The sequence below is a fragment of the Enterococcus sp. genome, assembly GCF_022711995.1.
In the GTDB taxonomy this organism is placed as follows: Bacteria; Bacillota; Bacilli; order Lactobacillales; family Enterococcaceae; genus Enterococcus_D.
This window is the reverse complement of the sequence record NZ_JALAHI010000041.1, coordinates 1-94,061: the sequence shown is the minus strand read 5'-3', so window position 1 is coordinate 94,061 and position 94,061 is coordinate 1. Positions and strand designations below refer to the sequence as shown.

At 42.3% G+C, this 94,061-nt stretch carries 71 protein-coding genes and 3 pseudogenes; 65 read left to right on the top strand and 9 right to left on the bottom strand.

Annotation, left to right across the window (positions count from 1 at the left end; all coding sequences use genetic code 11):
• Positions 1–287 precede the first annotated feature (287 nt).
• From Q0A12_RS04135 to Q0A12_RS04090, 10 genes are all read left to right on the top strand, one after another.
• Complete coding sequence (locus tag Q0A12_RS04135; RefSeq protein WP_291291407.1) at positions 288–2,480, top strand: pectate lyase-like adhesive domain-containing protein; 2,193 nt, start codon at positions 288–290, stop codon at positions 2,478–2,480.
• A gap of 3 nt (positions 2,481–2,483) precedes the next feature.
• Positions 2,484–3,005 carry a hypothetical protein gene (locus Q0A12_RS04130; RefSeq protein WP_291291406.1) on the top strand — a complete coding sequence of 174 codons (522 nt, stop codon included), beginning with the start codon at positions 2,484–2,486 and terminating at the stop codon, positions 3,003–3,005.
• Positions 3,006–3,066: 61 nt separating this feature from the next.
• Positions 3,067–3,702 (top strand): hypothetical protein, encoded by a 636-nt coding sequence (locus Q0A12_RS04125; RefSeq protein ID WP_291291405.1) that lies wholly within the window; start codon positions 3,067–3,069, stop codon positions 3,700–3,702.
• A gap of 19 nt (positions 3,703–3,721) precedes the next feature.
• Complete coding sequence (locus Q0A12_RS04120; protein WP_291291404.1) at positions 3,722–3,982, top strand: LPXTG cell wall anchor domain-containing protein; 261 nt, start codon at positions 3,722–3,724, stop codon at positions 3,980–3,982.
• Between the two features lie 523 nt (positions 3,983–4,505).
• Positions 4,506–5,216: a phenylalanine--tRNA ligase beta subunit-related protein gene (locus tag Q0A12_RS04115; protein ID WP_291291403.1), complete on the top strand. Its 711-nt coding sequence runs from the start codon at positions 4,506–4,508 to the stop codon at positions 5,214–5,216.
• A gap of 254 nt (positions 5,217–5,470) precedes the next feature.
• Complete coding sequence (locus tag Q0A12_RS04110; RefSeq protein WP_291291402.1) at positions 5,471–6,748, top strand: helix-turn-helix domain-containing protein; 1,278 nt, start codon at positions 5,471–5,473, stop codon at positions 6,746–6,748.
• A gap of 598 nt (positions 6,749–7,346) precedes the next feature.
• Entirely contained in the window at positions 7,347–7,658 is a 312-nt protein-coding gene (locus Q0A12_RS04105; protein ID WP_291291401.1) for an LPXTG cell wall anchor domain-containing protein, read from the top strand.
• A 19-nt stretch (positions 7,659–7,677) separates the two neighbouring features.
• Positions 7,678–8,463 (top strand): WxL domain-containing protein, encoded by a 786-nt coding sequence (locus Q0A12_RS04100; RefSeq protein WP_291291400.1) that lies wholly within the window; start codon positions 7,678–7,680, stop codon positions 8,461–8,463.
• Between the two features lie 131 nt (positions 8,464–8,594).
• Positions 8,595–9,569: a DUF916 and DUF3324 domain-containing protein gene (locus Q0A12_RS04095; protein WP_291291412.1), complete on the top strand. Its 975-nt coding sequence runs from the start codon at positions 8,595–8,597 to the stop codon at positions 9,567–9,569.
• A gap of 28 nt (positions 9,570–9,597) precedes the next feature.
• A complete protein-coding gene (locus Q0A12_RS04090; RefSeq protein WP_291291399.1) occupies positions 9,598–14,778 on the top strand; it encodes a WxL domain-containing protein in 5,181 nt (1,726 codons plus the stop codon).
• 212 nt (positions 14,779–14,990) lie between these two features.
• On the opposite strand, the gene Q0A12_RS04085 is transcribed toward Q0A12_RS04090, so the two are convergent.
• Positions 14,991–15,788, bottom strand: a complete 798-nt coding sequence (locus tag Q0A12_RS04085) for a helix-turn-helix transcriptional regulator (protein ID WP_291291398.1) — start codon at positions 15,786–15,788, stop codon at positions 14,991–14,993.
• A 207-nt stretch (positions 15,789–15,995) separates the two neighbouring features.
• Between Q0A12_RS04085 and Q0A12_RS04080 the strand changes: the two genes are divergently transcribed.
• The 12 genes and pseudogenes from Q0A12_RS04080 (at position 15,996) to Q0A12_RS04025 (ending at position 28,427) form a co-directional block, all read left to right on the top strand.
• Positions 15,996–16,970 carry an acyltransferase family protein gene (locus Q0A12_RS04080; RefSeq protein WP_291291397.1) on the top strand — a complete coding sequence of 325 codons (975 nt, stop codon included), beginning with the start codon at positions 15,996–15,998 and terminating at the stop codon, positions 16,968–16,970.
• A 175-nt stretch (positions 16,971–17,145) separates the two neighbouring features.
• Positions 17,146–17,511: pseudogene (locus tag Q0A12_RS16405) on the top strand (family 1 glycosylhydrolase).
• A gap of 64 nt (positions 17,512–17,575) precedes the next feature.
• Positions 17,576–18,679: an NADH-dependent flavin oxidoreductase gene (locus Q0A12_RS04070; protein ID WP_291291395.1), complete on the top strand. Its 1,104-nt coding sequence runs from the start codon at positions 17,576–17,578 to the stop codon at positions 18,677–18,679.
• A 221-nt stretch (positions 18,680–18,900) separates the two neighbouring features.
• A complete protein-coding gene (locus Q0A12_RS04065; protein WP_291291394.1) occupies positions 18,901–21,675 on the top strand; it encodes a sigma-54-dependent transcriptional regulator in 2,775 nt (924 codons plus the stop codon).
• A gap of 83 nt (positions 21,676–21,758) precedes the next feature.
• Positions 21,759–22,178 carry a PTS mannose transporter subunit IIA gene (locus Q0A12_RS04060; RefSeq protein ID WP_291291411.1) on the top strand — a complete coding sequence of 140 codons (420 nt, stop codon included), beginning with the start codon at positions 21,759–21,761 and terminating at the stop codon, positions 22,176–22,178.
• Positions 22,179–22,188: 10 nt separating this feature from the next.
• A complete protein-coding gene (locus Q0A12_RS04055) occupies positions 22,189–22,659 on the top strand; it encodes a PTS sugar transporter subunit IIB (RefSeq protein ID WP_291291393.1) in 471 nt (156 codons plus the stop codon).
• Positions 22,660–22,676: 17 nt separating this feature from the next.
• Positions 22,677–23,462: a PTS mannose/fructose/sorbose/N-acetylgalactosamine transporter subunit IIC gene (locus tag Q0A12_RS04050; protein WP_291291392.1), complete on the top strand. Its 786-nt coding sequence runs from the start codon at positions 22,677–22,679 to the stop codon at positions 23,460–23,462.
• Positions 23,446–24,267 (top strand): PTS system mannose/fructose/sorbose family transporter subunit IID, encoded by an 822-nt coding sequence (locus Q0A12_RS04045; RefSeq protein WP_291291410.1) that lies wholly within the window; start codon positions 23,446–23,448, stop codon positions 24,265–24,267. The genes Q0A12_RS04050 and Q0A12_RS04045 overlap by 17 nt, the downstream gene beginning before the upstream one ends.
• A 12-nt stretch (positions 24,268–24,279) precedes the next feature.
• Positions 24,280–25,329: an SIS domain-containing protein gene (locus tag Q0A12_RS04040; protein ID WP_291291391.1), complete on the top strand. Its 1,050-nt coding sequence runs from the start codon at positions 24,280–24,282 to the stop codon at positions 25,327–25,329.
• A gap of 10 nt (positions 25,330–25,339) precedes the next feature.
• Complete coding sequence (locus Q0A12_RS04035; RefSeq protein WP_291291390.1) at positions 25,340–26,344, top strand: SIS domain-containing protein; 1,005 nt, start codon at positions 25,340–25,342, stop codon at positions 26,342–26,344.
• A gap of 580 nt (positions 26,345–26,924) precedes the next feature.
• The gene (locus Q0A12_RS04030) at positions 26,925–27,965 is read left to right on the top strand and encodes a DUF1002 domain-containing protein (protein ID WP_291291389.1); all 1,041 of its coding nucleotides are present in this window, start codon (positions 26,925–26,927) and stop codon (positions 27,963–27,965) included.
• 93 nt (positions 27,966–28,058) lie between these two features.
• Positions 28,059–28,427, top strand: coding sequence for a YccF domain-containing protein (locus Q0A12_RS04025; protein ID WP_291291388.1), 369 nt, complete (start codon positions 28,059–28,061; stop codon positions 28,425–28,427).
• Between the two features lie 95 nt (positions 28,428–28,522).
• Here the strand turns inward: Q0A12_RS04025 and Q0A12_RS04020 are convergent, their stop codons facing one another.
• Complete coding sequence (locus Q0A12_RS04020; protein ID WP_291291387.1) at positions 28,523–29,059, bottom strand: VanZ family protein; 537 nt, start codon at positions 29,057–29,059, stop codon at positions 28,523–28,525.
• A gap of 273 nt (positions 29,060–29,332) precedes the next feature.
• Here Q0A12_RS04020 and kdpA point away from each other — a divergent pair, with 273 nt between their 5' ends.
• From kdpA to Q0A12_RS03965, 11 genes and pseudogenes are all read left to right on the top strand, one after another.
• Positions 29,333–31,006 carry a potassium-transporting ATPase subunit KdpA gene (gene kdpA / locus Q0A12_RS04015; protein WP_291291409.1) on the top strand — a complete coding sequence of 558 codons (1,674 nt, stop codon included), beginning with the start codon at positions 29,333–29,335 and terminating at the stop codon, positions 31,004–31,006.
• A 7-nt stretch (positions 31,007–31,013) separates the two neighbouring features.
• Positions 31,014–33,053 (top strand): annotated as a pseudogene (gene kdpB / locus Q0A12_RS04010) (potassium-transporting ATPase subunit KdpB); the annotation flags it as partial.
• Positions 33,054–33,077: 24 nt separating this feature from the next.
• Positions 33,078–33,599, top strand: a complete 522-nt coding sequence (locus Q0A12_RS04005; protein WP_291291386.1) for a potassium-transporting ATPase subunit C — start codon at positions 33,078–33,080, stop codon at positions 33,597–33,599.
• Positions 33,600–33,625: 26 nt separating this feature from the next.
• Positions 33,626–36,211: a sensor histidine kinase KdpD gene (locus tag Q0A12_RS04000; RefSeq protein ID WP_291291385.1), complete on the top strand. Its 2,586-nt coding sequence runs from the start codon at positions 33,626–33,628 to the stop codon at positions 36,209–36,211.
• Between the two features lie 13 nt (positions 36,212–36,224).
• Positions 36,225–36,911: a response regulator transcription factor gene (locus tag Q0A12_RS03995; RefSeq protein ID WP_291291384.1), complete on the top strand. Its 687-nt coding sequence runs from the start codon at positions 36,225–36,227 to the stop codon at positions 36,909–36,911.
• Between the two features lie 525 nt (positions 36,912–37,436).
• Positions 37,437–38,768: a PTS transporter subunit EIIC gene (locus Q0A12_RS03990; RefSeq protein ID WP_291291383.1), complete on the top strand. Its 1,332-nt coding sequence runs from the start codon at positions 37,437–37,439 to the stop codon at positions 38,766–38,768.
• Complete coding sequence (locus Q0A12_RS03985) at positions 38,761–41,049, top strand: glycoside hydrolase family 3 N-terminal domain-containing protein (protein WP_291291382.1); 2,289 nt, start codon at positions 38,761–38,763, stop codon at positions 41,047–41,049. The genes Q0A12_RS03990 and Q0A12_RS03985 overlap by 8 nt, the downstream gene beginning before the upstream one ends.
• Before the next feature lie 15 nt (positions 41,050–41,064).
• Positions 41,065–42,051, top strand: a complete 987-nt coding sequence (locus Q0A12_RS03980; RefSeq protein WP_291291381.1) for a LacI family DNA-binding transcriptional regulator — start codon at positions 41,065–41,067, stop codon at positions 42,049–42,051.
• Positions 42,048–43,442, top strand: a complete 1,395-nt coding sequence (locus tag Q0A12_RS03975) for a glycoside hydrolase family 1 protein (RefSeq protein ID WP_291291380.1) — start codon at positions 42,048–42,050, stop codon at positions 43,440–43,442. Before Q0A12_RS03980 ends, Q0A12_RS03975 begins: the two co-directional genes overlap by 4 nt.
• 262 nt (positions 43,443–43,704) lie before the next feature.
• Positions 43,705–44,508 carry an AraC family transcriptional regulator gene (locus tag Q0A12_RS03970; RefSeq protein WP_291291379.1) on the top strand — a complete coding sequence of 268 codons (804 nt, stop codon included), beginning with the start codon at positions 43,705–43,707 and terminating at the stop codon, positions 44,506–44,508.
• Positions 44,505–45,413, top strand: a complete 909-nt coding sequence (locus Q0A12_RS03965) for a DMT family transporter (protein WP_291291378.1) — start codon at positions 44,505–44,507, stop codon at positions 45,411–45,413. Before Q0A12_RS03970 ends, Q0A12_RS03965 begins: the two co-directional genes overlap by 4 nt.
• A gap of 196 nt (positions 45,414–45,609) precedes the next feature.
• On the opposite strand, the gene Q0A12_RS03960 is transcribed toward Q0A12_RS03965, so the two are convergent.
• On the bottom strand, positions 45,610–46,779 hold the full coding sequence (locus Q0A12_RS03960) for an ROK family transcriptional regulator (RefSeq protein ID WP_060814390.1): 1,170 nt from the start codon (positions 46,777–46,779) through the stop codon (positions 45,610–45,612).
• Between the two features lie 249 nt (positions 46,780–47,028).
• Here Q0A12_RS03960 and xylB point away from each other — a divergent pair, with 249 nt between their 5' ends.
• From xylB to Q0A12_RS03925, 7 genes are all read left to right on the top strand, one after another.
• Positions 47,029–48,525, top strand: coding sequence for a xylulokinase (xylB, locus tag Q0A12_RS03955; protein WP_291291377.1), 1,497 nt, complete (start codon positions 47,029–47,031; stop codon positions 48,523–48,525).
• Positions 48,526–48,610: 85 nt separating this feature from the next.
• Entirely contained in the window at positions 48,611–49,918 is a 1,308-nt protein-coding gene (gene xylA / locus Q0A12_RS03950) for a xylose isomerase (RefSeq protein WP_291291376.1), read from the top strand.
• Between the two features lie 240 nt (positions 49,919–50,158).
• Positions 50,159–51,625, top strand: a complete 1,467-nt coding sequence (locus Q0A12_RS03945; protein ID WP_291291375.1) for a glycoside hydrolase family 1 protein — start codon at positions 50,159–50,161, stop codon at positions 51,623–51,625.
• 19 nt (positions 51,626–51,644) lie between these two features.
• Entirely contained in the window at positions 51,645–53,048 is a 1,404-nt protein-coding gene (locus tag Q0A12_RS03940) for a response regulator (protein WP_291291374.1), read from the top strand.
• Positions 53,049–53,488: 440 nt separating this feature from the next.
• Positions 53,489–54,385, top strand: coding sequence for an ROK family protein (locus Q0A12_RS03935; protein ID WP_291291373.1), 897 nt, complete (start codon positions 53,489–53,491; stop codon positions 54,383–54,385).
• Positions 54,382–56,649 carry an alpha-xylosidase gene (yicI, locus tag Q0A12_RS03930; RefSeq protein WP_291291372.1) on the top strand — a complete coding sequence of 756 codons (2,268 nt, stop codon included), beginning with the start codon at positions 54,382–54,384 and terminating at the stop codon, positions 56,647–56,649. Before Q0A12_RS03935 ends, yicI begins: the two co-directional genes overlap by 4 nt.
• A gap of 3 nt (positions 56,650–56,652) precedes the next feature.
• Positions 56,653–58,107, top strand: coding sequence for a glycoside hydrolase family 43 protein (locus Q0A12_RS03925; RefSeq protein ID WP_291291371.1), 1,455 nt, complete (start codon positions 56,653–56,655; stop codon positions 58,105–58,107).
• A 151-nt stretch (positions 58,108–58,258) separates the two neighbouring features.
• On the opposite strand, the gene Q0A12_RS03920 is transcribed toward Q0A12_RS03925, so the two are convergent.
• Together Q0A12_RS03920 and Q0A12_RS03915 are read right to left on the bottom strand one after the other, a co-directional pair.
• Entirely contained in the window at positions 58,259–60,037 is a 1,779-nt protein-coding gene (locus Q0A12_RS03920) for a histidine kinase (RefSeq protein WP_291291370.1), read from the bottom strand.
• On the bottom strand, positions 60,034–60,639 hold the full coding sequence (locus tag Q0A12_RS03915; RefSeq protein ID WP_291291369.1) for a DUF624 domain-containing protein: 606 nt from the start codon (positions 60,637–60,639) through the stop codon (positions 60,034–60,036). Before Q0A12_RS03915 ends, Q0A12_RS03920 begins: the two co-directional genes overlap by 4 nt.
• 234 nt (positions 60,640–60,873) lie before the next feature.
• On the opposite strand from Q0A12_RS03915, the gene Q0A12_RS03910 reads away from it, so the two are divergent.
• From Q0A12_RS03910 to rbsK, 11 genes are all read left to right on the top strand, one after another.
• Complete coding sequence (locus Q0A12_RS03910) at positions 60,874–61,815, top strand: ABC transporter permease subunit (RefSeq protein ID WP_291291368.1); 942 nt, start codon at positions 60,874–60,876, stop codon at positions 61,813–61,815.
• Positions 61,816–61,830: 15 nt separating this feature from the next.
• Positions 61,831–62,763, top strand: coding sequence for a carbohydrate ABC transporter permease (locus tag Q0A12_RS03905; RefSeq protein ID WP_060814401.1), 933 nt, complete (start codon positions 61,831–61,833; stop codon positions 62,761–62,763).
• Positions 62,764–62,783: 20 nt separating this feature from the next.
• Complete coding sequence (locus Q0A12_RS03900; protein ID WP_291291367.1) at positions 62,784–64,535, top strand: ABC transporter substrate-binding protein; 1,752 nt, start codon at positions 62,784–62,786, stop codon at positions 64,533–64,535.
• Between the two features lie 125 nt (positions 64,536–64,660).
• Positions 64,661–65,314, top strand: a complete 654-nt coding sequence (locus Q0A12_RS03895; RefSeq protein WP_291291366.1) for an SGNH/GDSL hydrolase family protein — start codon at positions 64,661–64,663, stop codon at positions 65,312–65,314.
• Positions 65,311–66,774: an alpha-L-fucosidase gene (locus Q0A12_RS03890; protein WP_291291365.1), complete on the top strand. Its 1,464-nt coding sequence runs from the start codon at positions 65,311–65,313 to the stop codon at positions 66,772–66,774. Before Q0A12_RS03895 ends, Q0A12_RS03890 begins: the two co-directional genes overlap by 4 nt.
• A 10-nt stretch (positions 66,775–66,784) precedes the next feature.
• Positions 66,785–67,591: an alpha/beta hydrolase gene (locus Q0A12_RS03885; protein ID WP_291291364.1), complete on the top strand. Its 807-nt coding sequence runs from the start codon at positions 66,785–66,787 to the stop codon at positions 67,589–67,591.
• A 240-nt stretch (positions 67,592–67,831) separates the two neighbouring features.
• Complete coding sequence (locus Q0A12_RS03880; RefSeq protein ID WP_291291363.1) at positions 67,832–68,854, top strand: LacI family DNA-binding transcriptional regulator; 1,023 nt, start codon at positions 67,832–67,834, stop codon at positions 68,852–68,854.
• A 236-nt stretch (positions 68,855–69,090) separates the two neighbouring features.
• Complete coding sequence (rihC, locus tag Q0A12_RS03875) at positions 69,091–70,008, top strand: ribonucleoside hydrolase RihC (protein WP_291291362.1); 918 nt, start codon at positions 69,091–69,093, stop codon at positions 70,006–70,008.
• An 11-nt stretch (positions 70,009–70,019) separates the two neighbouring features.
• Positions 70,020–71,390, top strand: a complete 1,371-nt coding sequence (gene dcuC, locus Q0A12_RS03870; RefSeq protein ID WP_291291361.1) for a C4-dicarboxylate transporter DcuC — start codon at positions 70,020–70,022, stop codon at positions 71,388–71,390.
• 4 nt (positions 71,391–71,394) lie between these two features.
• A complete protein-coding gene (locus Q0A12_RS03865) occupies positions 71,395–71,895 on the top strand; it encodes a GNAT family N-acetyltransferase (protein ID WP_060814409.1) in 501 nt (166 codons plus the stop codon).
• 4 nt (positions 71,896–71,899) lie between these two features.
• Positions 71,900–72,808 carry a ribokinase gene (gene rbsK / locus Q0A12_RS03860; protein WP_291291360.1) on the top strand — a complete coding sequence of 303 codons (909 nt, stop codon included), beginning with the start codon at positions 71,900–71,902 and terminating at the stop codon, positions 72,806–72,808.
• 128 nt (positions 72,809–72,936) lie between these two features.
• Here rbsK and Q0A12_RS03855 read toward each other — a convergent pair whose 3' ends face one another.
• Positions 72,937–74,031, bottom strand: a complete 1,095-nt coding sequence (locus tag Q0A12_RS03855; RefSeq protein WP_291291359.1) for a substrate-binding domain-containing protein — start codon at positions 74,029–74,031, stop codon at positions 72,937–72,939.
• A 201-nt stretch (positions 74,032–74,232) separates the two neighbouring features.
• Here Q0A12_RS03855 and Q0A12_RS03850 point away from each other — a divergent pair, with 201 nt between their 5' ends.
• The 6 genes from Q0A12_RS03850 (at position 74,233) to Q0A12_RS03825 (ending at position 80,688) form a co-directional block, all read left to right on the top strand.
• Positions 74,233–75,123 (top strand): sugar ABC transporter permease, encoded by an 891-nt coding sequence (locus Q0A12_RS03850; RefSeq protein WP_291291358.1) that lies wholly within the window; start codon positions 74,233–74,235, stop codon positions 75,121–75,123.
• Positions 75,124–75,136: 13 nt separating this feature from the next.
• Entirely contained in the window at positions 75,137–76,003 is an 867-nt protein-coding gene (locus Q0A12_RS03845; protein WP_060814412.1) for a carbohydrate ABC transporter permease, read from the top strand.
• Positions 76,004–76,023: 20 nt separating this feature from the next.
• Complete coding sequence (locus tag Q0A12_RS03840; protein ID WP_291291357.1) at positions 76,024–77,277, top strand: ABC transporter substrate-binding protein; 1,254 nt, start codon at positions 76,024–76,026, stop codon at positions 77,275–77,277.
• Complete coding sequence (locus tag Q0A12_RS03835; RefSeq protein WP_291291356.1) at positions 77,274–78,317, top strand: glycoside hydrolase family 76 protein; 1,044 nt, start codon at positions 77,274–77,276, stop codon at positions 78,315–78,317. Before Q0A12_RS03840 ends, Q0A12_RS03835 begins: the two co-directional genes overlap by 4 nt.
• Before the next feature lie 199 nt (positions 78,318–78,516).
• Complete coding sequence (locus Q0A12_RS03830) at positions 78,517–79,806, top strand: glycoside hydrolase family 125 protein (protein ID WP_291291355.1); 1,290 nt, start codon at positions 78,517–78,519, stop codon at positions 79,804–79,806.
• 12 nt (positions 79,807–79,818) lie between these two features.
• The gene (locus Q0A12_RS03825; protein WP_291291408.1) at positions 79,819–80,688 is read left to right on the top strand and encodes an ROK family protein; all 870 of its coding nucleotides are present in this window, start codon (positions 79,819–79,821) and stop codon (positions 80,686–80,688) included.
• A 191-nt stretch (positions 80,689–80,879) separates the two neighbouring features.
• On the opposite strand, the gene mgrA is transcribed toward Q0A12_RS03825, so the two are convergent.
• Positions 80,880–81,878 carry an L-glyceraldehyde 3-phosphate reductase gene (mgrA, locus tag Q0A12_RS03820; RefSeq protein WP_291291354.1) on the bottom strand — a complete coding sequence of 333 codons (999 nt, stop codon included), beginning with the start codon at positions 81,876–81,878 and terminating at the stop codon, positions 80,880–80,882.
• A gap of 178 nt (positions 81,879–82,056) precedes the next feature.
• Complete coding sequence (locus Q0A12_RS03815; RefSeq protein WP_291291353.1) at positions 82,057–83,271, bottom strand: amidohydrolase family protein; 1,215 nt, start codon at positions 83,269–83,271, stop codon at positions 82,057–82,059.
• Between the two features lie 153 nt (positions 83,272–83,424).
• Here Q0A12_RS03815 and Q0A12_RS03810 point away from each other — a divergent pair, with 153 nt between their 5' ends.
• From Q0A12_RS03810 to Q0A12_RS03790, 5 genes are all read left to right on the top strand, one after another.
• Positions 83,425–85,539 carry a glycosyl hydrolase family 65 protein gene (locus Q0A12_RS03810; protein WP_291291352.1) on the top strand — a complete coding sequence of 705 codons (2,115 nt, stop codon included), beginning with the start codon at positions 83,425–83,427 and terminating at the stop codon, positions 85,537–85,539.
• Between the two features lie 23 nt (positions 85,540–85,562).
• A complete protein-coding gene (locus Q0A12_RS03805; RefSeq protein WP_291291351.1) occupies positions 85,563–85,694 on the top strand; it encodes a hypothetical protein in 132 nt (43 codons plus the stop codon).
• 220 nt (positions 85,695–85,914) lie between these two features.
• On the top strand, positions 85,915–86,706 hold the full coding sequence (locus tag Q0A12_RS03800) for a MurR/RpiR family transcriptional regulator (RefSeq protein ID WP_291291350.1): 792 nt from the start codon (positions 85,915–85,917) through the stop codon (positions 86,704–86,706).
• Between the two features lie 4 nt (positions 86,707–86,710).
• Positions 86,711–88,153 carry a glycoside hydrolase family 1 protein gene (locus Q0A12_RS03795; RefSeq protein WP_291291349.1) on the top strand — a complete coding sequence of 481 codons (1,443 nt, stop codon included), beginning with the start codon at positions 86,711–86,713 and terminating at the stop codon, positions 88,151–88,153.
• Between the two features lie 219 nt (positions 88,154–88,372).
• Positions 88,373–90,208 (top strand): beta-glucoside-specific PTS transporter subunit IIABC, encoded by a 1,836-nt coding sequence (locus Q0A12_RS03790; protein WP_291291348.1) that lies wholly within the window; start codon positions 88,373–88,375, stop codon positions 90,206–90,208.
• 153 nt (positions 90,209–90,361) lie between these two features.
• Here Q0A12_RS03790 and Q0A12_RS03785 read toward each other — a convergent pair whose 3' ends face one another.
• Positions 90,362–91,234 carry an AraC family transcriptional regulator gene (locus Q0A12_RS03785; protein ID WP_291291347.1) on the bottom strand — a complete coding sequence of 291 codons (873 nt, stop codon included), beginning with the start codon at positions 91,232–91,234 and terminating at the stop codon, positions 90,362–90,364.
• A 318-nt stretch (positions 91,235–91,552) separates the two neighbouring features.
• On the opposite strand from Q0A12_RS03785, the gene Q0A12_RS03780 reads away from it, so the two are divergent.
• From Q0A12_RS03780 to Q0A12_RS03770, 3 genes and pseudogenes are all read left to right on the top strand, one after another.
• The gene (locus Q0A12_RS03780) at positions 91,553–92,929 is read left to right on the top strand and encodes a sugar ABC transporter substrate-binding protein (RefSeq protein WP_291291346.1); all 1,377 of its coding nucleotides are present in this window, start codon (positions 91,553–91,555) and stop codon (positions 92,927–92,929) included.
• 12 nt (positions 92,930–92,941) lie between these two features.
• Positions 92,942–93,871 carry a sugar ABC transporter permease gene (locus tag Q0A12_RS03775; RefSeq protein WP_291291345.1) on the top strand — a complete coding sequence of 310 codons (930 nt, stop codon included), beginning with the start codon at positions 92,942–92,944 and terminating at the stop codon, positions 93,869–93,871.
• Positions 93,868–94,061: pseudogene (locus Q0A12_RS03770) on the top strand (carbohydrate ABC transporter permease); the annotation flags it as partial. The gene Q0A12_RS03775 and the pseudogene Q0A12_RS03770, both read left to right, overlap by 4 nt.

The following is a 94,061-nucleotide window of genomic DNA, read 5'->3' as shown; positions in this document are numbered from 1 at the left end:
AATAAATAAATATGACATATACTGATGGACTGCCTAATTGAGTGAGAACAGAATGATAAAAATAAGTTGGAGAGGAGTTCGCCTTTGTGAAGGGATTTTTGTTATTACTTCAGTTGGACAGACTAACCTTCTTTTACAGAAAGGAAAAAAGTATTTTCGGTTCTATTATGAGAATTTTCTGAAAATGTTGAGAAGAGGGAAAAGTTTTCCCGGATTTAGATTTTAGTTTGCTAAAAATTGTACGTATAATTTCTAATAACCTTAGTGGGATTGAGGATGGTGAAAGAATGCGAAAAAAAATGCAGCTTGTAAGTATCGTCTTTTTCCTATTTGTTCATTTTTCGGTTTCCGTTGCTGCTGAAGAAATGGCGCTAACTGAAGAGTCGATACAAGAGTCGCAACCTTCAGTGGATGGGTCACAGACGGAAGAATCGTCAATTGAAGAAAGCTCACAAGAGGAAACTTCTCAGTCAGAAGTTTCTCAACCAACAAGTGATGAAAGTTCATCGACGACTGACTCCTCTTCAGCTCAGCAACAGGAATCTATGGAACGACCCACAGTTTTTGCAGGGGATGCTGAATCTGTAGTTGAGGAAATAGGTACCGCAGAAAGTCCCTATCTAGTGACGAATTTTTCCGAATTGAAACAAGCACTGGCTGCCGCTTTAGATTCTGAGGCAACGAAGTATATTCAATTCCAGAATGACATTGTCTATGATGGCACTGCAACCATCAAACAAAATACAGTGATCGATGGCAATGGCTTTGCTCTTTTGTACAATGGAACAAATTATGGTGGTGCTCATTTTAGCACAGGAGCCAACAACATTTCGGTTACCTATAAAAATTTGTCCTTTGGTAATAGCGCCTATCCGAATAGTACCTATTATGGCATCTTATTCACAGGAAACTCAAATGTCCATTTCACGGTAGAAAATATCAATTATAATATCAAAATTGGTGGTCAGCCTTTTTGGGGGAACAATGATGCGGGAAATACGTTAGAGATAAGAGGTCAGAATCAATTTTATTCTTCAGGTTCTTCTTATGGTGGAGAATTTGTCGAAGGGTTTCGAAATGTTCTCTTTGCGGAAGGGAGCAATACCTCTATCTACAATGATACTCCTACAGCGTTGGCTATTTTTTGGAGCACTGCACAAACGGTGGCCATTGCAAAAAAAGCAGTCGTTTCAATTGAAACAAGCAAGCGGACACTTTTCTATGGGGATAATGCCACACTAAACATCCAAGAGCAAGCAGAGTTTCGTTTCAAAAAAATTTATGGCACCAATAACCCAACGAATGATGTGAGTTTGACTTATGGCGGCACACTGACCGGAAATTTAGCCGAAGATTCTCTGGCTCAGTTTACGACAGATACAAGTGGTTTTTCGGGAAATAGTCCAAGCTTCAATCTATCTTCGCCAGATTACTTGGTTTTCGAGAATTCTTCAGCAAAGCAAGTCTTTACTTCCGGATTTGATCCAAAACTGACTCGAAAGGATACGGACGCCGATACCTATAGCATCAGCTATTTAACTGCAGGGAAACAGACGAGTTATCTTTCCAATGCTCAAACGAATACGACATATACCATGACAACAGCACTCATCGAAAACGGCTATTCAATGGCCTACAGCCGTATGCCAAAAATTGACAGTATGTCTGCGACACCGGAAGTCGCTGCGGATGTTAGCAGCATTCATGGACAGATTGACGCAGTAACGCCTTCAGCACTTGCAGGGCAAAAAGTCCAGTATAAGCTTGCCGCTAAGAAATTATACAGCGGTGCCGATAGTACCGACGAAACAGCCCAAACCAGTATTGAGCAGGCTACCGAGGCAACGGGGGTTCTTGAAGGGAAGGAAATAACCTTAGATGACAGTTCTCAGCCAATAGGTGCAGACACAAAAGCGACCTTCAACGAATTGTTTGCTGGCGGCTATTATTTGTATGCGAAAGTCGAAGGTTCTCGCATTCCTGGTTATACTTTCCAAAGTACTTGGCAAGAAGTAACGGTAGAAGTACCTAAATTTATTTTGACGCAATTTTCCCATCCCGCAATGGCATTTCAGAGCCCAGTTCCGGGGCAGTTTGGGAAAGAACGAAATCTCGATGAATACACAGTCCGAAATGCTGGCAATGTGCCAACGACATTGAGTCTGAAACGTGTGACACGGGATCCTGAAAGTGCCTCACCTATTTCACTGGTGGAGCAATTTGTAAGTTATGATCAGGAATTGCTGCTTTCTTTGATTGCCGAAAAAGCGGATAGCAAAGAAAAAATCACATTGGGTCCTTTGATCGAGAAGGAGGACATAGATCAGCCGACGATTCCGCTCAATCCTTTTTGGGCGTCAGATAATCAGGCAGCTCTTTATTTTAATGGCAACTATTCCGGACCAATGATTGGACCGCAGACCATTCGTTACCATTTATCATTTGCCATCGCAGAAAATAATACGAGTCAAGAGGAGTAGATGATGGAAGAAAAAAAGAAACAAAAAAAACGAATGTTAATTTTAATCCTTCTTTTGCTCTTACTTTTGGGAGGGTATGGTGTCTATCATTTCTTCTTCGCTCCAAAACCGGCACCCATGACGGTCATTAGTGGAGATTTCTTACCAGAAGGAAAAGATGCAAAAAAAATGTCGGATAAAGAACTGGCTGCTCTTGCACAAAAGAAAGTGGATGAGAGCAATTTCAATATGATGATCGTCTCAGAAGCAGTGATCGACAGTACAACACAAACAGGTCAGTTAGCAATCAAGAATCCTGAAAGTAACGCTTATCCGATCAATGTCGAGATTAAAGAAGATAAAACGGGGCAACTGATTTATACGTCAGGGGCGATTTATCCCGGAGAAGAAATCAAAGAGGTTCATCTGGAACACGCGCTGGCAAAGGGCGAGTATCAGACGACAGCCACGTTCAGCCTCTATGATTCTCAAACGAAGAAAAAGCAAGGAGAAGTTTCTGCAGGAGTCACTATTTTTGTTAAATAAATCAGGGTTCACAACAATTTTGTTTTTATTAATAAATTTTCAATAATATGGAGGAAATGATATGAAAAAAATACTAGCGATCTTATTAACATCCGGTGTAGTTTTGGGCGCAGCAACTATTGTCTATGCGGAAGATGGAACTGAAAGTGGTAGCCAGCAAACCATTAGCGGTGAAACTACTGCTGATATTCAAGTAAACGGAACACTGGGTGCGGATAACACGGATCCGAATGCCAATATTCCTGAAGGTGACACCAATTGGATCAATGTGACTGTACCAACCAAAACAATTTTTTATAATACAGCGGCTAATCCAGCAATTGTAGCGCCTTCATATACCATTCAGAACAATTCAGGACGTCCTGTGACTGTGATGGCCAATGGTTTTACTCCGAATGGAACGAATCCCACATTACCAACTGATTTTACTTTGAAATTGGCAGTGACGGGAACGGCAGATAATGCGGCAACCACGGCTTCGACTAATTTGATTACCGATGGAACCATTGTTTCTTCGTTGAATTCTCCACTCATAACATTAGCAAACGTAAAAAATCAACAGCAAGCGGCAGATTCTACGGGAACACCAGTCAACAACAAAGCGACATTCACCTATACGGGAAGTGCGACCACTACGACTCAAGTCAATGTCAACTATACATTGAATCTTAAATTTGATGCGGTGAAATGGGACTAATCATGAATGAGGTGAGTGCATGGCTACTGGATCAGATATTCAAGTTTCTGGTCAATTAGGGCTTGAAACTGCCGACAGCAATCCGGGCGGACTGGATCAAGTAAATCAACATTCAGGAGTCGCAACTGTTTCGGTTACGCCGCATTATGTTGTGACGCAAGAATTCCCAAAAACTGGCGAAGTGGAGCAATCTGTTTTGACATGGTCTGGGATAGGCTTGTTAGCTATTCTCCTTTTTGTGGTCTTAAATAAAAGAGAACAGCGGAAGGAAACCCATTGATTGCGATGGGTTGAAACCAGAGCTCCTTTTGCAAATCTAGTTCATTGGAAGAGCATAGTCTCCCAGGTTTAATATTTCGATCATGGGGACTGTGACATAAGTCAACATCCAACAAGTGAAACCGAATCCTATGCTATTGCGACGAGGAGCCACTGCACCGCAGGAGCAATACTATATCATGTTCGGATGCTGTTACTTGTAGGAGACTTATGGCACAGTCTCTTTTTTTGCTTCTTATTGCTTCATACTCAGAAAGCTTCGTCATAATAAATCGATTGACGGAATCAAATGGATACAGCCCTTGAAGCAAGTAAAAAGCGTTGATTGAGCTTCTTGTCCATAGAGCAGGTAAATGAATAAAAAGGTGTAGATAAGAAAACAATTTGTTATACTGAAGCTGTATCCAGCCAATAAAGATTGATTCTGTCGTTTAAGCATGTATTTCTGTATGCCGACGGATTTACAAGTAGCCAGAGCATTTTTTGTAAAAGGTATTTAATGAAAGAAGTGGAGTGTGAAAGTTATGAAAAAAATCGTGATCGATCAAGCATTCTGGGAAATCTTTCCCCAAGCACAAATTCGTTGTCTTGTTGTGAAAGGGATCGATAACTCAACAGATCCTGCAAAAGAAAGTTATTTTACCGAATTGTTGGAAAACGGCAAGCAAGAAGCCAAGCAGTTCTTAACGAATGAAACCTTCAGTGAAAATCAAGTTATCCAAGAATGGCGGGAAGCTTTCCAGAAATTTAAGACAAAAAAAGGAGCCCGTTCTTCTATTGAAGCATTGTTGAAGCGGGTCAATCAAGATCGAACGTTTTTTCCAATTAATCCATTAGTAGATCTCTACAATAGTGTCTCTATGAAGTATGGGATGCCATTAGGCGGAGAAGATTTGGCTGCAATCAAAGGGGATTTGCACCTCGGTCTAGCTAAGGGTGGGGAGTCATTTTTCCCATTAGGCGCAGAAGCGGATGCCCCAGCTCTAGCAGGCGAAGTGATTTACTATGACGAGCAAGGAGCCATCTGCCGTTGTTTAAATTGGCGAGAAGCGCAACGCACGATGTTAAAAGAAGAAACCGTCGATGCAGTATTGTTCATTGAATCAATCAATGAAGAACAACATTTGCGAGCTGATGCCGCAATGGCTGAGTTGAAAAAATTAGTTGAGGACTACTTCAAAGTTGAAAGCAGCCAGTATGTCTTGAACCGAGATAATACGGAAGTAGGGATTTAAGAGCAATCAAAAGAAGGTAGCTTAAAAAGTATCTATTTTGGTTTGCTGGATGAAGCGCCCCCTAAAAGTTGGCCCAAAAATCTAACTTTTAGGGGGCCTTTCGTTCTTTCTTCGACGATCTCAGCCAAAGATCTCAATTTCATAAGAAAACAATCATGCAGGAGGCAAGTATTGTCTTGAAACTAACCTAGGCATGGTAAAATGAGGAATCGACATGGATTCATTGAATAGAAAGGAAAGGTGCGTAATACGTAATGACAGACTTATTCTATCAACTATTGACCACACCTAAAATCAAGCGGTGGATCCTACTACTTGATCAATTGGAAGATACATACATTACGGGAAATCAGTTGGCAAAATTATTGGACTGTACCAGACGTACCGTGATCAATGATGTCAAAGAAATCAAAAGGGGATTCAACGAAGCAATCTTTCTTTTAGGAGATGAGAATGGTTACTTACTGGAACTCCAAGATCCACGCCTGTATTATCAAAAGAAACAAGAACTTCTTGAAGGAGAGCGCCTGTTTCAAATGGTTGATACACTCTTTGAGGATCAAAGACGGACCAATCATGAGTGGGCCGCCCAGTTACAGTTGTCGCCAGCCACGTTTGCTCGAACCAAACGACAGCTTAATGCTATTTTAGACACCAATTACGGGATAACTCTTTCCCCAGCGACCAATGAGATTATCGGAAAAGAGACGAGGATTCGCCAATTTTTTTATGAGTTTTATTTCACGTTGCCTCTTTACCCCAAGGCATTAGCCCAAAAAGTACGGCAGATGCATGATCAAGAACCGATACGTCCGTCGTCCAAATGGCAGTTGAAACAGACCCCGTTGCAGGGATGGACGACGATCACTTGTAAACGAATCAAGCAAGGCCATGTTTTAATACAAGAAGGTGCAGATCAGGAACTTTGCCAAAAACTTGCGCTAGCTTTGGATCCATCCTGTCGGTTAGACTTGCCGGCTCAAGACAAAGCATGTCTCTTTTTGGCGGCATTAGAGGAGCAGCAGTTTTTCCGTCCAGTGGTCCAAACGGAATTTATCTACCATTTCTCACCTAGTCATTGGGGAACGCTGATCGAAGCAACAGAAACAGAACGGCATGGCCTTTTAGTTCAAACATTGATTCACTTGATGAAAGAATTCTTTCACTTACCTTATGAATTAGATGATGGAATAAATGATGAAGGAGAAACAAGCCTTGCGGAAGAGAAGTTATTTGAACAGCTATCCGCCCTTATTTTAAAAGAAAAGCAAAAACTGGATCAGTCCATTTCTGTTTCGTTTCGACTTATTGGTCCCAAGGTTTTGCAGGAATGGATCAAAAAAGAAGTACGCAAGCAGTTAGAAATAAATGGGTATTGGTTGTTTGAAGGAGAATTGTCTGCTCAAGGAGGCGTCATGCCTCGCATTCAAATTACAAATCACCCAAATCTTCATCCAACCACTATCTGTCTTCAAATGATACCGGATGAAGAAGAGATCAAAGAAAAAATAGAAATGTATAAACTGGGTTAAGTGAAGATCGTTAGGTTCGTACTAGCGATTTTTTTGTTTTGTCGTAAACATCTTTAGCCAGTTTGCGAAAAAGATATTTCGCTGCTTGTGAAGGATTTGAAAAAGATAGAAGTGTTGAAAAAATAGCCTAAACTACGTATCACAGGATTTCTGAGGTTGGCTGCTTTGGTGTGTGAAAATATAGCTCTGGTCAAGAAAGAATTGAATTTGAAATAAACGTGAGTGGCAATGGCATTTCTTAGACTCGAACTAGTAATGCACCTTTATCTGCACAAAGAGTTTTCGGCAGTTCTCAAAAGTCTCTTTTTAAGATCTGAGACTGCTATTTCAGATATTTCACTGGGTTGTGAAAAAGTTGATGTTTACCTTTTTTTCGACTGTTATATACTTATCCCAGTAAAAGAAACACGAAAAGTGTGATTTTTACAGAGCTTTTTTGTTTCAAAAATCTTCGTTTTTAAGACAACTTTTTGCTTGATAAGCTGTTCATTGAAACCGTTGAATTAACAACTATCCTCAGACATTCGATTGAATCGAATGTCTTTTTTGTCGTTTCCCCAAAAACGAAGAATTTTGATTCAATCCAAGGGGGAGGGATATGAAGAATAACAGAACTGGGTTGTTGGTTATTGCTGGAATCATTGTGTTTTTTTACTGTGGGATGGCGACAGCTGCAGAAGTCCAGCAAGTTGAAACAACAGGTACCATCGGATTCACAGGGACCTATAAACCAAAAGGAACACCAGACCCAACACCGCCTGAGAGTATTGTGAAGCCATCTATACGTCCAGATCTGACATTGCCGCAAACAAATGAACGGGATGATTCATGGCTTATTTGGCTCGGATTATTCTTGGTCAGTGTTGTCGGTACTATTTGGAAGCGAAAGCAGAAACAGACAAATCATTAAGAAAGTAGGAATTATGAAGATGAAATTTATTCGTTTAGCAACGATCACTGCATTATCAACCACTCTATTCGCAGGAGGAGCAGCTGTTGTTTTTGCCGATGAAGTGAAAGAAGTAACAACCGAAGGACAAATCAAGTTTGAAGCGGATGAAGAAGGCGAGTTAGTAATTATCCCGCCAATTACAGAACCAGAGGTTATTATCCCGCCAATCGTTGAGCCAGTCACTGGTCCACTATCCATTCTACAAGCGCCAACAATGAACTTTGGTTCGCAGGTCATCTCTAACCAAGACCGGACCTACAATATGGTTGCTGAGATGGCTAACTTAGCCGATGGGTCAGGTCAAACGCCATATGTCAGCTTTGCTCAAGTCCAAGACGTTCGGGGAACGAATGCAGGCTGGGACTTGCAAGTAAGTTTAAGTGACTTTAAGTCGAATACCCAAAATAACATTCTAACGGGTGCGGAAATTTCTCTTGTCGATTCCTTCATACGATATGAGGGGAATAATCCCAACAACGCGCCGACGAATCACGCTGCTGGTCTGAAACTGTTGCCTAATGGTGCCGCGCGTTCTGTGATGACAGCAGCTGAAGGTCAAGGTGCTGGTGCTTCTTCTGTTGTTTGGGGAGACCAAGCAGACTTAAATGCACAATTGACAGCAGAAGGGTTTGATCCGGAAACGGATGTGGTGGAGAACAAGGCAATCCAATTATTCATTCCTGGAGCAACAGCTAAAGATGCGACAACGTACACGTCAACATTGACATGGGAATTAACCTCAACACCTGGAGAAGATGCCTAAGTCCGCTAAATGAAATGGATGAGATACAACTGACAGCGTCGCAGGAAATTGTGACGCTGTTTTTCTAAGAAAGGAGATTTTATTTGAAAAAAACAGCTTTAGGTATTTTGCGGCAAGTCTGCTCTTTCTGTCTGCTACTGTTGGTTTTTTTCCCAATAGTGACTCATGGGGAGGAGACTGCATTAAATTTTCATGTCACTCCTGAATTTCCTGAGAGTCAAGTTGCTGGATCAAATAGTTATTTTGATTTGAATCTAGCTGCTGGAAAAACCGAAAAATTGGCACTGAAAGTTCAAAATACCAGTAGCAAACCGATTCAAATACAGATCACAGCGCATACGGCATATACCAATGTTCATGGGGTCGTTGAATATGGAAAAGATGCGCTAGAACCAGATAGCAGTCTTTCTTATTCACTAGATCAATTAATCGACGCTTCAGATGTCATTGAACTTGCAGGAAATGAGACCAAAACAATCAGTGTTCCTTTACATATGCCGAAAGAATCATTTGAAGGGTTTCTAGCCGGGGGTCTGCGAATCAGTGAAGTCAAAGAAGAACAAGAAACAACCAGCACTGACGAAGGGGTTGCCATCAAGAATGAATTTGCCTATATCGTTGGCGTTGTAGTCACGAATTCAAGGGATTCGGTACAACCTGACCTTGATTTATTAGATGTGTTTGCGGATCAGTTGAATTACCGCAATGTGATCAGTGCTAGGATTCAGAACTATACCCCGACATTTGTTAATCGATTAGCGGTTGAAGCAACGGTTCAGCGGGTAGGTGAGGAGGACATTCTCTATCAAGCCAGTGAAGAAATGATGCAGATGGCGCCAAACTCTAATTTCAACTTTCCCATTTCATTGAATGGCGATCGCTTTCAAAGTGGCGAGTATCTTTTAACATTAAAAGCGACCTCTGGAGAAGATGAATGGGAGTGGAAGCGAACATTCAAGATTGAAGCAGATGAAGCTCGTGCATTGAATCACCGCGATGTCACCATTGCACCAGAGACAAACTGGTGGCTGATTAGTGGGATCGTTCTGCTCGCATTTCTGTTAGGCATTGTTCTTTATCGCATGATTCAGAAGCGGCAAACCTAAGCAAGAGCAATAGGAAGGATTGAATTCTATGACTATGACATTGAGAAAAATGATGCTTGTTTTAAGCATGACGTTAATGGCGATGCAGATACTTCTGCCTATAGGGATGGTTTATGCCGAAACGATCGTGAATCCAGAAGATCAAGAACAAGCACCATTGCCTTCAATGAAAAACTATCTAAATGAGGAAAAAGATTCAACCCCGCGTTTTTTCTTTACTCATTCTCAAATGCAAGGAAATGTTGGCGAAGCAATCAGAGTCCTTTTCTTTTCGGACCAAGAAGTTTCAGAAGCAAGAGTGACTATGCCTAAAGAAGCCAAACTGGTCAAAGAGCAACTGCCAGCAGGGATTATCGTGGTGCAAGAAACACAGACCCAATGGCTCGTCAAAGCTGAACGTCCTCAAAATACGTTTACCCTTCCTGTAGCATTTGACTTGGCAGGCAGCTATCAAGTAACTGTAGCAACGGTCACATATACCATTGAGATTCAAGACAAAGAAATTATGAAAGAAATACCTACCGAGGTGACCGAATCATCTGACGAATCTACGGCCAGCCAAGAGAAGGCACCAGCAGCAGAAAATGAGGACGAGTCGGTAGCAGAAGCTGAAAAGCAAAATGAACCTGTGGAGGAAAAGCCAAATACTCACTCAGACAATGAGCAGCCTGCTAGCAAATCGAAAACAGAGGAAAGAGCGTCATTCTCTGGGGAGACTGCCGAAGTTTCAACGATGGCAGAATTTCGAGCAGCCGTTACAAATCCCGATGTTTCCATCATTTCTGTGCAAGCCAATTTGACTGAATCCAGCGCCAATATCATGACTGTAGAGCGACCGTTACTTATCCAAGGCAATGGGCATACACTCACTTTTGGAAATAATGGCTTTTACTTCCAATTGGCAAATAGAAGTGAAGCAGCGACTTTCCGCATCGAAGACGCAACTATTACAAAAGTAGGAACAACACCATTAGTCAACAGCTCACCAGAGGAAAGTCAAAACTGGACCTTTGAATTGGAAGATATTGCAGAAGTCAATGCCAATACCATGCGGCTTGCTTCGCTTCCAGAGGGGAAGGTTGTTTTTACAGGGGGCAATACGGATTTTACACGGACGAATTCTACCACCACTTTTATTGAAGCGAAAGAAATCGTTGCTCTAAATCAAGCACAGGTAACAATTAATCGAGGAAATGCGACAATTTTCTTTTCTGCAGCTACGGTAACAGCCCCTAAACTAACGGTAGAAAACGACGCATCACTTCTCATTACAACAGCAGGGGGTACGGCGAATACGATTGATTTTAGAGGAGAAAATCCAGAAATCGCGCTGCAATCGGAAGCGCAACTAACCATAAGTACAGTAGGAACAACAGCTACTCCTACAAATACCACCAATAATACGGTTGCACTGACAGGGGTCGCCCCTAAAATTTCTCTAAATGAAAAAAGTCTTTTGCGTCTAACCAGTACCTTGGCGAAAAGAGGCTTGCATTTAGTAGGGGCTGATGCTCAAGTAAGTGTGAAGGATTCGGAATTAGTTGTTACTTCAGCAACACAAGCGACGGTTAATCTGAGTGGAAATCAGCCAATTTTTTCGGCAAAAAACAGTACGATTGAGCTTACTTCAACAACGGGGCAACGAGTAAACTTAGTTGGAGAGACCCCTCAATTGAATCTCTCAAATACTCAGTTAAAGTTGAATGCCACAACAGGTCGCGGGCTCTTTTTGCAAGGAGCGACGCCACAAATTGATTTAGATGATAGTCAATTAGTTGTAGGAGATACAGGGGCTTCTCAAGGAATAATCTTACAAGGCACAGACGCATTCCTTGCTTTGAGAAATCATAGTGAACTTGCTTTATCCGGTGCTGGAACCGGCACAACAGAGAATATTCAGATCGGGAATAATAATGCACGGCCACAGCTTTTAGTTACTAATGGGTCTAAATTATCTGTCACAACCACCAGTGGAACTGGAGGGGCATCAGATACAGCCAATAATGCCATTCATTTAAGAGGTGCTGAACCAAAAGCATCGATTACAAATGAATCCCAACTCACAGTTTCAGTGACTTCGAATGCACGAAGAGGACTCTACTTAAATGGCGCCGGTGGTGAATTGACCATTAAGGATAGCCAATTGGATATAAGCACAATCTCTGGTCAAGGGGTGAATCTCAATGGAAACAATCCAATATTCTTGGCTGAGGAGGCAAAAACGACTATTCGATCCACTTCAGGGCAGCGAATGAATTTGACTGGATCAAATCCTAAAATAACGCTAAGCAAAAGCCAGTTATCAATGAATGCTGCAACTGGACGAGGAATATATTTACAAGGTACCGCCCCGCAAGTTCTTCTAGATGACAGTCAGCTAAACATGGAAGACACAGGTGCTGCTCAAGGGATGATTCTTCAAGGAGAAGATGCGTTCCTTTCTTTGAGTAATCAGAGTGAATTCTCATTGAGCGGTGCTGGGACGGGAACCTTACAAAATATTGCAGTTGGAAATAATAATGCACGGCCTGAGCTTTTAGTTACGGGTGGTTCTAAACTATCTGTCACCACCACCAGCGGAACTGGAGGGGCATCAGATACAGCAAACAATGCGGTGCATTTGAGAGGAAGTAATCCGGTATTGAGAATACTGGATCGTTCGCAAGTTTCTGTAAGGATTCAGTCTGGTGCCAGACGGGCATTTTTTATGAATGGAAATACGGGTAATTTTCAGATAGAAAACAGTGAGCTAGATATCAATGCTGTCTCTGGTCAAGGAATCAGTTTTTCAGGTAGTAATAGCTTGCTTGCCATTAAAGATGGATCAAGGGTATCTAGTCAGACAGGTGTTAACGACAGTATCATTTTATTAGGAACTGAACCGACGCTCGACATTTCAGGAGAAAATACCAAAGTAGATGTATCCAGCAACGCAAATTCCAGTAGCCAACATGCTGCTTCAATTTTTATGGGGAATAGATCCAATAATTCTAGTTCTAATGCAAGGGTTTTGGTCCAAGACGGTGCAGAGCTTAACGTTTTAGCTGGTGATAATTCACCAGCTGTCGGACTAAGAAGTATGGGCGGGCAATTTGTAGTCAAGGAGAATGCCAAGGTCAATCTGAAGAACGGGAATGCCTCTTCCGCTTATGAAGCTGCCGCTGCTACTTTGCGATTTATCCAAGCGGGATCTTACAGCTTCTTAATTGATAATGCCGAGATGAATATTACCAAAGATGGAGGTAGAGCGCCAGGAGTCAGAATGCATGGTTCGAATAACAGTATTACCGTTAGAAATAAAGGGATCATTAAAATCGATAATCCTGGAAATGGTTCAGCGAACAATGGCGGGACAGCTTTAGGAAATCAAGCCATCCATTATACAGTTGGTTCAAATAATACGTTCACGATTCAAGATCCGGGGTCACAAGTAACGTTAAATGCCGATAGTGGCCCGGGACTTGATATGGAAACCACAGGAGCAATTAATGTCATAGATGGCGGTTATTTTTCTGTAAGTGGACGAACCTCGTCTTCAAGTGGTGGGGTGTTTAATACACAGGTAGTTCAAATTACTTTTGATAATCCGCTGTTTATGGACTTTAGAAACAATCGACCGGGTGGCGGAAACATCTTTAACGTATCAAACGGTTCAATCTTGAGAGCAACCAATAGTGATCTCGCTGTTTGGCGACATGGCTCCGATCTAGATGCAGATCCTGATCTTAATTTTCGTAAATTAGATTATACCTTTGGCGGCTCGAATTTCAATACTCTGCGGGAAACCAGTGATCCTGAGCAGCTGAATACAGCGACATTCGGTAACTCTGGAATGACTCTCTATAGCCGAATGAGCAGCAACAACGGCCGCTGGGCGATCGCTGATGAGCTGCGAGTGCCCACCAATGCAGATCAAAAAGTCTATGGCCATGTGAGTGTGCCAGTAGGGCTCAATGAAAAACGCTCTGCGTGGACAGATGAAGCCACAGTGACCGTTGAAGTGATCTCTGAAAATGGCGTGAAACAAGAATATCAAGCAAAGACAGTGGGGCACTCCGAAGAAGCCCCCGGCATCAGTATTTATGGGGAAGAACCGCGTAGCGGACTTTTTGAAATCCAATTGGAAGAACCGTTAAAAGCAGGCGAGATCTTGCGCATCAGTGAAGTGAAATTAAGCAGTGGTGAATTGACCAGCGGTTTTGAAAATCTGATTTTGACGGATCCCGTTGAGGTCTTTCCAATCGTTCCACCGAAACCGGCGGAATTTTCATCTGCTACCATCAATCAATATCAGACTTCCATTCAGGGACATTCTGAAAATAAAGACGTCAAAGTCACAGCAACCCATAATGGTACGTGGCTCGATACAGAAAATGTCGAGGTGGATTCGAATGGCAACTTTGTTTTGGATATAAGCGCCCTCACATTGGAAGAAGGCGATGAGATTCAAGTCTTTCTAAGAGACAATGAAGGCTCGGCAGCGGCTGCTGGGGTAATGAACCCACCGGAAACGAACAATGAACAAGGGAATATCAATCCTGCAGAACCGTTGTCTTATCATGATACAACTTTTGAAGCAGCAACGGTATTGACAGTAGCAGATTTATCCCCGGTTTCGCCAGTCGATCCATTGAATCCGGAAGTAGAGGTTGATCCAGAAAACAAACCGGAAATTCCAGAAGATCAAGGGTTACTAAGTATTGACTTTGTTTCACAATTTGACTTTGGGTCACAGGGAATTTCCGTCATGGAGAAAACCTATTATGCCAATCCACAACGATTATTAAATGAGGATGGCCTTGTAGATGAAAGGGAAAGACCCAATTATGTTCAAATCAGTGACCGCCGTTCAGACGATGAGCGAAGTGGCTGGCAATTGGCCGTCACTCAAAAAGAACAATTTAAAGGGGAAAATAATCAAGAACTGATCGGGGCACAGCTACGTTTGAAAAACCAGCAATTAGTCACCGCACAAGGCGGGACTTCGCCAAGCCTGCAATCCTCTCAAAGTGACTTAGTTCCCGGCGTAAGACAAGTCCTCCTTAATGCACAAGATCAAGCAGGAACTGGTACCTGGGTCTATCGCTTTGGTGATGAAAAAACGGCTAAAGAAAGTATCGGCCTTCATGTGCCGCAAGGTTTTACCCCTGAAGCTACTAGCTATTCGACCACGATTATCTGGGAATTGAGTTCTGTTCCCGACAATTAATGAAGAAAAAGACTACAAAAGAAACAATGAAACGCTCCCAACCATCTGTTGAAAGACAGAAGATGGTTGGGAGCGTTCTGTTGTAGGCTAATGGCAAAGTTTTGATGTAGGAAAATGGCCTTTCCTAAAGGATGAGTCCAGTTTTAAAGGGGGGAATACAACTCGCTAGCTTTCAACGGCTGAAAGCCAGTTTCTCAAGTTCTTTGTGAGAATCAGTAAGAAAGTGTGCCCTTTTCAAAGGGCAGTGCCTCCAGCTCTTCAGTGGTAAACAACAAATCGCCTTCTGCAGGAATACTGACTCTGTTCACTGCTGAGGGATCTTTTTTATAAGCAGCACCGGCTTTTTTCATGTTATACAAGTAAAGGTTTTTGCCAAAATTCAATTGCGGATCGGTTAGATTCTCTTCCCGAGAACTGCGAACAATAATGGCACTTTCTTGCGGACCCCACTCCAATTCGTGATGCCCCTCCACCAGCAATAGACTCTGTTTCTCATTGCTATAGTTTTTGTAGCCAGCTATTTTGGGTAAGCGGATAAGCGGTTTATTCGTTGTAAAAGAAATCAAATATTCTACATCTTCCGGTAATCGAATGGTTTGACCGGTGGCTTTGTTGGTAATGGTTGTTTCTGGCAAGCGGTACTTTTTAATTCCAGTGATGGTGATATCTTCTTTCGTAAGGTTGACTGGATCAATCCAAAAACCAAGCGCTAATACCGTTAATAAAATGATAGAAAGAACGGACAATATACCAATCAACCACTTCCCCCATCTCTTTTTTCGACTATCAAGATTTAATTCCGTCACCATTGCTTGATCTTCTTTCAGCAAATAATCCAATGGCAATTCAAAATAATCACTAAGCTTGACCACCTGAGTTAAATCAGGGTAACTTTTTTCATTTTCCCACTTGGAGATTAACTGACGGGTGACAAAAAACTCATTGGCCAATTGTTCTTGGGTCAATCCTCTCGCTAACCGTTCTTCTTTGATAATTTTTCCGATATTCATAGGTTCCTCCGTTTCATCTTTCCCATTATAGCAAAAATCCTGAATCCTCCCAATAATTCCCGGAAATACTGGGGTGCAACAAAGGGTAACATATTGATGGAGCAATGTTTTCCTTTGTTGCAGAAAAGAACATGGCATGGAATCCTTTGTCGCTTTGATTGATGAGAAGGAACAAGTATCGTCAAAAAAGAAGCGGAGGGAAGAGGAATGAAAAGAAGATTCTCGTTATTGGATTGTGCGCAATGTTTTGCTGCACTGTTGGTTGTTTTAGTACATTGTGGGCGACTTGCTGAAAATGATCTGGTTCATTTTCTTTTAAAGAGTCTCCTCTGTCGGTGGGCGGTACCGTTTTTTTTGATTTTAAATGGCTATTTCTTTCAGAAAAAAAACTATCGACTAAAGGAATGGGGAATGCGGCAACTCAAAACGTATTTACTATGGTCCATTTTCTATTTGCCTTACGGCTATCTGTTTCTGCAACAAACAGACTTGCCATTCTATCTTTATCCCGTTGCCCTTGGGTTTGCTTTTGTCACCATTGGGACTTGTTATCATCTATGGTATTTTCCGGCATTGATCAGCGGGATGTGGCTGGTCCATAAAACAAGGAAGTGGGGCTATTTCCTTCAATTTGCTTTGGCTGGTCTGCTTTATCTTATCGGGTCAGCCGAGACCTATTCTAGTTATTTGAATGAGCCATTGCGACAGCTCTATTTGAACTATCAGAGCATCTTTCAAACGACACGCAATGGTCTGTTTTATGGGTTTCTCTTTTTACTATGCGGCAGCTTTTTAGCAGATTATCAGAAAACACCTTTTTTTCAGAAACATTTAAAATGGAAGCTGGGTGTGTCTTTGCTATTGTTGCTTGTCGAAGGAAGGATCATATTTGTTAATCAGGGAGATGACAAAAATTTTCTCTTGCTGATGGTCCCTGTGGCATTATTTGTAGCTGGTCTTTTAGTGGAAAAGCCCTCTTCCCAGTCTTCTGTGCTGCGAGCAGCCAGCAAAGTGCTTTTCTTTCTCCATCCCTTTGTGTTGGAAATTGGCAAAGGAATTGGCATAACAGGGATACCGCTGTTTCTTTTCACGGTAATTGGGGTGTGTGGGTTATTTTTGGGGAAAGTTTTTTTGTCCAAAGTGATTGATACTCGCTACCAAGCAGAATATGAGAAGTGGTAAGGAAAAATCGACTAGAGGAACCTAATGAGTAGGGGAACTTGACGACTACAGGGACGTTGTAGAGAGAACAAAACATCTAGGTGAGGATCAAGAGGCCACTAGCAGTTTTGAAAACACAGTCGAAAATCCTTCTATCAAGTCAAGCGACTGAGAATGGACGATTGATCCTGTTGGCTTGCGCATCACATTGAACCGATTGTATGAACGATGCCAACGCCCGCTTTTTATTGCTGAAAATGGCTTTGGTGCAGTGGATGAGCGAACAGATGGACAAGAGAATCGACTACTTAAAGGTATATATTGAACAGATGATCAAAGCAGCAGATAATAATGGCTTCGCATTGATTGACGATCCTTCATTGATTTAGTCTTCTTTCCTATTGGTGAAATGAAGAGATATGGTATGATTTATGTAGCTCGTGAGAATGAAGGCAAAGGGTTAGGCCAATATCGTAAAGATTCCTTTTACTGGTATCGGGAAGTAATTGGATCCAGCAGCGCTAACTCTCATTGCTGTAGAAGGAAACCACGACTTAAATGAGAAGAATAAGCACGATGATTTCTCTAGCTGGATGCTTATTTTGTGACAAGGAGAAGAGAGCACAATGAATAAAATGGAAGATAGCTATCAGTTTAAACGGGGATTGACAGTCAAAAATCGGATCATGATGGCGCCAATGACAACAAAAATGAGCTTTGAAAATGGTGAAATCACATTAAATGAAGAGAATTACTATTCGTTGAGAAGTGGCGAGGTTGGGGCAGTTATTACGGGTGCAGCCAACGTTCAAGATATGGGTAAAGGCTGGGAAGGCGAGCTAAGTGTTGCCAATGATGAGATGCACAACAGTCTTTCCCAACTTGCAGCGGCAATCAAACGGAATGGAACAAAAGCAATTCTCCAAATTTTTCATGCAGGTCGCATGACTAACAGCAAGATTCTAAGAGGAGAACAGCCTGTTTCCGCTAGCGGGATCGCCGCAGAAAGAGCAAATGCTGAAACGCCAAGAGAAATGACAAATGATGAAATTTTACAGTTGATCGAGGACTTTTCAGAAGCGACGAAACGAGCTATCAAAGCAGGTTTTGACGGCGTCGAGCTTCACGGAGCAAATACCTATCTTCTGCAACAGTTCTTTTCGCCACATTCAAATCGAAGAACAGACAGCTGGGGCGGGTCATTGGAAAAACGATTCACCTTCATCAAATGTTTGGTCGAAGCTGTGACGAAAACAGTGGATGACTATGCAACAACGCCTTTTATCGTAGGGTATCGTTTTTCTCCAGAAGAATATGAAAATCCAGGGATTTCATTTGCGGATACCCTGTATTTGGTGGAACATCTGTGTCAGGAAAAACTAGACTACCTGCATATATCCTTGAAAGCCTATGATCAAGTTTCGGTAGCAAAAGAATACCAAGAAAAAACGATGCTGGCATACATTCATGATAAAATCAACGGCCGCTTGCCATTGGTAGGTGTCGGCGGCATCAATACCAGCAAAACAGTCAATGAAGCATTGGCTCATGCAGAACTTCTTGCAGTGGGCAGTGCGCTATTGATCGATCCTCATTGGACAAGTAAACTGTTGAATGGGAAAGAAGCGTATATAAAAGAATTTGTGACTAGCGAAGAACGACGGGAGCTTTTCTTGGGCAATGGTGTGTGGCAGTTTATGAAGAACGGCATGCCGGATAAATTGAAATAAGCAACGAGAGCAAGCCAGCTGAGAAAAGCGTGTTTCGTATTGGCGCAATGAGGCAGCGGTACGAAGAATTTCCGTCTGAAAAGTAATTTCTCTATCAATAAAGGAACAAACAACTGCAGACCGTTCTAGTGACGGTTTTCGGTTGTTTGTTTTTTTCGACTCTTGGCTTTTTAAGAAACGTGAGCTATGATAAACGGAGAATACGGATAAGGAGAGCAGCGATGAAAGAACAATTACTTGCTTACTTGCAAAACCAGACGGCTTTTTTCTCTGTAGAAAATGTAAGCGATGTATTTACAGCGAAAGATATTGCCGAGAAATTTTCCGTTAAAAGAAATACGGTCAGTCACTATTTAAATCAGTTAACAGAAGAAGGACGTTTAGTGAAAATCGCGACCCGACCGGTTTACTTTTTTCATAAACAGGCATTTGAAGTACAGAACTATCCCTTAGCGCAAAACATTTACGATAGTTTAGCAGCAGTGGCAGCGGAAAAGCCCTTCTTTGATCAAAAAGAAGATTTCTTTTCTAGTGTCATCGGCAGTAAAGGGAGTCTCGCAGAAGTCATTGAGCAGATCAAGATGGCAGCTTTTTATCCCAATGGTGGGCTTCCCTTTCTGTTGACAGGAGAAAGTGGGACTGGGAAGAGTTTTCTGGTGAAAATGTTCCATCATTACTGTGTGGCCAATGAATTATTGGAGGTCGATGCGCCTTTGATCACGATCAATTGTGCCCAATATGCCAATAACCAAGAGCTATTGACCAGCAATTTGTTTGGTCATGTCAAAGGGGCCTTTACCGGCGCAGAAGAAGATCGCGGCGGCGCTTTTGAGGCAGCAGATGGCGGGGTCTTGTTTCTCGATGAAGTTCACCGGTTGAACGCTGAAGGACAAGAAAAATTATTTACCTTTCTGGATCAGGGAGTCATTTATCGTATGGGAGATACCGGTCGACCAATCACGGTGAATTGTCGCTTGGTTTTTGCGACAACCGAAGATTTGAAACAAACCTTTTTAACAACTTTCTTGCGACGGATCCCGATTCAAACCACGCTCCCTGCGTTGGAAGAACGAACGCTTTCTGAACGGAAACAGCTGATTTTGCAAGCGTTCTATGAGGAACAAAAACGGATCGGACTGCCTCTGGAAATCTCACCTCAAGTAATCGAAATTTTGACAACCGGTCATTTTTCGGGAAACGTCGGGGAATTGAAAAGCACGATAAAGATCATTACCGCCAAAAGCTACACAGCCAGTCTAAAACGGGATGCCAAAAAAATAGCGGTCACGGTGTATCATTTACCGGAACATTTGCTGCAATTGACAGATGAACCCAATGAACTGGCTGCGATGCAACCCGTTCTTATTGATGGCCAAACACAAATTCAGCAGCTGACTGTGGAAAGCGAGCCAGAACAACAAAAAATCATCCATACGTATGAGCAGATTCTGCTTAGCTATGTTCAAGCCGGTCAAGACTTTGCCGCCGCCGCTGATCCTATTTCTAAAGTGATCGAACGACTGTTTGAAAATCTGTTGTTTGATCATAAGCAGGAACAAAAGCAACGGACGATGATTTTTGTGACAGAGCATGTTCAGCGAATGATGGAGCAAATCGAGCATTCCTTCCAAATCAGTTTCAACGGCAGTATGGTTTATACGATCAGTTACTATTTATGGCTGCGGAGAAATGTGGAATGGCTGCCAGATGATCAAGACAAGATCTTACTGACCGAGAACTTATTAAAAAGTGTCAAAAAACATTATTCCACCAGTGACCGCTATACCGAGAATCTCTTGGGCTTAGTGCAAAAAGCGTTGGACATTGAGCTAACAAGCATGGACCGCATTTTATTTACCATCTATATCAATGATATGGGGTATTCAAAGGATTCATTGCTTCCTAGAAGCATCATCGTAGCCCATGGTTATGCAACGGCGAGCAGTGTCGCTAATGTTGCGAACCGCTTGTTGAATGAATCGGTTTTTCAATCCTTCGATATGCCGCTAGATGTCACTCCCAAGCAAATCGCCGAAAGGATTACGACATATATTCAGAAAAATGATGTATCCAATGGACTGGTGGTCTTGTTCGACATGGGGTCGTTAAAAGAAATCTATCAATACATTCCAGAATTAACGGTTCCTATCGTGATGATGAACAATGTAACGACAAGTTTAGCCATTGCTGTGGGGGAATGTATTCAGCAGAATGTTTCCTTAAAAGAGATTCCAGAGCGAGTAAATGCCTACCATCAAAATGAATGGGAAATCATTCTTCCGCCAACGAAAAAAGAGAAGGTCGTGATCACCACTTGTTCCACGGGGATCGGGACGGCTGTCCAAATCTCAAACTTATTAGAAAAAAGTATTCCTGATCATCTACAGATTCGCGTTCTCCCTTATGAGTTCAAACAGTTGGAAAACAGCGAACATATCCAACAAGCTTTTGCGACTTATGATATCGTAGGCGTTGTGGGAACCAACAAACCCCGGCAAGAGCTCGCACCTTTTATCTCACTAGAAGAACTGATTTCCGGTGCGGGGACAGAGGTGTTGTTAGGCTGGTTAAAAGAAGAGTTGGATGAAGACATGATCGCCTATGTGAACAATCAATTAGTGCGAAACTTTTCATTGGATCGAGTGATCCAATCGGTGACGATCTTGGATACCGAGAAAGTAATTTCCCAGATGGAATTCTTCGTGGGAAATCTGGAACGTATGTGGCAACATCGAATCGCCAATGATCGTAAGCTTGCATTATTTGTTCACACAAGTTGTTTGATTGAGCGGCTCATCAGAAACGAAGCCATTGAAAATTATCATGCCAGCGACACATTGCTTCAGTGTCATGAAAAACAGCTAAATGAAATCAAAAAAGCATTTAGTGTCATTGAAAAGGTTTACAGTGTCGCGATACCGGAATCTGAAGTTTGTTATATCTACGATGTATTATTTGGAAACACTGATTCTTCAATGGTTGAAGCAGATTTTTAATCGAGAAAAAAAGCGTGCCACTTTTTTTGGCACGCTTTTTGCGTTTAATAAAGTGTAACTCGGAGCAAAGTGAGGTGAAAGCAGTGGAGCAAATCGTTATTTTGGCATCACACGGTCGATTTGCATCAGGAATCTTACATTCGTTAGAACTTATCTGCGGCAAAAAACAATCAGTCCTTGCGATTGACTGTTATGTGGAAGAAGCATTTGATCTGACGACAACGGTGGATACACTGATGGAAACATATAAGCAACACGAAATAATCGTCATCACAGATATTTTCGGCGGCAGCGTGAACAATGAATTTTTACGTTATATCCAGCAACCGAATTTCTACTTGATCGCAGGATTGAATTTGCCATTATTGATTGAGTTGACAACACAACTTCAAGGAGGAGGTGCCATCTCAAAAACGATCCAACAAGTGCTGGAAAATTCAAGAGACATGATCCAGTTCTGCAATGACAGTGTAGCAAAAGAAATCGAAGAAGAAGAATTTTAGGAGGAACGACATGATTATTTTGACACGAGTCGATCATCGACTATTACATGGCCAAGTCGCATTTTCTTGGACCCAAAGTTTAGGCGCAGACTGCATTTTGATCGCCAATGATGATGTGCCCACCAATGACATTCGTAAGACAACGATCAAGCTGGCAAAACCACAAGGGGTGAAGCTAGTGATCAAATCCATCGAAGATTCCATCCATGCGTTGAAAAGCGGTGTGACAGATAAATACAAATTATTTATCGTCGTAGAATCCATCGAAGATGCCTACAAGTTAGCTGAAAACTGTCCAGAGATCGACAAGATCAATTTGGGGGGGATCAAAGCCAAAGAAGGCACCAAAAACATTGGCAAAGCAGTCAATGTCTTACCAGAAGAGGAAGAACTTCTGAAAAAAATGGTTGCAAAAGGAATCGCTGTTGATATTCGGCAAGTGCCTTCTGATAAAAAAGTCGCTGTCGAAGATGTTTTATAAAGAAAGGAGCAAAAAAGATGCTGCAAGCAATTTTACTTGGAATTGTTGCATTTATTGCACAGTCTGAATATGCGTTAGGAACTTCACTGCTTTCACGTCCGATTGTTACCGGATTGTTTACGGGAATCGTATTGGGAGATATCAGTACCGGAGTTATTATGGGAGCAACATTGGAATTAGCATTTATTGGTTCTTTCTCTGTCGGTGCCTCTATCCCACCGGATGTCGTAACAGGAGGGATTTTGGGAACCGCTTTTGCCATCACTGCAGGAGCAGGAACGGAGACCGCGTTATTGCTAGGTCTTCCAATTGCAACATTGACACTTATCTTAAAAAATATTTACTTGGGACTACTTATCCCTATGATGAACCAAAAAGCGGATCTCTATGCAGCAGACGGAAACTACAAAGGTGTAGAAAGAATGCATTTACTAGCAGGTTTCGGCTTATCACTGATGTTGGCTCTTGTCGTAACAATCTCTTTCATGGTGGGCAGCAGTACAATCAGTCACTTATTGGATAAGATTCCGGCATTTGTTCAAAACGGCTTATCTGTTGCAACCGGATTGATTCCAGCTCTTGGATTTGCGATGTTGGCGAGATTACTGATCAATAAACAAGTTGCACCTTATTTCTTTTTAGGCTTTGCGTTAGCCGCTTATTTAGAACTGCCAGTCACAGGAATTGCGATTTTCGGAGCAATCACAGCTGTTGTCGTGGTGAATTTAAGAAATTTCCGTGGACAAGGTCAATCTGTGCAAACAACTTCAGGGGAGGTACTTGATGATGATGAAGACTTCTAATGAGAAGCGTGAAATTACAAAAAAAGATTTGAATCGTGTCTTCTGGCGTTCATTTCAAATGGAATTTTCATGGAATTATGAGCGTCAAATGAACCTTGCCTATGTTTATGCGATGATTCCAATCTTGAAGAAACTCTATACGTCAAAAGAAGCAATGGCAGATGCATTGAAACGCCATCTGGAATTTTTCAACACGACACCTCATATCGTAACCCTTATTTTAGGAATCAATGCCGCAATGGAAGAAGAAAGTGTCAATGATCCCAATTTTGATTCTTCAGCGATCGATAACATCAAAACATCTTTGATGGGGCCTTTAGCTGGGATTGGCGACTCCTTCTTTTGGGGAACATTACGGCTGATTGCTACTGGGGTAGGAACTTCATTGGCATTACAAGGAAACATTTTGGGGCCGATTTTGTTCTTGTTGATTTTCAATATTCCTCATTTACTGTTTCGTTATTTTGCAACTGGTTGGGGATACAAGCTTGGAACGGGATTTTTAAAGAAAATCCAAGAAAACGGCATGATGGAAAGCTTGACTTACGGTGCGGCAATCATTGGTTTGATGGTGGTCGGTGGAATGACGGCAACGATGATCGATATCAATATCCCGTTGCAGATTGGTTCCGGTGAGAATGCAGTGACGGTTCAAAGTATTTTCGACGATATCATTCCTAAAATTCTCTCTCTTGGTGCCTTTGGGGCAGTGTTCTACCTTCTGAAAAAAGAAGTTAAACCGTTGATTATTCTGCTCGGATTAGCAGTAGTAGGTATTTTGGGCTCATTGATTGGACTCTTTTAAGGGGGATTTGTTGTGGCAACAATGATGGATTATATACAGGAAGAACAGGCAACGCTCATTGAGATCTTGCAGGCCTTCGATCCGAAAAAAGAAGCAGCAAAAGCGACTATTGAAGATTTACTGATTTTGGCGACAGGCTCTTCGTATAATGCCTGTCTCGCAGCCAAATATGCGATGGAAGAGATGGCACAGATTGCTATCACCATTGAAGAACCATATCACTTTAACCATTATGGACATCTTTCCAAAGGAATTAAGACAGTTTTGGCAGTTTCTCAGAGTGGAAAAAGTGCTTCTACCATCGATGCAGTAACAAGCTTGGCAGAAAGAGGGCTTTATACGATGGGGTTAAGCAGCGATCCCAAAAGTCCTCTTGCTCAAAAAGTAAATGAAATGATTGATTTAGGAACTGGCATCGAAACCGTTGGCTTTGTGACGAAAGGTTTTTCGGCAACAGTAATGCAACTCTATTTATTAGGGGCATCTATTGGCTATAGCAAGGGGATTTTGTCTGACGAGCAAGTGTCGGCTGTCAAAAAGCAGTTAGCAGACATGATCGATTCTATTCCGCAAGTCATTGATCAGTCGATTGAATTTTTTGAAAAGAATACGAGTATTTTTAAATTGGCGAATCGGTTTGTCACAGTAGGGTATGGTCCTAACTGGGGAATCGCAAAAGAATTTGAAACGAAATTTACCGAAACTCTGCGGGTCCCTTCTCAAGGGTTTGAATTAGAAGCCTACATGCATGGTCCCTATCTTGAAGCAGACCATGAGCATGTGCTCTTCTTTATTGAAGCACCAAGCTCGAATCAAACAAGGTCTCAATTATTGCGCCGCTATATGACGCCTTATGTCGGCAAAACCTTTACAGTCACTACAGCAAGCACAACGGAGGATGACACACTGGGATTGGCAAGTGCAGGGGAGGAACTTTTTTCTCCATTGCTTTTAGTTATTCCGTTTCAAGTTTTCGCCTATCTGGGAGCTGCTGCAAAAGGAATCGATTTGAGTAAACGGATTTTTGATGATTTCGATCAAGTATTAAAAAGTAAAATTTAGAGGTGGAAAAATGCTTAAATTTAATGAACAACAACAAATTGACAACATTCAAGGAATGCTGGATCTGCGTCCGGAAGTCGAAAAATTAGTCGACGCTATTGACGAAAAAGGCTTTGATGCCATCTATTATCTAGGAATTGGCGGTACCTATGCTTCTGCAATGCAAGCTGTCACGTACATCAATGGAAAAAGCGACCTGCCGGTTTACGTTCAACATGCAGCGGAATACTATACGACAGGCAACCGTCGTTTGACCAAAGATTCATTAGTTATTTTGTCCTCTGTCACTGGAACAACACAAGAAGTGGTAAAAGCTGTTGCAGAAATCAAAAAAGTAGGAGCGACTTTACTAGGATTTATTGATGCAGAAGGCAGTGTTTTAGCAGAACAATGTGATCATGTCATCACGTATCCTGCACCGGGAACAGAACAAATCAAATTCTTTATGGTTGCGGATCGTTTAATGAAAAATCATGGCGATTTTCCTGATTACGAAGAGTATTATCAAGAATTGGATCAGCATCTAGCAAAAGGATTAGTAGAAGCAGAGAAACAAGCGGATGAATTTGGCCGTAAGTTTGCAGAAAAACACCGTCATGATGCGATGCATTACTTCATCGGTGCGGGAAATCAATGGGGGGCTGTTTATTCTTACGCTATGTGCTACTGGGAAGAACAAAGTTGGTTACGTTCTAAATCAATCCACGCCGCTGAATTTCTTCACGGTACATTGGAAATCGTTGACGAAACAACCCCGGTGACCGTCTTTTTAGGCGAAGATGAACAACGGCCGTTATCAGAACGAGTAGCTAAATTATTGCCAAGAATTTGCGGCGACTATACTCTGATTGATACGAAAGATTATCCTGTTGCTGGAATCAGTGAAAAATATCGTGGACGTGTACTGTCGCATTTATTGATGCATTGTGTGACACAACGTATTGACGCCTATGTGGAACAAATGAATTGCCATCCAATGGAAATTCGCCGCTACTATCGTCAATTCGAGTATTAATCATCAAGGAGCAACAAGACTTCTTTTCTAAAACAAGCGATTGCTGTTTCTCACAAAGAATACGTGCTTGTCAGATAAAGAGTAGCAATCGTTGTCCCATAAAATAGCTAGGACATAAGCTCAAACCAAACGGAAAGTGATCACACCGGAAACCTTGAATTTCTGGTATGAAAAAGCAAACGTTTGGGAGAGGGTTTATGTGCTAGTTTTTTTGTGCAGGAAAATTATCAGGAAAGCACAAATGGTTGAATTTGCCTCTAGCGATCAAGTCGTAGCGATTGAGAGTCGAAATCAGTTAGTGATAGGTATCAAGCAGGTATCGAGCAGAGCAAGACATAGAGCAACTAATTTTCAACGGAACGCTGGCTGTTTCTCGCTACCAAAAATCAGGTGCAAGCAGAAAAAAACTGGCGTTTGTTCCCATTCAACCGGTTATTTTTTTTGATAAAAAAACACTCCTTTCGATTCAAAGTAGGAGGATATCGTAAATTTTCCTTCAAATCCGACCCTAGCCGTAGGTCGAAAAGCACCTCTTATAGTACAATAATAGAAATAGGAAAATAGTTATGTGGAGGATACTATGAAAAAAAATATCAGAAAAAAACAAATGATTTTAGCTACTCTCTTGGTTTCAAGCCAAGTTTTAGTTGCTGCACCATTGGCATTTGCTGAAGAATCAACTTCAAGTGAAGGGATCTCAGCCATCTCACAAACCATCGAAACTTCGTCATCAGCTGCTTCAGAGACAGCAAGCTCAGAAACTGCGACTTCTACGACGGATAGCAAAGAAAAACTGCAGATCAATGCGGTGGCCATCGGTAATGCATTAACAAAAGAGCAAGAGACTTATACCCTAGATCAACTGGGGATCAAAGGAGAAACACCGATCTATACGACTTCAGGTTCCGATCTGATGAAGTATATTCCTGATGGGGGCTTTACCAAAGATTGGGCGGTGTATAGTTCTGTCCGGATGCAGACCCTTGATAGCGGTGAAGGAATCACGGTGGACATCGCGACCCCTAAAAACATCACCCGCATCACTGCTGCCCAATACCAAAATGCCGCACTGACTGCCGGAATCACAGATGCTAAGTTGACAGTAGCTTCTGCCGTACCGATTGACGGTTCAGGGGCATTGGCAGGAGTCTATAAGATCGTTGAAGAATCCGGGGGCATCATCAATCAAGACCGTGTCAGTGTGGCACAGGACGAAATGGATGTCTTATCGACTATCACAGAAGAAAACAAAGACAAAGAAGGCTACTCGGATGAAGCATTGAATGCTGCGCAAGAACAAGCCAAAACAGAATTAGCTGCTCAAACCGCAGATGGCACAGAGCTGACGCAGGCAGATATTCAGGCAACTGTTGAAAAAGCCTTGAAAGACAACGGCTTAGAAGGTATCGTGACTTCAGATCAAATCACTGAATTGACGACATTGATGAGTGATATGAAAGACAAAAATATCTTTGACGACTTTGTCAAAGAGTTGGATCTTTCTGAAGCACGGAAACAAATCGAAGAAAAATCCAAAGGTCTCTGGGAAAACGTTAAAAACTTCTTCAGCGGCATTTGGTCTTCCATCACAGGTCTGTTCGGTGGCAATTCAAACGAGTAAATCAAGTATTTCGTCTCATTTCGATTAGAGAAGAAACTTATGCGGTCGTCATTTGGATGGCCGCTTTTTTAACAGGAAAGGAATGTGGGAAGGATGAATGTTTTAGGAAATCTGATTTGGTTGATTTTTGGCGGCTTGTTTGGGGCAATTTCATGGTTTGTAGCTGGCTGCTTGTGGTGTATCACGATCATCGGCATTCCCATTGGCCTGCAGTGCTTTAAATTTGCTTCTTTATCATTGGCACCTTTTGGTAAAGAAGTGGACTATGGTGGTTCAGGCGTTTCGTTATTGTTGAATATCCTGTGGCTGATTTTTTCGGGAATTCCTCTGGCCATCGGTCATTTGCTGAGTGCGATCTTCTTAACGATTACGATCATTGGGATTCCCTTTGCGAAACAATCATTGAAGCTGGCTCGCTTGGCGTTGACACCTTTTGGGGCAACCATTGTGACGAGTCGTTAATGGCAGTTGATCGGCCAATGTGTGGGTGGGACAGTGCTGTCATCCTATTGTTTTTGAATAGCATAAAAAAAGAGCCTTTTAAGGGGCTCTTTTTTTTACGCTTTATTCGAGGGATGGAGCATAAATTTTCTGAGGGGTGTCTTTGGAAACAGTACAAACAAGAAGTGAATCGCTAGATAACCAAAAAATGCGCCTAACGTATTTGCAATCAGATCCACGATATCTGCACCGCGCCAGCCGCCTAAGAAATAGTTACTTAAAAACTGTAAGAGTTCGATACTGAAACTCACCAAAAAGCCTAGCAAAACTCCTCGCAGCAAAGTAGGTTTTTTTGCCATCAGATAATAATAGACGGCTAACGGTGCCAACATGATCAGATTAGGCAGTACAGAGAGATCCGCCGTGAAGGAGAAGTTGATGCGACTGAGCCAATCCGCTTGATTGGCATAGATACCTGTTTGGATTTGGAAGGGAAAAAAAGTTAAATAAAGCACTGCAAAGCTATAAAAAATAAAGGATCCAACCGTTACTTTTTGAAAAAGAGAAAGCTGAGCCGCTTTGTACTGAAGGACCAGATAACAAGTAATAAAAAATAACGGAATTAGAATTAGTCCAGAAATTGTAAGTTGCATTCGTTGTTATTCCTTTCTAAGGTAAGTGAAACAAGTATAACCAAAAATAACAGGGGGAGCAAGGAGATAAAACCGCTGATTTCCTCATCATTGCTTGTGCCTCGCACCGTATAAAGAAAATATAAAGAAATCCCCTGAACCTTGATACTATCTTTACACCTTTTTTTCTAAGATAAGATCAAAGGAGAGGAAGAAGATGTTACTACTAGGTATTTTGAGTTTTGGATTACTGCTTTATCTATTTTGGTTTCTATTCAAGGGGGAAGAGTTATGATGAGCTCGGTTTTTCAAGGACTATTTTTCTTTTTTGTTTTACTGATTTTAGCGGCCCCCTTAGGCTGGTATATCAAGCGGATCATGACAGGAGAGACTCCGCGTTTTGTCCGCTTTGTTCAACCAATCGAGCAAGGTTTTTATCGAGTGATTGGTTCTGAAAGTCAACGAAAAATGTCTGCGAAACGGTATTTGGTCAGCGTGTTAGGACTGGGAATCTTTTCTCTCGTATTTTTGACGGGACTTTTAATGGTACAAGGTTGGCTGCCGGGAGGCGCAAAGGTAGATAATCTGTCTTTTGATTTAGCCCTCAATACAGCTGTCAGCTTTGTCACCAATACGAACTGGCAAGCGTATTCTGGTGAATTGGCGTTGGCCAACAGCACTCAAATGTTTGGATTGACGGTACAAAATTTCCTATCAGCAGCGGTTGGCTTAGCTGTTCTTTGTGCTTTCATTCGCGGATTGGTTCAGAAAAAAGAATCTTGTTTAGGCAATTTCTGGCAAGACATGGTTCGTGGCTTGCTGTATATCCTTTTGCCGCTATCAATGATCACTGCGATCTTGTTGGTTTCTCAAGGGGTCGTTCAAACTTTCAGCAGCGGAATCCCTTACCACAGTTTGGAAGGAGAAAAGCTGTGGCTGTATTTAGGGCCGGTTGCCAGTCAAGTGGCGATCAAACAGTTAGGAACAAATGGCGGTGGCTTTTTTGGAGCGAATTCGGCCCATCCATTTGAGAATCCGACGATTTTTTCAAACTTTATCGAGAATTTAGCCATTCTCCTCTTGCCAGCGGCATTGATTTTCGCTTTTGGCTTTTGGGTAAAAGACTGGAAACAAGGACGAACAATTTTATTTGTTTCGCTGTTCTTTCTGTTTGCGGCTTTCTTAGGCGTATTGATCAGTGAAAACTATGGACCGATTTTTAACAATGTCGTTGGTTCAGCGAATCTGGAAGGCAAGGAAATGCGTTTTGGAATTGGTTGGTCAAGTTTGTGGGCTGTCAGTACCACGGCGGCTTCCAATGGGTCAGTCAATGCGATGCTGGATAGCTTTACCCCATTAGGTGGCGTTTTGCCGATGTTTCTTATGCAGTTAGGAGAAATCATTTTTGGTGGTGTCGGTAGCGGACTTTATGGAATGTTAGCATTTCTGCTTTTGGCAGTGTTCATTGCCGGACTGCTTGTTGGACGGACGCCAGAATACTTAGGCAAGAAAATCGAAGCCTTTGACATCAAAATGGCCAGTTTAGTGATTTTGACGCCGCTTCTGCTGACACTGTTTGGGGCGATGGCGCTTGCGATGCATCCGGATATCCTAGAATGGTTGACCAACAAAGGGGCTCACGGATTTAGCGAGCTGCTATATGGAGCAACCTCGTTGGCGAACAACAACGGCAGTGCATTTAATGGGCTGTTAGCAGATACCCCATTCTTGAATGTCTTAGGTAGCGGACTGATGCTTTTTTCTCGCTATATTCCCATCGTCGCCATTTTATTTTTGGCTGAAAACATGGGACGTAAAAAGAAAGTTGCTGTCAATGACGGCACGCTTTCGACCGTCAATCCGACGTTCATCACGATGTTGATGATCGTGATTTTGGTGATTGGAGCATTAAGTTTTCTCCCTGCATTGGCATTAGGGCCAATCGCAGATTTTCTTACGATGAACTAAAAAGGAGCAGAATAAAATGAAAAAGATGTATCGCTGGGCAATCAAGCAAGCCTTTCTCAAACTAGATCCGCGGCAACAAATAAAAAATCCAGTGATGTTTGTCGTTTATGTAGGTGCCATCACAGCGACGGTGCTTTGCTTTCAACCATCAGAGATTCCCCTCTGGTTTACGGTTACTATCACCAGCTTGCTTTGGCTCACGTTGCTTTTTGCAAACTTTGCCGAAGCAGTAGCAGAAGGTCGTGGAAAAGCACAGGCGGATAGCTTGAAACAAGCCAAAAAAGATGTGATGACGTACAAGATCAATGATTTAAAAGATATCCAAGAAGAACAGTTTATCGAAGTAAAATCTTCGGATTTGAAAAAAGGTGACTTAGTCTATGTCGTTTCCGGACAACAGATTCCGGCAGACGGCGATGTCATCGAAGGGGCAGCATCGGTAGATGAAAGTGCCATTACAGGAGAATCGGCGCCGGTGATTCGAGAGTCAGGTGGGGATCGCAGTGCGGTCACTGGCGGGACGACGGTGGTTTCTGATTACTTGGTCATTCGAGTAACGTCGGAAAATGGTCATTCGTTTTTGGACAAAATGATCGCGATGGTAGAGGGCACACAGCGGAAAAAGACCCCCAATGAAATTGGGCTGCAGATTTTTCTGATCACATTGACGATCATCTTTTTAGCCGTTGCCGTGACATTGGTGCCATTTACCGAATTAAGTAGTATGCTTTCGCAAAAAGGCACCGCCATTTCCAGTATTGTAGTCATTGCATTGCTCGTCTGTCTTGCTCCTACAACTATCGGCGCTCTGATTTCTTCGATCGGGATTGCGGGAATGAGTCGCTTGACGAAAGAAAATGTCATTGCCATGAGTGGCCGTGCCATCGAAGCGGCTGGCGATGTCGATATTTTATTATTGGATAAAACCGGAACCATTACACTAGGAAATCGTCGCGCTAGCGCCTTTCTACCGATAGCCGGTATCAGTGAAGAGCAATTGGCAGATGCCGCGCAGCTTTCCTCTTTAGCGGATGAAACCGCAGAAGGCCGCAGTATTGTCATTTTAGCAAAAGAAAAATTTGGGATTCGAGAACGAGCTTTTGAACAATCAGAAGTGAAATTCATCGATTTTAGTGCCAAGACACGGATGAGCGGCATGGATTATCGGGGAGACCAGATTCGTAAAGGGGCGGCGGAGACCATCAAGAAATATGTGCTGGCTCGGGGCGGAACCTATCCGGCAGAATGTGATCAAATCGTCGCCAAAGTGGCGCAATCTGGTGGAACTCCGCTGGTTGTGGTCAAAAATGACCAAGTCATGGGGGTCATCTATCTGAAAGATATCGTCAAAAATGGCGTACAAGAAAACTTTGCTGATATGCGGAAAATGGGCATCAAAACTATCATGATCACAGGAGACAATCCGCTGACGGCTGCAGCGATTGCAGCAGAAGCGGGAGTCGATGATTTTCTTGCTGAAGCAACGCCGGAAAATAAAATGGAATTGATTCGGCAGTATCAAGAAAAAGGACACTTAGTTGCCATGACCGGCGACGGAACCAACGATGCACCGGCATTGGCCCAAGCGGATGTGGCAATGGCTATGAATACCGGCACACAGGCTGCCAAAGAGGCTGGAAATATGATCGACCTGGATTCCAGTCCAACCAAATTGCTGCAAGTCGTGCGAATCGGTAAACAGCTGTTGATGACCCGTGGCGCATTGACGACATTCAGTATTGCCAATGATGTGGCGAAATATTTCGCCGTGATCCCTGTGCTTTTTTATGGTATCTATCCGGAACTGGCACAGTTGAACGTCATGCAATTAGGCAGTCCGCTGACAGCCATCTTGTCCGCGGTGATCTATAATGCGGTCATTATCGTCGCTTTGATTCCATTAGCCCTCAAAGGGGTCAAATACAAAGAAAAACCAGCGAGTCAAATCTTGCGCCACAATTTACTGGTTTATGGGCTAGGCGGATTGATCGCACCCTTTATTTTTATCAAATTGATCGATATCGTATTGAGCTTTTTCCTACTATGAACAAATTGAAAGAAGGATGCAGAAATGAAAAAGATTTTAGGGAGCCAATTGCGTTTCTTGGTGATGAGTATTTTAGTTTTTGGCGGATTGTATACGGTGGTGATCACTGGTGTCGGTCAATTGCTCTTTTCCAACCAAGCAAACGGGAGCCAACAAGTTGTAGATGGAAAAGTGATCGGTTCGACACTGATTGGTCAATCCTTCCGTCAACCCGGCTACTTTGCCGGCAGAAGCGATGCGGTCTCCCAATTGTCGCCGGTTTCAGCAGAGCAACAGGCATTGGTGTCAGAGAGAAGCGCCGCATTACAAAAGGAAAATCAAATCAATGAAGTACCGATTGATCTGGTGACAGCCTCAGCCAGTGGAGTAGATCCTCACATAAGTGTCGCAGCGGCAGAAGCCCAAGTCTCACGTATCGCCAAGGAGCGCAATCGTAAGGAAACAACCATTCGTGCTATAATAAAAGAAAAGACCCAAAAAGATTGGTTTTCTGATCGGTCCTTTGTCAATGTGCTAGAACTGAATGTAGCATTAGATAAACTGTAAGAGATTTTTGGATGGGAGCAGCAAAAATGGATAGACCAACACCCTTTGATACATTGAAAATGGGCAGTCGCAAAAAAGGCCGTTTGCGTGTCTATTTTGGCTTTGCTGCCGGAGTAGGAAAAACCTATGCGATGCTTTTGGAAGCACAGGAACTAAAAGCCCTCGGCAAAGAGGTAGTGATAGGCTACATCGAACCTCATGATCGTCCGGATACCAACAGTCTGTTGGTTGGTTTGCGAAAGATTGCCTTGAAAAAAATCCAGTACAAAGGGATCACATTGTCTGAGCCGGATATCGATGCCATCATTCAGCAACAGCCAGAGATTGTCTTGATCGATGAGTTGGCCCATACGAATGCCGAAGGTTCAAGAAACCGCAAGAGGTATCAAGACATCGAAGAGCTTTTGAATGCCGGTATTGATGTGCATACCACGGTCAATGTGCAACACATTGAAAGCTTGAATGATATTGTAGAAGAAGTCACTGGGATCGAAGTCAAAGAGACGGTCCCAGATACATTCTTTCAGCAAGCAACATTAAAAGTGATCGATGTCGAGCCAGATGAGTTGATTGATCGGTTGGCGCAAGGAAAAATTTATGCCAACGAAAATGCCAAGCGAGCACTGCAGCATTTTTTTATTCCTAAAAAATTAGAGCAGTTACGAGGGCTGGCGATTCAGCGGGCTTCGGACCACATCAATCGAATCAGTGGCCGAACCAATGGCATCCAGAGCAAACTGATCACAATTGTCCAAGATGCATTTCCTAAAATGGCCGAAAAAAGTATTCGGTGGACCGCGCGATTAGCCCAAGGTTTAGGTGCGGAATGGACTGTGCTTTACATACGTTCGCAAGAAAAAAATGAAGCAACGGCACTAGCCGAAAAATTAGGCGCAGAAGTCGTTGTCATTGAAGAAGACAATTATTTTGAAACCATCATTGAGTATGCCAAGCTGGTGGGAGCCACCGATATCATCATGGGTAAAAACCTGGCCAAGCCATGGTATGAAAAACTGTTTATGGAAGAACTTGATGTTCGGCTCTTGAAACGTCTGCCAGACACGGAGATCCACTTGATTCCTTACAAGGAAGAGCGAGCCTCGATTTTTTCTCTTTCCAAGAAAGTCATCGAAGGCGGGGGAAAGGATCTGGCGATAGCGCTGATCAGTGTTTTTTTAGCCACTTTGACGACCGAAATGATGCAGTATTTGCATTTTGGCGATCAGAATTTGATGCTGGTCTACATCTTTTTTATTTTACTGGTAGCGCGTTTGACCTCAGGGTATTTCTGGAGTGCTCTTTCCTCGATATTGAGTGTCTTAGCTTTTAACTGGTTCTTTGTCGAACCCTTATATTCGCTAACCGTCTATAAGCAAGGCTATCCGATTACACTAGTGATCATGTTGCTTGTCGCACTGATGATCAGTAATCTGATGGTTCGCTTGAAAAAACAAGCGGTCCATTCGATGGAAAAAGAACAGCAAATGGAGATACTTTATGAGTTGAACAAACAGTTTGTCCTAGCAGAAGACCGGCAACAGATTTTTGATTTATCCGCTACCTATCTAGGCCGCTTGTTGGATCGTGAAGTGATTTTATACGATGCTCAGGCGCAAAAACAAAGCCACTATTGTACAAAATATACAAAAAAACAATCCGCATTGAGCAATCCGGAAGAAGCAGCGGTAGCCTACTGGTCGGCCAAAAATCAAAAAGAGTCTGGCTATGGGACCGACACATTGAGTGGTGCCAAGGGATTCTATTTGCCGATTATTGCCAATGGCAAAACGTTAGCTGTTTTAGGAATTCAAAGAAGTCGGACCTTCCCCCTTGAAAACAGCCAACTAAACTACCTCCGCCTAGTGTTGACCCAGCTGGCGGTGATCTTAGAACAAACAGAACTAAAGGATGAAAAGGAAAAAATCGAATTAGAGAACGAACGGGAAAAAGTCCGCAGCAATTTGCTGCGAGCCGTCTCACACGATTTACGAACCCCTTTGACAGCCATCTCTGGAATTGCGGAAACTCTGTTGCAAACCAATGATTCCTTAAAAGAAGCGACCCGCAGCAAGTTATTGACTGACATCCAAAGTGAGTCCCAATGGCTGATCCGCATGGTGGAGAATCTGCTTTCGATTACTCGTATCAATATGGACACCATGCAAGTCAAGAAAACCGCCGAGCCAATCGAAGAGATCATTGGAGCGGTCTATGAACATGCCAAGAAAGTCTATCCAGACAAAGAGTTGATCGTTCAACTGCCAGAGTCGGTCCTCTTCGTAGAAGTAGATCCGATCTTGATGGAGCAGGCGATTTTTAATTTAGTGGAAAATGCCTTTCGTCATGGTTCCGCTACAGGAAAAGTCTATTTGTCCGTGTTTCAAGAGGATTCCCAAACAGTCTGTGAAATCAAAAATATCGGTGAAATAGCTATGAAACAGTTTGAACGAATCCAATCCAATCTGTCTTCAGACAATGAAGTACCGGTAGACTCAAAAAACGGTCTCGGCATCGGCCTAAGCATCGTCAAAACAATTGTTCATGCCCATCATGGCAAATTGGAAATGACTGTGGCAGAGGGCCAAACCGTTGTCCGGATTTATTTGAAGTGAAGGAGGGGACATTATGGGAAGAATAGTCTTGTTGATTGAAGACGACCCGACGATCGCTGATTTTATGGGAGTCGTTTTAGAAAAAGAAAGGTATCAGATTCGCGTGGCAGAAACGGGAATGGCTGCGCTGACGATTTTTCAGGAACAATCCTTTGACTTGATTTTGCTTGACCTCGGGTTACCCGACATTGATGGAATGGAGTTATTAAAGATCATTCGCAAACGCATGGCGGTACCATTGATCGTGATTTCAGCCCGCAGCAATGAAGGCGAGAAGGTCAAAGCATTGGATTTGGGGGCGGATGATTATGTGACCAAACCTTTTGGGATGAACGAATTGCTTGCCAGAATCCGGACGGCATTTAGGCATCGCAAGCAAGAACCCATGCCTTTAGTGATCGAAAACGGGGAACTGACTCTTGATACTGAAAGACAACTATTGACTAAGTCCGGAGAAGAGATCCATTTAACGAAAAATGAATACCGCATTCTAACGGTTTTATTTCAACAGCTAGGCAAAGTCGTGACCTATCAAATGTTAGCGACGGAAGTTTGGGGGCCTTATGGCACCGATCCGCAAGTGCTGCGAGTCAATATGTCAAATATCCGGAAAAAAATCGAGACCAACACCATCAGTCCAGAATATCTGATCACCGAGATCGGAGTGGGCTATCGTTTAAGAGACCATCGAGATGCCTGATGCCTCTCAATCAAGAAAAAGCAGAGGTTGCCCAGTGGTCAGCTTCAAGAAATTACTTTTAACCGTTTATTCGGAAAAAGGAGCTATGACAAGATTTTTGTCATAGCTCCTGCTTTTTGTATGAATGGGCGGAAATTTTGAAAAACTAGCGAGTCCAAGGTATTCTTAGTGGAAGATGATGTGACTGATTTGCCAACAAGAAAAGGTGGCTATCCATTGCTAGCCAATCATCGATAAAGAAGCGCTGATTCAGCAAGCCCAACGCTTTGCCGATTTAACTGGAGTCAAAGAATTTTTACTAGCCAATCAATTACTTGGATAAGCGAGAAATCGCTTGGCTCACTCAAGATGAATGGTTTTTCATAGCTCTTGGAGCGCCATACAAACCATTCATCTTTTTCGATTTTAGTGAAATTTAGTGTCACTGAAAATGAATACGCATCCAAAAAAAGATTGCAATTTTGGAAAAACGTGCTATAGTTTGAAATTGAACCGGTTCAATTTCAAACCTAAGGAGATGTACCTATGAGTTTTGTAGACAAATTATCTGAAAAACTATTACCAATCGTTTCAAAAATGAATAGTCAACGTCATCTACTAGCCATCCGCGACAGCTTTATCATTACCATGCCTTTAGTGATGGCTGCATCGATCATGGTCTTATTAAATGCTTTGATCTTTTCGAATGCAACAGTTCAACAATTTATTGATTTAAGTCCATTAGCCGATTTAGCTGTGATTGTAAATAATGGTACGATGAGTATTTTATCAATAGTTGTTTGTTATAATATCGGTTGGAACTTGGCGAATCATTATATTCGTTCTGGAGAGATGGATGATCCTGCGTTTAGTGCAGTCCATGCCGGCGTTTTGAGTATTGCACTTTTATTCATTTTGATGCCAGTTAAAAGTATGGTGACGTTGACAGATGGTAGTACCGCTGAAGCAACTGGCGTATTTATGCAAAGTTTAACCTCATCATCTGGTTTAGCTACAGCAATGATTGCCTCCCTAATTGGAACAGAGTTATTTATGAAGTTGGCTAAAATCAAACGAATCAAAATAAAAATGCCTGATGGGGTACCACCAGCAGTAGCAACCTCATTTAATTCATTGATTCCGGAATCAGCTGTCATTTTAATTTTTGCGATTTTTGTTTTTGCACTGAACAGATTGGCTGGTTTAGATTTTCCTAGTTTGATTGAACTAATTATTCAAACACCACTGAAAGCATTTGTTTTATCCGTTCCCGGTATCTTATTCTTGCAGTTTTTCTCTGATTTTCTTTGGGTATTTGGAATGCATGGTTCTAGCATCTTAGCACCGATTAGGCAAGCACCCTTATTGCAGTCGATTCAGGAAAATATGGATGCGTTTTCTGCAGGAAAAGAGATACCTAATATTATTACAGAACCTTTTACCAATGCTTTTGGGCTGATTGGCGGGGGCGGCTGTATTTTACCATTGGTAATCGCGATACTTTGGGTCTCAAAAAGGCAAGAGCAACGACAAATTGCCAAATTCGGTTTAACAACTTGCTTATTTAATATTACAGAACCTATTATGTTTGGATTACCTGTTGTAATGAATCCGATTTATATGATTCCATGTGCGTTGATTCCTTCAATCAATCTGATTATTGCTTATTTTGCAACAAGTATAGGACTCATTGGAAAAACAGTGGCAGCAGCACCATGGATTACTCCACCTGTGATACAATCCTTTATTGCTACGGGTGGTGATATTAAGGCAGCGATTCTTACAGTCATATTAATCGTATTAGATGTCTTTTTATTTGTCCCATTTGTTTTAGCTGCAAACAAAGCGAGACGAGAAGGAGTGAATCAACTTGGATAAAAAATATCCGTATCAAGATCCGAATCTAACGATACGACAACGAGTTGCCGATCTTGTTAGTCGTTTAAGTTTGAGTGAAAAAGTCGGACAAGTGAATCAACACTTATACGGGTGGGATTGTTATGAATATCAAAAGGGGAAAATTGAATTGACAAAAGCCTTCAAAGAACATGTTCAATGGGGGAAAGGACTAGGGGCACTTTACGGGTTGTTTCGTGCAGATCCGTGGTCGAAAGTTGATTATAACAATGGAATCCCCGTACAGGAAAGCTGGAAAGTGGCCAATCAAATTCAAGAATACGTGATCAGTCACTCAAGATGGGGAATACCTGCATTGATCGTTGAAGAATGTCCTCACGGGCATCAAGCACTCGATAGTATTTCTTATCCAACAAATATCGGTCGTGGAAGTACCTTCAATACGGAGTTGATTGAAAAAACAAGTCACTTGATGGCGAAAGAATTGGCGGCAAAAGGTGTTCATATCGCATTAGTGTCAACGCTTGATCTAGCAAAAGATCCAAGATGGGGCAGATCAGAAGAATGTTTTGGTGAAGATCCGCTATTGAGTGCTCGAATGAGTGAGGCTGTGATTAAGGGATTTCAAGGAAACTTGATCTCAGATGAGGTCCATTTCTTAGATCAACGTGTTTCGGATATAAAAAAAGGTCCAGAACAAATAGGCGTTGTATTGAAGCATTGTATTGCTCAAGGAGACGCATTAGGTGGTCATAATTCAGGAACGGTTCCGATTGGCAGAAGGGAATTTGCGGATGTATACATGCCACTTTTAAAAAGTGCTCGAAATGCGGTAGGAGTCATGGCGGCCTACAATGATATCGATGGTGTGCCATGTCATGTAAATCAACCATTATTAGAGCAACACTTACGCAACGAAAGCGGCTTTCAAGGATTGGTTATGGCTGATGGAATTGCATTAGACCGATTGAGTGATGTTTATCAAGATCAGATAGAAGCAGCTGGACAAGCGCTAATGGCCGGTGTAGATTTAAGTTTGTGGGATGATACGTATACTAAAATCGAAGCAGGCGTAGCCAATGGAACCATTGATGAAAAAGTTTTAGATCATGCGGTTAGTCGTGTATTAGCGATAAAGTTTCTGTTAGGATTATTTGAAAATCCCTTCATTCAACCCACTGATCCAAGCCATCTAGTAGAGGAATCAAAAAGAATGAATGAGGAAGTTGCCAAGGAGAGTTTGGTACTTTTGAAAAATAATGGCATTTTACCATTGACTCCTAGTGGTAAAAAAATTGCAGTCATAGGTCCTAATGCCAAAAATATTTATCATCTACTAGGAGATTACTCTGCTCCTCAAACGAGAGACCAGCAACAGAAAACCATTTTGCAAGCACTAAAAGATACAATGAGCGATGCGGAAATTGTCTATGCCGAAGGTTGTGAAGTCAGAAATGAAGAACACCAAGAACTAAAAATTGAAGAAGCAGTGAAAATAGCACAGGAAGCAGACATTATTCTGACTGTTTTGGGTGGGTCTAGTGCTCGAAATTTTGATATGGAATTTTTACAAAATGGCGCGGTCACATCAAAGGGAATTAATATGGATTCTGGGGAAAATGTTGATGTCGCCTCTCTTTCATTGGGAGGAAAGCAAGAGCTATTACTAAGAAAATTAGCCGCATTACAAAAAACTATCGTGACAATCCTCATTCAAGGACGTCCCTATGATATAACGTTTGTGGAGGAATGTTCAGATGCAGTCCTTGTTGGCTGGTTTCCTGGCCAAGAAGGTGGACAGGCAATTGCTAAAACTTTAATTGGAGAAAATAATCCAAGTGGGAGATTAGGGATCACTTATCCAAGAAACAGTTCTCAACTTCCTGTCTATTATTATCAACGAGATGCATCCAAACAAGAGGATTATTATGATTTGTCTGGAAGCCCTCTCCACGAGTTTGGTGAAGGATTAAGCTATACGATATTTACTTACTCTGAACTTGCTTATCAAAGGAATGTTGACAAACTTCAAGTATCCGTTAAAGTTAGAAATAGAGGAAGTTTTGCCGGCAAAGTAAGTACACTTTTGTTTATTAAATTGCTCGGGGGTTCAGTCATCCAACGAACTAAGATGCTTAAAGACTTTTGCAAAGTAACGTTGGAGCCTCAAGAAGAAAAAACAATTGTATTCACTTTATCATCTGATGATTTCCAATACATGGGTGCAGATGATCGTTGGCATCACGTCAAAAAAGCAAAAATCATGATTGGAGATCTTGCAAAAGAAATCGATCTCGATTAGTAGGAGTAGATTAGGATGGCGTCAATAAGAGATGTCGCGCAATTAGCAGGTGTTTCGGTAGGAACTGTGTCACGCTATTTGAATGGACAGCAACTGAAGCAATCGAATATGGAAAAAATTGCTTCTGCCATTGAAACTTTAGATTATAAGGAGAATATTATTGCTAAGGGTCTGAAAAATAACCGCAGCTTTTCATTAGGCCTTTTGATGAATAGTATCTCGAGTCGCTTTGGTTCTGAAGTTGTTTCTGGAATCGAAAAGGTTGCCGAGGAGAATGGCTATAGTTTGTTGCTTAGTGGATTTTCGAATAGTCCTAAAAAGAATGAAGAAAAAGTAGAATACTTGCTGAAACATGCTGTCGATGGCGTCATTGTTTTCTTGTCTGGTGAAGAATGCTCAGATATCATGAAACTCACACATATTCATGTGCCAATCGTATCTTTGAATAGTCCAGATATTGCCAATGTCGCCGATGTGCTCTTATTGAACGACCGTCAAAGTGTGTTTGACGTCATCAACCATTACTTAGCAGCTGGACACAAAAAAATCGGTTATCTTTCTGCACCAGAATCGGATTATACGGCGGGAGAACGGCTGTCTGGCGCACAAGCAGCTATGGCAAACAGTGACGCAGAAATGAAGATCGTGGTGGGGGACTACACAAGGCAAAGCGGTTATCGAGGTACCGAAGAATTAATCGCGTGGGGAGCAACTGCGATTTTTGTCAGCAACTACAACATGTCAGTTGGGGCCTTGGAATGCTTCAATCAAAAAGGATTGCGCATTGGTAAAGATATCGCTTTTGGTCATTATGATTATCTTTCTGAAGCAGAACAGAGCTTGTTGCCGCAAATCACTGTGAATCCGCCAGCAGAAAAAATGGGGGAAAAAGCTGCAGAACTTGTCTTAGAACGAATCAAAATGGGAAACACGGCCACTGAAAAGCAAGTGGTCTTAATGGAAAATCAACTACTAGGATTAGCGGAGGGAGCAGAAACATGAAGGTTCAATTTCCAGAAAATTTTTGGTGGGGTTCCGCAGCCAGCGGCCCGCAGACAGAAGGACGGGTAGCCGGAGACGGCAAAGGCGAAAATATTTTTGACTACTGGTATGCCAAAGAACCCGAAAAATTTTTTAACCAAGTAGGTCCTGACAAAGCATCGGAAGTTTATCTTAAATACAAAGAGGATGTCCAATTGATGGTTCAAACCGGCCATAACTCTTTTCGGACTTCGATTCAATGGAGTCGGTTGATTCCTGATGGAACAGGGGCAGTCAATCCCCAAGCAGTTGCTTTTTACAATGATTATTTTGATGAATTGATTAACAACGGCATCGAGCCTTTTATTAACCTCTACCATTTTGATATGCCGATGGCGTTGCAAGAAAAGGGTGGTTGGTTAGCTCGTGAAACGGTAGATGCGTATGCAGAATATGCCAAACAATGTTTCGAATTGTTTGGTGCAAAAGTCAAAAAATGGTTTACTCATAATGAGCCGATCGTTCCTGTTGAGGCGGGTTATTTGTATCAGCTGCATTATCCAGAAAAAAGCAATATGAAGCAGGCTGTTCAAGTTGGATTCAATGAAGCATTGGCTTCCGCTTTGGCGATCAAAGCTTACCATGAAAGCGGACAAACCGGGCAAATCGGGATTATCCTTAATCTGACTCCAAGTTATCCGCGAGACAGCAATAATCCAGAAGATGTTCGGGCAGCAGAAATCGCCGATGCCTTCTTCAATCGGTCGTTTCTTGATCCTGCGGTCAAAGGAATTTTCCCAGAAGAACTGGTGAAAATCGTGAAAGAATTAGACATGGTACCTAAGATGCAAGGGGATGATCTGGACATCATCAAAAACAACACCGTCGATTTGTTGGGAGTCAACTATTATCAGCCACGGCGAATCAAGGCGAAAGAAACACCGGTCGATTCTACAGCTACGCCGATGCCGGAAAATTATTTTGATGTGTATGATATGCCAGGGAAAAAAATGAATCCTTATCGTGGATGGGAAATCTATGAAAAAGGTATTTACGATCTATTGATCAACCTTCGCGATAACTATGGCAACCTGCCTTGCTTTATCTCGGAAAATGGCATGGGAGTTGAAAATGAGCAGCGTTTCTTAGGTGAAGATGGGATGATCCATGATGATTATCGGATTGAATTTGTTTCTGAACATTTGAAATATGTTCATCAAGCAATTCAAGAAGGCGCCAATTGTCTAGGCTATCATATGTGGACCTGCATGGACAACTGGTCGTGGACAAATGCCTACAAAAACCGCTACGGCTTTATCTCCGTTGACTTGGAAAATGATCGGCAGCGGACAATCAAAAAATCAGGACACTGGTTCAAACAAGTTTCTGAGAACAATGGCTTTGAAGGATGAGTCTTTCATGAATGCGCGATAGGATAAGCCAAACAGAGCAGATAGAATAGTTGAAGCAGATGAAGGGAGGTTTTCCCTTCATCTTTTTTTTTGACTGATAGGTGCTTGATCAGGCTGTGATCAGGGGTGCGAAGGAGGAAGCGAAGGAACTTAACAACGCAGCCAGTAGAAAAGCAGTTTAGTGAAAAAAACATGGAATATTTTACAAGAAATCGAAGGGTTCAATGCTAGAATAGTTAAATAGATAAAAAGGAGGTACAGAATGAAAAAGGTTCACTATGATGAAATGTTTGGAATTGAGGCCTATGCCTTAGAAAACTATCCAAAGAGCTTTCCGCTTCACTTTCATGATTATTATGTGGTGGGGGTTTTGTTAGAGGGAAAAAGGAGCCTGTATTGTGGAAAGACCCAAACCCTTGAAAAAGGCGATCTGAACTTATTCAATCCCTACCAGCCTCATAGTTGTCAAAGCATAGAGAACCAGTCAATCACCTACCACGCCCTTAACATTTCCAAGGAAATGATGGCCCATGCAGTAAAGGAAATCACCGGCAAAAACGAGTTGCCTTATTTCAGTCAGGTGATTTTACGAAACGACGGCTTAGGAGAATTAGTCGAGGAATTGTATCAAGCCATTCGTTTAAAAAAATCCTCTCTTTATCGGGAGGAATTGATTTTTTTGCTCATTGAACACTTGCTTACATACACGGCAGAAGGGTATCAGAAGGAAGCCATACGAAATGGTGGCTTAGAAGCTGTTTGCCACTATCTGCACCAGCATTACACAGCAGATATTCGCTTAACGGATCTTGTGGCATTGACCCATTTGAAAAAAAGTTCTTTCATTCATCAGTTTACAAAAAACTACGGCATGGCCCCTTATCGGTATCTCTTATCGATTCGAATCGCTGAAGCGAAGAAACTACTGGCAAACCAGCAGTCTGTAGCAGAAGTGGCGTTGATGACCCATTTTTCTGATCAAAGCCATTTCTCCAATGTATTCAAAAGCTTTATTGGGCTGACCCCGAAACAATATCAAAGAATGTATCAAAGGAGTATAGAATGAATCATTTATTGAAGAATCCGCATGTCACTGCGTTGATCACGGTTTTTTTCTGGTCAACGACGTTTATTGCAACAAAGCTGTTATTGATTGATTTTTCACCCACTGCAATATTGCTTGTCCGGTTCATCATTGGTCTTGCGGCATTGAGTGTGATTTCCAAGTTTAGTCTCGTACATTATCGTTTGTGGCAGCATCTATATTTGATGGCTGCCGGCATCTCCGGAGTTTGTTTTTATTTCTTTTTGGAGAACATCGCTTTAAGTTATACCAGTACATCGAATGTGGCGGTGATTGTTTCCATTTCGCCTCTTTTCATTGGTCTGGCTTCAGCTTTTGTGTATCAGACAAAATTAAAAGTAACCTTCTTTATCGGCTTTTTGCTCTCTTTTAGCGGCATTTTTTTGATTAGTTTTGTAGGAGATCTTTCCTTTCATCCATTAGGTGATTTCTTAGCCGTGGCAGCTGCCTTGATGTGGATGATCTACTCCCTATTGATCAAAAAAATCGCCAGTTGGGGGTACTCAGTGATCGATACGACGAAAGCAATCTTTCTCTATGGGATTCTCTTTATTTTGCCACTGTTTGTATTGACCAAGAGTTCGCTACCATTAGAAAAATTGCTTCAAACAGACAACTTGTTTTACCTACTGTTTCTTGGCTTAGGTGCTTCCGCGTTGTGCTTTGTCCTCTGGAATTATACCGTTGAACAGCTAGGCGCTGTCGTTGCCGGACTTTATATTTATTTGGTTCCTGTGACGACATTATTCGCTTCTTTTCTCATCTTGGGAGAAACGATCAGTTTTGTGAAATTAATAGGCGTGATCTTGACGCTATTGGGTCTTTTTGTTTCGGAAGGACAAAGAAAGTTTTCAATAAAAACAGTGAGATTAAAGGATCAGGAGTAGACAAACCGCGACTTAGCCAAGGCTCCTGTTCAATGATGATAGCGAGCGTGGGACAAAAGTGTTTTTTACTTTTGTCCCACGCTCTAGTGAATTGTTTATAAAAAGTCTTTCGGCTAGCGAAGAAGCACTATCTGAAGGACTTTGCTTTCACGCATTTCTTGAAGTGATTTTCGCCAATGTGAAAATCGTTTTTTCATTAGTGCCGGTGATCGATCGACGGAAAGCGAAGGTCCTCGATGTTCAGGAAGTGTTTGGCAACCAGAACATTTCCCCCAAAGAGAGGAGCTTGTTCGCCTAAACGACTAGTTTTGATTTTAGTATTTTGGGTAAACTGGCTGGTTAATTTTTGTTGCAACTCTGTAAGAAGAGTAGGGATTTTCCGATAAACTGAACTATTGATGTAGACTTCTTCAGGATCGAAAAAGGTGATGACATTGTTTAATCCAATACTGAGAAATTCAACATTTTGCCTTGCCAGTTCAATGGCAGACTTCTCTCCTGAATGAACAGCTTCCGCAAAAATATCCGAATTGACAAAGTCTTTTTTTGTATAGTGACTGTAGGTATCAAACAACACTTTATTGGAAGCATATTGCTCTAAACAGCCGCGATTTCCGCAAGGGCAGAGGTTGCCGTGGGGAAATAAGGTAGAATGACCGACTTCACCGGCGGTTCCATGAGTGCCTGTCTGCAAACGACCATTTACGATAATGCCAACACCGATTCCGCTATGGATACTGACACTGATCAAATTGGTTGAATCAGAAGAAAAACAATATTCGCCCAAAGCTGTTAAGTTTGCTTCATTTTCAATATAAACGGCGGTATTGTATTTTTGACTTAGAGGGGTGATCAAATCGATCCCTTCCAAATCGTAATAAGGGGTAAAGGTGATCGTTTCCTGATTGACGATGCCATGGATCGCTAAACAGATACCAACCAGACCATGAGTGGCAGACGGCATTTGCGGAGTGAATTCCTGCATGATCGAGTCAATGGTGGTGAATACATTGTCTTTGGTGATCAAGATATCTTGTTTTTCTGCAGTAGCAATTTTCTGGCCGTTGATATAGGAAAGCATCCCGTTGACATAATTGTAGCCAATATCAAAAGTAACCGCTAAGCTGCTTTGATGGTCAAATTGAAGTTGGATCGGTTTGCGGCCACCGATAGATGTGGAATCACCAATTCCTACTTCTTTGACAAACTCGGTTTCGATCAATTTTTTCATGATTTGAGAAACAGAGGCTTTGTTCAGATTCGTTAGATGTGAGACTTCCGCTCTTGAAATATGTTCGTTATCAATGATGGTTTTTAGGACGGCAGCTTCGTTCTGCTCGCGAATGCCCATTTTATTAATAATCATACGCTCTCCTTTTTGATCTATCATAGTGTTAGTTTACCGTGCAAATTAATATTGTGCAAGTTTATCTTTATTCCTTAAAATAGAACTCGTATAAGGGGAAAAAAAGTAAACAAAGGTTTGAAAGCGCTTGACAAAAACCAGCTAGTCGTTTACTATCCAATTAGTTAGTTTTTTAAGCAAATTAACCTAAATATTGTGATCACATATCCGTAAACGATGAAAAAATTATTATCAGCAAAGGAGAATGATATGGCTTATTTACTAGGACTGGATCTAGGGACGAGTTCCTTGAAAGGGTTGGTTTTTGATCAATCGGGGCAGCTTATCAATACAGCTAGCGCCGATTATCCATTGACATCCCCACGACCAGGATATAGCGAGCAAGATCCGAATCATTGGCGCCAAGCGGCCCAGACAGTTATTTTTGAGTTGCTCGACAAAATCCCTGAATTGCGTAAAGAGTTGATTGGTATCAGTTTTTCAGGTCAAATGCATAGCTTAGTTTTACTCGATGAAGAAAATACGGTGATTCGTCCGGCAATATTATGGAATGATGTGCGTACGACGAAACAATGCCAACGAATCATGGAAGAAATGCCGGAGATTCTTGCTATCACCAAAAATGTTGCGTTGGAAGGCTTCACATTACCTAAAATTTATTGGGTGCAAGAACATGAGCCGGAGAACTGGCAGCGAGTTCGTCATTTGATGTTACCGAAGGATTTCTTGGCTTTATGGCTATCGGGTACTTACTCCATGGACTATTCGGATGCGGCAGGAACATTATTGCTGGATAGTGAGCAGAAATGCTGGTCGACAGAAATCATCAATAAGTTTGCTATTCCCGCAGAGATCTTACCAACACTATTTGAATCTGCGGAAGAAGTGGGCACATTGGTTCCTGAATTACAAGCAGCATTTGGTTTTGAGCAAGAAGTTAAAATCTTTGCCGGTGGTGCGGACAACGCCTGTGCCGCATTAGGATCAGGGATCATCGATGAAGGCATTGGAATGGTATCGATTGGAACCAGCGGTGTATTCCTATCTTTTGAAGAACAAGAGGTTGATTACCAAGGAAAATTGCACGTGTTTCATCATGCCGTTGCCAAAAAGCACTATTCGATGGGGGTCACATTAGCTGCTGGCAATTCATTGAGCTGGTATCGTGATACATTTGCTGAAGGGGTCGATTTTTCCGAATTGCTTGCTGATGTGGAGGAAGTTTCACCGGGAGCGGATGGCCTTTTATTTACGCCTTATATTGTTGGCGAACGAACACCTTACACAGATAGCACGATTCGAGGCAGTTTCATCGGGATCGATACCCACCATCGACGTCGACATTTCAGTCGCGCCGTGTTAGAAGGCATCACATTTTCTTTGAAGGACTCGCAACTGATCATGGAAGAAACCGCCAAACGCAAGTTTAGCAAAATCGTCTCTGTTGGCGGCGGTGCGAAAAATAAAGCTTGGCTGCAAATGCAAGCGGATATTTTTGATGCTGAGATCACGACATTAACAACGGAACAAGGACCAGGGATGGGCGCAGCCATGTTAGCAGCTATCGGCAGTGGGTTATATCCGGATGAAGCTGCGTGTGTAGAAGCTTTTGTGAAGTATGGTCCAGTGATCAAACCAGTGAAAGAAAACGTGGCAGAGTATCAGCGTGTATATGCCATCTATCAAAAAGTGTATCCGCAAACGGCACCTTTGTGTCGGGAACTGGCTGCTCTTCAACCCGAGTGAGTCTTAAAAACAGGTTTTACGAAACTTATTTTTCATAAGTAAGTTAGTTTATCACACTAAAAAACTACAAAATGGAGGAAACAAAATGAGTTATTTCCCAACGATCGATAAAATCCAATACGAAGGTCCTCAAACTGAGAATATGTTTGCGTTTCGTCACTATGACGCAGAAGAAGTCGTGCTAGGCAAGAAAATGAAAGATCATTTGCGCTTTGCAATTGCGTATTGGCATACCATGACCCAAGATGGATCAGATCCTTTCGGTGCACCAGTCAACAAACGGACGTGGGTCGGTGAAACGGAGATGGAGACTGCCAAAAATCGTGTGGAGGCATTCTTTGAAATTTGTGAAAAACTAGGGGCAGAATTTTTCTGTTTCCACGATGTGGATGTGGCACCAGCTGGCGAAACTTTAGAAGAGTTTTTCCAAAATCTAGATGAGATCACCGATTTGATCAAAGAAAAGATGGAGCAAACAGGAATCAAATTGCTATGGAATACTGCCAATATGTTTTCGCATCCTAGATTCAACAATGGAGCTGCGTCAACGAACAATGCCGAAGTTTATGCCATTGCTGCAGCACAAGTCAAAAAAGGACTGGACATCTCCAAAAAATTAGGCGGCGAAAACTATGTCTTCTGGGGTGGTCGTGAAGGCTACGAGACATTGTTGAACACAGACATGAAATTTGAACAAGACAATATTGCCCGTCTGTTTAAAATGGCGATTGCCTACGGTGAAAAAATCGGTCATAAACCGCAATTCTTATTAGAACCTAAACCAAAAGAACCATCGAAGCACCAATATGATTTTGATGCTGCAACGACAATGGCCTTCATTCAGCATTATGGTTTGGAAGGCGACTTCAAGTTGAATCTTGAAGCCAATCATGCCACATTGGCTGGTCATACCTTTGAACATGAGATCGCAGTTGCTCGCAGTTATGATGCACTAGGATCACTAGATGCCAATCAAGGAGATATGCTGCTAGGCTGGGATACGGATGAGTTTCCAACAAACGTCTTTGATTCAACCCTTGCTTTGTATGAAGTGTTGGAAAATGGCGGCATCGCACCGGGAGGAATCAACTTTGATTCTAAAGTTCGCCGTTCTTCTTTTGAAATGGAAGACTTGTTGTTGGCGCATATTGCTGGGATGGATACCTATGCCCGGGCATTAAAAGCCGCAGCGAAGTTAAAAGAAGATCGCTTCTTTGACGAATTGAAAGAAAAACGTTATGCCTCATTTAGCGAAGGAATCGGCGCGAAGATCGTGGCAGACCAAGAAGATCTTGAAAGCTTGACGGATTACGCGTTGGCCCATGACCAAGTGGAGTTGGAATCTAGCCATATTGAATACGTGAAATCTCGTTTGAATGATTACTTGTTCTAATGAACTGGGCTGTGACATAAGCCAAAACAAGTGATAAATCCAATGATATCAGAGAGGTCCCTGGGACATTGCTTTCAGATGGCGATCGACCAAGACCTCTCTGTCATTGGGAAATCCTTGTTCAACTTATGCTGCAGTCTTTTTTTCAAAGTGGGAACGAAATTCTGTTGTTTCTGAGTAAGAATGTGCTACGATAAAATGTAACCGATTTAATAAGGTTGTTGAGGAGGATAATAAACCATGTTTCACAGCAAATTAGATCCTTTCCCGACAGATTTTTTGTGGGGAGCTGCATCGGCCGCTTATCAAGTCGAAGGCGCGTGGGATGCCGATGGCAAAGGACCATCCATCTGGGATACCTATTCACAAATTGCCGGTAATACTTTTGAAGAAACCAATGGCAAAATCGCGATTGATCATTACCATCGCTACAAAGAAGACGTGGCACTGATGAAACAGATGGGACTAAAAGCCTATCGTTTTAGTGTGGCTTGGTCACGTATTTTGCCAGAAGGAGAAGGGGCTGTCAACGAGGCTGGATTACGCTTTTACGAAGATCTGGTGGATGAATTGCTGGCTCATGACATTGAACCTGTTTTGACACTATACCATTGGGATCTGCCTCAAGGGTTACAAGACCGCTACCAAGGGTGGGAAAGCCGCCAAACAGCAGAGGCTTTCGAGAATTATTGCCGTATTTTATTTGAACGACTAGGGGAAAAAGTGACGTATTGGGTGACCATGAATGAACAAAATGTCTTCACAGCTCTCGGTTACCGCTGGGGAGCTCATCCACCAGGAATCAAAGACTTAAAGCGAATGTACGCCGCAAATCATATCATCAATATTGCCAATGCTAAAGCCATTCATTTGTTTCATGAAATGGTACCCCAAGGAAAGATTGGACCCAGTTTTGGTTATGGACCGATGTATCCTTTTAGTTGTGATCCAGAAGATGTATTAGCTGCCGAAAATGGCGAAGCCTTCAACAACGCGTGGTTTTTGGATGTTTACTGTAAGGGGCAGTACCCCAAATTCGTGTACAAGCAATTAGCAAAACTTGGAATTGCGCCGGAAGTTACTTTAGAAGACCAGCAACTCATGAAACAGGCAAAACCAGACTTTCTGGGGATCAATTATTATCATGGGGGAACGGCACAGCAAAACCAGTTTCAAAAGCAGCAAACCGCCAAAAAAGAATTTTCAAAAGTCGATCCTTACCTAATGCAAGCGACGTCTGATGCGCTGGCACCAGAAGAAAATATGTTTGCTACAGCTGAAAATCCTATGCTGAAAAAAACGGATTGGGGTTGGGAGATCGATCCGGTTGGTTTTCGGGTCGCACTGCGCCGCATCCAAGCCAACTACGATTTGCCGATTTTTGTAACGGAAAATGGCTTAGGGGCGCTTGATCAGCTGTCAGACTGCCAGATCCATGATTCCTATCGAATCGATTATCTGCAAGAACACCTTCTCGAATTACAAAAAGCGATCACCGATGGTGTGGATATGATTGGCTACTGTGCTTGGTCTTTCACCGATCTGTTGAGCTGGCTGAACGGATATCAAAAACGCTATGGCTTTGTCTATGTCGATCGCGACAATCAGCAGGAGAAGCAGTTAGCAAGAATTCCAAAAGACAGTTTCTATTGGTATCAAGAAGTGATCCGCACAAATGGGGCCAGCTTGCAGCAAAACGAGAAGTAGACGAAAGTGGAGTGAGAAGATGCGTAAGGTATTGATTGTCGATGATGAGGTTTCGATCCGCAACGGACTGCCGTTGATCATCAACTGGGAAAGCTATGGGTATCAGATCGTCGGATCGGCAGAAAACGGTGAGACCGGACTGGCAATGATTCGTGAATTGAAACCCGACGTAGTGATTGCCGATATTCGGATGCCCGGGAAAAATGGCCTAGATATGGTAGCCGCCGCCAACGAAGAAGGATTCTCGTTTTATGCGATCATTTTATCCGGCTATTCCGATTTTGATTATGCGAAACAAGCCCTTCAGTTAGGGGCAGTGACTTATTTGTTAAAGCCGATCGATGAGGAAGAACTGATTGCCATTTTAACGAAAATTGATCAAAGAGCGAAAAGCGATCAGCAGAAAAACCAGAAAAGTCAGCTGATGGAAAAACTTTTCGGAGGCGATTCCACCGGGGTCAAACACGCTCAAGCAATCAAATTATTGCGTCTTGCAGAAGAGACGGATCCTCATCTGCTGATCGAGAAACTCCAACAGCAAGTCGGCCAAGTAGTCTCACTGATCCACCGCCACCATTGTTATCTCGTATTATTAAATGAAGAACGTTTCCCAGATGAGACGATCGATCAGTGGTGCCGAAAAGTATTAGGGCAGCGCGAAGTCTTGATCTCTCGCTGGTTTGCAGCACAGGAAAGTTTAAAACCGTTGATGGTGGATATCCAGACATTAAGCAAGCTGATTTTTTTATACCCCAATCAAGTGATTTCCCATCATGTCTTGGAAAAAAGTCAAGCAGAACCCCAGACGCCGCGGGGGGCACTAATGGAGGCAATTTTAGCCAACCAGCCCCTCGCAGAACTTTTGACAGGCTACTGGCAGAATTTTTATCAGACATTGGCGTTGGAAGACGCCATCAAATGGCAAGTCAACGGGGATGTGGAATGGCTCTATCATCAAATCATTGAAAAGGTAGCACTGGACATTCCTTGGGATTCAGAAGCGTTGCATCAACAAATATTTCTAGCGCAAACCTTCCCGATGTTGCAAACCGTCATCACAGACAAACTTCATCAATTGAAGGAGGCGGTCGCCAATCGCTTCAATCAAGTGGATATCATCACTGAATTGATCCAGTATACAAAAAAGCATTATCGGGATGATTTAACGTTGAAAAAAATTGGTGAGATTTTCAGTTACAACAGCGCCTATTTAGGAAAAAAATTCCGCAAAGAGACCGGTAAAAACTACTTGGCATTCTTGGATGAAGTGCGCATGGAAAAAGCCGTGGAAATATTGCGGCATTCTAATCTAATGGTCTATGAAGTAGCCGAGTTGGTGGGCTACAGCAACGTCGATTATTTTTATAAAAAATTCAAACAGTACCATCACGTTTCTCCCAATGAATTTCGTAAGCAAGAATAAACAAGAGGAATCAGATAGATGAAGCAGAGGTTGCACAGTGGTCAGATTCAAGAAATAAGAAGGGATTTCCAAAAATTATTTTCCAAATTTTTGTGAGATTTTGGTTTATTTCCGAAGAAGTTACTTCTAACCGTTTATTCGAAAAGGGACTGTGGCATAAGTCTCCGACAAGTAACATCCGAACAGTAACTAGTATTGCTATAGATTCCTCGTCGCAAAAGTCCGAGGAATCCACAGTAATAGACTATGATTCGGTTTCACTTGTTGGATGGTGACTTATGGCACAGTCCTTCTTTCTTTGTCTTTTCTGTGAGTGTCCAATTGTCTGGCTGACCTCTATTTTTTAGGGTAAGAAAGACTAAATTATTTGGTAGGCGTTCAATCTTCCCTTTTGTATAATTTAAATGAACGTGTAAGCGCTTTTTGAATGGAGGGATGAAATGGAAAAAGGGGAGCTGTGTTTTGATGTAGGGGGAACCTATATCAAGTACGGGGTGTTTGACCGCAAAGGACAGTGGCTTGAGCGGGGGAAATTTCCGACACCGAATGAGACGATGGACGCTTTTTTTGCTGCTTTGGTCACAAAAATCACTGAAGTCGAAGAAAAAATAATTGTTACCGGAATCGGACTAAGTTTTCCGGGGTTTATTGATCCCACAAGTGGCGTTGCAATCATGGCAGGTGCGCTGACGCCCCTCCATGGCTGCAATATTTTGCAAGAACTGCAGCAGCGGTTGTCGACCCATTACCCGATTTGGATCGAGAATGATGCCAACTGTGCGGCGTTAGCAGAACTGGCTTTTGGAAATGCGAAAGAAGTGCAGGATTTTGTTTTGCTTACATTGGGAACTGGCATCGGTGGTGCATTGATCCAAGACCGAAAAATCATTCATGGCGCAGGTTTTCGCGCCGGGGAATTCGGCATGATGATCACCGATTTTCAAACGTCTTCTTTCAAGACATTGCATGATCTCGCTTCGACTAGAGGTCTGATCGATGCCTATCGGCGGGAAAAACAGATTCCAGCAGAGCAGCCGATTCTCGGAGAAAAGATCATGGAGGAATGGCAGGAACCAGAGACGCAGCGAATCATCACCCATTGGGCTGATTATGTGGCATTAGCCGTATACAATCTCGCCGTTACCATGAACCCAGAAAAGATTTTGATTGGCGGTGGAATCAGTACAGAACCACGGCTGCTCCCATTGATCCAAGAGGCACTGAACAAAAATCCCCATTGGCCAGATTTTTCAGTACCCATTGAAACGTGTTTGTACCAAAACGATTCAGGATTGTTAGGCGCACGATATTTGATTGAACAAGGAGGAAACGCATGAAATTTTCAGATGGCGGATGGTTATTCCGTGAAGGATATGAAGTGAGATTTGCTGTTCATGTCTATGATGCACACAAACTGGAGGATAAATTAGTCCTCTATATGCCTTACAGCTATGTCGGACATAAAGGAGCGACGTTGGACGGTGGTCTGTTGACCATGGAAATCACGACACCACGAAGCAATATCATTGGCGTCACCATGTACAATTACAAAGGCGTCCAAGCAAAAGCACCGGAATTTGACTTATTCACCGAGGCAGTCGATCCAGTGATTACCGAGGAAGAGGCTTCTTATTCGTTTCAATCCGGCGATCTGCGGGTGGTGATCACTAAAGGCGAAACGCTTTCCACCGATTTTTACTACAAAGGGCAGTTGATCACCCAAAGCAAACCTCGAAGCAAAGCTGTAGTGATCGATCCTAAAGGCCACACCCATATTAGTGAACAATTGACTCTAGGCGTGGGAGAAACCATCTATGGGTTAGGGGAACGATTTACGAATTTTGTTAAAAACGGCCAAAGTGTTTCAATCTGGAATGCTGACGGCGGCACAGGGACGGAACAAGCCTATAAAAATATTCCCTTTTATTTAAGCAATAAAGGCTATGGTATTTTTGTCAATTCACCGGATCGAGTGGAATTTGAGATCGGTAGTGAAAAGGTTTCACGGGTCCAGTTCAGTAATCCCGGACAATCGATCCAATACTTTGTGATTGCTGGTGACGACATGAAACAAGTTATCCAGCGGTATACCGATTTAACTGGAAAACCGTCTCGGCCACCAGCTTGGTCCTTTGGTTTGTGGTTGAGTACGTCATTCTTAACAGACTACGATGAACAAACCGTCACCTCATTTGTTGATGGCATGGCGGAAAGAGATATTCCACTGGAAGTCTTCCATTTTGATTGTCTCTGGATGAAGGAATACGAATGGTGCAACTTTACTTGGGATGAGCGAACATTTCCCGAGCCGGAAAAAATGCTGCAGCGACTAAAAGCGAAAGGACTAAAGATCTGTGTCTGGATCAATCCTTATATTGGCCAAAAATCGCCGCTTTTCGATGAAGGTATGGCCAATGGTTATTTCTTGAAACGAGAGAATGGCGATGTCTGGCAGTGGGACAAATGGCAAGCCGGATTAGCCGTGGTAGACTTCACCAATCCAGAAGCAGTGACTTGGTATAACAGTAAATTACGCGCATTGCTGGCAATGGGGGTGGATTGCTTCAAGACCGATTTCGGTGAACGAATCCCTACAGATGCCGTTTACTATGATGGCTCTGATCCGGAAAAAATGCACAATTACTATGCGTATTTATACAACCAAGTGGTTTTTGATCTGTTGAAAGAAGTCAAAGGGCCAGAGGAAGCCATCGTCTTTGCGCGAGCTGCTTCTGTTGGTTCCCAACGATTGCCGGTCCATTGGGGCGGGGATAGTACCTCCGATTACCCTTCAATGGCGGAATCGTTGCGGGCAGGATTATCTTTTGGTCTGGGAGGTTTTGGCTATTGGAGTCATGATATTTCCGGATTTGAAGCGGGATCCACTCCGGATCTTTATAAACGTTGGACACAATTTGGTTTGCTTTCCTCCCATAGCCGCTACCACGGCAGTTGGGAATACAAAGTGCCATGGGTCTACGATGAAGAAGCCGTGGCCGTGTCGCGGGCCTTTACGAAACTAAAACTGTCACTGATGCCCTATTTGCAAGCACAGTCGGTGTTGACAGCCGCGACAGGCGTGCCGATGATGCGGGCGATGGTTTTGGAATTTCCTGAAGATGAAATGACCCATCAATTGGATCGCCAGTATATGCTAGGAGAAAACCTCTTAGTTGTGCCAATTTTTAATGAGGAAGGAAGGGTTTCTTTCTATGTACCCAAAGCTTCTGGCAACTGGATCGACTTTTTGACCGGTAAAGCTTATCAAGGAGGCCAATGGTATCAAGAGACCGTTGACTACTTCCATCTGCCATTACTGGTTCGGCCAAACCAAATCATCATTGAAGGCCACGATCAGTCGCAAGCGGTCTACGATTATACGCAACAGCCAATCATTCACCTATTCGATTTGCAGAGCCAGAGCTCAGCAGAGGTCTATGATCATTTAGGGCAACAGGTGGGAGCTGTCAAAGTAGTCAAGAAACAAGAAACCATCGAAGTTGAACTCACAGGGATCCAGCAAGCAGAATTGCGGATTCATACGGCAGCAGGTATGCGAGCCTATTCCCTTACTGCAAATTCAACAACCATCAAGGAGTAGTCAATGACAAAGCGAACAATCAAGAATCCCATATTACCAGGCTTTCATCCTGATCCTAGTATTTGTCGTGTCGGCGCTGATTATTACCTTGTCACCAGTACCTTTGAATATTTCCCCGGACTGCCGATTTATCATAGTCGTAATTTGACTGATTGGACATTGATCAGCCATGGGATCAGCCGCCCGCAACAGCTTCGCCTGTCTACCAAGATGCCGAATGCCTTTGGCCTATACGCGCCAACCATTCGCTACATCGATCAACGGTTTTATATCGTTTGTACCAATGTTGGAGACAATGGCGCAGAGGAAGGAAATTTTCTGATTTGGACAGATGACATTTTCGGAGAATGGTCACAACCTATCTGGTTAGATACCCCGGGAATTGATCCGACAATCTTTAAAGACGATGATGGTCAATGTTATTACCTAGGCACCCATAAAGAAATTTATCTGCGGAAAATTGATTTGACCAGTGGAAAATTAGGGGAGCGGCAAAACATTTGGACGGGCAGCGGTGCAGCAGATCCTGAAGGTCCCCACCTGTATAAAAAAGATGGGTATTACTATTTGCTGATTTCAGAAGGGGGAACTTCTTATGGGCATATGCTGACGATGGCCCGCAGTCGCCAAATTGAAGGGCCCTATGAAGACTGCCCGATGAATCCGGTAATGACGAATCGCAGCAGCAACTTGCCGCTGCAAGCTGCCGGACATGCGGATCTGGTGCAAGATACCACAGGCCAATGGTGGGGCGTCTGTTTGGCGGTTCGTCCTATCAGCTATCCTTTACGCCATCTCCTTGGCCGTGAAACTTGTCTGCTGCCAGTCGATTGGTCAGGAGAATGGCCGATCTTTGGCGATGGTGGCCATTTGCCAGAAACGCTGCTCATTGAAACAGAGGTCTCTCAGGTGGCCCCTACGGATCCCGATTGGGTCACAATGTTTGAATGGGATCCGTCACTGATTCAATCAACTGCCAGTGGTTTTTTACTGCAGCCGAATGCTGCCAGTTTGTCAGACCAGAAAAAGATGGCGGTCGTCTTTCAGCGGCAGACAGCATTAGAACAGCATTTTATGGCGGATTTCGATTGTCAAAAACTGACGGCGGGGGAAACCGGCATGACTGTTTTCCTAAATGCGACCCATCATTACGAGATCGCTTTAGAAACGAGTCCCCAAGGAAATCAAATCCTTTTGCGACGCCAAATCGGTTCATTATGGAAAGTAGAAGCAGCTCTTCCTTATGATGGTGCGCACATTTGCCTGCTGATTGAAGGGGATAAAAACCAGTATCGTTTCAGCTATTTTGATCACGCGCAAACCCAGCATTTAGTAGGAAGCGGTGAAACGAAGTATTTAACGACTGAGGTGGGAGGCGTCTTCACTGGCATCATGGTTGGCTTCTATGCCGTCTCTGAGATGCCGCATCAACAAGTAGCGATAGCGATCGAAGCTTGAGAAAAAGCCGCTAGCAGGTTTACAGGTTTAAATGAAGTTCTTGCCTATTCCATCACCCAAAAGCGTGACAATAACCAAGAAATAAGTAAAAGCGAATCATGTACCCGTTATACGTTGGGCGCATGATTCGCTTGTCTTTTGTCTGGCTTTTTTATCGAGTAGTTAGGTCATGAATTCGCAGTGTCACTTGGGTGCCGCTGTTGCTGACGCTTTCGATGGTTAAACCATAGTCCGCGCCATAAAACATTTTGACCCGATGATTGACATTGGCCAAGCCGATATTTCGTTTGGCATACGTGGAAGGGGTCTGAATTTTTTTCTGTAGTTGCTTGAGCTTTTGCGGCGGAATCCCACTCCCGTTGTCTTGAACGACAATCACTACATCATGGCCTTCTTTGGTGATAGTCAAACGAATAAACCCAGGATAAGTGATGCCTTCCAGTCCATGAGAAATCGCATTTTCCACCAATGGCTGAATCAGCAGCGGTAAAATCTGCATTTCTTGTTGATCAATCTCATTGGAGACCGCATAAGAAAAATTGACTCGTTCCCCAAAGCGCATTCGTTGAATCTTAACGTACACATGGACGGCATCCAATGATTCTTCTAAACTTGTGAGTTTCGTTCCATGGGCTTCTAAGGTATAACGCATCGATTTTGCTAATAATTTGATAGCGTAGACTACATCTGAATTCCCAGAGGTCAGTGCCATCATCCGAATTGTCTCCAGTGTGTTGAATAAAAAGTGAGGATTGATCTGTCCTGCTAGGATGTTGAATTCCATCTGCTGTTGTTGGGTCAACAATTCTTGTTGGGCGAGACGGGCACGGTAGATTTCTTCTTCATTTTTTTTGATGCGCTGAATGATTTTATGGAAGTCCAGTGAAATCTGTGAGATTTCATCTTCGCCGCTAATATTTTGAAAGAAGTCATAATTCTCGATGGCAGCATGGTAGACCGCTTGCTGCAATTGACGAATCCGGGTCGTAAAAAAGCGGGCGAATAAAAAGACGATCAAAAAGGTGGTCAGCAATACCGCCACGACGATCGTACTCCAGCGAATCAAGTTTGTTCGTAAGCTGCTGTAAGCCTCTGGATCGGCGGAATAAATCGTAAGGGTGTCCTCTTTATTGCTCATCGTCAATGAATTTTTAGCCAATAGAACATGGGAGCCTTCATTTTTTAGAAAAGTTTCAGCTGGTGAAAGACTATCCGTATGAAAGCGAACAGGTTGTCCTACTTGCTTGATCACATCACTGTAAAACATCACATCGTCATTCAACTGCAGTTCCAGTTCGTAGGAAGCATTTCGCAGACGATTACTCAAATAGTTATAGTCAACAACGATTTCCAGGACTGCTGTTTCCTGTGATAGCGGCAACGGCAGGATTTTGTAAAGGGCCAAACGGTTGGCTTTATGCTCTTTGGGTAATGTCATCAAAAATGCATCTGGCTGTTTTAGCGCTCGCTGATACCACGAACTCTTTTTCAAGGTGTCATCTAACGGTTGAAAGTATTTGTAATGTGGGATTGTCGTATTTGTTGTATAGATCGTTAAACTGGCAATCGCAGTCTGCAAGTTTCTGATTTCATCGATGTTGTCATAGTCGCTGATGGCGGTGATCGCCGCTTGTTCTTCGGGATAATTCTCAGTCAGCAGTTCCCGCAAATGGGTATCATTGGATAGTGAACTGGCGGTGTTAAAGAGTGTCGTTGTGGTATCGAACAGCACCGACTTGACCCGTTGGGCATTCAAAGCTGCCAAATGCTGATAGTTTCCAGTCAGTTGCTTGGTGGAATCATACACCAGCAGCAAACCAATCGTAACCGTAGATAAAAAAACGACTGGCAAATAGAGAATGAAGAGCTGCTTGCGAATCGAAAACTGACTTAGCCGGCGAAAAAGCGAAAAAGGAGTGAATCGCTTCATGATCGTTGATGGCGAAAGACAGCGAGCAACAAGAACGAACTGCAATACATAGCGAATGCAAAGCCAAATAACGCAAAGAGCAATTTGAACAGTGGGAATAAAACGACCAGACAAAAGAGGGTGATGGGGATCAATAGTAACCCTAGAGAACGCACCATTTCAGCCAAAGGCAATAAAAAAGCGTTTTTGATCGTTTGTTTAAAGGTATTTTCAAAGCGGCCAAACAGTGCCAGACTGTAGACCAATACTAGGAAAAAATAGCCGCTGCTGACAAAGGAGATCACGGCAATAATACTTGTTAGGAAGGTTCCACCAGAAAACCAGAAGAACCCACTATAGATTAAAGCAGCAATGGGTAGTCCTAATAGTACAAATGCACCGGTTGCCTTTTTCCAATTGGCACGAAACGCCCGTAGGAAACCAGCAATCAATTCGCCACGTTCGTCGTCTGCATAGCGAAGCGTCACTTCAAAGAGTGCAGAGGTGGCTGCACCGATTGTCACCACTGGCAGACAAAAGAGCAAGTAAAGCACATTTAAAAGAATAAATTGTGAAAAAACAGTAGTGATCTTATATAATTGACCATCGGGATTGTATTTCATATTGTTGTCCTCCTTTTGAAACTATCCTTATATTACTCGGAAAAGCCATTTTATGAAAGCCTTATCAACTGAGTGTTAATAGCTGTAATCGTTGATTTATCAATGTTTTTGTCAAATCTCTCAAAAAGGATGACTAAAATTTACGGATAGAACTCTATTTTTGTCGGGTGGCAAACGTTTCTGCCGGTGCTAGTATAAATGTGTAAAGCGGTTACAAAAGAAAGGAGGAAGAAAATGGAATTAAGGAAGAAGGGGGCTGCCCGACCGAACAAGCGAATCAGTCGCGAAGGGAAAATCATGTTTTTATGTATTCTACCTTTTTTGATCCTGGTTTTCTTATTTGCTTATTTTCCACTGCATGGCTGGATCTATTCATTGTATGATTACAAGCCGGCTTTAGGGTTAGCCCGCAGCGAGTTTGTTGGCTTACGTTGGTTCCGGATGCTGGTTTCTAGTCAAACACAGGTCGACCAGATCGTCCAAGTGATGAAAAATACCTTTGCAATGAGCTTTTTGGGAATCGCCACTTCGATTTTACCGGTTGGTTTCGCGATTTTACTGAATGAAATCAAATGCAAATGGTTTAAAAATCTCGTTCAAACGTTGACGACATTGCCAAATTTCATCAGTTGGGTCTTAGTCTATACAATTGCATTTAGTTTATTTTCTTCAACAGGATTGGTCAACACACTTTTACAGGAGTGGGGATTCATCACAGACCCGCTGAAATTTTTAGATAGCGACAACCATACATGGCTGATGATGTGCCTATGGAATATTTGGAAAGGGTTAGGCTGGGGCGCCATCATGTACTTAGCAGGCATTTCCGGCATTGATCCCGAGCTTTATGAATCGGCACGGATCGATGGTGCGAATCGCTTCCATCTGATGCGTCATATTACATTACCGGCATTGCTGCCAACTTTTTTGGTCATGTTGATGCTGTCTATCGCCAATCTCTTGAACAACGGAATGGATCAATACTTTGTCTTCCAAAATGCCTTCAACAAAAATCATATCCAAGTGCTTGATCTCTACGTTTACAACTTAGGTTTAGGAGGCAATAGCCTGTCCCTTGCCACAGCAATCAGTATGCTGAAAAGCGTCATCTCAGTCGCTTTGTTGGCCATCGTCAATGGCGCTTCAAAAAAAATCCGCGGCACGTCGATTATCTAGAAAGGAGAGCATTTGATGGAATTATCAATCAGCACCAAGAAAAAAGCAAAACCGATCCGAACAAAAGAAGATGTTCTATTCACGTTGATCAACTACAGTTTTTTCATCGTGATCACATTGATCTGTGCCTATCCTTTCTATTACTTGATCATCAATTCGATCAGTAATAACGAATTGAGTTCCTTAGGCCAAATCCGCTTCTTTCCTGAAGGAATCCATTTGGAGAATTATAGTCAGGTATTACAACTAAAAGGACTGCCGCTAGCTGCGACTGTTTCCGTTGCCCGAACAGTGATCGGAACGGCAGCAACGGTCTTAGCCTCTGCCTTTTTAGGATTTATGTTTACCCAAGAAAAAATGTGGAAACGCAAATTTTGGTATCGCTTCGTCGTGATCACCATGTACTTCAACGCCGGATTGATTCCGTTATTCATTACTATGAAAACGTTAGGCTTAACCAATAGCTTCTGGGTGTATATTTTACCCGCAATCGTACAGCCCTTTAATATCATTCTTGTCAAAACCTATATCGAATCGATTCCTAAATCATTACAGGAAGCAGCTGAGATGGATGGCGCTGGCATCATTCAAGTATTCTTTCGCGTGATCTTGCCAAACTGTACCCCAATCTTGGCAACTGTTGCAATTTTCTCTGCTGTTGGACAGTGGAACTCATTTCAAGATACATTGGTGTATATCACCGATCAAAGTCTATATTCACTGCAATATCTTCTTTATACCTATATCAATCAAGCCAATTCGCTGGCACAAATGGTCAAAAACACGTCTGGATCCTTGTCGAGCATCGCTTCTGCTGCCACGACACAAACACCAACTTCGATTCGAATGACCGTTTCCGTGATTGTAGTTCTACCGATTATGTTTATTTACCCGCTGTTCCAAAAATATTTTGTCAAAGGGATTATGTTGGGCGCGGTCAAAGGCTAATAAAAGAAAGAGGGAACGAAATGAAAAAAATGTCCAAATATCTAACAACTGGTCTTTTGGGTGTCACTTTGTTGGGGGCGTTATCCGCATGCGGCGGTTCATCTGATGCAAAAGATGCGGCGTCAAGTGATGGCAAATACGACAAAACCATCACTATTGATGTCTACGATGGACTAGCGAACTATATGGGTGTTCAAGAAGGCTGGTTTGCTAAAATCGTCAAAGATAAGTTCAATATGGAATTAAATGTGATTGCTCCGAATGTGGCAGGAAACGGCGATACACTCTATCAAACCAGAACAGCTGCCGGAGACTTAGGCGACTTGATCATTGTCGACAATGGGCAGCAATACAATGAATTAGTCGAAGCCGGATTGTTGGCAGATGCCAGCGATTATTACAAAGACATGAAAAACGTCAGCCGCTTTGATGCCGCTGTTCAAAATCTAAACAAAGATGCCGATGGAATCTATGGTTTTCCTACGTCTGTTTCAACATTGAAATCAACGGATCCTTCCGAGGGCTTGGATCCAACCTTTGGCGCTTATCTCCGCTGGGATTTCTATGGGGAACAAGGCTATCCTGATGTGAAAACCCTAGAAGACTTATTGCCAGTTATTCAAAAGATGCAAGAAGACCACCCAACGACAGATTCCGGTAAAAAAGTTTACGGTTTCTCATTGTTTGGCGACTGGGATGGCAATATGATGAACGCTGGCAAACAGTTGGTCACTTATTATGGCTATGACGAACTTGGTTTTGCATTAGCAAAAGCGGATGGATCTGATTATCAAAGCATTTTAGATAGCAACTCCGAATATATTCGGGCGCTGAAATTTTACTATCAAGCAAATCAAATGGGATTGATCGATCCAGAATCAACTACCCAAAACTATGATACATTGTTTGCCAAATTCCAAGATGGCCAAGTGCTGTTTTCTTGGTGGCCATGGTTGGGGCAAGCTGCTTTCAACACTACGACGAATTTGGATGCTGGAAAAGGCTTTATGATGGTACCGATTCAAGACCAAACGGTATTTTCTTACGGGGCCGAAGTCTATGGTGGCAAACAATTTATCGGTATCGGTTCAAATGCAGAAGACCCAGAACGAATCGCAGCATTTATCGACTGGCTGTATTCTTCAGAAGGTGTGTTAGCCAACTCTTCTCAAACTAGCGGTAGCAGTGGTCCTGAAGGATTGACTTGGGAGATGAAAGACGGCGAACCTGTATTGACTGATTTTGGTAAAAAAGCATTGTTAGACGGCAATGGCGATGTACCGGAAGAGTATGGCGGCGGCACGTATAAAGATGGTGTTTCGGCATTGAATGTCAACACGGTTTTACCGATCGACACGAACCCAGATACTGGATTCCCTTATGCCTACACGATGTGGGATAGTTACCAAAAAGAAATGACAGATCCGGTCAAAGAAGACTGGTCTAAGAATATGGACAATGCGCAGTCAACCATCGAATATTTGGAAAGTCATGACCAACTGGCGGTGGCACCAGGGGCCAGTTATGTGGCTCCCGAAGATTCTTCCGAAATATCTACGTTGCGGAATCAAGCCAAATCAACCATCGTGGAATATTCATGGAAAATGGTCTTCGCAAAAGATGAAGCGGAATTCAACAGCTTACTGAAAGAAATGCAAAAAACCGCCGATGGCTTAGGTTATCAAACGGTTCTAGAGTTTGATATGGCCAATGCCAAAGATCAAAATGCCAAACGGGAACAAGTAGCTAAAGAGTTTGGTGACGCCGATTAATGAGTAGCATTAACAGGAAAATCAAGCACTAGTCAATACTGAAGGACGATGTGAGAGATCAGCTAAAAAAGATCGGCCACTTATGTAACGGTCGATCTTTTTTGCTTAGCGAAAGGAATGAAACTATGTTAACAACAAAGAAGGATCGCTTATTGTTTGTTGGCGATTCAATCACAGACAGCAATCGAAATCGAGAGGCGATCCCTGCTGGCTGGGGGTCATGGGGGGAGGGCTATGTCAATTTGATCAACGCCTATACCACTGGTCTATTGCCGGAACAAGAATTCATGGTTGTCAATCGGGGGAACAGCGGCGATACCATTCTCGAATTGGAACAGCGTTGGCAAACAGATGTCTTGGAGTTTCAACCGGATTGGGTAACGATCATGATTGGTATCAACGATGTTTGGCGACATTTTGACGGAATATTTTGCCAAGCACCGCTCGTAGATGTGAGTCAATTTGAGATCGTTTATCGTTCGTTGCTTGAAAGGACACTCCCTCATGTCAAAGGGATCATTTTGTTGGCACCCTTTATGGTAGAACAAAACCAGCAAGATCCAATGCGGTGTTATCTGGCTAAGTATCAAGAAGTGGTACAACGGTTAGCACAAGAATACCAGCTGCCCTATGGGGATGTGCAACAAGAGATCGATCGTTTTTTAACGCAGCAATCTTCCTACGTTTTAAGCAGTGATCGGGTCCATCCGTCATTAGCCGGTCACGTCTTGATTGCAAAAACATGGCTGGAAACAGTAGAAAGTAAGGTGAGTCAATGATCACCTTGCAAACCATTGATCGTGTTGCAAATCAAGGTCCGTTTTTCCCGAACTGGGCATCATTGGGCACCTTTCAGTTGCCTGAATGGTTCAGTAAAGCGAAATTTGGGCTTTTTATCCATTGGGGATTATACAGTGTACCAGCTTTCAACAATGAATGGTATTCCCGCAATATGTACATTCAAGGCTCGCCGGAGTTTGTCCATCATCAAGAAACCTATGGCCGACAAGCAGACTTCGGTTATCAAGATTTTATCCCCATGTTTACTGCAGATAACTTTTCAGCCGATGAATGGGCGGTACTCTTTAAAGCGTCGGGGGCAAAATATGTTTTTCCGGTAGCAGAACATCATGATGGCTTTCAAATGTATCAAAGTGACTTGTCTCACTGGAATGCAGTGGAGATGGGGCCTAAAAAAGACATTCTCGGTCATTTAAAAACAGCCATCGAAGCCAATAATCTGCATTTCTGTACTTCTTCTCATCGGGGGGAACATTGGTTTTTCATGGGGCACAGCAAAGAATTTGCCAGTGATATCAAAGAGCCGTTAGTCAAAGGCGATTTTTATTGGCCAGCCATGCCTGAACCAGACAATCAGGACTTGTTCAGCAAACCTTATCCTTCAACTGAATTTTTAGAGGATTGGTTGTTGCGCACCTGCGAATTAGTCGATCGGTATCAACCAGAATTGTTGTATTTTGATTGGTGGATCCAGCACGATGCGTTTAAGCCCTATTTGCAGCAGTTTGCCGCTTACTATTACAACCGTGGCGTGGAATGGGGAAAGAAGGTCGGGATCTGTTACAAACATGATGCAATGATGTTTGGCAGTGGCATCGTTGAGATTGAGCGCGGGAAATTTGCTGACCCACAGCCTTTTTATTGGCAAACAGATACGGCGATTGCCCGCAATTCATGGTGCTATACGACATCATTGGATTACAAAGAAAGCAACGAGATCCTTCATGACTTGATCGAAGTAGTCAGCAAAAACGGCAATCTATTATTGAATGTGGGACCGAAAGCCGATGGCACGATTCCTGCAAGGGACCGAGAAATTCTGCAAGCGATTGGTGAATGGTTGACGCGCAACGGGGAAGCCATCTATGAAACCAAACCTTGGCGCAAAGCCGGGGAAGGACCGACAAAAATCCGATCTGGTCAGTTTCAAGAAGCCCAAGTAACCGACTATACCAGCGAAGATTTTCGCTTTACGGTTCGAGGGGCAGCATTGTATGCTATTGGTATGGTTTGTCCCGAAAATGGACAGGCACGGATTCGTTCGCTTGCTAAATCAGTTGATCAGAACTTACCAGAATTTCATGGTATCATCAAAGAGGTAAGCATTCTTGGCTATGAAGAGACACCAATATCTTGGCAAGTAACGACAGAGGGTCTGCTTATCGACTGTCCCATCAAGACCCATGAACCCATTGTGTTTAAAATAATCATGAAATGAGGCAATCACTATGATCCATGAAGTTATCCAACCACTTTCTGGCAGTCAAGCCACATTGACTACTTATGTCATTGAGAACTCTGAAGAGATGGAGCAGGACCGTTTGCGTCCGGCGGTCATTATCTGTCCTGGCGGAGGCTATGAGTTTTTGTCGGATCGCGAAGCAGAACCTATCGCTGTCAAAATGATGAGTTTTGGCTTTCAGGCGTTTGTTTTACATTACAGTATCAAACCGAATGTGTACCCATTAGCCTTGCAGGAGCTGGCAGCGAGTGTTCAGTTGATTCGCCAAAATCATACACAGTGGCACGTTGATCCAAAGAAAATCATCGTTGCCGGCTTTTCAGCTGGGGGCCACTTAGCCGCTAGTCTGGGGGTGTTTTGGCAAGAAGCCTTTTTAGCAGAAACATTGTCAGGAGCCAATCACGAATGGCGTCCGAATGGGTTGTTGTTAAGTTATCCCGTTCTTTCGAGTGGGGAATTTGCCCATGAAGGCTCTTTCCGCGCCCTTTTAGGGGATGCTTATGAAGAACAAAAAGAGCAGCTTTCCCTTGAAAAAAAAGTCAGTCAAAACACACCGCCGACATTTTTGTGGCACACATTGGAAGATGGGCTAGTACCAGCAGAAAACAGTCTGCTGTTTGCGCAACAGCTCCGCAGCCATGAGGTGCCTTATGAATTGCATATTTTCCCGAGAGGCGGTCACGGTCTAAGTCTGGGAACCAAAGAAACAGTTAGTGGTGGCGCACACGCCATTGAAGACTCGGTGGTTCGTTGGCCCGAGCTCTTTGCCGATTGGATAAAAATCAATTTTTAATCATTAGCGAAAATAGGATAGAACTGGACCGGACTTTTCGAAAATCAAGAGAGTTCGGTCTTTGTTGGATAGCAAGCAAGCGTGGGGTAGTTCAAAACCGCAATAGCCTTTTTATAGGTAAACTACGTTGATTTGAAACAGTAAAAATACCCAATCCTTCAAGGAATTTCTTACATAATCAGAGCTATGTTAAAATAGAGAGGACAATCGTAGAAAAACAGGAAAGCGAGGAGAAGAAGAGTGAAGATCCGCTTAAAAGATATCGCTGAAGAAGTAGGCGTCTCGATCGCTGCTGTCTCACAAGTCTTAAATGACAAACCGATTCGCATCTCGGAAAAGAAAAAACGTCTGATCAAACAATTAGCGAAAGAAAACAATTATTCGCCTAATATTGCGGCAAAAAGTTTAGTGCTAAACAAAACGAATACCATAGGATTGGTCATACCAGACATCAACAATCCTTTTTTTGCACAATTAGCAAAAGTTTTGGAAGACCAATTGCGAAAAATTGGTTACCTTTTGATTCTAGTCAATTCAAATGATCATTTTGCTGCCGAAAAAGAATTGATCCAACTATTGATCGATCGTAATGTGGATGGCCTACTATTAGCTCTTTCGAGTGAATCCTATACTTACGAAGAAGAATTAAAAGAGTTTTTAGGCAGTATTTCCGTACCATTGGTGCTGGTTGATCGAGGGCTGGATAATTTTCCGGTAGGGCAAGTGTTCTATAATAATCGCCAAGGCGGCTACCTTGCGACTATGGAATTAATCAATAATGGGCACCAAAATATCGGCATCATGATGAATCCCGATAAAAATATCAACTGCATTTATCGCTACCAAGGGTATCTGGATGCTTTAAAAGAAGCGCAACTGCCTCAGCAAGAAAGTTGGCGGGTAGTCACAAAATTTCAATTTGAAGATGCCTATGACAAAGCGGATCAGCTTTTGAACAATCAAGAAATCACTGGTATTGTAGCAGGAAATGATTTGATTGCTTTAGGAATCATGAAAAGAGCCAAAGAGCTAGGGATCAACATTCCTGAAGAAATGTCCATCGTGGGCTATGACAATTTGTTTTTAAATGATTTATTAGAAGTACCCCTGACTTCTGTCGAACAAGACGTGACGGTTTTAGGAGAAAAAGCAGTGGCTTCCTTGCTATCTGCTATCGAAGAAAAAGCACCACGTTATTTGCAATTAACCCCTAAAATTGTGCGAAAGAACAGCGTCGGCATCCGTTCTTCCGCAGCAACATAAACAAGCGACCCAAACAATCGGCAGCCTTAATCCATGACTAGGTCCTTCGCTAGCAGACGATTGCTTGGGTCACCCTCTGACAGTTTCCTTCAAGAAGGAATTTTGAAATTCTTGATTGACAGCGCTTTACATAAATGGTATTCTTTGGGGGAACAAATGATAAAACGTTTTATCAAGCGTTTTTCTTTTTGGTTATTTGATAAAACGTTTTATCATAAAAAGAAAGGGGTTTACTTATGAAAAAAGCAGTGATTATTGATACGGATCCGGGGATTGATGATGCAGTAGCATTAGGCATTGGCTTGTTCAGTGATCAGTTAGACGTGAAATTGATCACGACGGTTGCTGGGAATGTCGGCATCCATTATGTGACGGAAAACATATTGAAATTGCTGACATTCTGGGATATGAACATTCCGGTGGCACAAGGGGCAGATGGACCTTTGCTTCGTGAGGTAAAAGATGCCAGTGATGTTCATGGTGTGACCGGAATGGCGGGGTATGAGTTTCCTGCACCCAATCGCGAGTACCTACTGGAAGAGACCGCCGTTGAAGCCATGCATCGCACATTAATGGCTTCTGGAGAAAAGATGACGATCATTGCAATTGGCCCACTGACCAATATTGCACTATTGCTCAAAACGTATCCTGAAGTCAAAGAAAGAATTGAAGAATTGGTGTTAATGGGTGGTGCCTTAGGCAGAGGAAACTTTGGCATTTTATCAGAGTTTAATATCGCGATTGATCCAGAAGCGGCCAAAATCGTTTTTGAAAGTGGACTTTCAATCGCAGTCGCACCATTGGATGTCGGATTAAAAGCACTGGTCTATCCAGAAGACAGTGAAAAAATCAAAGACATGAATCAAACCGGAGATATGATGTACCACCTTTTCAAAAAATACCGAGGAGGAAGTTTTGGTACTGGGTTAAAAATGTACGACAGTTGTGCATTAGCCTATGTGCTTTGTCCGGAAATGTTTGACATCAAAGAAACTTTTGTGGCAGTAGAAACAGCAGGTGAATACACTGCTGGCGCAACTATCATTGATTTGAACAATAAATTGGGGAAAGACAAGAATTGCCGAGTTTGTGTCGATGTTGATGAAGACAAATTCAAGGACTGGTTTTTACAAGCGATCAGCCAGTGTAAATAGGAGGGGAAAAAATGATTCAAGCAATTTTAGTTTTGGTTGTTTTAGGAATTGTCGGTTATTTTATTATTAAAAGTTATAATCCAGCGCTCATTTTGATTATTGGCGCGATTGTCTTGTTGTGTGCATCGGTGGCATTAGGAAATCCTCTCTATCCCGAAGGTGAAGGAACCGGTTTAGCCTTTTTTGATATCTTTTTAAAACTGAAAGATACGATCATCTCTCAAGTTAGTTCTGCTGGATTGGTAATCATGATTTTATTTGGTTATTCCGGCTATATGAACTTGATTGGTGCCAACCAAAAGGCAGTCAATATTTTAGTGAAACCAATGACGAAAATCAAATCGAAAGCGCTGTTTATTCCAATCGTTTTCTTGTTAGGAAATTTGATGTCTCTTGTTGTGCCGAGTGCCTCTAGTTTAGCAATTATTTTGATGGCTATTTTGTATCCTCTCTTACAAGGTATCGGAATTTCTTCCATGACGGCAGCTGGTGTCATTGCAATGACTGCCACCATCATGCCAACGCCATTAGGGGCGGACAATGTGATCGCTGCCCAAACATTGGATTACAATGTGTTAACTTATGTGCTGTATCATGCGAAAGTCTCCATTCCAACCTTGCTGATTTTGGCTGTTGTCCATTATTTTTGGCAAACCTATTGCGATAAAAAAGAAGGTGCCGATGCCTTTGTTGAGATGAAAGAAGTGGAACGGGCAGCCGATGAAAAAGTCGTGCCGACCTTTTACGCAATTTTGCCATTGTTGCCATTACTTTTGATCATCATTGTGGGAATTATCGGGATTTTTAGAGAGAATGTGACAATGGATATTTTTGTCTTGACGATGATCTCGTTCTTTATTTCTTTGATTATTGAAGGGTTCCGTAAGAAATCATTCAAGATTGCCCAAGAAAGTGCCGTTGAATTATTTAAAGGAATGGGGCAAGGGTTTAGTCAAGTTGTAATGTTGGTAGTTGGGGGTTCTTTATTCACCACTGCGATTCAAAGTCTTGGCGTGATCGATTCCTTGATGAGTGCGGTTGAAAACTCTCAATCTGCCGGTGTGTTAACAACATTGATCTTTAGTGGTGCAACAGCATTATTTGGTATTTTGAGTGGTGGCGGATTAGCGATGTTCTACGCAGTGATCGAACTGATCCCTAACATTGCTCAAAAAGCCGGTATCGATGGTATTTTGATTGCGTTGCCAATGCAAATGATTGCCAACTTAGCCCGGACGATTTCACCAGTGGCCGCAGTGGTCATGATTGTTTCTTCATCGATTGGTGTCAGTCCTGTTCGTTTGCTGAAACGGACCAGTGTCCCGACCATCGTAGGAATTATCTTGGTGGTTGTGTTGTCCTTACTACTTCTGCCTTATTAAAGCAATGGGAAAGTTAGTATATGCCCGCAAAGAAGAATTAGCGGAAATTTGGCAGTTATTTGTTGAGGCGAAAAGAACGATGCAGACCCAAGGGATTGGTCAATGGACGGATGACTACCCCAATAAGGAAATCATTGAAAGAGACATTGTTCAAAGACAGTTGCTGATCTATAAAAATGAAGCAGGCGAAATCGTTAGTACAGGAACTCTTTGTTCGGAATCATTGGAAAGCGAAGAAAGTCATGGGTATAATGGACATACAAAATGTATCCACAGATTAGTGACAAAAGCATCGAAAATGGGGAACGGTTTTGGCACTACTTGGCTAGAGAGCTGTCTAAAGGATTTTTGTGAATCTGGGGATGTGATTTATTCTCTGACCAACCATACGAATAAACCGATGCAGCATTTATTTGAAAAAGCTGGTTTTTCGGTGATTGATACAACTTCTATTACGGGTCGCGAACCGTTTGGCCCATTTTATATATACAAAAGAAATAGGTGATTAAGTGGGTAAGATAGCAGTTTTGGGCAGTGTGAATATGGATATCGTTATTACGACTGGGCGAATGCCAAAAGTTGGGGAGACGATCATCGGAGATCAAATCGATTATTTCGTCGGTGGAAAAGGAGCCAATCAAGCCGTGGCGGCAGCCCGTTTTGGCGGCAAGACGACATTTCTCGGAAAGATTGGTCAAGATACATTTGGTGAAAAAGTGTATCAACATTTAAGTGAAGAGCAGCTGGATGTCCGTTCAGTGGCACAAGAAAAAAATATTTTTACAGGGATCGCAAGCATCTTTAAGTTACCGCAAGATAATTGTATCACGGTGATCTCCGGTGCCAATGAACTGGTGGATCGTGAGTATGTCGATCAGGTAGCCCATCAGATCATAGAAAGTGATGTCTTGCTAGTACAAATCGAGATTCCGGTGGAGACACTTCAGTATGCGTTGCAGCTTGCAAAAGAAAATGGGGTAACGACACTGCTGAATCCGGCGCCGTATCATGACATTGTTGGAGAATTATTGCCTGATGTCGATATCTTAACGCCCAATGAAACCGAGTTTGCTGCATTGATTGGCAAAGAACTAATTCCAGAAGCTGAAATGGAGGAAACGATCCTTGCCTGGCAACAAACCCACACTACTAGATTGATCGTGACGCGGGGGAGTCAAGGAGTCAGCTTCGTTGAATCCGACAAACTCGTGACGGTTCCATCAAGCAAAGTGCCAGTAGTTGATACGACCGGAGCAGGAGATACCTTCAATGGCATTTTAGCAGCCGCATTAAGCGAGGGCATGTCCTTTAAAGAAGCGGTCATTTTAGCCAATCGCGGGGCAGGCCTTTCGGTGCAAAAATTAGGTGCACAAACGGGTATGCCTACTAGAGCAGCAGTCATCGCCAGTGAGCACTAGCAGGGGTTTTAACCGCAGATAAAACAGTTCCACAGTTCCAATTAAGAAACACACCTCTTTTCTGATTCTTTTAAGGAGTCAGAAGAGAGGTGTGTTTTTTTATCCGTTATGGGTAAGATCTCCAATAATTATAGCTTAGGTAGGACGGAATCGCCTTCAATCAAGCGGTAGCCAAGATTGATCTTTTCGATTGTATCCGGATGAGCGATTTTTGTTTGCAAAAGCTCGATGGCGTGTTTGCCGATGGCCGTTTGATCTTGCTCGATATGAGTGAAGATAAATGCATTCAAGTCAAAAATATTGACCGTCGGATGATCGAAACAGACCACTGAGTAATCTTGCGGCACTTGTTTTCCCAATGTTTCGATGGCACTTTTTGCCAGTAAAGCAATGTTGTATTCAGTAGTGAAAAGTGCAGTCATCTCGGGATTGTTTTGAAGAAATTCGACAATCAGCGCAACGTCTTCGTCAATGCTACGGGAAGAGCTAGGAACCACCGAATCGATGCGTGAAAGAATCTGGGTTTGACTAACGGCACGATTGGCATCGACGTGAGCAGATAAAAAGCCGTTGACCCGTTCATCAATGGTTGACACACTGCTATCTGAAGTAATCAAGCCGATTTTTTCATGCTTTCTTGTGAAGAGATAATTGGTTAATTCTTTGGCTGCAATAAAGCTGTCCGTCTGGACACTACAGATTGGCAGGTTAGCCATCATCCGGTCAAGAACCACGATCGGAAAGTTTTTAGAAATCAATTCCAATATTTTAGGAGAAGTATATTCCGATGAAGTAGGTAACAAAATCAAGCCTTGGATCCCCATCTCGATCAGCTCTTGGATCAAATGGTTTTCTTTGTTGGGATCACCATAACTGATTTTGACGATAAAGTTGATATCTCCGGCATTTGTTTCCAAGATGGTACGCAGGATCTGGGAGCCGAAAAAGTCGGTGAAATTCGTAATGACCAAGCCGAAAATCTGTTTATTGGGCACGATTTCGGCTTTTTTATTCATCACTACGACAGAACCTTTCCGCGGTTTTCTGACGATATAGCCATCTTCTTTTAACAAGTCCAAGGCTTTTTTTACAGTAATCGTGCTGACACTATAGGTAGCGGATAAATCTTTTTCCGTTGGTAATGTATCATTGACCGCTACCAAGCCAGATTCTATCTGGTGCTTCAGCTCTTCATAAATTGTTTGATATAAGGGTTTACTCATGCATGCGCCTCCATTTCTCAATAAATAAAAGATCTATTTATATATATATTAAATATATTATATTAATAAAGCAAGCAATTTCCTTAAAATTTATTTCCTTGAAACCGTTGACATGGGTATTTCAATTGTATATAATTCGGTTGTAAAGATATTTAATATATTAAATTGTTTTATATTATATTTAATAAGGGGGTTACCATTTTGGAATTAGTAAAAAAGAAAAAGAGAGGCATCAATGAACAACAGAACATCGCCTATGTGTTCATTTTGATTCCTGTTCTTTTACTGATTGTTTTTGCGATCGTCCCAATAGTGATGGCACTTTTTTATAGTTTTACCGATTACACGATCATCGAAAGTCCTCATTGGGTTGGCTTAAAGAATTTTACACGGATCTTTCAAGATGAATATTTCTTCATTTCTTTAAAGAATACCATCGTGTATACATTATTGTATGTTCCATTGGGATTAGTCGTATCGCTTGCGGCAGCTATGCTGCTAAATCGCAAAATGAAGACCACAAGTCTTTTCCGAACATTTTTTTACTTGCCGGTCTTATGTTCATCGGTAGCCACAGCAACTATCTGGTATTGGTTATTGAATCCCCAATATGGATTATTGAATCAATTGCTTGGTTTGATCGGTATCAATGGTCCAGCATGGCTGTATAGTTCAAATTGGGCGATGACCGCAATCGTCATCATGAGTGTTTGGATGAGCTTTGGTGGGAACATGATGATTTTCTTGGCTGGCTTACAAGGAATCAATCCTGCACTCTATGAAGCAGCCGATATTGAAGGGGCAAATGCTTGGCAAAAATTCAAGAACATCACCTGGCCTCAGTTATCTAAAACGACATTTTTAGTTAGTACACAATTGATCATTGGTGCTTTTCAAGTTTTCGACCAAGCGTATATGCTGACCCAAGGAGGTCCGGGAAATTCTACGATTACACTGGTTTATTATATCTACAACAAAGGATTTGGCGGACTGGAAATGGGGTATGCGTCGGCACTTTCATTTATCTTGTTCCTGATCATTTTTATCTTTTCACTTGTAAATATGCGTCTGACAAACACAGAGACGAACTAAAGGAGAAAGAACGATGGCTAAAACAAAACACATGCGGACCTTTATCTGGTATTGCTTAGTGATTCTGATCAGTTTGACAACGGTTCTGCCGTTTCTCTGGACTTTATCCACATCCTTTAAATCAGATAGTGAGATATTAAGTGGTTCAATGCAATTGATACCAAGTCATTTTACATGGGATCACTATAAAGAAGTTTTTGAAACAATGCCTTTCTTAAACTACTTAAAAAATTCATTGATTTTGGCACTTGGAGGTGTAGCGACAAACTTATTTTTTGGCTCTCTAGCGGGTTATTCCTTTGGACAGTTGAAATTCAAAGGCAAAAAACCGATCTTTCTTGTTTTCTTGGCATCCATGATGGTTCCTAGTATTGTGACGATGATTCCAACGTTTATCGTCCTTCGCGGCTTTCCTTTAGCCGGTGGGAATGATCTGACCGGTACCGGCGGTCTAGGGTTGATCAACTCCTATTGGGCGATCTTGCTTCCCGGAGCGGCAGGGGCTTTCTCAATTTTCTTTATGAAACAGTTCTTTGAACAACTGCCGAAAGAATTGGGGGAAAGTGCCCGAATCGATGGTGCGAGTGAGTTCAAGATTTTCTGGAATGTCTATTTCCCCCTAGCAAAACCTGCATTGACGACACTTGGTATCATGACTTTCCAAGCTGGTTGGAATGCCTTTATGTGGCCAATGATCGTCTTAAATGCAGATGAGATGAAAACGGTTCAAGTCGGGCTGGCCGCTTTCCAATACAATTACAACACGAATTATGGGCCTTTGATGGCAGGAACGATTCTGGCAACACTACCAGTATTGGTATTATTCATTTTTGCACAACGAAACTATGTACAAGGCATGGCGGATGCCGGCATCAAATAAAAAATGGAGGAATGAATGTTATGAAAAATGTAATTAAAGGATTACTGCTGATTGCTGCAATGACAGTGCTAGGGGCCTGCGGCGGCAGCAAGGAGCAGGCAAGTAGTGATAACGGCAAACAAAAAATCACTTTCTGGGGCTCTTGGAGTGGAGATCAAGTTGACCAGCTCAACCAATTGATCGACAAATACAATGACAGCCAAGATAAGTATGAAGTCACTTACAAAGTGCAAGATAACGTGGAAGAAAAATTACTCACTGGGATGGCCGGTGGCGAAATTCCTGATGTGATCATGTGGGATCGTGTCAATACAGCAATGTATGCGCAAAAAAATGCCCTATTGGATTTAGATGACCTAATCAAAAAAGATAACATCAGTATGGACGATTTTTATGAAGAAACAGTCAAAGAAATGCAATATGACAATAAACAATACGGAATTCCACTTTTAGTAGATAACCGTTCGATCTTTTACAATAAAACGTTGTTGAAAGAAGCAGGGGTTGAACCACCAAAAACCTGGGATGAATTGTTAGATGTGGCGAAGAAAACGACGAAATGGGACGGCAATACATTAGTCCAAGCGGGCTTTTCATTGGATGATGTTGGTTTGTTCAATATGTGGTTGCAACAAGCCGGTGGTACGATGCTAAATGCAGACAATACTGCCACTGCTTTCAATTCAGAAGCGGGTATGAAAGTGCTTGATTTCTGGGATCAATTAATGAATCAAGCAAAAGTTTACCAACAAGGATTCAATGATGGTTCAGATGCTTTTGCTGCAGGTAAAGTGGCAATGACGTACAACGGACCTTGGGCATTGGCGGACTACGACAAAGTGGATGGCTTGGATTATGGGGTAGTTCCTCCAGTAACTGGACCAAATGGGGACAAAGGGGCATTGACCGGTGGTTTCGGGTTAGTGATTCCTAAAGCAGCGAAAAACCAAGAAGGCGCTTGGGACTTTATTAAATGGTGGACAACCAACCCAGATATTGGTGTCGAATTCGCGAAAATTTCTACTTGGTTACCAGCCAATAAAAAAGCCGCACAAGATCCTTACTTTACTGAAAATGACAAATACAAAGCATTTGTAGAAACCATGAATTTTGCTAAAATTCGTCCAACGGTTATGGGGTATTCAGATGTTGAAAAATTAGCCCTTGTACCACAACTTGAAAATGTTTTCTCAGGAAAAACAACTGCCAAAGATGCCTTGAAAAATGCCCAACAACAAGGCGATAAAATTTTGAAAGAAGGATCAGGAGAATGACCGATTTTAACAAATATGCCGATCTTGCCCAAGCAAGTATCGATTATTTCTATCAAACAGACAACAAAGAACAATTTATGAACAATGTTTATCCATTGCGGGATGAGAAAGAAAATGAAACCTTCAATTACTGGTGGATCGCGCATTTAGTGGATGTACGTATTGATGCGTACCTGCGAACCAAGGATACGGCTTACTTGCAGCAAGCAGAAGAAACCTATCATTACAATAAAGCAAGAAATCACAACACATTGCTGCACGAATTTTATGATGACATGTTGTGGAACGCGCTAGCTGGATTACGTTTGTATGAATTGACTAAGAAAGAGGAATATCTAGCTGACGCCCGGGAAGTTTGTCTGGATATTTTTGATACTGCTTGGAATGACCATATGAATGGCGGATTTGCTTGGAAACGCACGCAATTAGATTATAAGAATACGCCAGTAAATGCACCAATTATTATTCTAGCATTACGTCTGTATCAAATTGAAGCCAATGAACGCTATTTGACAACAAGTCGGCAAACCTTGGAGTGGATGAAAAAATATTTGGTACAGCCAGACACTCAATTTGTTGAAGATGGCATCAATCGAAATGGTGACGGAAAAATCGATGTCCAATGGCAATTTACTTACAACCAAGGGGTCTATATTGGCGCATTGATTGAGTTTTATCATGTGACAAAAGACGTGTCATATCTGAAAGATGCAATCACTTGTGCCAAAACTTCCTTTGACGTTATCGCTAAAGGCGGCGTGTTCAACGATGAAGGAGACGGTGGCGACATCGGATTGTTCAAAGGCATCGAATACCGTTACTTAAACTTGCTTGTAAAGGAAGCGGAAAAAGAAGCACTTGATGTTGCGTTTATCAAAGAATTTGTAGCATCTAGCTGTAACCTTTTATTAGCGCACAGCCAGAAAGAAGAACACTTTTTAGCTTACCGAGACTGGTTAGTCGCAGAAATACCAGCTAGTGTTTTCTTGTCTGACCAATTATCAGGGGTCATGGCATTAGAAAGTGCCGCAATCATTTAAAGTTTGAAGAGAAACATCAGTAGCCAAAGCGAAAGGACTGGCAGCAGATCTTCAAGATCAGCGAAGGTTGGTTCATTCTTAGGAAATCAGGTAAAGGGTGGGGACTCAATAGCCTAGATCCTCAAATGAAGCTTTTCGCAGAAAGCCCCGCAGCTTTGGCTACTTTTGTCAGCTCTTCTTTGTAAGAGGGGAAAAGAAGATGGGATACAGCGAAATACCGAATGTAATTAAGAACTTTATGGAAAAAATCACGTTGCTTTGTGGCGAAGACCATGCAAATTGGGCGGAAAACTTTAATGCGGCATTTGCCAATACCGTATTAACCACAGTGAAGAAACAAGAAGATGGCAGTACCTTTGTTTTGACAGGTGATATTCCAGCGATGTGGCTGCGGGACTCAACCGCTCAAGTCCGTCCGTATCTGTGTTTAGCAAAAGAGGATCAAGAACTGTCTGATATGATTGCCGGATTAGTCAAAAAACAATTTATGTTTATCACTATTGATCCTTACGCCAATGCCTTTAATGAAACAGAAAATTTTGCCGGACACCAAGATGATCTAACCGAAATGAACGGCTGGATCTGGGAACGGAAATATGAGATCGATTCACTGTGCTATCCGATCCAGTTAGCCTATCTGCTTTATAAAAACACCGGACGTACCGATCACTTTGACGAAAATTTTGTTGAAGGGATCAAAAAAGTCCTAACTGTCTTTCGGACAGAACAAGACCATGAACAATCGCCTTATCAATTTGAACGCCAAACAGAACGCCAAGAAGATACGCTGAAGTTCGCCGGCAAAGGCACTCCAGTTGCTAAGACCGGGATGACTTGGTCAGGATTTCGTCCAAGTGACGATGCTTGTGTCTATGGCTATTTGGTTCCGTCAAATATGTTCGCTGTCGTGGTTTTAGGTTATCTTGAGCAAATTTTCTCCGACATTTTAGATGAGCCAGCGTTAGTGACCGAGGCAGCTGATTTAAAGCAAGAGATTCAAGCCGGGATCGAAAAATATGCATATACAACGAATCAGGCTGGTGAAACGATCTATGCCTATGAAGTGGATGGGCTAGGCAATGCCTCTGTCATGGACGACAGTAACGTACCGAACCTAATTTCAGCACCTTATCTAGGGTATGGCACTGTAGACGATCCAACGTATCTGGCTACTAGAAAAACGCTTTTAAGTGACGAAAATCCTTATTACTATCAAGGGGAATTTGCTAGTGGTATCGGGTCATCTCATACACCGCATAATTTTGTTTGGCCGATCGCGATGGCGATGACTGGATTGACGACACCAAACAAAGAAGAAAAAGCCCACATCTTAGACCAATTAGTGTCGATTGATGCAGGAACGCATTTGATGCATGAAGGCATCAATGTCAATGATCCAACAGATTACACTCGTGAGTGGTTTTCTTGGGCAAATATGATGTTTTGTGAACTTGTGATGGATTACTTCGATATTCGAGTAGAAAAGTAGGGATAGTCAATGATGTATGGAGGCATAGAAGCAGGCGGAACAAAAATGAACTGTGCCGTAGCGGATCAAGAAGGGAAGATTATTGCTTCACAGCGAATTGCTACGGGAGAACCCGCAGAAACACTGACCGAAATTTTCCGATTTTTTGATAGGTATGAGCTAGCCGCGATGGGGATCGGCAGCTTTGGCCCAATCGGATTGGATCCAACACAAGCCAACTATGGACATGTTTTGGCAACACCTAAAGTGGGATGGCAAAATTTTGACTTTTTGGGGACGTTAAAACAACGCTATCCGATTCCAATGGTTTGGACAACAGATGTCAATGCAGCAGCCTATGGGGAATTAAAAAAAGGGGCTGCTCAAGACTGTGATACTTGTATTTATCTGACGGTGGGGACTGGGATCGGTGCTGGCGTAATTGTGAATAACCAGTTATTCCAAGGTAAATCTCATCCTGAAATGGGGCATATCCGGATCAAACGGCACCCAGAGGATTCGTATGTCGGCACTTGTCCCTATCATCAGGATTGCTTTGAAGGGCTGGCTGCCGGTCCTTCCATCGAAGCACGAACGGGGCAAAAGGGAGAGACCCTTCCAGAAAATCATCCTGTATGGGAGCTGCAAGCCTATTATATAGCGCAAGCATTGGTCAATTATACATTGTCCTTTGTACCGGATAAGATTATTTTAGGTGGTGGTGTCATGAATCAAACCCACTTGCTGTCAAAAATCAGAGAACAATTTTTGTTGGAACTAGGGGGCTACGTTTCGATTCCAAGCGTAGAAGAGTATATTGTTCCATGGCAACTAGTGAATGAAAGTGGCATCAAAGGCTGCCTGCAATTAGCCATTGATTGGCAAAAAGAATCAATCAACTAAAATGCAGCAAAAAATGTAGCAAAAAAGAACCAAACGAACGCGAGAGTGATTGTACCGAAGCATTGATAGCTTCTGGACAATACATCCTACGGTCGTTTGGTTTCTTTGTTGTTTAAAATGAAGCTTCCGCCTCTTACTCAATGGGGGCAATGATTCCCCAACGGAAAAGGATAGTGAGCAAAATCAAACACTTATTTCTTTAAAAGCGCTAAAATTTCGTCGATCTTTTTTAGTTCATTAGCAGAAAAAGTTAATTGGTCCAAAGCTCGGACATTCGCTTGCAACTGGCTCAAACGAGAGGCACCAATCAATACGCTGGCAACCGTTTCTTGTCGCAACAGCCAAGCCAATGCCATTTCTGCTAAGCTTTGTCCGCGCTCTTGAGCCACTTCATTTAACTGTTTCACAACATTCAGTGTAGGGGCGACCCGTTCTTCTGTCAAAAAGGGACTATCCGAGCGATGCGCGCGGGAGTCTTCGGGAATGCCATGCAGATAACGATCAGTCAATAATCCCTGCGCCAGAGGGCTAAAGACGATTGCGCCTAATCCTTCCTCTTCTAATACTGTCGTTAACCCATCTTCGATCCAACGATCAAACATATTGTAACGAGGTTGATGAATGATGAAAGGCGTTCGTTGTTCTTTCAGAATTTTGGCGATTTCTTTTGTCTGTTCTGCAGAATAATTGGACACGCCAACATAGAGAGCTTTTCCTTGCCGGACTAACAAATCCAGCGCATGAGCCGTTTCTGCCAATGGTGTGTCTGGATCTGGCCGATGGTGATAAAAAATATCGACATAATCCAGCCCTAAGCGCTGCAGACTTTGATCGCAGCTGGCGATCAGATTCTTCTTAGAACCCCATTCGCCATAGGGGCCCGGCCACATATAGTAACCAGCTTTTGATGAAATGATCAATTCATCCCGATAAGCCTGTAAGTCCTCTTTTAAAATACGGCCGAAATTCTTTTCTGCTGATCCTGCAGGAGGACCATAGTTGTTGGCCAAATCAAAATGGGTAATGCCTAGATCAAAGGCGCCTAAGACTGTTTCCCGTTGTTTGGCGATTGGATCCGTATCACCGAAGTTGTGCCATAGACCTAATGAAATCGCGGGGAGTTTTAAACCAGAATGACCAACGCGATTGTAAGTCATGCTTTCGTATCTGTGGGTATTTGCAGTGTACATCATAATCCCTCACTTTTTTGTATTCGTTATCATAAGTAAACCGAATAATCGGATCAGCGTCAAGCAAAATTAGCAAAAGAGTGGTAACCGAATCATTTTTTGTGCAACCATTGATTCGTAAAAAGCCGATTTCCTACATTCCTGTAGCAAATCGGCTTTTTTTGTCAGCAATCATTGGTTATGCTTTGTAGATTGGTTGTCCTTTGAAGAAACTGCAGCTGACGTGACCTTTGCGGGCGACAAATTCAGCCGTTGAAGAAACAGGGGTCAAGAGAAAATCAGCAGAATCGCCAACTTTTGGCCATTTTTGATTTCCTTCTTGGTCTAATGGCACTCTGCCATCTGTTACCAGACCTAATGCTTGAGTCAATGCTTCTTGGGATTGAATACCAAAAATCTCTAAATAACGAGCAAGCTTTTCTTGCAAGGAGCCGTCACCCAGTGAGGACCAGGAATCATAAATATTGTCGCAGCCAATGTGGACGGCAACCCCATAACTTTGTAATTCTTTAAGGGGAGGAATCGTTCCCTGACTGATGGGAATACTTGAAACGATATGAATGTCCAAATCTGCCAATGCCTGAAAAACTTCCTCACGTTCAGCACCTTCAAAATCATTTAAGCCGAAGGCATGGCTGATGAAGACATTTCCTGCCATGGCAGATTCTTTGGTCAGCCGAATGATTTCTTTGATGGTTGCACGACCAGCTTCTTTGCGATCATGCAGATGAATGTCAATGCCAACATTGCCTTTTTTTGCCAGTTCAAAGGTTGTTTTCAATGATTGCTGGTAATCTTGATCCAATGTATAAGGATCAACCCCGCCGATGAAGGATGCTTTGCCTGTGGCTAGTGCTTCTTCAATCAATGTGACCGCATCGGATCGCAATAACCCATGTTGGGGGAAGAGGACTAGTTCTGAAGCAAAGGGCTTGTCTGCTAATAAGTCAGTGATGGCTTCAAAATAGCGCAAGCCAGTCATTGGTTCAATGTCAATATGGGAACGAAAGGACACGACACCATGAGGCAATTCCAAATCGATCAATTGTTGTGCCCGTTCTTTAATCGAAAGGGGCAATGCATCCAATTGAGGAATCTCTGTTTCAAAACGTTCGACTAAGTTGGCTGCCGGTGTGACCGGCCGCCAAGGGGTTCCTAATTTGCTTTTATCCAAATGGCAATGTTTTTCGATCAAGCCGGGTAGTAATAACTGGTCTTGGCCATCGATAACAGTTGCTTCTGTCGTGTTTTTCCATTCCTCCATGGGAAGGATCTCGGCAATTTTTTCCTCACTGATCCCAATTGCCACCCGTTTGGTTCGGCTGCCAGAGGTCCAGCCATTTTCTTTGATGTAGCTTGTTTCCATTCGAATATTTGTTAGCCATAAATCCAAGTAATCGCCTTCTTTCAAGTTTGTTTCATGGTACCATACTCTCTCAGAAGAACCAAAGTAGATGCCCATCCTCGCTGAAGTCGGATCCTTTGCAAGGGGTGTTTAGTAGTGTAGGATAGAACTGAAAGAAAAAAGCGGAGGAGACGAACAGAGATGGATAAAACATTTTTATTGCAGGCACAAGAACTTTCTCATCAGACACCGGAATATTTAGAAACGCTGTTTGCTGTGGGAAATGGTCAAATCGGTGTGCGAGCAGGGCATCCCCTTAAAGTGAACACCAACTATCCCGGTAATCCCGGGGCTTTTGTCAATGGCTTTTTTGACAGTGAACCAATCCAATACGGCGAATGGGCTTATGGCTATGCCAAAGAACATCAAACCATCTGCAAATTACCTAATCTGCGAGGCCTTGCTTTAAGTATCGGAGAAGAGCAGTCGACGGACAGCGTGTGGCAGACGGAACAAATCCAGTTGACATTAGATATGGCAGAAGGCATCCTTCATGAGTCTTACCACGTAGAAACCCCATTAGGAAAAATCTTTGATCTTGAAATGCAATCTTTTGCCTCCATGACCCGTAACGAATTTTATGTCTGTCGTTACACAATCAAAAATGCCAATTTCCCAGAGCCGATCACTGTTTCTCATCCATTGGATCAGCGGTTTTCCGTCAATCAAACAGAGGATCCTCGGGTAGCCAACAAAGAACATCAGCTGCTGAAAGAAGAGCAGGGGGACTATGCCATTTGGACAGCCCCTCATAGTCAAAAAAAACTGGCGATTCGAGTGATAGGCGGCGAGGGGCAAATCCAATCTGGAGAATCCCTAACGACGATTTTTCAACTGCGTTTACAAGAAGCAAAAGGGGCACCCTTTTATCAAGAAGCGGTTGATTTTGAAACATTTGTTGCCGAACAGCGGCAAAGTTATCAGCAGTTTTGGGCAACAAGTGATATCCAGATCACGGGTGATCAAGAATTACAAAAAGGGATCCGTTTCAATCTCTTTCACTTGAATCAGGGGGCAGGACGTGATGGCAGAACCAATTTTGCAGCTAAAGGGTTAACAGGTGAAGGGTATGAAGGCCATTATTTCTGGGATACGGAAATGTATTTGCTGCCATTTTTTACCTACACCAATCCAGACACGGCGAAAGCATTGCTTACCTATCGAGCGAATATTTTACCGCAAGCGCAAAAACGTGCACAAGAACTAAGCCAAGAGGGCGCACTATTTGCCTGGCGCACCATTGATGGCCAAGAAACAAGTGCTTATTATCCTGCCGGCACGGCACAACTGCATATCAATGGTGATATCGTCTATGCCTTTCAACTCTATGAACGGGTCACAGGAGATGCCCGCTTTATTGAAGAAATCGGCAGTGACGTCGTTTTTGAAACGGCAAAATTTTGGCTGAGCTATGGTGATTTCATTGAAAAGAACGGCAAACCTGCTTTTTGTATCAATGGGGTCACCGGACCAGATGAGTACAGTGCATTGGTCAACAATAACTTTTATACCAATAAGATGGCCCAAAACAATTTGTATTATGCTGTTGAACTAGCGAAACGATACGAAAAGAATACGGAGCGGATCGATCAGTGGCAACAAGCCGCAGACCTCATGTATTTCGGTTATGATGAGGCTCGAGGACTGACTAAGCAAGATGATGATTTTCTTGAACAATCGGTCTGGCCTTTTGAAGAAACACCAGCCGACAACTATCCCTTATTGCTGCATTATCATCCGATGATTATTTACAAACATCAAGTCTGCAAACAAGCGGATACCGTATTGGCGCAAATGCTTTATACCGGCGATTTCACTCTTGATCAATTAAGGAAAGATTATCAGTATTATGAAAAAGTCACTACCCATGATTCTTCTCTGTCCCGTTCGATTTTTAGTGTGATGGCCAGCCGCATCGGAGAAACAGAAAAAGCGTATCGCTACTTCATGGATACCGCATTAATGGATTTGACCGATCTGCAAAAAAACGTCGTCGATGGCATTCACGCAGCGAACATGGGAGGTAGCTGGCTAAGTTTGATTTATGGATTTGCTGGTCTTTATTATGATGACGGCATTCGCTTGACCAATCACTTACCAAAAGAAATAACCGAACTAGCCTTTCAGCTTTCTTACCAAGGGGAAGAATTACGCGTTACATTGAGGGATGGAAACGTAGAGTGTCAGCTGGCTCCTGAATCAAACTTGATGATTGAACCAACCTCTGAAGGTATTTGGGTGAAAAAAGACCGCTAGCCTACAAGAGAGAAAAAAGAGCTATGAAAGCAGCCGGTGTTAGAACAACAAAAGTGCCAACTGCTGCAAAAAAAGTACCGGATGGATTGAATCGATTTTCCTTAAAGAATCAACTGGCAAAACAAAGCCGGTTGATTTTTTTCGTCTGTCGGTAAACGAATCTCGTATATTGAAACGCATGTCCATCAAACATACTGGCTAAAGACACTCTTGGAGTTGGCAGTGATTGATGTACGGAAAAGATAGCTAGCCTTGGGATGATGGCAATTGATTTTTCTAGAGGTTTCATCTGGGTGCACGTTCTGCACCCCATTTTTGTAAACGGATACGCTATACTATGGGTACAATCAAACTTGGCCAAGGGAGATTAAAAAAATGGATAATAATCGATTGAATTTTATTTATAAGCTGAATCATATTGTGAATGAGATTGAAGTAGGAACCGTAGAATTTGAACTGGCAAAATTTTTCTTGGATAACTTTAAGAGTGTGGCACGATGGAACATTTATCAAATTGCGGAAGAAAAACATGTCTCACGAGCCTCAATTAGAAGGTTTGCCAAACAATTAGGTTATGAAAATTTTTTAGACATGAAAAGAAACGCGGAAACTTTTGATGATGGCATCGATGAATTTCAGAAATTTTACGGATATGAAGATTTTCTATCAAAACTTCAAACCAATGTTATCTCTTTAATGGAAGAACTCAGTTTACGCTTTAATACGCAAGAAGTCGATCGTTTGGTTCGTCTGATCAATAGCAATCAAGAGGTCATGATTTTATGTTCCAGCAATATCGCAGGGAGTGTCAAAACTTTCCAACAACGGATGGTTATTTTTGGGAAACGAATCACACTGTTGACTTCAAAAGATGATTTGACGATTGCTTTAGCAGCCACGAGCGAACCACTAATCATTGTTTTTTCACTTTCAGGCTTGTTTGTTTCTTCTATGTTAGATGTTTTTAAAGAGATTTCGGCAACCGCTATTTTGTTTACGAATAACCGCAATCCAATCTATAATCGTTACTTTGAAAAATTGTATCATTTAAGTTCACAAACACATGAGAAAGAAATCAATGAATTGCTTTACTATACTTATGGCATTGATTTTGTCCTTGATTTATTATTCAACGGTTATTTACTTAAATATAAGAGAGAAGGCTAATGGCATGCATTTTAAGGATAAACCAACATTTCCAGCTGATTTTTTGTGGGGGGCATCAAGCGCTGCTTGGCAAGTAGAAGGTGCAGTGGCAGAGGATGGTCGCTCGGCAGCGATTATTGACTTGAATAGTAAGAAGAAAAAGCCCTACACCGATAATTCGATCGCGGCGGATCATTACCACAAATACAAAGAAGACGTTCAATTAATGGCTGATGCAGGATTTACTTCGTATCGTTTTTCTATTGCTTGGCCTAGAATTTATCCCGATAATTCCGGGGTTCCCAATCAATTAGGGATTGATTTTTATAATCAGTTGATTGATGAACTAGTTGCTCACGGCATTACACCAATCGTCACGTTATATCACTATGACATGCCAGTGTGGGTAGATGAAGAATTTAATGGTTGGTATGATCGAGGAATCATTGATGCCTTTGATCAATATGTCAGAACCTGCTTCAATGCCTTTGGAGACAGAGTAAAATATTGGCTAGCGATCAATGAACAAAACATGCAAATCGTCTATGGAGATTGGTTAGGCGTCTGTAAGTATCCAGAAACATGGTTTGAAGACAAATGGAAAGTTAACCATATTATGAATCTCTGTCATGCCAAAGCAGTGATTGCTTGTCATGAGTTAGTCGAAGATGGAAAAATTGGTCCTGTTCCTGGAATGGTCCCTTTTTATCCAGAATCTGCTAAACCAGAAGATCAGATCGCAGCAATGAATGCAGAAGAATTAACGGAGAAAATTTGGAACGATTTTAATGCAAATCGGGAATACAACGGATTTATCAAACGTTACTGGAAAGAACACAATATTGATCCTGATATTCGCCCTGGAGATATGGAGTTAGTTGCTGAAGCAAAAATTGACTTTTTTGGCATCAATTGTTATCGCAGCAATGTTGCAAAAGAATCACCAGTCGACTCGCAACTTCAGGAGATTGGGTTGAATAAGTCTGGAAAGAAAGGTGAATTCGTTTATCCAAATTATCCAGGAATTTTTGCTCAAACAGTGAATCCGTTTGTTGAGACCACAGACTGGGATTGGGAAATTGATCCCGTTGCCATGCGTTACTTATTACGGTATATGGAAGATCATTATCATTTACCGATGGTCATTACAGAAAATGGCTATGGGGCTCATGAAACGCTAGGAGAAGACGGCAAAGTTCATGATCAAGAACGAATTGCTTTCTTGAATGATCAAATCTATCAAGTTGGATTAGCCATTGAAGATGGCGCAAAAGTATTTGGCTACAATCCATGGTCCTTTACCGATTTATTGAGTACAGGAAATGGGATGGCAAAACGCTACGGACTTGTCTATATCAATACAACCGATGAAGCCTTGTTAGACCTACGGAGAATTCCTAAAGACTCCTATTATTGGTACAAAGAAGTGATTCATTCAAATGGGCAGTCCTTGGAAGGCCCAAAGTAAGCGGAGCACAATCTATGACATGATACGAGTCTTGGACAATTAATGACAAAATAATTCTCGAACGATAGGCACTGTGATCCTTCGCAGATTTGCGAATCGAATCTGCAGGATCGCAGAATTTCTATCCTTCGGAGAGTCTGTCGCAATATTTCTGTCACAACTTTAAGAAATAATTGGAAATGAAAGCGATTTATATAATGAAATGAGGATGAATCGGCTATGGCAAACTATAATGATTTAGTTGCGTATATCATCGATCATATCGGCGGAATCGAAAATGTGCAAACAGCCAACCATTGTGCCACTCGGTTACGACTCCAACTGAATGATCCATCAAAATTTGATGACGATCAACTGAAAAAAAATAAATTAATCTTAGGCACAGTTAAAAGGGATCATGATGTTCAATTGATCATTGGCCCAGATGTTCCTAAAGTATATGCTATTTTTATGGAAAAATTAGAACACAAAAGTCAAAGCACCACTCCTGATCGCAAATCCAGAAGTATAAAAGATTATGGCGCATTGGTCGTTGATTTTATCAGTGGTACCTTTGTTCCGGTATTGCCTATTCTTGTAGCAGCTGGATTGGTATCTGCTGTTTTAAATATTGGTGTGACCTTTTTCGGATTGTCTGCGGATAGTGGAACTTATACGATTTTAAATGCAGTGAATGATGCAGGATTTTATTTTTTACCCATTTATATCGGCTTTAGTGCTGCAAGAAAATTAGGTATCAATGGCATGATGGGCATGTTCTTGGGTGCGATCTTAGTTCATTCACTGATCAATGGTGTCGAAGGTCTTACGTTTTTAGGGCTTTCTGTACCGACTATGAGTTATAATACTACAACGATTCCTGTGATATTCGGGGTATTATTTATGGCTGTGATTGATCGGATCGCAGATAAATGGATTCCTCAGTCTATCAAATACTTTGTAAAACCATTACTTGTCATTTTGATCACCGTACCGGTCACATTGATTCTGTTAGGCCCTATCGGAAATGCGGTGGGTGGCTATATCGCTAGTGGGCTGAGCTTTTTGTATGACAAATTAGGTTGGTTTTCCGTTGGCTTGTTGGGTGCGGCCACTCCATTGCTTGTGATGACTGGAACAAATCAAGCACTGTTTCCACTTGTTTTTGCAATGCTAGGAGATTATGGCTACGACTCATTTGTCATGCCAGCCATGTTGGCAGCTAATGTCGCTGTAGGGGCTTCAGCGTTGGCCATTGCCTATAGTGAAAAGAATACAGAAAAACGAGCATTGGCGCTTTCTTCAGGGCTAACAGGGGTGATGGGGATCACCGAACCAGCGATTTTCGGCGTCTTGATCAATTACCGCAGTGCTTTTATCGGGGCAATCACTGGTGGGGCAGTTGGCGGGATTCTGGCAGGATTTGTTCAGCTAAAACAGTATGCGGTAGTATCGCCAGGATTAATTGCTATTCCAACGTTTATTCCAACGGATGGCTCTGGGTTTAACTCAAACTTCTGGTTTTCGATCGTTGTGATTCTGCTTGCGATTTGTGTGTCATTTGCCCTCACTGTTTTCTTGGAAAAGAAGCGTATTAGAGAAAACAAACTCAATCAGGCGAATGAAGCTGTAAAAATAAATAGCCCTGTAAAAGGAACGGTTGTCTCTTTGGAATCAGTGAATGATCCCATGTTTGCAGAGAAAATGATGGGCGATGGTATGGCGATTCTTCCTGAGGATGATGTTGTTTCTGCTCCATTCGATGGCTATATCATTATGACAACACCAACAAAACATGCTATTGGATTAAGGGGAGAGAACGGAGTAGAGCTGTTGATCCATATTGGTATCGATACAGTCCAATTAGATGGTCAAGGATTTACGCTTCATGTGGCAGAAGATCAGTATGTCAAAGCTGGAGAGCCACTGATCACTTTTGACCGAAGACAAATCAAAGAAGCTGGTTATGATCTAACAATTCCTGTCATCGTCACCAATACATCTGAACATGAAAGTTTTGCTAAAACAATTCAAGAAAAAGTAATGATGGGGGATTATTTATTTTCTACGAATTAAATACTTGCTGTAGTGGCATAGGTAAAGGTAGCCTGAAGTAACTATCCAAAAAGAATCAACTGGCAAAACAAAGCAGGTTGATTTTTTGAACAAAGCAAGTGTCGTAAACAAAAAAGGGATCTGTGAAAATCAGATCTCTTTTTTGCGTAATTATTAGTGATCACCAAAAATACTTTTTTGAAACTTCATAGGGGAAGTGCCAACCATTGATTTAAAGACGTGATGAAAGGTTTTGACGCTAGAAAAACCTGAACGGGCAGCTACTTCTGCCATGGGAACCAGCTCTGTTCCTAAAATATATTTTGCCCGATGGATGCGGTATTCTGATAGATAACTGGTAAAAGACATCCCGATATTTTTCTTGAAGAAGCGTGAAAAATAACTAGGACTAAATCCTACATGATCAGCAACATCCTGGATCGTGATGGCATGCAAATAATTGGATTCGATATAGTCGAGGATCGTGTCGATCTGGAACAATGTCTCACGATTCTTCAATGTACTGTCTAAAGCGGCTTTTTCTTTTCTTTTGGTCTTTAATGGCAGTTTGTATAAGAGATTCGCTAATTTATAGAGACTACTCAAAATACTGTATTGATACCCTTCCCGCTGATCTTGATTTTCATAGTAAATAGAAAGTAAGATGGTCTGGATTTCTTTTTGGATTGGATCAGGCCAATCCTTACTATAATTGACGACAGTCTCAAAGACTTTGGCTAAGGGCCGATCATTCGGTGAAATATTGTCGTGCCCTTGAAAAAGCTTGATGTCGAATTGATAAACGATTCGTTCACTATTCGGTGATGATAAGAAGAAATGAGGTTCACCGCTTGCGAAAAAATAAACTTCGTCTTCATGCATTTGAATGATCTCGTCATCCACCCCTAATTTGACAGTTCCTTCCAAACAATAAATAAATTCGATTTCTTTGTGCCAATGAGGATAAGTGATTGACCAACCTTCATTGGTGAAGGTTTTAAAAGGAAATAATGGATTGATTTCAGGAATTTCCAAGTATAAGCTCATGTATTCTACTCCTTTGTTCTATAGATAGTGATGCGGTGTTACTCTCTTAATTTTACTGTGTGATGTGCCTGATAGAATAAATGTAATCGATTTCTAATTTAGAAAATAGAGCCAAACAAAAATCGGGAATAAGGCACACATAACTCGGGAAGAAATATGTAATTTCATTTTGTATAGTAGTAGTTGTAAAGAAAAACAGATAACGTTATTTTTACAGGATGAGTGTTTCTGTTGCTAAAAAAATAAACCGACTGATTTTCTTTTTGGAATATTTGTATGCGTATACAAATGGAATATAAAAAGGCAGGAGCAAAGAAGATGAAAAAAATTGTTCTACTCATTTCTACATTGGTCATTGGGGGAAGCCTCTTGTTGTCAGGATGTGGAAGCAATGATGATGGCGGGGACCAAGCCGATAAAGTGACCCTTAATTTCTCATTTTGGGGGGATACTTTAGAAAAGGATTCCATCGATAAATTGATCAAAAACTTCAATGAGTCACAAGATGAGATCCAAGTAAAAGCGCAGCAAATTCCTTATGATAACTATATGGAAAAATTAAATACCCAAGCGAGTACCAAAACCCTTCCAGACGTCGGCTATATGGTTGAAACAAGCACGGCAGAATGGGGTGCAAGTGGCAATTTAAGAGACTTGACTGAGTTATATCAATCAGGAGGCCCATTTGAGAACAAAATTGCAGAAACGCGCTCTGAGTATAACGGAAAAGTCTTTGGTTCACCTGCAGGACCAGGAATGTTGACGTTGTTTTACAGTACGAAATATTTTGAGGAAAATGGTGTTGAGCTGCCACCTCATGACGTCAATCAAGCGTGGGATTGGGACAAATTTGTATCCATTCTGAAAGAACTGACAGTCGACCGTAACGGCAATCATCCAGGGGATGCTGGTTTTGACGAAAAAAATATCAAAACCTATGGGATCTCCAATTTTACTGGTCTAGGTTATGAATCTTTCTTAATCAGCAATGGCGGTGGGGTGATTAGCCAAGATGGAAAACAGATTTTGATCGGCACAGATGAGTCCATAGAATCCTTAGAAAAAATTCAGGATTTGATGTACAAAGATTATGTAATGCCGAAACCTTCCCAGGCAAGTACGATTCCATCTACTGATACTGCAATGCTGACAGATAGGGTAGCGATGACGATCACAGGATCATGGGACTTACGTTCTCTGGGGGATGCCATCGAACAAAAGGGACTGGCACTAGGAATGGGGATCTTGCCAAAGATGGGGGATAAAGTCGTTCAAATGAATTTTGGCCCACCGATCGTAGTCTTTGACAATGAAAATACGCAAAAACATTGGGAAGAAACCAAAACATTTTTAGAATATTTGTTGGATCCAGAGAATAGTTTAGATGTTATTGATTCAGGATTATGGTTACCTAACCAAGACAATTGGTTCTCAGATGAAACGTACCTTCAAAAATGGGCAGAGAGTGATCGTTCACCAGAATTTAAGAAAGAAGCCCTAGTAGAAGCAAAAGAACAGGCATTAACTAAAAATAAAGCCTTCTACAGTGAAGATGCTGCTTCCATCGAACAAATCGTGAACCCCGCGTTAGAACAAGTCTGGACTGGCAAGAAAGCTCCCAGAGAAGTAGTTGAGGAAGACATTTTGCCAAAACTAGAGAAACAGTTCGGGGATAAATATGAGTATGTGAAGTAGGTGGACGAAGGAATGGAAACCGTTAAAGCAAGCAAGAAACATAAAAAGAAACAATATGATTTATACAAAGAAGAGAATCGTGCAGGGTATGCTTTTGCAGCCCCTGCAATTCTCGGATTATTGATTTTTACCATCATACCAATGATCGTTAGTCTCATTCTTAGTTTTACGGATTATAATGTCATCGGTGAGTTCAAATTTACCGGCATCGATAACTACCGTACGATTTTTATGGATGATCTGTTTTTCAAAAAATCAGTGGTTGTGACGTTTACATTTGCATTAGGGAGCACGTTGAGCAGTTTGATTGCTGCATTAGTGATCGCATTGTTGATGAATGTCAAAGTTCGAGGACAAGCCTTTTTCCGAACGTTATTCTATTTGCCGGTGGTAGTTCCAGCAGTAGCTTCAAACATATTATGGATGTGGTTATTCAACCCGGATTTTGGCTTGTTGAATTCTGTTTTGCAATTCTTCCATTTGCCGCCGTCTAACTGGATTTTTGATGAACAAACAGCGATCCCTTCTCTGATTTTAATGGCCGTATGGGGCTGTGGCGGCACCGCTCTGGTTTTCTTAGCTGGGTTGCAGGATGTTCCTCAAGACCTGATGGAGGCTGTGGAAGTAGATGGCGGCAATTGGCGCCATAAATTTTTGTATGTGACATTGCCAGCCATCTCACCAATCATTTTCTTTAACTTAGTGATGGGATTAATTGGGTCCTTCCAGACCTTCTCGCAAGCATACATTATGACTGGAGGCGGCCCCAATAACGCGACCTTGTTTTACGCATTGTTGATCTACCGCAAAGCATTCCAAGAAAATCAGTTTGGTTATGCATCCGCATTGGCATGGATCTTATTTGTGATTATTGGATTGTTTACTATGCTGGTTTTTGGTACGGCAAAAAATTGGGTGTATTATGGAGGGCAAGAAAAATGACCATGAGAAAAGCAAAATACATGATGTATATTCCATTGGTAGTGATTGGAGTAATCTCCTTGATCCCATTTTTATGGTTAGTACGCAGTTCATTCATGGATTCTTACGAAATTTTTGAATTCCCACCTAAATGGTTGCCGAATCAGTTATTATTCTCTAACTATTCAGAGGTTTTTCAAATTTTAGATTT

Coding starts and splice junctions, on each gene's coding strand:
- Q0A12_RS04135 (WP_291291407.1), top strand. CDS start 288: ATGCGAAAAAAAATGCAGCTTGTAAGTATCGTCTTTTTCCTATTTGTT.
- Q0A12_RS04130 (WP_291291406.1), top strand. CDS start 2,484: ATGGAAGAAAAAAAGAAACAAAAAAAACGAATGTTAATTTTAATCCTT.
- Q0A12_RS04125 (WP_291291405.1), top strand. CDS start 3,067: ATGAAAAAAATACTAGCGATCTTATTAACATCCGGTGTAGTTTTGGGC.
- Q0A12_RS04120 (WP_291291404.1), top strand. CDS start 3,722: ATGGCTACTGGATCAGATATTCAAGTTTCTGGTCAATTAGGGCTTGAA.
- Q0A12_RS04115 (WP_291291403.1), top strand. CDS start 4,506: ATGAAAAAAATCGTGATCGATCAAGCATTCTGGGAAATCTTTCCCCAA.
- Q0A12_RS04110 (WP_291291402.1), top strand. CDS start 5,471: ATGACAGACTTATTCTATCAACTATTGACCACACCTAAAATCAAGCGG.
- Q0A12_RS04105 (WP_291291401.1), top strand. CDS start 7,347: ATGAAGAATAACAGAACTGGGTTGTTGGTTATTGCTGGAATCATTGTG.
- Q0A12_RS04100 (WP_291291400.1), top strand. CDS start 7,678: ATGAAATTTATTCGTTTAGCAACGATCACTGCATTATCAACCACTCTA.
- Q0A12_RS04090 (WP_291291399.1), top strand. CDS start 9,598: ATGACTATGACATTGAGAAAAATGATGCTTGTTTTAAGCATGACGTTA.
- Q0A12_RS04085 (WP_291291398.1), bottom strand. CDS start 15,788: ATGAATATCGGAAAAATTATCAAAGAAGAACGGTTAGCGAGAGGATTG.
- Q0A12_RS04080 (WP_291291397.1), top strand. CDS start 15,996: ATGAAAAGAAGATTCTCGTTATTGGATTGTGCGCAATGTTTTGCTGCA.
- Q0A12_RS04070 (WP_291291395.1), top strand. CDS start 17,576: ATGAATAAAATGGAAGATAGCTATCAGTTTAAACGGGGATTGACAGTC.
- Q0A12_RS04065 (WP_291291394.1), top strand. CDS start 18,901: ATGAAAGAACAATTACTTGCTTACTTGCAAAACCAGACGGCTTTTTTC.
- Q0A12_RS04055 (WP_291291393.1), top strand. CDS start 22,189: ATGATTATTTTGACACGAGTCGATCATCGACTATTACATGGCCAAGTC.
- Q0A12_RS04050 (WP_291291392.1), top strand. CDS start 22,677: ATGCTGCAAGCAATTTTACTTGGAATTGTTGCATTTATTGCACAGTCT.
- Q0A12_RS04045 (WP_291291410.1), top strand. CDS start 23,446: ATGATGAAGACTTCTAATGAGAAGCGTGAAATTACAAAAAAAGATTTG.
- Q0A12_RS04035 (WP_291291390.1), top strand. CDS start 25,340: ATGCTTAAATTTAATGAACAACAACAAATTGACAACATTCAAGGAATG.
- Q0A12_RS04030 (WP_291291389.1), top strand. CDS start 26,925: ATGAAAAAAAATATCAGAAAAAAACAAATGATTTTAGCTACTCTCTTG.
- Q0A12_RS04025 (WP_291291388.1), top strand. CDS start 28,059: ATGAATGTTTTAGGAAATCTGATTTGGTTGATTTTTGGCGGCTTGTTT.
- Q0A12_RS04020 (WP_291291387.1), bottom strand. CDS start 29,059: ATGCAACTTACAATTTCTGGACTAATTCTAATTCCGTTATTTTTTATT.
- kdpA (WP_291291409.1), top strand. CDS start 29,333: ATGAGCTCGGTTTTTCAAGGACTATTTTTCTTTTTTGTTTTACTGATT.
- Q0A12_RS04005 (WP_291291386.1), top strand. CDS start 33,078: ATGAAAAAGATTTTAGGGAGCCAATTGCGTTTCTTGGTGATGAGTATT.
- Q0A12_RS04000 (WP_291291385.1), top strand. CDS start 33,626: ATGGATAGACCAACACCCTTTGATACATTGAAAATGGGCAGTCGCAAA.
- Q0A12_RS03995 (WP_291291384.1), top strand. CDS start 36,225: ATGGGAAGAATAGTCTTGTTGATTGAAGACGACCCGACGATCGCTGAT.
- Q0A12_RS03990 (WP_291291383.1), top strand. CDS start 37,437: ATGAGTTTTGTAGACAAATTATCTGAAAAACTATTACCAATCGTTTCA.
- Q0A12_RS03980 (WP_291291381.1), top strand. CDS start 41,065: ATGGCGTCAATAAGAGATGTCGCGCAATTAGCAGGTGTTTCGGTAGGA.
- Q0A12_RS03975 (WP_291291380.1), top strand. CDS start 42,048: ATGAAGGTTCAATTTCCAGAAAATTTTTGGTGGGGTTCCGCAGCCAGC.
- Q0A12_RS03970 (WP_291291379.1), top strand. CDS start 43,705: ATGAAAAAGGTTCACTATGATGAAATGTTTGGAATTGAGGCCTATGCC.
- Q0A12_RS03965 (WP_291291378.1), top strand. CDS start 44,505: ATGAATCATTTATTGAAGAATCCGCATGTCACTGCGTTGATCACGGTT.
- Q0A12_RS03960 (WP_060814390.1), bottom strand. CDS start 46,779: ATGATTATTAATAAAATGGGCATTCGCGAGCAGAACGAAGCTGCCGTC.
- xylB (WP_291291377.1), top strand. CDS start 47,029: ATGGCTTATTTACTAGGACTGGATCTAGGGACGAGTTCCTTGAAAGGG.
- xylA (WP_291291376.1), top strand. CDS start 48,611: ATGAGTTATTTCCCAACGATCGATAAAATCCAATACGAAGGTCCTCAA.
- Q0A12_RS03945 (WP_291291375.1), top strand. CDS start 50,159: ATGTTTCACAGCAAATTAGATCCTTTCCCGACAGATTTTTTGTGGGGA.
- Q0A12_RS03940 (WP_291291374.1), top strand. CDS start 51,645: ATGCGTAAGGTATTGATTGTCGATGATGAGGTTTCGATCCGCAACGGA.
- Q0A12_RS03935 (WP_291291373.1), top strand. CDS start 53,489: ATGGAAAAAGGGGAGCTGTGTTTTGATGTAGGGGGAACCTATATCAAG.
- yicI (WP_291291372.1), top strand. CDS start 54,382: ATGAAATTTTCAGATGGCGGATGGTTATTCCGTGAAGGATATGAAGTG.
- Q0A12_RS03925 (WP_291291371.1), top strand. CDS start 56,653: ATGACAAAGCGAACAATCAAGAATCCCATATTACCAGGCTTTCATCCT.
- Q0A12_RS03920 (WP_291291370.1), bottom strand. CDS start 60,037: ATGAAGCGATTCACTCCTTTTTCGCTTTTTCGCCGGCTAAGTCAGTTT.
- Q0A12_RS03915 (WP_291291369.1), bottom strand. CDS start 60,639: ATGAAATACAATCCCGATGGTCAATTATATAAGATCACTACTGTTTTT.
- Q0A12_RS03910 (WP_291291368.1), top strand. CDS start 60,874: ATGGAATTAAGGAAGAAGGGGGCTGCCCGACCGAACAAGCGAATCAGT.
- Q0A12_RS03905 (WP_060814401.1), top strand. CDS start 61,831: ATGGAATTATCAATCAGCACCAAGAAAAAAGCAAAACCGATCCGAACA.
- Q0A12_RS03900 (WP_291291367.1), top strand. CDS start 62,784: ATGAAAAAAATGTCCAAATATCTAACAACTGGTCTTTTGGGTGTCACT.
- Q0A12_RS03895 (WP_291291366.1), top strand. CDS start 64,661: ATGTTAACAACAAAGAAGGATCGCTTATTGTTTGTTGGCGATTCAATC.
- Q0A12_RS03890 (WP_291291365.1), top strand. CDS start 65,311: ATGATCACCTTGCAAACCATTGATCGTGTTGCAAATCAAGGTCCGTTT.
- Q0A12_RS03885 (WP_291291364.1), top strand. CDS start 66,785: ATGATCCATGAAGTTATCCAACCACTTTCTGGCAGTCAAGCCACATTG.
- rihC (WP_291291362.1), top strand. CDS start 69,091: ATGAAAAAAGCAGTGATTATTGATACGGATCCGGGGATTGATGATGCA.
- dcuC (WP_291291361.1), top strand. CDS start 70,020: ATGATTCAAGCAATTTTAGTTTTGGTTGTTTTAGGAATTGTCGGTTAT.
- Q0A12_RS03865 (WP_060814409.1), top strand. CDS start 71,395: ATGGGAAAGTTAGTATATGCCCGCAAAGAAGAATTAGCGGAAATTTGG.
- Q0A12_RS03855 (WP_291291359.1), bottom strand. CDS start 74,031: ATGAGTAAACCCTTATATCAAACAATTTATGAAGAGCTGAAGCACCAG.
- Q0A12_RS03845 (WP_060814412.1), top strand. CDS start 75,137: ATGGCTAAAACAAAACACATGCGGACCTTTATCTGGTATTGCTTAGTG.
- Q0A12_RS03840 (WP_291291357.1), top strand. CDS start 76,024: ATGAAAAATGTAATTAAAGGATTACTGCTGATTGCTGCAATGACAGTG.
- Q0A12_RS03835 (WP_291291356.1), top strand. CDS start 77,274: ATGACCGATTTTAACAAATATGCCGATCTTGCCCAAGCAAGTATCGAT.
- Q0A12_RS03830 (WP_291291355.1), top strand. CDS start 78,517: ATGGGATACAGCGAAATACCGAATGTAATTAAGAACTTTATGGAAAAA.
- Q0A12_RS03825 (WP_291291408.1), top strand. CDS start 79,819: ATGTATGGAGGCATAGAAGCAGGCGGAACAAAAATGAACTGTGCCGTA.
- mgrA (WP_291291354.1), bottom strand. CDS start 81,878: ATGTACACTGCAAATACCCACAGATACGAAAGCATGACTTACAATCGC.
- Q0A12_RS03810 (WP_291291352.1), top strand. CDS start 83,425: ATGGATAAAACATTTTTATTGCAGGCACAAGAACTTTCTCATCAGACA.
- Q0A12_RS03805 (WP_291291351.1), top strand. CDS start 85,563: ATGAAAGCAGCCGGTGTTAGAACAACAAAAGTGCCAACTGCTGCAAAA.
- Q0A12_RS03800 (WP_291291350.1), top strand. CDS start 85,915: ATGGATAATAATCGATTGAATTTTATTTATAAGCTGAATCATATTGTG.
- Q0A12_RS03795 (WP_291291349.1), top strand. CDS start 86,711: ATGCATTTTAAGGATAAACCAACATTTCCAGCTGATTTTTTGTGGGGG.
- Q0A12_RS03790 (WP_291291348.1), top strand. CDS start 88,373: ATGGCAAACTATAATGATTTAGTTGCGTATATCATCGATCATATCGGC.
- Q0A12_RS03785 (WP_291291347.1), bottom strand. CDS start 91,234: ATGAGCTTATACTTGGAAATTCCTGAAATCAATCCATTATTTCCTTTT.
- Q0A12_RS03780 (WP_291291346.1), top strand. CDS start 91,553: ATGAAAAAAATTGTTCTACTCATTTCTACATTGGTCATTGGGGGAAGC.
- Q0A12_RS03775 (WP_291291345.1), top strand. CDS start 92,942: ATGGAAACCGTTAAAGCAAGCAAGAAACATAAAAAGAAACAATATGAT.